Origin of the sequence: Corallibacter sp. (assembly GCF_048381695.1) — a bacterium.
GTDB lineage: Bacteria > Bacteroidota > Bacteroidia > Flavobacteriales > Flavobacteriaceae > Corallibacter > Corallibacter vietnamensis.
The window spans coordinates 1-115343 of sequence record NZ_JBLXHI010000001.1 but is presented as its reverse complement, the minus strand read 5'-3'; the positions used below and the strand labels follow the sequence as shown (position 1 = coordinate 115343).

The window sequence follows — 115343 nt, the reverse complement described above, 5'->3', positions numbered from 1 at the left end:
CTAGGTTATATAGTTTTAGATTCAACAAGTACCTCAAGCGATAATTTTGATAATATTGTATTATTTGCTTTATATACTGATAGATTAATTCTTAGAATAAATGATAATTCCTTACCTTTTGTTATTAAACCTAAAGTGGATACAATAAAAGAGAAACTTAAAAGTTTTAACTTATACGAGAATAATTTAAAATAAACAACTATATTTGCACATTAATAAACTTAAAACTATGGCACTAATTACGAATTCTTTAGATAAACTATTTCATAATAGTGAGGTAGTGAGTGTTACATTTTTAGAAATGGAAGAATCAAGAAATGTAATAAACGAAAACATGGAACAGTTTGTTGATACCCTAAAAGTAAATAATAGTGATGAAGTCGATGATGAGATAAATACTATTATTGGAGGTGAATAAATAGAACTATATTAATTAATATAAAAAGCAGGATTAATTTTTTAATCCTGCTTTTTTTTACTTTTTATCTGATTCATCATCACTCTGAATATCTATATCATTTTCAGATGATGGACTAATATCAATTTTAGGGGTTTCTGTTTTTTGGTTTTCTTCATCTTCATTAGGAGAATCAGAACAATAGTAGTTGAATATCATGTTTTTTTGTTTTTCGTTATCGTTGTGGTTTTGGTCTATTCCATTAAGAATGAATGATAAAAGTATTGAAATAATTATAAAAATAACAGACAAACCATAGTAAAGTTTAATTTTCTTTAATGTTCTTGTGTTTTTAATTATTGTGGCTCTATTATCACTTAATATTTTAGATAACATCTTAACTCTACTCTGTTCAAATAATTCATCATAATTGGATTCTTTTGAACCAACTCCAAGTTTATTAGGCCAAATGACAATTATTATAAGTACCATTCCTATCAAAAAGGCTAAAAGAGGAATGAACCAAAGTTTTTGATTCGTACCAACTAAAGCTATTTTGAAAGTGAAAAAAATAGCACCAAACCCTATTAATACTCCTGCTTTTGATTCTAAATTATATTTATCTGTAAATAATCTATCAATTCTTTCTTTACTTGTTTGAATTAGAAAGTTTAGTTTTTCAATTTGTTCTTCCATAATTTTGAGTTTTTTAATTGATGAGTTATCTCTTTAATGCTAAAACTTTGATAGCTTTTTCTACTAAAAAAATCTTGTTTTCTAAATCTTCATCGTCCAATATTTTAGAACCTTAAAGTCCTTATTTTAAATAAGGACAGTTTTAAAAGCCAATAGAATTTTGTCTAATTGCTATTATTTCAATTATTAAGGTGAAATTATATTTTTAATTCCATATAATCTTAACAATGTCAAAAAGCAATCTGTGTCTCTCTTCTAATTCTTCAGCCCCAAATTGTTCATAAGGTTTAAAATTCAATTTATACTCATTAATCATTTTAGTAAAGTCTAACTTTGATTTATAAGCATCTGCCCTCAAGGTTTCATTCCAATATAATGTATTAGCATATGACTTTAGCTTCTTTTTAAAAGTTTCATTATTACTAGATATATTGTCTAATCCTTTTAATATTAATAGCCCACCAAGTCTATTTCTCTCTCTTTCAAATAACTCTTCATCATTATTAAAAAGAGCTTTATTCTCATCATTATGGGAAAGTATATGTTCAATATGAAAACCATTTACTGAACCTGTATTTTGAACTAAATTGTAAAAGGTTTGTTTCATTTCCATTTTTGTATTTGTTGCAATAAATTTTTCAATTCTTGCGTAGAAATACCTTTTAAACCTTTTATCTAAGTCAATTCCTGTGTCTTTGAACAAGCCATAGTTGAGTTCCTTTTCTACTTGTACCCCTCTAGCATCAGAGAGTTGTTGAAGTAAATATTTGCTAAAAATAGAATCAATTTCTTCTAAAGATTTATTTCTCAAGTCGGCACTAATCTTATAAATATCAGTAGCAAATGAATTGCTATTATAACTTCTTTGTAGCTGTAGCAGACAAAACATTTTGTCCAAATTTTTACTAATGGAAAATATTTTTTCTTCTTCATGTTTATCGTTTAACTCACAAGCAGATAATATCAATAAAAATTGAGTATTCATTTGAGTTAAATTATTGTAAAACACAAAAGGTTGATTCTCATGAAAGTTTTGATAATATTTGTAGACCTTAGCATATAGATTCGTGAAATATACAAAATCATTTAGCAGAAATTTCTTTACACCTTTAGGGTTATGATTTAATTGAAGGGTTTTATCATATTCTTCTTCAAACATAACTCTATGATAATCTTTGTCAAATTTCTGAGCTACACCCCTTGTGTCAGATAACTTACCCTTTAAATAGTATGTGAAAAATTCATCAATTTCGTCGTCTTTATAATCATTAATAAGTTTTACTTGTGTGTCCCAAATCTCATTAAAATTCAAACTTACTAATTCATCTTTATCAATTTGACCTAACAATTTTCCTTTGAGAATTTCATATGGTTTTAACTTAACACCTCTATCATTAATTACCTCAAAAACCATAGGAACATCTGTTTGTTTGACATCAAGATTTATAAGTACGAGTCTTCTCAAAAAGTAAAAAACAAAGGTTTCGAAGGTGTTTTTGTCTGTAAGCGTATTTAGTGTTTTTGATATTTCTGCATAATTTTTCACCATATTTTGTGCTGTTATGCCAGAGTCAGTATTAATACTATTCAATTCCTTACCATCAAATAAGTCTTGAAGTGTACTAATATGAGCTGTATGATTCATCCAGAACTCTTTTTGAAATCCTGATTGCCCCATAATCTTACTTTTTATCCAATCAATTAAATCAGAATTAAAATGTTCAGCTAAATGTTTTAATTTAATCAGTATTAAAGTAAGTGTTGTTAATCTTTGTTGACCATCTACGACAAACAATTTTCCTTCTACTAAATTGGTAACATAAGTGTTTAAATAATACCACGAATATTTGTCAATATTTTTATCAATAGGAATATCTGAATCTTTGTTTTTTTTGTATTCCTCATTAAATCTATAAAAAACATCATCTAATAACCTTTTTACAGGAACTTCATTCCATTTATATTGCCTTTGATAAAAATCTATATAGTATGTAGTGTTTGAAAAAACTCTATCTATGTTTTGTTTGTCTGGTGATATATCCATCTGATTGAATTTTAGATTGTTTGTATTTTGTTCTAGTAATTAATTAATATTACTCTTGTTTCACTTTCGATTCTTTGAAATCCATGCTGAATTAAATAATTATTAATTGTTTCTGTTACAGGGATATTATTATATAAAAAACTATAATTTGGAAACAATCCCTGATTTGCCATTGCCCATTGTCTAGGTGTTGTATGAATTAAATTATTATCTTCATCAAAATAAATCACGTAATGTCTTCTATACATACTTCAATTATTTAAGAGTTTTCACTGTTTTTTCTGATGCTTGTTTTATATAAAACTCTCGCTACAAATTGTTTTAATGGATTGTGTGTCCATTTCAACTGCTTGTTTTTGAAAGTTTTCAATTTGATTTTTAGAAACTAATTGTTCAAGAGCTTCAAGCATTAACTCATCAGATAGTTTCTGTTTTTTTAATGCTCTTAATTCTGTTTTGGCATAATCAGGGATTTCTTTTTGAAATATTCGGTTAAGCCTATCAATCTTTGGTTTTAATTCTTCATTTGTTACATTGAATAAGGTGTAAGTGTCTCTTAAACGTTTTTGAAAATGTTTTTGTTCATTGGTTATATTGGCAGCACTAAAATGAAGTTGCCTTTTCTTGATTTCATCCTTAAACTTTTTGTAGATGGGCTTTAAGTTTTTGGTGTGGTTTTCAATAGCAAAATTTACAGCTTCTAATTTGTTTGAATCTACTTTAATCAGTTTAAGAATTTCACCAATGGCTTCAACTCCTTCCTTACCATCATGAAAATATAGCCTATTAAGATTTCCTGTTTTTAAGAATGCAAAAGTTCCTTTATTATCAGAGCTTTGTGCTGTTCTAATACCATCTTCAAGATTGATAATTCTATTATATTCTTTGGGGTCATCAAGCTCCAATTGATTTAGAACTTTTTCAGCTTCATCAAAAATGGTTGATATACCACCATCAGCATCAAGAACATCTTCGCTCATGTCCGAATAAATGGAGAATACACTTTCCTCATTTAATTGCTCTTCATCTGATAGTATATGACTATCAGAACCAAAAATTTGATGAATTTCATTAATTCTTCTATTTACTCTACCTCTTAAATCTAACTCTTGTTCAATATTATCATCTGGTAAGAAATTATAAACTTTAATCTCATCTGCATTACTGCCAATTCTATCAATTCTACCAATTCTTTGAATAAGTCTTACAGGATTCCAATGGAAATCATAATTCACTACTATATGTGCATCTTGTAAATTCTGTCCTTCACTTAATACATCAGATGTGAAGAGTATTTGTATTTCCTTTTCACCTGGATTTAAACCTAAATTATTAGTTTGTGATATTGGTGAAAAACGCCTTACCAAATTGCTTTTATCTTCAGCTTTAGTTTTGGAGGAAGAAATCCTTTCAATTTCAATACTTGGAAATAACTCTTTGGTTCTCTTATACAAATACTCAACAGTTTCAGTGAATTCAGAAAAAACCAGAATTTTTTCAGCTTTATTTGGTTCTACAACTGTTTTTATAAATTGATTGAATTTAGAATCTTGTACTTGATTATTAACTATTGGTTTGATTAATTCTTGAACCTCTTTCAGAATACTTATATCGTATATAATTGCTGCAACTAAATCATCTTTTCTAAAATCTTCAATAGGATACTCATTAACTCTTAATCTGTTGGTATCTGTATCTTCATCAAAATTTAAAAATAGTTCTAAATGGTCTGCTTTACCTGTAATTACTAACCCTCTTTCTTCTATTGATTGTAGAATATATTCATTACGTTTTATCATTCTGTTTAATGATGCTAAAAAGGATATGGCAGAACTCTCCAACCTTTTAAACAGCAACATTTTTAATAAGCCTCTAACTAAATCTCCAAAGTGAGAGAGTCCTTGATACATCCTTTCAGACATTCTGCCCTGTTTCAAGAAACTTGTAAGTGCATAAATAGAGTATTGATACCTTTCACTTCTGTTCTCTTGAAATAGTTTGTCTATTAAGTTTGTATAGATACTTGTTGTGCCATTTACAGTATAACTTTCATCTATTTGGTACTCTATGGTTTCAAGAACTCTTTTAGGAAATGAGATGTCCAAAGATGCATATTTAGGATTGTTCTTAATATCATTTCGTGTTCTTCTAATTACAAAATTTTGAAGTAGTTCAGCTATCTTTTGAGGACTGCTCTCATAAGTTTCAAAATAAGTTTTTAGATTATTTGGTGCAATATTTAAATCTGTAACATCACTCTGATGAAACAATTTTATCTGATTATAAATATCCCAAACACTCTTATTTTGAGGTGTAGCTGTTAATAATACTACTTTTTTACCATTTAGGTATGGTGCTAATATCTTATACTTTTGAGTGTCTTGGTTTCTAAAGTTATGAGCTTCATCAATAATTACAACTTCATAACCATCATAAACAGGTTCATCATTTAAGTTATATCCATTAAACTTATCCTCTTCATTTTTATAAAATAATTCACTTGATGATAATATATGGCAGTTTAATTGATACTGTTCTTTATAATCCAACCACATAGGTTTTAGAGATGCTGGACATACTACAAGAGTGTTTTTTCTTTTTTGAGACCAGTACCAAGTAATAATAGCAAGAGCTATGTAGGACTTACCAAGACCAACTACATCTGAAATAAAAACACCATTTTGAGATGTATTTTCATTTTCCAATTTGTTCAATGCCATATTAACTGCATCTTTTTGGAAAGGGAATAAGGTGTTGAAATTAAAAGCACTTTTCTCGTTAATGTGATGCTCTTTTATTTGAACCCTTTCTTTTATGAGATTATAAAGTGTTTTTATGTAAACCTCAAATGGTGTGGCTTGTTTTTGAACCCATGAATTTTCAACCATATCCATAAGTTCTTCACTAAAGGGTTCAGAGTTTTCCCAAATGTCCTCAAACCATTTTTTTACATCTTGTATGTCTTGTTTATGAGAAAGTTCAACATTTAGTTCTGTATTGTTAGCTAAACCACTGATAGATAAATTTGAACTTCCAACAATAGCTATTCCATCACCTAATCCATCATCTTCAAAAATGTAAGCCTTACTATGTAAAAAACCTTTGGTATAAACTCTAATTTCAATTCGGTTGTCTCTAATGAGTTCCCATAAAGCAGAAAGACCAACCTGGTTATCCTCATTCTGCTCCATAAAAGTTAAGTCTTTAGCATACTCGTATTGAGTTATGTTTTTAGCATCCTCCTTTTGAGTTTTATTTTTTAACCTGTCTTGTTTTAGTTTGGTTTGGATATATTCATTAGAACTATGACCTTTAACCATTTCCTCAACAGTTTCGGTATTAGTTCTACTACCAATAACTAACTTGAGGTGCTGTACTTTATGTAGTTTTTCTCTTATGGCTTCAAAACCACTTAAATAAAAATACCCAACAGCCATAGAACTAAATACCGTTTTATCTAAATAGGTATTTACTTTAGTTACAAGTAAGTTATCTTTTTTGTTATCTATTATACTACTCATTCTTTTGTGTCTCTATATTCAATATCATAGTTTATGATGAATTCAGTCTCTTGACTAGTTAAATTGAAATGATTTCCGAGTAAATAATCAATCTTATCAATAACTTTTTTTGAGTTTCTCGCATAGAATTTTTTATACTTTATTAAATCTTTGCCCTTGTTCCTAAATTCTTCAATTTCTTCTGCATGACTATCGAAATCCATTAATAATTCCTTATGAAGCATACCAAGTTTATCTATTAAGTTCTGATTCAAATCAATTGAGAATGGCAGTATGTCATTGTTGACCATATGCCAGGTATCTGAATAAACAATCCAATACCAAAAAAACAAAGTGCTATTCATTAAAGCACAGATAGCATCCCTTGTCTTTTCGTCTTTAAAATAAATTTTTTTGTATGTACTTGAAGTCTTTTCCTCACCGTTTATGTAAAATTTTGGTTCAAAGGGTAAAATAATTTTATAGTATCTACCCCCTGCATTCCTGTAAACCAAATAGAATTTAGAGTTATTAACTGTATAATTAGAAATTTGATTCCTTTGTTTATTAATTTTTTCTAAAATATTTAGGGCATATACGGTGCTTATTTTTGGTATAGAATACTCCTTTTTCAACGAGGATACTTCAATGTAGTTAATGCTGTCGAATAATTCTTCTCTGTTTTCTGAACTCCATTTTAAATACCTTGTACTATAAAGATTTTTATGATTTCCTATTTTATTCAAAATAATTACAAGAGATAAGTCTGCCCCAGTAAACAATTTTGAAGGTCTCTCTGCAAAGCAACTAATCCATAATGATTCTGAATTATTAAGTAAATTATTTTGTGCAGGAAGCATTCTTTTTGTACATATTAATGAAATAGGTTCAATAAAACCTAATCTACCATTTGTCTTGTTTAACAGTTTTATTGACCTTTCGTTAAAATAAGCATAAAGATTAGCACTTTTTATCGTTGCATATCCAACAACCTCATAATTCGCTGTTTTTTTTACTTTTGAATATTCAACATAAGGAGGGTTACCAATAATGACATCAAACCCGCCTTTGTTTATAATACTGTTAAAATCTATAAACCAATGAAATGGATTATCTATATCTAAATCAATTTCATTGTTAACATGGGTATCTAAAAACGATATACTGTCTTTTAATTTATTTAGCTCTTCTTCGTTATCATCATCTTGTTGTACTGACCTATATTGTTGTTTTAAGTCTGTAAGTTGTTCAATTTTTTCTTTTAACACTTTAGGGTCAATAGCTTCACCATCTTTATTAAACAGAGATTTGTAATTATATTCAATGTCATCCCAACTTAAACCACCAACTAAAGAGTTACCTGCATAAATATTAAAATCTATATCTGGTAAAGGTTCAATACTTTTTATGTCTGGGAGGTGAGAAGCTAATTGCAAGAATAAGCGTAGTTTACATATTTCAGTAGCCTCTTCTACAATATCTACTCCATAGAGGTTATTAAGTATTATTTGTTTGGTTAAAAAATATTCTTCAGGATGTTTCTTAATAGTATTTAAAGTGGTATCTAACCAGCTATCATTTTTTGTTTTATCAAATTCTTTAAGTTTAAAAACTGTTTTTTGATATATAGGTAAAAGAATATTTAGAGCTGCAAATAGAAAAGCCCCAGAACCAACAGATGGGTCTAATACAGAAAGCTCTAACAACACATCTTTGTAAAGAAATTTGACTTCATTAAAGTCATCAATACTATCAATGTAGTCACCTATTGCACCAATAACATCTTCATTACTGGTAATAAGAGGGTTAGGGTCTGGTGCTTTAAAACCGTTTTCATTCATTTTATCAAAAATGAAAGGAATAATAGTATTTTTAGAAATATACTCTGTGATGTCCTCTTTGGTATAGTAAGCACCAAGTTCTTTTTGGTTAATATATTTCTCAAAGATATAGCCCAATACATCTGGGTTTATATCTGTATCCTCTTTCATTGGTCTATTGTCCAAATACCAAGTATAGCCATTTAAGAACTCAAGTATTTCCCTAATCAGTTTAGCATCAATACTAATTTTGGTTTGTAATGCAGGTTCATTATAGAGTTCTTTTTTAGGGTTGGCAATAGTATATTTTTTCTCTAAATGATGAGGGTAAAATAAGCCACCATTTAGGTATCTAATTGAACCATATTGGGCAACAAATTTTTCTTTTTCAGGATGTCCATCTCTTCTCGCAAAACCATAAAAGAACAATGGTAAAAGAAATTCTTTGTAGTAATCTTTCCCATTAGCATTTACTTCATCAAACTTTTGCAATAGAAAATCAGAGTTATCTTGAATCACATAATGTTTCTGTAAGAAGTAAATAAACATTATACGGTTCATCATCACAGAGGCATACCAAGATTTATCTTTTTCATCATCAATACCACCAATAGCTTTTTGAAGTTTAGTGTGTATTTTTTTGAACTTGTCAAAAAACTTCTTGGTGATTTTATCACTGGTATCAAATGCTTTTTCAGCATTGATTTGAAGCTCTGTACTATCAGAAGCATTACTTACCTCAAAAAGCTGTAACTTTTCTTTAAAAAGCCTGGTATTTCTACCTATTTCATCATAGGTTATTTTCTTTAGTTTTTTTGAAGTAGCATTGTTATAAAGGTCAAATACTTTCCCATTATTGGACACAAAGAGGAAGTGAGCATTTGGGAAATGTGTTTTTTCAGATTTAATTAGTTTTTTCTGAAATTCAACAATTCTATCAGAACACTCCACAACAATTATATCAAGACCATTGCCATGATATTCCTTGGAGTAATTCAATATATTTTCATTACCATCTAATTCTGGTGTAGGAAGCTCTTGTCCTATAAATTCGTAGTCTAAATTTTCAACAAAAAATTCTTCAAGGGTTTCTTGAAAATTGCTCATAAGTTGATTAGTTTTTTATAAATTTTAACCATAGCCAAAGTATCTAATTTACAATACTCTAACAGGTCTTTTTTTACAGTTTCTACATCATTAAACTCACTTGGGTTTAACATTAATCTGCCCCAAGTATCCAATGCCATAGTACCATTTTGGATTTCTAAATTGGTGTAGGATAACTGTGGCTCTAAAATAGGCAAAACATTTTTAATTGAGGTCCTTCCAAGGAATCTATAATCCACATAAAGGGTGTGAAAAATAGTTTCTAAATCAAACATATTTTGGTTAATGTATTCCAAATAGGATTTATATTTAGGAAACTGCTGCATCATCTCTTTATTTCTGGTGTTTTCAAATGGTGAGTACCAAGAAATGAAAGTACCAGTTTTACCAGTTGATTGTTCCATAAACTCCAAAAGTTTTTCTGGTAACTCCATGTTTTCAGCCAGATGTTCAAAGTGTTTTAATTCACCATCAGCATACAAGGTATGAATAGATACTTGGAAAGTAATATGTTGATGTGGACTCATCCCATCTAATTTAGGCACAGCAGTTGGATAAGTTTCATAATCTATAAAATGCAAAGGAAACTTGAGCTTATTTAAAGTTTTTTGAATTTCTGACTTATCAATAATTGGCTCTTCATTTATATTAGACAAGACTTGTAGTTGTTGCTTTTCACTTAACTTAAAATTGTTAGGAATATCTTTAATTTGTAGCACTCCCAATTCTCTCAACTCTTCAATTTTCTTGACACTTATTCTATTAAGTTCATAAATACTATGCTTTCCAACTTGAGGATTAAAATATTTAAAGGCATCACAATGGTTACTTCTTGTTTTTTCAATACATGAACACTGGTTTAGTTCAATATCCTTTTTTATAAAATTTAAAGCAGCATTTATTTCATTAACAGTTACAGAGTATATGGTATTTACTTCATTTGTAATATCCACAATTTTCAATAAATCTGTTGGTTCAATATCTCCTTGTTTAACATATTCTTTATTTAAGTGAATAATGGAAACCTGTGATATGTTGTAACCACACTCTGTCATAACATACTTTTGAAAACAAGCATCTTTTATATGATTATGCTTACTGTCTGTTTTGATTGAAGAGGAGGACTTAACCTCATAAATGTGCCAAGTACCATCATTTTTCTTTTCTAAAATGTCTATAACGGCAAAAGCACCTTTTTCAGTTTGAAATGAAGGTTGGAAATAATGAGTGTTGTTGTCTTTTAAGGCAAAAGATGTTTGTTCTGGTGTAGTAAAACTTGGTAGTTTTATACCATCTGAAAATAGCTTTTGCGCATAAGATTCAACTTCATATCCTTCTTTAATTAGCTTCTCCAAAAAAAGTGAAAATTCGCCATTTGGATAATCATCTTCTTTGTTCTTTAAAAGCCATAAGGATTCAGGACAGTTTAAGTACTGAATGAAGTTGGTTTTGGTTAATTGCATAGAATAGCTTTTTGATAAAATTTAAGCTACTAATTAGTTATAAGGGAGAGTATAAATCTAATGAGATTAACTATGATATAAAATTTTTTTAAAATTTTTTTCTCATTTCAATAGTTCAAGCTCAAACTACCCTGGCTAAACACCCCCACTAACATCAGCGAAAGGGATACCTCTCCCTTTGTGTGTATTCCAAAATTTTTGTTGTCAGCAAGAATTATAACAAGGTGATAGCTGTTATTCTTTTGTTGATGGTAGATGTATTGGGATTCAAATCAAATGTTCAACTCAAAATTTTAAAATCATGGTACGAATTGTAAACTTTAATGAAAGACAATCAGATGATGGTTCTACATTCTTTGCTCTAACTATTCAAGGTGGGGTGGAATTAGTCCAAAGTAGAGAAACAGGTAACTTCTATGCAACAACAAGAAGAACCTCAATTCCTTCAACTTTTGATGAAGAAACCTGTAAAGCTCTTTTAGGCTCTGAAATACCAGGTCAGATTGTCAAGAAATCTTGTGAACCTTATTCCTTTACTATTAAGGAAACTGGTGAAGTTGTAGAACTTTCACACAGATTTGAATATGTTCCAGATGCACCATCAGCAAGGGAAGATATGAGTGAATCTACTATTGATGATTTTGTAAGCAGTGAAGCTGTAAAAGAAGAAAATCATCCTTTAATAGCAGGTTAGATTAATTAACGCCCAAGATGTCAAGTTTTGGGCTTTTTAATTTTTAAATGATGAATACAATTAAAGAAATCAAGGTTTCCTATACATCAGGAAATACTAATAAAGTTAAAATCAGGCATAGTAAAGATTCTTATGAGTTGCTTAAATCTTGTTGGAATATGAACACCATAGAATTACAGGAAGAGTTCAAGGTCTTGCTATTAAATCGTAATCATCAGGTATTGGGTATTTATCCTTTGTCAAAAGGTGGAGTTTCAGGAACTGTTGTAGATGCCAAATTGGTATTTAGCGTAGCTTTAAAATGTAATGCTTCAAGTATTTTGATGGCACATAATCATCCATCAGGAAATTTAAAACCAAGTGAAACCGATTTAAGATTAACTAAAAAATTAAAGGATGCTGGGAATCATTTAGACATTCAGGTACTTGACCATATAATCATTACCAAAAATGATTATTACAGTTTTGCAGATAATGCTCAAATGTGATTGAGGTCAAAACACACCATTTTCAAGAGCTTTTTAGAGTAAATCCAAAAACAGAGATTATTATAAATAGCTATTTTTTGTTCTTTTTAAAATCAAGGAGTTCAGAGAGGGAGACAGATAACCTATCAGCAATTTTACTTAAAGTGTAGATTGTTGGATTAGTGTTACCAGCTTCAATGCGACTAAAGTTTGACTTTTCTATGTTACAAGCTGCTGCAATATCTTGTTGCTGAATCTTCTGTTTTTCTCTCAACTCTTTAATACGTTTACCAACAGCTATTTGTAACTTCTTTTTGTCTGTCATTTCTATGATTAGTTGACAAACAAAGTTGTTGTTTATGATAACTATTTGGTTATCATAAATGATAAATAGATATATTTGTTTAACACCATAAAACTTATACTAATGAATTATTTAATTAAAGGAATTTTATTATTGGTTGTTGTGTGCTTGTTTTTTAGCTGCAATGATAACAAGAAAGAAATAGTTGCTAAATATTATATGCAGAATGTAGCAGAAGAGACTAACAAAAAGGCAAATTTACCTGCACAAGTAGATGAATATACAATTGCAGATAAGGTAAGATATGATGCTGAAAGCAACACTATAATTTATAGTTATAGATTGTCAACTTCTGAATACAGTATTAATGATTGGATAGAGCATCTAAAAAATGTTGAAAAGGAACAAGTTAATAATGCTAAAGAGTTGCACAGTGATAATGAATATTATAAGGCTCTTGAAGTAACTATTGAATCAATTTACAAGGATTTGAATGGTAATGAGATTTATCGATTTAAAATTAAGCCTGAACAATACCTTAAATAAACTACAACAAAAATGACTTATAATAATAAGAAAATTTCATCAGTCATTATATTAGTTTCAATCCTCATGCTTGTCTATGGCTTGATTACTAAAGATTATGATGGGAGCTATTTTAACAACAAGCAAAAAATCCCACCTTTAGACTTATTTGATGTTAGTTTATTTGGATGGGATGTTGATTATAAAAATTACATGTTGTTTTTTATAATCATTTTAAGTGTTGGTGCGTACTTGTATATATTCAAAACAGATGAAAGTTTAAAGACTGTTTTTAAGGGCTTAAATTTTAAACCAAAGATGCCTAAAGTATCTAATGAGTTAAAATTAAAGTATAAAAAATATGAAAAGAAACATACTCAAACTGTTGAAATAAGTAAGCAAGATAATAAGCAAAATAACATAGTTACTCTTGTTGAAGTTGTTACTTTTTTAGCAATGGGATTCACCTTTTATATGGGGGTGGAAACAGGGTTTTCATTGTGGTTCTTCATCATCTTATCATATTTCTATTATTTGGTTTGGAAACCAAAATCAATAAGACAGATACTAATAAAAGCAATTTTATACCCATTGATTTTTATGATTTTATTTACTCTGTCTGAAAGTAGTAGGGTAATATATTTCAGCTTCTTTTATCAGATGTCAAGGCATATCTTACCTTATTTAATATCAGTTATAGTTATTTTCTTTACACAAAGGCACAAACTAAATAATCAACCAAGTTTTAGTTTCCGAAACCCATTGTTTTGGATTTCATTACTATGTTTAATTGTAGCTGCCTTAACTATGGTAGTAGATTATAATATTTAATACTTGCCTATTGTAGATTACATACAAGAATTTGAATCCCTTCCTTCTGATGGTATTTACAGTTTGGCTACAATAGAATGGTGGTTACTGAAGTACCAGGATGAATGCAACAGGATAAAGGAAGAAGAATCAAAACGTTTTATGTACTTCATAGATGGCAAATGGGTTAGATTACCAGATTACTTTGATGCCAGAACCCCAAATGAAAAGTTTTTGAAAATCTATGATTCACTAAATAAGATTACAGATTTACATAAACAAGAAAGTTACTTCAAACAAGAAATGGCTATTTATAAGAGTCTAAAAAATGACTCTGAAAAAGTAAAGGAATGGTTAGCCAAAAATGAGTATTTAGGAGCAGAGAAGTATTTCATGTTTTCACTTGAAAATGATGGTGGAATAAATGTAGATAGAAAGGATTTCAAATATACCATTCAGTTTAAGGAAACTTTTGACAGCATCTATTGGGATTTATTGGAAGAATTGGAATTAGAAAGACTCAATTGATTTTTATAAACATTAATATTTTGCCACTTGTGTCAAACACTAATATAGCACTTTGACACAGGTGGCATTTTTATATCCAGTTGTTATGAAAAAGAAAAGACTACCATTTACAATTGGAGAACAATATGAACTCCATGAATTTGAACTTGTTGAAGTTGAGACCGTATTAATAGGCGACTATGAATATGATGTTTATAGATGTAGCAAAAAACTATTTGATAGTTTAGAACTTGATGGGTTAATAGATGTTAAACTATACTATAATGCAGATATTTTGGCAAGGGTTGATTATTATTTCAAATTTGACTATGTTGAATTAATCTCTAAAATCCAATTACCATCAGGAAAAGGAAATATTCAGTTTATCGTAAATTTATATGATGGTTGTTGTGTAATAATTACAGGGTTAAAGTATAAGTTCATTTTTAATTCAGGTTAAACATAGGTTAAACATTTTACCTAATAAATGTCAAAATTTATTAAAATCTGAAACATCTTAAAATTGTAATCGCAACAAAACCAAGCAAATATAAATAAGGGGCATTAAGTGTTACATATATGACAGTGCCTCATAATCAGAAAGTCCCTGGTTCGAGCCCAGGTGGGACCACTACTAGAAATTGCAAAGCCTCACAATACTGTGAGGCTTTTTTTGTTACATAGTGTATGTGAATTTTTAATGCGGCAGTTTATTTTTTAATAAACCGTATAGAAAAGTTCCTAAAACAGCTGCAATTATAACAATAAGTATTGATAAATAACCAGCGCCAGCCAATGTAAACATTGGTCCAGGGCAAGCACCCGCTAAAGCCCAGCCTAACCCAAAAATAATACCTCCAAAAAAGTAGCGACTAAAGCTTTTGTCTTTAGGGTTAAAAGTGATTTTTTCTCCGTAAAACGATTTTATTTTAAAACGCTTTATGATTTGCACCACAAGTATTCCTGAAACTAGGGCAGAACCAATAATGCCATACATATGAAAGGATTGAAACTGAAACATCTCATAAATACGAAACCAAGAAGCTGCTTCAGATTTAAACATTGTTATTCCAAAAAGAATACCTATAAATAAAAAAAATAGTGTTCTCATAGTTTTAAAAGATTAAAGGGAAAATAAAATGTACCATTAGTAAACCGCCAATAAAAAAACCAATTACAGCTATTAAAGAAGGTATTTGTAGGTTGCTTAAACCAGAAATTGCATGCCCAGATGTACAGCCACCAGCATATCTCGTACCAAAACCAACCAATAAACCACCAATAAATAGTAAGATAATATTCTTCACGCTTAATAAATGAAGACTAAACAACTCTTCAGGCAAGTATGATTTTCCTGCGCTATTAAAACCCAAGTCATTTAGGTCAGAAATTGTTTCAGCGCTAATAGCAACGTTGCTAGTGTTACTTAAAAATTGAGAAGCTATAAATCCACCAATTACAGCGCCAACAACAACGGTTAAGTTCCATTTTTGAGTTTTCCAATCAAATTTGAAAAATTCAGACTTGTTTCCCGCTCCACAAATAGTACATAATGTTCTTAAGTTTGAAGACATACCAAAGTTTTTTCCAAACATTATTAAAAGAAACATAATAAAAGCAATCATCAGTCCAGAAATATACCATGGCCAAGGTTCGTAAATCCAATTCATGTATTTAGTTTTTTTACAAAAATACATATTCATGATTTCACGCTAAGTGACATAAGTTACAAAAGCACATTTCTTGTAATTATTATAATCTATTTTACTTTTTAATTAAGTGCGGATAATCAGTTAATTTTTTAAAAAATATTACGGTAATCAATGTAAAACCGGAAAAATATTCAGTAAATCACTTGTTTTTAGCTAAAGTTAACAAAACACTAACATATTAATTTACTTTTCTGTAAATCAGTGTTTTAATTGTCTTTTTTGCCTTTCAAATTTCGGTAAATGCTAAACATACAAGCTATTATATATGGTATATGTGTTAATATATTTATCACTAGCAAACACAACGTTAATTTTTGAAAACCAAGATATTTTAGTGGTTGAAAATGAATATGATTGACTTCTTAAACAGGTAATCAAGAAATTAATAAATACTAACTAAATTTTAATTCGAAATGAGAAAAATTACACTTTTATTATTAACACTTTTTAGTGTTGCTGCATTCTCTCAAGTAGAGGTTGTAGAAAATTTTGATAGTGCTTCAAACAACGGCCAGGTTAGTGGCTGGACCGATGTTGGTTTTAGCACAAGCACATCTGCTCCTTGTGGTGGGTCAGGATTAAGCGAATTTGCAATGTAGCTTTAGGAGGAACAGCTTCACTTACAACACCTCTTTATTCTGCAATTACAAATAATACAGATTTAATTGTAAGCTTTGATTATAATATTTTTGAAGTAGTTTTTGGTTTTCCACCATCGTTCAATGCGCCACCAGCTGGTTGGGTATCTATAGTGTTAGAATACACTGTTGATAATGGAGCAAACTGGACAACAATCACAACAATAAATGATGCTTCTTTTACATTCGTAGATATGACGACATGTGTTTCAAGTGGAGTTATAAATATAGGCACACTTGCTGCTGGCAATGATTTTCAAGCACGTTTTTCTATAAACAATGGTTCAGATGTAAACCTTTCTTTTTCAATAGATAATGTGTCTTTATTACAATCAGCAACAACGGTTCCTAATTGTGATGCTGTAATGACTTCTGCGACAACAGAAGTTGAACTAGATACTTTATTAGAGTGGAGTTCTGCAACAGGTATAGCAACAGGATACAAAGTGTATGTTGGAACAGAAACAGGATTAACAGATGTAGTTAATGGAGACATAATTACCGAAACAAGCTATAGTTTAACTGGTTTAACTTACGAAAAGGATTATTTTGTAACAATCGTACCTTTCAAAGGGTTTGGAGACGCTGCATCATGTTCTGAAGAAAGTTTTGTAGTACGAAGTGCTCCACTAGTTGGTGCAACATGTAGTAACCCAAAAGAAATCACGTTTACAGGAGGTTTTTATGTAGATGTTGCTGATACAGCAAATTCAGCTTGTTCTACAGGAGATAGTAACGACGTGTGGTTTAGTTTTGTGGCAGATGGAAATACAATTGTAGTTGAGTATTTAAACATAACAGCTGCTATAGGAGATGGAGGTACTATTCAATCGAAGGATCAGCTTGTGGCTCTTTAACAAGCGTAGGCTGTAAAGAAGGAAATTACGCTATATTTAGTGGGTTAACAGATGGAAATACGTACTATATTCGTAATTACACAAGATTAGGTATAAACTATGCTCAAAACTATGACATATGTTTAAAAACACCACCAGTGGCATCTGTTAATGATGAGTGTGCTAATGCAACAACACTAACTGTTTCTACTGATAAAACATGTAATAATGGTTTGGTAGGAGAAAGAACAAGAGAGCTTGTTGCAAATCAAACGTATTTAGTAGCTATTCATGCCTCTAGCAGTACTGCAGAATTTTCTTTAATGGCTTATTCAGATCCTTCATTAAGTGTAGAATCTTCAAACGATTTTAATTCGTTTAAGTATTATCCTAACCCAGTTGTGAATACTTTAATGATTGAAGCAGCAAACACAATGTCTAAAATTAGCATTTGTAATCTTGTTGGTCAAGAAGTTGTAAGAGTAACTCCAAACGGCTTAAAAACACAAGTTAATATGAATGATTTAAATAACGGAGTTTACTTTGTTACAGTAAACATTGGTAACTCACAAAAAACATTTAAGGTTATAAAAAAATAGTGTTTTCAAAAAAAAACACTTGCTTGATTAATTGTTATGAAGCTTGAGAAATTTATTTCTCAAGCTTTTTTTATTTAAAAAAAGTATCGTTTTGGGCGTTATATAAGTTGCGTTGCATTAAAAGTATAGTAATCTTTGTATTTTTATTTTTTTCTATGTCCTTTTTGAATACTTTTTAAGCAAAAAGCAGAGAGGAATAACTATTCGAAACCTATATTTGTAAATTTAACAAGACCTAAAAGTATTTTGACCGTTATGGTAAGGTGTTGGCAAACATAAAGCCTTCTGGACCAGGATGGGATGGTACTTATAAAGGTTCTAATTTAACGTATTCAGATTACTGGTTTGTATTGAGTTATGAAGAGTATGGACAGCCTAAACAGTTTAGATCTCATTTCTCTTTAAAGCGTTAATTTTTATATGTTTTTAAACTCTTTTAAGTATAGATGTTTTAAAACAAAAACAGGTATCTACTTACGTATCTGAAAGATGCAAATGTTCTCATAACAATTATTTAAAGCAGAAATGTTTTATTTGTTTTAAAAAAACATATATTTGAGCTTTATAAAAGCAAACGAAAAATCGCACACTTGTGTTTTTTATCGATGTTTTTAGCGTTTTAAAGATGTTTTATATCTTTTTTATTTTGCAAAATCATGTTTTTTTATACATTTACTAACAGATGATTATACAAAACAAAAAAATACTTGCCTCAATCTTATTTGTTTTAATAAGTTTTGTTTGTGTAGCTCAAAGCGTACCAGAACCAGTTGATGCTAACAGACCACCGCCACCACCTGGACTTCCAATAGATGCAGGAGTATTAGTAGTAGCGGGAATAGGCTTGGCTTATGGAGCTTCTAAAGCGTTAAAAAATAATAAGGCTAAAGGTTAAGAGAAAATAGTTTTTTTACGTATTTCCCAACTACGTCAAATTCTAAATTTACTTCTGTGCCAACTTTAAAGTCTTTAAAGTTTGTGTGTTCATATGTATAAGGAATAATAGCAACACTAAAGCTGTTTTCTTTAGAGTTTACAACAGTTAAACTTACTCCATTTACCGTTATTGATCCTTTTTCTATTGTTATATTGTTGAGTGATTTATCGTATTCAAAGGTGAAAATCCAACTTCCAGAAGCTTCTTCAATACTTTTGCATATGGCTGTTTGGTCTACATGGCCTTGAACAATGTGTCCGTCTAATCTATCATGAAGTTTCATGCCTCTTTCAAGGTTTACAGAGTCATTAACTTTTAGAGTATTTAAGTTTGTTTTATTAAGAGTTTCTTCTATTGCTGTAACCATATAATCATCTCCGTCAATTTTTACAACAGTCAAACAAACACCATTATGAGAAACACTTTGATCTATTTTTAATTCAGAAGTGAAATTAGAAGACATTGTTATGTGAATATTATCAAGCTCTTTTTCAATATGTTGAACAACTCCTATATCTTCTATGATTCCTGTAAACATAAGTACGAATTATTTAGTTAAATTTGCGTTTGTAAAATTACAAACAAAAGTTATCATAACTAAATGAAGAAGGAAGAAAATATCATAGTAGGAATATCAATTGGTGACTTAAACGGTATAGGTCCTGAAGTTGTTTTAAAAACATTTCAAGACGCTAGAATGCTAGAGTTTTGCACACCAGTAATTTTTGCTTCGGCAAAGACAGTGTCTTTTTATAAAAACCACCTTAATTTAGATGTTAATTTTAATGGAATCAACCAATTAAATCAAATTGTTTCTGGAAAAATTAATGTTTTCAATGCTTGGAACGAGAATGTAAAAATTGAGTTTGGAGTAGAAAACCCAAAAAAAGGAGAGTTTGCCATTAAATCATTAGAAGCAGCAACAAAAGCGCTTAAAAATGACAACATAGACGTTTTGGTAACAGCGCCTATAAACAAGCATAACATTCAGTCTAAAGACTTTAATTTTCCAGGACATACAGATTATTTAGCAAAAGAGCTACAAGGAGATAGTTTGATGTTTATGGTTACAGAAACATTACGCGTAGGGCTGCTAACAGATCATGTACCTGTAAAAGATGTGTCAAAACATATATCTAAAAAACTGATTGTAAACAAAATAAATACGGTTTATAATTCACTGCAAAAAGATTTTAAAATCGGGAAACCAAAAATTGCAGTTTTAGGAATAAATCCACACACAGGAGATAATGGTGTTATAGGGAAAGAAGATGATAATGTAATGAGACCAACACTAAAACAAATTAAAGATTCTGGAAAGTTAGTTTTTGGTCCCTATGCTGCTGATAGTTTTTTTGGGTCAGATAATTATCAAAAATTTGACGCCATTATAGCATCATACCACGATCAGGGTTTAATTCCGTTTAAAACATTATCCTTTGGAAAAGGTGTGAATTTTACCGCAGGTCTCAATAAAATAAGAACCTCGCCAGATCATGGTACAGCTTATGAAATAGCAGGAAAAGGCATTGCAGATGAAAGCTCATTTAAAGAAGCCGTATTTATGGCTTTAAAACTGTTTAAGAACAGATTAGAATATGATGAGCTTCATAAAAACCCTTTAAAAGTGCCACAAAAAAAGATATAAACAAAAAAATGTTTATAAGTTTAAAAAGCTAAAGAATATTTTATATATTTGCAGGCTCAAAATTAGATGGATAATGAAGTTACTAAAAGAGTTTACAATTCCATTTGTAGGACTAAAGCTAGGGAAACATCATTTTGAGTATCATATAGATAATTCGTTCTTTGAACATTTTGGGTATGAAGAATTTAATAGCTCATCAGTTGGTGTAAATGTTGAATTTGAAAAGAAGACAACATTACTTGAGTTAAGTTTTGAAATTTCTGGAACAGTAAATGTAAACTGTGACGTTACAAACGAAGCGTATAATCAAGAAGTTTCAAACACATTCAATTTGGTTGTTAAGTTTGGCGAAGCATACAATGATGAAGAAATAGATATATTAATTATTCCACATGGAGAATATGAAATAAATATTCAACAATATATCTACGAACTTGTAGTGCTTTCTGTTCCAACAAAACGTGTACACCCAGGAGTAGAAGATGGTACATTAGATTCTGAAATACTAAAAAAACTAGAAGAATTAAGCCCTAAGGCAGATAAAAATAATACAGAAGGAGACGAAACAGATCCTCGCTGGAATACTTTAAAAAAACTATTAACGGATAAATAAAATAGAAAATGGCACATCCTAAAAGAAAAATCTCTAAAACAAGAAGAGATAAAAGAAGAACACACTACAAAGCAACTGTACCACAAATTGCTACGTGTCCTACTACAGGAGAAGCGCACTTATACCACAGAGCTCACTGGCATGAAGGTAAATTATATTACCGAGGACAAGTATTGATTGACAATTCAGAAGCCGAAGAAAATTTAGCATAAGTATTATGCATGCATATATTAAAACGCTCTCTCATGAGCGTTTTTTTTGTGATAAATTTTTATAGATGCCAAAAACGACTTAATTTGCATAAAATTAAGCCTAAAAAATCTGTTTTTAGCACATTTTGTGTTACAAACAGCTGTTTTTGGTAAAATTAAACAAAACATTATGAGTAAAATCTCAGCAGCAATTACAGCTGTAGGAGCCTATGTGCCAGATTATGTGTTAACCAACCAAATTCTAGAAACAATGGTTGACACCAATGACGAGTGGATTACCACACGTACAGGTATTAAAGAACGAAGAATTCTTAAAGAAGAAGGAAAAGGAACTTCTTTTTTAGCTATAGAAGCAGCAAAAGACCTTATAAATAAAAAAGGTATTAATCCTGAAGAAATAGACCTGGTAATTGTTGCAACAGCAACTCCAGATATGAAAGCTGCCGCAACAGCCGCATATACAGCATCACAAATAGGCGCTGTAAATGCATTCTCTTTTGATTTAGAAGCAGCATGCTCTAGCTTTCTTTACGGGATGTCTGTAGCTTCTAGATATATAGAATCAGGCAGATATAAAAAGGTTTTACTTATAGGTGCTGATAAAATGTCTTCAATGATCAATTATGAAGACAGAGCGACGTGTATCATTTTTGGAGATGGAGCTGGTGCAGTGTTATTTGAACCAAATGAAGACGGATTAGGACTTCAAGATGAATATTTAAGAAGTGATGGAGCAGGAAGAGAGTTTTTGCAAGCAACCTACGGAGGTTCATCATACAAAATAACACCAGAAGCTCTTGAAGAAGGTAAACACTACGTATTCCAAGACGGCAAAACAGTATTTAAAAATGCTGTATTTAATATGGCAGATGTGGCAGAAAAAATACTGAAACGTAACAACCTTACAAATGAAGACATATCATGGTTAGTGCCGCATCAAGCAAACAAACGCATTATTGATGCAACAGCCAATAGAATAGAATTAGAACCAGAAAAAGTAATGATGAACATCCATAAGTATGGAAACACAACATCAGCAACTTTACCTCTGTTACTTAACGATTACGAATCTCAACTTAAAAAAGGAGATAAACTGATATTTGCTGCATTTGGTGGCGGATTTACATGGGGATCTATTTACCTAAAATGGGCCTACAATTCCTAAATTAACAAAAAAACAAATTTTTAATATCTAAATAACTATGGATTTAAAAGACATTCAAAATTTAATAAAGTTTGTAGCTAAATCAGGTGCAAGCGAAGTTAAATTAGAAACCGAAGATGTAAAAATCACAATTAGAACAGGTAGTGATGATAAAGAAACAACAACCTACGTTCAACAAATACCTGTAAATGCGCCTGTGGCTCAAGCAGCTCCTGCTGTTGCTCAACCAGTAGCACCTGCACAAGCGCCAGCAGCTGCAGCACCAGCTACTAACGCAGACGATTCAAAATATATTACAATAAAATCTCCAATCATTGGTACATTATACCGTAAACCATCTCCAGATAAACCAGTATTTGTAGAAGTTGGTCAAACAATTAAAGAAGGTGATGTATTGTGTATCATCGAAGCGATGAAACTTTTTAATGAAATAGAATCTGAAGTTTCTGGTAAAATTGTAAAAGTTTTAGTTGACGATTCTTCACCTGTAGAATTCGATCAACCATTATTTTTGGTAGATCCATCATAACCAATTTAAAGATTCCAATTCTCACCTGATTAAACAGGACTCAAAAATTCAGTATTTGAAATTTGTCTAAAACAATAAAGACAACGAGTTTGGAATTTGAAATTTTTAAAAACACAAGTTATGTTTAAAAAAATACTAATTGCCAATAGAGGTGAAATAGCACTACGTGTTATTAGAACCTGTAAAGAAATGGGCATAAAAACAGTAGCAGTATACTCAACAGTAGATGCAGAAAGTTTGCATGTTAAGTTTGCAGACGAAGCTGTTTGTATAGGTCCTGGGCCAAGTAGTGAGTCATATTTAAAAATGTCTAATGTTATTGCGGCTGCTGAAATTACCAATGCTGATGCAATACATCCGGGTTACGGGTTTTTATCAGAAAACGCAAAGTTTTCTAAAATCTGTGAAGAGCACGATATTAAATTTATTGGTGCCTCTGCCGATATGATAGACAAAATGGGGGATAAAGCCTCTGCGAAAGCAACAATGAAAGCTGCAGGAGTACCATGTGTACCTGGAAGTGATGGCATTATCAAGGATTTTGAAGAGTGTGAAAAATTAGCAGAAGACATAGGTTACCCAGTAATGCTTAAAGCAACTGCTGGTGGTGGTGGAAAAGGTATGCGTGCCGTATGGAAACCAGAAGACTTAAAAAACGCGTGGGATTCTGCTAGACAAGAATCAAAAGCTGCTTTTGGTAATAACGATATGTATATGGAGAAACTTATTGAAGAGCCAAGGCACATTGAAATTCAAGTGGTTGGTGACTCAAGAGGAAAAGCATGTCATTTGTCAGAAAGAGATTGCTCTGTACAACGCCGTCATCAAAAATTAACAGAGGAAGTGCCATCGCCATTTATGACAGATGCACTTAGAAAGAAAATGGGTGAAGCTGCTGTAAAAGCTGCAGAATTCATAAAATATGAAGGTGCTGGAACCGTAGAGTTTTTAGTTGATAAACACAGAAACTTCTACTTCATGGAAATGAATACACGTATTCAAGTAGAACACCCAATTACTGAACAAGTAATAGACTTTGATTTGATTCGTGAGCAAATATTAGTAGCAGCTGGTGTTCCAATTTCTGGAAAAAATTACACACCAAATTTACACTCAATAGAATGTAGAATTAATGCTGAAGACCCTTACAATGATTTTAGGCCTTCACCAGGAAAAATAACAACGCTACATGCTCCAGGCGGGCACGGAGTTCGTTTAGATACGCACGTATATGCAGGATATATAATTCCACCTAATTACGACTCTATGATAGCAAAGTTAATTACTACAGCTCAAACTAGAGAAGAGGCTATAAGCAAAATGAAACGAGCACTTGATGAGTTTGTTATTGAAGGAATAAAAACTACAATACCTTTCCATAGACAGTTAATGGATAATCCAGATTATATTGCTGGAAATTATACAACAAAATTTATGGAAGATTTTGAAATACAACCTCAAGAAGAAGAATAAACAAAAAAAGCTCTGAAATTTCCAGAGCTTTTTTTATATCGAAAAATCATCTTTTATGTATGTGATAATTTGAGGAACTTCAAAAGTTTTAAAGCTTAACTCTAAACTATAATGCTTGTCACTGGTTTTTTCTATCTTTAAATTACCAGATAAAATATTGTAGTAGCCCGTTTGTCCTCTACAAAAACATAATCTAGCATAAGTAATATTTGCTTTTTTTAAATCGGCATCAGAATAATTAACTTCTAGATTCCTAGGGTTAAGTTCTATATATACTAATTCTTTGTAGCTGCTATCAGCTGTATTCTGAATTTCATTTCGTTTATACTCAAATTCTATTAAAATATTGTTACTATCAGTTATTTGAGAATAGGTTGCGCCAAATTCATCTTCTTTAATTTTAATAGATTTATTTTTTAGAACAGTCAACTTGCATTGTCCGTCTTCAGGACATATAGAAACCGTTTTTTCGTCTTTATTACCCATTAACTTATCTTGCTTGTTGGCACAAGATAAAATAGAGGCAAAAACAAAGGTTAAAAAAAGTATTTTCATATTAGTAAAGTATCGTAAATAGGGCTTCTGTATGTTAAAACTTTGTCAGTTTTAAAATAACGGAGTATTTTTATAAAATTAATAAAAAATTAAAACATGAAAAATAATTACACTAAGTGTGGTTTGTTTTTATTAGCTGTAATATTTACTGCTAACTTTTATGGTCAAAACAAGTCTTTTTGGTCTAAAAAAGATAAAAGTAGTTTTGCTAATAAAGAGCTAACCATAAGAAAAACAGAGCCTAAAAAAGGAGATTTTTATCAGTTAGATATAACTGCTTTAAGAGGTAGTCTTGAAAGTGCACCAGCAAGATTGGGTAATTCAAGAATGAAATCAAATACAATTGTAGATTTTCCTACAGCAAATGGTAATTTTGAGTCTTTTAGAGTGTCTGAAGCATCAGTATTACACCCAGATCTTCAAGCTCAATTTCCAGAATTAAGATCTTATGTAGGACAAAGTATAGAAAATCCTGAAACAATTATCAGATTTAGTGTTACAAACCAAGGATTACATGGTATGTTTTTATCGTCTGAAAAGGGAACCCAATTTATAGATCCTTATTCTACAGATGGCCGCGGATACATTGTTTATGCTAAAAGAGACTTACCTAATTTAGAGGATAGTTTTGTTTGTGAGTATGTTGATGATGAACATTTAGATTTAGAATCTGATTTTGATGTTCACGCAGCAAGAAATGCAAATGATGGGAACCTACGTACGTTTAGATTAGCATTAGCATGTACTATTGAGTATTCTTCATTCCATTGGAATGCTGCAGGTATTCCTGCTTTATCTCCTGAAGCTGATAAGAAAGCAGCTGTTTTAGATGCTATGGTTGTTACTATGACACGTGTAAATGGTGTTTACGAAAAAGAATTTTCTATAACTATGGAATTAGTACCTAACAACCTTGATGTAATTTACATTGGTTCGGACATTTATAGTAATGAAAGTGGATCTGCTATGTTAGGTCAAAACACCACAGTACTAAATAGCGCTATTGGTTCTGCAAACTATGATATAGGTCACGTATTTAGTACTGGCGGCGGTGGAATTGCAACTTTAAATTCACCTTGTACTTCAAATAAGGCCAGAGGTGTTACTGGATTAACAGCACCTGTTGGTGATGCTTTTGATATTGATTATGTGTGTCATGAAATGGGCCATCAATATGGAGCGCCACATACATTTAACAGTGTTTCAGGAGGCTGTGGTGGCGGAAATAGAACAGCATCAAATGCTTATGAGCCAGGAAGTGGATCTACAATTATGGCATATGCTGGTATTTGTGCACCAGATAACGTTCAGTCAAATAGTGATGCATATTTCCACCAAAAAAGTATACAAATGATTTGGTCTAATGTTTCTATAGGAAATAGTAACTGTGGTGCTTTATCAGCAACAGGTAACTCTGCGCCATCGGCTAATGCAGGTGCTGATTACAATATCCCGATGTCTACTCCTTATAAATTAACAGCTTCTTCAACAGATGCTGACGGTACATCAACTCATACATATACATGGGAACAATATGATTTAGGTACAGCAGGAGTTCCTTTAGAAACAAGTGCAACAGGTCCTGTTGTTCGTTCTTTTGCAGGAACAACAAATCCAACGAGATATATTCCTAATATACCAGACTTATTAGTTTCTGGAGGATCTACAGCTTGGGAAAAATTAGTGTCTGTTAATAGAGATCTTGACTTTCAAGTAACTGTACGCGATAATGATCCAAGAGGAGGACAAACAGCATCAGATGGTATGACAGCAACAGTTACTACAACAGCTGGCCCATTTGTTGTTACATCTCAAAATACTGATCAAATTGTATGGACACCAGGACAAATGGAAACAATAACTTGGGATGTTGCAGGAACTAATGCTGGCTTAATCGGAGAGTCTAATGTAAATATATTACTATCTACATCTCAAAACCCAGATGCTGAATTTACAACAGTATTAGCATCTAATGTACCTAATAATGGAACTTATACAATTACTGTTCCTAACGTAAGCGCACCGTATTGTAGAATAATGGTAGAGGCAGCTAATGGTATATTCTTTAATGTAAACGATAACTTTTTTGCAATAGGAAACTATTCTTATGTACCAGGGAATGTATGCCAAGATTATGTGTTTAATGCTGGAATTTTATTAGAGGAAAATGGAACAAGTTTTAGTGGCTATTTATTAGATATAACAGATAATGTAACAATAACAGATGTTAATGTAAGTGTTGATATTACTACAACTAATGTTGATGAAATTCGTACAGCATTAAGAGGACCTTTTGAGACCGAAGGATTCCACAGATTAAGTTGGGGAGGCTGTGATAGTTCTGAAGACTTAATTGTAACCTATGACGATGAAGGAAATGCTATTGACTGTGGAAACACAAATGTTGGAGATAATATTATACCTACTGATGCATTGAGCTTTGCTGATGGAGAGAGTTCTCTTGGAGAATGGGTATTTTATGTAGGAGATGTTCTAGTAGATGGAAACCGAGCTACCTGGAATAGTGTTACTTTAACAATTTGTGAAGAAGGAGGGTTTATTCCTCAATTATCTACTAACGAGTTTAATTTAGAAGACTCTTTCTCTGTTTATCCAAACCCAAATAACGGTGATTTTAATATTAAATTAAATGCAGGTAATGAAAATGTTGACGTACAAGTTTACGATATTAGAGGTAGACTAGTATTTAACAAAGGTTACAAAAACACAGGTGCATTTAATGAAAACATAAATTTAGGAGATGTACAAGCTGGTATGTATTTACTACAAGTAAAATCAGGTTCTAAAACCGTTACAAAAAAGATTGTTGTAAAATAATTTTTTCAGTAAAATAAACTTAAGAAAAGCTCCTGTAAAGGAGCTTTTCTTTTTTAAATTTAAAACATGATAAATGTATCTTATTGGGAAATAAAAACATGGTTAGAAAATGTCGATTATACTGTTGTAGGTAGTGGTATTGTGGGGTTAAACTGTGCTATTAGTTTAAAAAAGCGTTTTCCAAAGTCTAAAATTGTGGTTTTAGAAAAAGGTTTTTTTCCTCATGGAGCTAGTACTAAAAACGCAGGTTTTGCTTGTTTTGGTAGCTTAAGTGAAATATTAGACGATTTAAAATCGCATTCTGAAGAAGAGGTTAAAACACTTATTAATAAACGCATACAAGGCTTAAAACTTTTAAGAGAGAATTTAGGAGACAAAACAATATCATATCATCAAAATGGTGGTTATGAGTTGTTTTCAGATACAGACAATACTTTTTTTAATGAATGCATATCTCAAATAGAGAATATTAATAAGCTTTTACATCCAATTTTTAAACAAGATACTTTTTATTTAAACGCCAATAAGTTTGGTTTTAAAAACATTCAAAATCAGTATGTGTTCACTCCTTTTGAAGGACAATTAGATACGGGAGAAATGATGAATGCCTTAATTATTAAGGCACAAACTTTAGGTATAAAAATCTTAAATAACATAACAGTAAAGCGCTTTAGTGACATAACTAATAGTGTTCAGGTAGAGACTAATTATTTTGACTTTAAAACATCAAAGTTATTTATAGCAACAAACGGTTTTGCTTCGCAGCTACTTAACGAATCTGTAAAACCTGCTAGGGCTCAAATTTTAATTACAAAACCTATAGATCACTTACACATAAAAGGAACTTTTCATTTAGACAAAGGGTATTATTATTTTAGAAACATTAATGATAGAGTTTTATTTGGCGGAGGACGAAATTTAGATTTTAAAACTGAAGAAACAACAGAGTTTGGACAAACAGACCTTATTCAAAATCATTTAGAAATGTTGCTTAAAAACACCATTTTACCCGATATTTCATTTGAGATTGATCATAGATGGAGCGGAATTATGGGAGTAGGTTGTTCTAAAAGAACAATTGTTAAACAAGTCAGTGATAATGTTTTTTGTGGAGTTAGATTAGGTGGTATGGGCGTAGCTATAGGTAGTTTAATTGGTAGTGAAATGACCGCATTGTTAGAATGACAGTAAAACAAACATTACATATTAAGAGTTTAGAGGTTATAGAATCGCAAATAGCAACAATACTTAATGTTATAAAAGGCATTCAAGAAGCATTGCTGTCTGAAACCAAAAGTAGTGCTGGAGACAAGCACGAAACAGGCAGAGCTATGTTACAATTAGAACGAGAAAAAGCAGGAAATCAGTTAGCTAATGCAGAAAACCTTAAGCACGTATTATACAAAATAGATACTTCAAGTCATTCTAAAATAATAGGGTTAGGAAGTGTGGTATTCACGTCACAAAACCATTATTTTATAGCAATTAGTATAGGGAAACTGACAGCTGAAGCTGATAACTTTTATGCAATATCACCAACAACGCCTATTGGAAAACTTTTAATGGGAAAAACAGAAGGAGATATAATAGTTTTTAACAATCAAAAAATAAAAATAGACCAAGTGCTATAATGTACTTTTTATAATTTTAAGAGCAATTTCAGCCCCTTTTTTTATTGAAAATTTAGCCTCAAAAAAAATAATATCATTATTAATTTTAGCTTCAATAAGGTAGTAATATCCTTTAAAATAGCTTTGGGTTACAATAGCTACTATATCTGATTTCTCTTCAGTAATTATAAGTTCATTAGCATAAACAATGGTGTTGTTTATAATGTTATATTCATTAAAAAAAGAAGCAATTAAAGCATTGTTAGGCTTGTTATATAATGTTTGTGGTGTGTTATAAGCAAGTACTTTAGCATCAGATAAAACCAGCATTGTGTCTGCATAACCAAGTACATCTTCTTTGTCATGAGTTGCAACAATACATGAGATGTTTTTCTCTTTTAAATAGTTAAACAAACGACGCCTTAACGATTGTTTTTTAAAGCTGTCAATATGACTAAAAGGCTCATCCATTAAAATAATTTCAGGCTCTTTAGCTAAAGCTCTAGCAAGTGCAACACGTTGTTTTTGTCCGCCGCTCAAATCTTTTACTTTAGTTTTTGAAAATGCATTAAGTTCAACAACATCAAGTAACTCTTTAATACGTTTTCTTTTTTTATTAGGATAGAAATTAGAAAGAAACTTCCCAATATTTTCTTCAACCGATATAAAAGGCATTAACTCAAATTCTTGAGCAACATATTTCACAAAGTCGTAGCCAATTACCAAATTATATTTAGGCCCTAAAATTTCTTGATCTTTCCAGAGAATATCTCCTTTAAGCAAATCATATTCACCATGAATTAATTTTAGTAATGTGCTTTTTCCAGAACCACTTTCTCCAATTATAGATAAGTGTTCTCCTTGTTTTATAGAGAAATTGATATTCTTTAAAACAGGGGTGTCTTTATAGGAAAAATAGATGTTTTTTACTTGAAGCATACTGCAAAAGTATACAAAAAAAACCGCTCACAGATGTGGCGGTTTTTAAGTTTTTATATTTAAGAATAGATTATTCTTTTATAAATTTTCTGTTTACTACTTTGCCTTGACTTTCTAGTCTTAAGATGTAAAAACCACTTTGAAGTTTAGAAACATTCATCGTGTTGTCTTGTAATCTTTGGTTAAGCACTTTTTTACCGTTTATATCAAAAACAGTAGCAATTCTGCTTGTTAAGTTTTCATTACTTTGAAGGTTAATTATGTCTTTTACAGGATTAGGGTAAATAGTAAGGTTGCTTAATGTTTCGTCTTGAACCGTGAGAGTTTCACCTTCATTTACTTTAATAGTTTGATTAATTGATGGGCTATATACATTATCAATAATTCCTGAAGGCCAATAAATGATAATATTGTCAATTTGTGTTTCTGTGCCTAAACCAAAATGAGCATTTAGTGTATTCATAAACTCAAAACCTTCTCCACTTCTAATGTCTCTAATTTGTACCCCTGAAGGTGTGTGAAGTTCAATTCTAGCACCAATTCCATTTCTATTACTCATACCAGTTGTAGCACCTCCTTCTACAGTAACTTTTATCCAGTTATTATTGTTTCCATCATTTAGATAAACTGAAGACCCTCTATACGCATCAATAAAACCATCATTATTCAAATCTCCAAAAGCGCCACTACCAGAAAATACATCTAAATATGGTGTAAAGGTCATGTCTCCATTATTTCTTAACACATTGTTTCCTGAAATGATATCTAGGTAGCCATCATTATCTAAATCATAAGTAACATGTTCTCTAGATGTTGTAGTTAAGGCGCTTACACCAGAGCTAGAAGTTATGTCTGTAAATGTGTAATTTGGAGCTCCGTTATTTGCTTTAAGTACATGAGGTCCCGAACTAGCGCCAACAAAAACATCTAAATCACCGTCATTATCAAAATCTCCCCAAGCAGCAGACCACGTTTGATCTCCATCAGCTAAACCAATATCACTAGCATTTTCAACATAATCTGTTCCTGTATTCCTGTGCATTTGATTAACATATCTTGGGTATGCACCACCGCATTTAGCCATAAACATATCTAGGTTTCTATCATTATCATAATCAATCCATATAGACCCATAATTTCCACCAGAATAGTAAGCCCCTAATTGGTAAGGAGAGCTGTTTGATGTGCCTATTTCTGGAGATCTATAAAATGTTAAGTTGCCGTTACCGTCATTTAAATAATAAACACTTGGGTCTACATCATGGCAAACAAAAACATCTAAATGACCATCATTATTTATGTCTACAAAATTTGTACGTTGTGTAAAAACACCGCTATTATCATATACGGTTGTATAAGCTGAGCCATTATGATTGGCTTTAATTATATTGCATCCAGAACTGTTTCCAAATATTAAATCGTTATAGCCGTTAGCATCAATGTCTCCAACTGCTAAACTCCATGTAGGAGATCTACTAGCTTGAGGAGTATAGCTTTCGCTAACAAATGTTCCATTGATTTGTTGATAATAAATATTTAGATTATAAACACCTCCTGATCCAGGGATAGCAATGATATCATCTAAAAAATCACCGTTCATGTCAACAATACCCATTGTTGAGCCTGTGGTTGCTAGTGTTTGTCCTGAAAAAGAAAAAGGAGGTGGCGGAAGAGGGTCATCTAATGTTATTTCAAAGTCAAAGCCACTAGAGCTCCACCTATTGTCAAATGCGATATAATACGTGGTATTGGCAGTAGCGTTAAAACTTGCTATAGAAAGGTAGACGTTGCCACTATCATCATCTCCTCCAACACAATTCAAGGAGTTACATGCGCCTTCATATATTTGAATTCTTGTATCGCCTCCAGAGTTTTGAGCTAAACTGGTTGATACAGTTACATTAGCGTCAATTGTTGGTGTAAAAGTATACCATTCTGCCCTAGATCCATTACCCGTTCCGGCGCAAATAATAGATGTGCCTTGAGTTCCGTTTATTTGAGTTACCGTGTGTGTGCCTGCGGTAACTGCAATGGCTGAATTACAGTCATCTTGTGCGTAAAAAAGCAGGCTGTAAAAGACGCTTGCGAATAATAACGTGATTTTTTTCATAATTTATAGTGAGGGTTAAAATAGTTTATTGACATGTTGTTGATATTGAATTTATCCATTCCTCAATCATAGCTATAGCTTCTTCCTGAACTAGCGTCCGACCTAGTAAAGGCATTTTTCTTTGGTCGTTGGTTGTGCTCACTCTAAAATAGAGCATAGACCTGTTGATGTTACCGGGAACTACGATGTAGTTAAGGCCTCCAAATTGTTCTTCAGGCTCAACGCAAACACCTAGGTTTGTTTCGTCATTGTTTTCATGGAATGGAAACCTCATAGGCCTGTAATTACAGTGTGCGTAATCAGAGTGACAATGTGCACAATTAATATCAACATAAGATCGCATTCTTAAATCAATGGGTTGCGTTGTGTCTTCCCAGTTTACTGTAGAGTTTATTGTATAAGGAATGTTTTGCTCAAGGTATCCGTATTGTTGCCATTTTTCTAATTGATTTAATGTGCCTTCAGCGTAAGTGATACTTTTATTTAAATTTTGTGGTTTAGGACCAATAGGCATTGGAACTGCGTTTATTTTATGGCAAGTAAAGCATTCGCTTTCAGGAGGTATTTTATAAGCTACATTTTTAGTTTCACCATTTTGAATCCATTCAATGTTTGTGGTGCCTCCTTCTAGACTAAATGTTGCTTCTGTTTGATCATCATTCCATATATAGTTAGCAAAAATCCATTCATCAGACTTTTTAATCATAAGTCTGGTTTCTATGATTTTAGTTGTGTTTTGAGGCTGTACGTTATCGTAGTAAAAATTTTTAATTAAAACAGCGCCATCAGGAAAGTTAAGCGAGCTATAATCGTTTATATATTGTGCACTTGTGTTTTTTGGCATCCATACAAAACGTTTCTTTTTTGCATAATCTGTAAATAAATGAGAGTTTAAATCATAAGGTAAAACACCATATACAGGATTTAGGTCTTTTAAATCACCTTCAAAAAAATTATAGTCAGACAGGTTTGCATAAGGAAACTCATTTATATCAAAATTTACAGGAGATTCTTGCGTACTATCTTCGTCTTCAACATAAGTATAGGGTATATAGTTGTCGTCGGAAGAACATGAGCATATGCATATTCCGAAAACAATAATAAAAATAACAGTTAAGTAGTTTTTTGTCATAAACTTGTGTTAAAAGCACACCAATTTACGAAAAAAAACACAAGAACGTTATAATTTATTGATTTATACGGTTATGGCTTTATAAAAGGTTGTTTTCAACCAAGTATTCGGCTATTTGTACGGTGTTTGTTGCTGCACCTTTTCTTAAATTATCGGCTACAATCCACATATTTAAGGTATTTGGTTGTGACTCATCTCTACGAATTCTACCAACAAAAACATCATCTTTACCATTAGCATAAATAGGCATTGGATATGAGTTTTCATTCAGGTTATCTTGTACAGTTACACCAGGAGTGTTGCTTAATATGTTGCGTATTTCAGTAAGGTCAAAATCCTTTTCAAAGGCAACATTTACAGATTCACTGTGTCCGCCAGCTGTAGGTATTCTCACAGCTGTTGCTGTTACCGCTATTGTTTTGTCATCAAGAATTTTTTGAGTTTCACGAACCAATTTCATTTCTTCTTTGGTATAACCGTTTTCTTCAAAAACATCGCAATGTGGTAAAGCATTTTGATGAATAGGATATGGATAAGCCATCTCTCCTTTTATACCTGCTAATTCGTTTTCTAGTTGTTTTACAGCTTTGACTCCAGTACCAGATATAGATTGGTATGTTGAGACAACGATACGTTTTATTTTATAGTGTTTATGAAGAGGTGCTAATGCCATAACCATTTGTATGGTAGAGCAATTAGGGTTTGCTATAATTTTATCATTTTTAGATAGCTGACTTGCGTTTATTTCAGGAACAACAAGTTTTTTTGTTTGATCCATTCGCCAAGCAGATGAATTGTCAATAACAGTAGTGCCTACTTCGGCAAATTTAGGAGCCCATTCTAACGATGTGTTTCCTCCTGCTGAAAATAAAGCAACATCTGGTTTTAAAGAAACAGCGGTTGCTAGAGAAACAACGGTGTAGTCTTTACCGCTAAACGTAATGGTTTTACCAACAGATTTTTCTGATGCAACAGGAATTAATTCCGTAACAGGAAAATTACGTTCTTTTAATACATTTAACATGACTTCGCCTACCATTCCAGTGGCACCAACTACAGCTATTTTCATGGCTTCTTTTTTTGATTTAATTATGTTTAGCAAAGCTAACTATTAATTCTTTTTTATAAATTAAAAAAAGCCTTTGTTTTTATGAATACAAAGGCTTTTTAACAAGAAATTATAGATTGTTATATTTTTAACAAACAGTTATTTTTTTAACAAATCTCTAATTTCAGTTAGTAAATCGTTGTCTGATGGTCCTGCAGGAGCAGCTGGAGCAGGCTCTTCTTTTTTCTTTAAACTGTTAATACCTTTAATAAGCATAAACATTACAAAGGCTACAATTATAAAGTCAAGTACATTGGTAATAAATTCACCGTAAAGCACAGCTACTTCACCTACAGTTTCACCAGCTTCATTAATAGTGCCTTCTTTTGCTATCCATTTTAAATCTTTGAAATCGGTGTTAAAAATTAAACCTACTAAAGGAGAAACGATGCCTCCTGTAAATGATTTTACTACATTGTTGAATGCAGCACCCATGACAAATGCTACTGCAATGTCAACCAAATTGCCTTTCATGGCAAATTCCTTAAATTCTTTAAGCATAATAAATTGTAATAGTTAGTGATTAAGTTTCTAAATTAATTAAAAAAAATAAAACAAGAAATGATCATGTTTTATTTTAGGAAAATTCGCTTTACACGTTGTGTTATTGATGTTATTATTTCGTAAGAAATAGTGTTGGCAGTTTCTGAAAAGCTTGTGGCTGTTGTTTGTTTATCAAAAAGAATAACTTCATCACCTTCTTGACAGTTTATATCAGTTACATCAAGCATAATCATATCCATACATACATTACCTATAAAAGGAGCTTTTTTTCCATTTATAACCCCAAAACCTTTGCCTTTTCCATATTGTCGTCCTATGCCATCAGCATGACCAATAGGAATTGTGGCGGTTTTTGTTGGTCTTTTTGCAATAAATGCACGATTATAACCTACAGAATCTCCTGTATTTATTTCATGAATTTGAGATATAATGGTTTTTAGTGCAGCTATTGGTTTTAAGAAAGCATCTTCTTTTTCAGAGTTTCCAAAGCCATAGAGACCAATTCCAGAGCGAACCATATCAAAATGTGCTTCAGGGTAGTTTAATATCCCTGATGTGTTGCACATGTGCATCATTGGGTGATAGCCAATTTGCTCTTTAAATTCTTGAGCAATGTTTTTAAAGGTTTGTATTTGGTTTAGTGTAAAAGCTTTCTCGTTTAAGTCTTCACTGGCAGCAATATGTGAAAACATAGAAGCTACTTTTACAGATTTAGTTTTTGATAAGCGATCACTAGCTTGAGTTACCTCTTTTTCTGAAAACCCTAATCTGTTTAACCCTGTATTAAATTTGATATGAACCGGATAGTTTTGTTGCTTTTTTGCTTCAGCTACTTCAATAAAAGCGTTTAAAACATACTGGCTATAAAGGCTTGGTTCTAAACAGCGTTCTATAATTGTTTCAAAATTTACAGATTGCGGGTGCAAAACTAAAATTGGTTTTGTAATACCAGCGTCTCGAAGTTGTATACCTTCGCTAACATAAGCTACAGCAAAGTAATCTACATTTAGAGATTCTAAATATGTTGCAATTTCAACAGAATCACTTCCGTAGGCAAAAGCTTTAACAACAGCCAGAAACTTGGTTTCTGGATGCACCTTGTTTTTTAGGTGTTGATAATTGTGTTTTAGAGCGTTTAGGTCTATCTCTAAAACAGTTTCTTGGGTTTTAGGCATTAGCTATCGTTGTCTTTAGAATCTATTTCTTCAGCATCATTTACATTCATGTTTCTAACCTTGTCACGTTGCATAGATTTGTAGTAGGCAGCACGACTTAAAGGCTCATACTCGTCTACTTCTCCTAGTAATACCAAGTTATCGTTTTTAGATTTTCTGTAACTATATTGGGCTAAATTTCCAGTTCTTGTACAAATTGCGTGCACTTTGGTAACATATTCTGCGGTTGCCATTAAATAAGGCATAGGTCCAAAAGGGTTTCCTTTAAAATCCATATCTAAACCAGCAACAATAACACGAATTCCTTTATTAGCCAAGTCATTACAAACACGTACAATTTCATCATCAAAAAATTGAGCTTCATCAATACCTATTACGTCGCAGCCATCTGCTAGAATAGGGATGTTTGCAGCGGCAGGCACTGGCGTAGACCTGATTTCGTTGGCATCATGAGATACAACTTTTTCGTCGTCATAGCGTACATCAACAGCAGGTTTAAAAATCTCAACTTTCTGTCTTGCAAATTGGGCGCGTTTCAGCCTGCGAATCAATTCTTCTGTTTTACCAGAAAACATTGAGCCGCAAATAACTTCAATCCATCCAAATTGTTCTTTATGATTTACTGTATTTTCGAGAAACATTTTGTAATTTTAACACTAAAACAAAGCAATCCTTCGTTTTGTATAAAGGTGGCGTAAATTTATTAAAAAACAAAAACCTAATTTGTATTAAAAATTAAAAGTTATGAAGAAGAAATTAGAGTCTGAATTAATTAGCATTGCTCACAGGATTCTTAAGCTAAAAGGAAAAGAAGATGTTATCAGAATGCATGATGAAGTTGCTGCGCTTTATGAAAAGCTATCAGTTCTAAAGTTTGCTCATGAAAATTTTGAAGACGACTTACCAACTATAGGTAACGATTCTTCGTTTTTTGGGATGCTAGATGTAGCTTTTAATAATAAAGTGAGTGATAATATTGAGGTAAATGATAAGATTTACATAAACCTTGATGAGCACGAACACGAGCAAATTATGGAGCCAGCCATAGAAAAAATAAAAAATATGGTCGCCTATATGCCCCAAGACAACGACCCTATTGATGATATTTTTGAAAAAGCTATTCCAGATTCAAGAAAACACCATAAAAATGATTTTGATGAAATAACAGCTGATTTTAAAGAAACGCCTATTTTCGAACCCGTTTCTAATCTTAAAAAAGACGAAAAAAAATCACTTAATGATAAGCTAAAACGAGGCGGAATTACAATAGGATTAAATGATAAAATTGCATTTATAAAACACCTTTTTGAAGGAAAAAGCGAAGATTACGATCGTGTACTTTCTCAATTAAATACGGCAAACTCTTTTAGCGAGGCCAACCAACTTATACAAAGTATGGTAAAACCAGATTATAATAACTGGGAAGGAAAAGATGAGCTTGAACAACGTTTTATGGAAATTATTGAAAGCAAATTTGATTAGATTTCTGCTTTCAAAAGACACATTATGAGTAAACTTTATATTGTTCCAACACCAATTGGAAACCTTCAAGACATGACCTTTAGAGCCATTGATGTTTTAAAGGAAGCCGATTTAATTCTTGCTGAAGACACACGCACATCAGGAAAACTATTAAAGCATTTTGAAATAACAACACCATCACAATCACACCATATGCACAATGAGCATAAAACGGTTGAAGGTTTGGTAAACAAGTTAAAAAATGGTGCTGTAATTGCATTAATTAGCGATGCCGGAACACCAGCTATATCAGATCCAGGGTTTTTATTAACCAGAGCTTGTGTAGAAAATGACATCGCTGTTGAATGTTTACCAGGAGCAACAGCATTTGTGCCAGCATTAGTAAATAGCGGCTTGCCCAACGATAAGTTTGTGTTTGAAGGATTTTTGCCAGTAAAAAAAGGACGTCAAACACGTTTTAAAATATTAGCAGAAGAAACACGCACCATGATTTTTTATGAAAGCCCTCATAAATTGGTGAAAACACTCGGTCATTTTTGTGAGTATTTTGGAGAAGATAGACCAGTTTCGGTTTCTAGAGAACTTACAAAGTTATATGAAGAAACTGTTCGTGGCACAGCAAAAGACGTTTTAAATCATTACACAAACAAACCGCCAAAAGGAGAAATAGTAGTTATAGTTGGCGGAAAAAAATAACATATTTATCAAAATACAGTCTTTTTAAAATGAGATTGTTTAATTAAAAGTTTAGCTCATGTTTAAATCTATAGTTGCCTGTTATTCATTGTTAGCAGGCTTTTTATTTTTTAATAGTACAAATGCACAAGTTGCAGATTCAGAAAATTATTTTGATTTGGTGACACCTGAAATCACGGGAGATTTAGCTTATGAAACAACAGCTTTTGTGGAGCAATATTGGCGCGTTGTAGGAAATACAGGCTTTAATAAAAGTGTGTATTTTATTGAAGACAAACTAAAAAAAGCAGGCTTTGTAAATGAAGATGTAGCAACGGATAAAAACCGATTTACTTACCGCATAGAAAAACGTCCGTTAAAATATCCAACATGGGAAGTGGTTGACGCATCAGTTACTATAAAAGGAGAAGAAAATCCCTTGTTGACACAAGAAACCAACAGAAATATGGTTGCGTTAAACTCCTACAGTACGCCAAAAGGAGGAATAGAAGCTGATGTTGTTTATATTGAGAACATCTATGATTTAAAAAACATGGATGTAAAAGGAAAAATTGTTTTTGCAGAAACAAGCTTGGCCTTTTTATACAGCATGGCTGTTTTGCAAGGAGGAGCAGTTGGTGTTTTAGCATATAATAATCCTGCGTATTTACAACCAGAAAAAAACACAACCTCTATTCAGTTTCGCTCAATTCCTTTTAAAGCAGAGCAACAATCCTGGGGAATAGCAATGTCTTATCAAGCTAAAGAGCGATTAAAAAAATCATTATCAAAAGGAAAAGTAAGACTGCAAGTTAATGTAGAAACGAAAATTTATCCGTCAGAAGAGCTAACCATTGTAGCAGACATTAAAGGTTCTGAAGTGCCAAAAGAACGTTTGGTTTTCAGCGCACACATTCAAGAACCTGGTGCTAATGATAATGCAACAGGCGTTGGTGTAGCTTTAGAAATGGTAACAAAAACAGCGCGATTAATAGAACAAGGAAAATTCAATATAAAAAGAACACTTACATTTCTTTGGGGTGATGAAATAGTATCTACAGGTCGCTATGTAAAAGAAGATAGCTCAAGAGCAAAAGCCATAAAATGGGGAATATCTTTAGATATGGTTGGTGAAAATACAGCAATTACTGGTGGGACATTTCTTATTGAAAAAATGCCTGATCCAAGTGCAATTTGGACAAGAGGAAATGATAAGCATACAGAATGGGGCGGAAGAAAAATGAAGCTTAATGAAATGAAACCTCATTATTTAAATGATTTTTTAATTGGTGTTTTTCAAGAACAAGGACGTCGTGCAAATTGGGTTGTTAATACAAACCCATTTGAAGGAGGAAGTGACCATGTGCCATTTTTAAGAAGTGACATACCTAGTGTGTTGTTTTGGCATTTTACAGACCAATTTTACCACACCGATAATGATAGGTTAGATAAAGTATCAAAAGAAACTTTAAAAAATGTAAGTACAGCCTCTTTGGTTTCGGCTTATACACTTTTAAATGCTGATGAAACCACTGCAAAAGACATTATTAATAATATTGAAACCGCTGCTTTACAACGTTTTGCAGAAGAATTAAAACAAAGCAAATTAGCAATTGAAAAAGGCGCCTCAATAGATTCTCAAATAGAGATTATTAGGGCTTGGGAAGATTGGTATATCAAAGCAATTGCAACCACAACAGATATGGTTTTGGATGAGTCAAATATTAATGATTTCATACAAAAATCAAAAGCAATTGTTACTAAAAGGGTTGGAGGGTTAATTAATGCATTAAAAGTTAAATAATTTATGTTTTTTCAATTTCAGAATGAGTTAAAATCTTTACCATTAGAATTTTTAAATGATAAGGTTAAATTGCTCTATAATTGGGGCAATGAATCAAAAGATTTAATAAAACCAATTGGAGATTTTTCTAAAGTTAATTTATTTGTTGGTTCAAATAATAGTGGGAAAAGTAGATTTTTAAGAGGTTTGATAAAGATTGATAATAGTTTACTTCATTTGTCATCAAGTAGTATAAGTTTAGACTCAAAATATAGAACCGTCCAAACAAATGTAGATTCAGTCTCCAATTTTTTAAGTCACCGAGAAAAGCTAGAAGTCCAAAATAATTTTAATAGTATTAGGGCTTCAGGAAGGAACTATAATGAATTAATTAGTAATTATAAAAATTTTGAAAAGTCTTTTGAATTTTTCAGTAGCTTAAAAAGAAAAAGTCTTGAATTAATTTCTGGTATAAGTAATCGTCAAATTATAGGAAAAAATAAAAAGATCATAACTTTATGTGAATCAATTGAAGGCTTAAAACTAGAGATAGAATTCATAAAAAATAATAGATTTAGAAACAAGAAATATATTCCTATTTTAAGAAGTATACATTCAAATGAGTTTTTAACTCAAGGATCTTTGAAAGACACAATAAAAAAAAATTATGGAATTGCAGAGAATGTTTTTACAGGATTAGATATATACACACAAGTTTTAGAACTAAAAAACTCGCCTGGTCCAAATAGAAAAAAGGTCAAACAGTTTGAGAAGTTTCTATCAATTCACTTTTTTAACAACAAAGAAGTAGAAATTACATCTAACTCAAAATCTAAAGAGTTATTGTTTTCAATAGATGAGCGTGAACATCCTATTTATGATTTGGGAGATGGAATTCAATCTTTAATAATATTGCTTTTTCCAATTTTTACAGCAAATAATAACGATTGGTTTTTTATTGAAGAGCCAGAAATAAATCTACACCCTGGACTACAAAGAATTTTTATAGAAGCATTGTTGAATGATAAATATCTAAAATCTAAAAACTTAAAATACTTTTTTACCACTCATTCGAATCATTTTATGGATATTACTCTATATAATAGTGACATTTCAATATTTCAATTTCAGTACCAAAATGATGATACATTTAAAATAAAAAGAAATGTAAAACCAAATCAAGAAATTTTGGATTTATTAGGAGTCAATACTTCATCAGTTTTTTTGGCGAATTCATCAATATGGGTAGAAGGCCCAACGGACAGAAAGTATATTTCTAAATTTCTAAAGCTGTTTTCAGAAACCAAGCATATGAAACATTTGAAAGAGGATATTGACTTTACTTTTTTTGAATATGGCGGAAACTTAATTGAACATTATTTATTTGACGAAAAAATTGAATTTGACGAAGTTGAGGTAAGAGATAAAATTAATGCGTTTGCATTATCAAATAAAATTTATTTGTTAGCAGATAATGATGGAGTAGATAAAAGGTCTGCTAAAGGAAAAAGAAGAAAGGCACTCGAGGAAATTTCGCAAAACAGTGAAAACTTTAAATATCAAAATACGATTCTACGTGAAATTGAAAATTTATTGCCAACAAACATAATTTCTGCTTTCATGCTTGAATTAGTAAAACCAAATGTTGATTTATCGAAATTAAAAAACATAATAATTGAAAGAAATGAATATGCAAATATTGGTCTTGGTGAGTTTTATGAAAAAAAATTATTAGAAAACGGCTTTCTAAAAAATGAACTAAAGTCATTTAAAGCACCTTCAGGAACTTTGATGAACAATTATAAAATAAAGCTATCTAGTATTGTAGAAAACTCTGAATATGATTATGATACTATTTTTGAAGAGAATAAAGAACTTGAAGACATTATTACAAATATTTTTTCATTTGTAAATAATGATTAGATATTAGGATTAATAAAAGCCTAACCATGCTTTCCTTTCTCCCAACCATGTTTTCCTAAATATTGATTTCCGCTTTCTACAGCGCCAGCTTCAATAGATGTTCCCATGCTATCGTTCCAGCGGTTTAGGTAACCAAATAATGAAATTACACCTAGCATTTCCACAATTTCGCCTTCGTTCCAATGTTCATATAAGCGTTTTTTTATAGCTTCATCAACCGCATTAGGCACTTGGCTTGCTGCCAAGCTAAAATCTAATGCAGCACGTTCAGCTTCAGAAAAAGCTGGATGTGTTCGGTATTCCCAAATATTATCAAGTTGTTCTTGCTCGGCACCATAACGTTCGGCAGCACGAATAGCATGCGCTTGGCAATAACGACAACCAGTAGCATTACTGCTTACCCAAGCAATCATACGTTTCAAAGCAGAAGTTACGCGACCATCATTAGCCATAACAGCTTTATTCAAATTAATGAATGCTTTTGAAATCGCAGGACGATGTTGCATTGTTAATACCGAGTTAGGACAAAAACCCAAGGTTTCATTAAAGAATTCGGCAAGTTTTTTAGTATCTAAATCATGATTGGCTGATAATGGCTTTACAAGTGGCATAGTCTATTTTTTTATTGGTATTTTTGAAATAATAAGTAACACATTCATTACAAGAAACAAAAAAATCTTCATAAAATGACAAATAAAGTAACAACTCACTGGAAAGGAAATTCACAGTTTGAATCTGATAACCCAAGCGGAAAAACATTATTTATAGACACTTCAGAAGAGCATGGCGGGCATAATTCTGGTTTACGACCTAAAGCTTTAATGCTTTCTGCACTAGCTGGATGTTCTGGGCTAGATGTGGTATCTATTTTAGATAAAATGAAAGTGAAAATTTCAGATTTTAGAATGGATACGTATGGCGAGCTTACCGAAGAACACCCAAAGTATTATCATACAGTAACTGTAGAGTACCACTTTTATGGTGATAACTTAGATGAGAAAAAAATAAAAAAAGCTGTTGATTTATCTGTTGAAAAATATTGCGGAGTTATGGAGATGTTTCGCAAGTTTGCCAATGTAAAAACAACCATTCATTATCATAACGATTAATAATGCGTTGGACCTTAAAACCCATACCTGAAGCAAAAAAAACAGAAGCTTTACAAGAAGCTTTGCAAGTTGATGAAGTGGTTGCAACACTTTTGTTACAGCGTGGTATTGAAACCTATGAGGCTGCCAAAACATTTTTTCGTCCTAGTTTAGATGATTTACATGATCCATTCTTAATGAAAGATATGGATAAAGCAGTGACTAGAATTGAAACAGCTATAGCAAAAGGCGAAAACATTCTAGTTTATGGTGATTATGATGTAGATGGTACGACTTCAGTAGCCTTAATGAGCTCCTATTTAAAAACACAAACCAATAATGTAGCGACTTATATTCCGGATCGTTATGACGAAGGTTATGGCGTCTCGTTTCAAGGAATTGATTTTGCTGATGACAACGATTTTTCGCTCATTATTGCTTTGGATTGTGGTGTTAAAGCCATTGATAAAGTAGTTTACGCTAAAGAAAAAGGTATTGATTTTATTATATGTGATCATCATAGACCCGGAAAACAATTACCTAAAGCAGTTGCTGTTTTAGACCCAAAACGTGATGATTGTGAATATCCTTATAAAGAACTTTGTGGCTGTGGTGTTGGTTTTAAACTTATTCAAGCATTAGCGTCCAAACAAGGAAAAATGGTTGAAGATTTAGTTACATATTTAGATTTGGTCGCTACAGCAATAGGTGCCGATATTGTTCCTATTACAGGAGAAAATCGCGTATTGGCATATTTTGGGCTACAAGTTATTAATGCCAGTCCAAGACCAGGTATAAAAGCGATTATTGCTGAAGTAAAAAAGGAGACACTTACCATAACCGATGTCGTGTTTATTGTAGCACCTAGAATAAATGCTGCAGGTAGAATGAAGCATGGCAACCACGCTGTGACTTTACTTACTGAAACAGATTTTAATACTGCGGTAAATTATGCCGTTGAAATAGATGCTTTTAATACTGATAGGCGCGAAACAGACAAACGCATTACCGAAGAAGCTCTTGAGCAAATAGAAACAAATAATGAACAAGAAGGCTATACAACGGTGGTATATCATGAGTCTTGGCATAAAGGCGTTATAGGTATTGTTGCTTCAAGGCTTATTGAGACCTATTACAGGCCAACGTTGGTGTTTACCAAAAGTGGCGATAAGTTGGCCGCATCGGCTCGTTCGGTTTCTGGGTTTGATGTATATAATGCACTAGAAGCTTGTAGTGAATATATTGAACAGTTTGGCGGGCACAAATACGCAGCTGGTTTAACACTAAAAGAAGAAAACTACGAAGCTTTTAAACAAGCTTTTGAAAATGTGGTGTCTCAAACCATTGATAAAGCATTATTAACTCCAGAAATTAAAATTGATTTAAAAGTAGATTTACAACAGGTTAATGATAAATTATGGCGTATAATCAAACAATTTGCTCCGTTTGGTCCACAAAATATGACGCCTGTTTTTATGACCGAAAACTTAAAAGATACAGGTTTTGGTAAATGTGTTGGAGAAGATAAAAGTCACTTAAGAATTACCGTTACACAACCACAAGCACAAAGTATTGTTTGTATAGGTTTTGGGCTAGGTGATAAAGAGCCGCTAATTTCTAACGGAAAAAAATTTAAAGCAGTATATTCTATAGATGAAAACCACTGGAATGGTATCACCTCTCTTCAGTTAAAATTGCGAGATATTAAATAATCTTTTTTAAAATAACCGTTTTGTGTTTATAAATAAACCAATTACGTTATTTCTTCTATTTATAGGAAACCTATTGTTTTCACAAAACCTGGTGATTAATCCAAGTTCGTAAAGATTTTGAGTATCCATTTGCTTATTATTATTATTTAGACGTAGAATCTGTAATACCTCATAATGTAGCATATAAAACAGATGTTGTGTATGTTTTTAAAAATGTACTTTTTGAGTTTGATAAAGCGATTTTGATAAAAGAGTCCACAGAAGAGCTTGATAAGTTATATGCTTATTTGTTAGAGAATGATGATGTATTTGTAGAAATTTATGGACATACTGATGCTATTGGATCAAAAATGCATAACGAAGTACTATCAAAAAGTAGAGCAAAAGCAGTTTCAGATTACTTAATAAATAAAGGCGTAAAAGCATCAAGAATTTCTTGGTATGGATATGGTAGTTCAAGGCCTAAAACAACAAATAAAACAGATGCAGGTCGTGCAATAAATCGTCGTGTTGAGTTTAAGCTAATAAAAGCACGATTATTTATTTATATTTATTCTAAATAATAGTGTATTTGTTTATAAAAGCAAACAAATATGGAAAACGATATCTATAAAATTTACCACAATAGTTTTGGCATTTCGTTTCAGTGGATGCATTCAGAATCTAAAAAACGCCATAAAAAAATTCAAATAGTATTTAGAAATATGGGCTTTTATTTATCTAAAAATGAGATAAAAGAATTTTATAACTGCATTTATCACGCAAAACAGTCACAACCATATTCTTGTTGTAAAGATTGTGATAGCAGAAACATACTTGTAAGAACACCTAGTGACAAGGTAGATATAGCCCTTAATACAGAAGAGTTAACACATGTTGAAGACTTAATAAAAGGCACGTTGTTTCAATTAGATTTAGATAATTACTTGCACAATTTATGTAAAAATTAAATTCATCATAAAAGCTTTTAATAGCAACGTATCATATTGTACTTTTGATGCTTCTATTTTTTATTATGGCTAAAAAAGACCCATATGCAGCACTCCGAATAAATGAGTTTAATATTTTTCTTCTAGTACGTTTTGCTTTAGTATTTGCTTGGTCTATGCAATTTATTGTTATAGAATGGCAGGTTTATAGTATTACTAAAAACCCATTGTCGTTAGGAATTATTGGTCTTATGGAGGTTATTCCGGCAGTTTCTATGGCGTTGTTTGCAGGTCATGTTGTAGATCAGAAAGAAAAACGAAACTTATTAGTAAAATGTATTATTGGGTTTTCTGTTATAAGCTTTGGATTGTTTCTATTAACTTGGCCCGAAATAATTGCAGGTTGGGAAACCAATACCATATTGTATAGTATCTACTTTTTGGTCTTTCTTGGCGGATTTGTACGAGCGTTTATTGGCCCAACAGTTTTCTCTCTAATTGCTTTAATTGTGCCAAAAAAATTATACCCAAATGCAGCTACTTGGAGTAGTACAACATGGCAAATGGCTTCAGTTTTAGGACCTGCTTTAGCAGGTTTTTCAATACACTGGATTGGCGTACATTGGTCAATGTGCCTTATTTTTGGTTTCACAGTAATGGCATTAATAGCGCTGTTTAAAATACCTAAAAAACCAATAATGAATCCTAAAATAGGTGAACCTATAGGAAAAAGCCTTAAAGAAGGATTGCGCTTTGTTTTTAGTACTAAAGCCATTTTAGGAGCACTTACTTTGGATATGATTGCCGTACTATTTGGTGGTGCAGTAGCTTTACTTCCTGTATTTGCTCAAGATATTTTAGAAGTAGGTTCTCAAGGGTTTGGAGTACTACGAGCAGCACCTGCCATAGGAGCCTTTTTAACTATGCTGGTTACTGCATATATGCCATTAAGTAAAAATGCAGGAATGAAACTATTGAGTGCTGTTTTTGGTTTTGGTGTTTGTATTATTGTTTTTGGATTATCTGAAATATTTTGGATTTCACTAGTTGCACTATTTTTTAGTGGAGTAACTGATGGTGTTTCGGTTGTAATACGTCAAACAATTTTACAGTTAAAAACTCCTGACCATATGCGTGGTCGAGTATCATCAGTAAACTCTATGTTTGTAGGGTCATCAAACGAGTTAGGCGCTTTTGAGAGTGGATTAACTGCTAAACTTATGGGAACAGTTACTGCGGTAGTTTTTGGAGGAACAATGACCTTAATAACAGTTGTTACAACAGGGTTGGTGTCTCCGTCGTTTAGAAAACTTGACTTGACTAAAGATATAGAAGAAAACGAAAAAGACGTTTAATACGTTCTTAATTCAAAATTTTCTCCGTCAAAAACACCATAGGTGTAATAATTTATCCAATCACCTAAATTAATATATTTTGAGGTTGTGTTGAGGTCTATTTCAAGCGGTAAATGTCTGTGACCAAAAACAAAGTAATCACGATGTTTGCTTTCAAGCTTGCGTTTGCAGTATTGCACTAACCATTCATTATCTTCTCCTAAAAATTTAGCATCATCATCGCCAGAAATCAGCTTGTTTTTTACTGATAAATGCTGTGCTAATTTTACACCTATATCAGGATGAAGCCATTTAAATAACCATTTAGAAAACGGATTGGTAAACACCTTTTTCATGCGTTTATAACCTTTGTCATTTGGGCCTAAACCATCACCGTGTCCAATAAAAAATATTTTATTGTTAAATGTAAATTCTTTGGGTTTATGGTAAACAGGAATGTTGAGTTCTTCTTCAAAATAGCCATTCATCCATAAATCATGATTTCCTACAAAATAGTAAATAGGAATTCCTGAATCAGAGATTTCTGCCAGTTTGCCTAGGGTTCTTGTAAATCCTTTAGGAACAACTGTTTTGTATTCAAACCAAAAATCGAATAAGTCGCCCAATAGAAAAATTGCTGCTGCATCTTTTTTTATCTCGTCTAGCCAGGCTACAAATTTTTTTTCACGAGGAAGCGATTCTTTACTCGTTGGCGCTCCTAGATGATTGTCTGATGCGAAGTATATTTTTTTTCCTTTAGGAATATTCATGGTTTTAAATAATGATTAAAGATAATCAAAGATTAATTATCTGTTGCATACCACTCGGCATAAGAACTTTCTGTTTCCTGAAGTTTTAAAGCGTATAAACTAATGTTTTCAGGAAGGCGTTTTTTTATTTTTTCAGCAAAGTCAATAACCATCATTTCGCTTGTTGGCTGGTAGTTTACTAAAAGCACATTATGTCCTCTATCTTTAAGCTCTTTTGCAAGCTCAACATGAGGTGTGTTTTTATTAAAAACAGTGGCGTGATCAAACACATCAACAATATCTTCTTTTACAATCTTTTTTAGATCGCTAAAATCTATAACCATACCAAATTTAACATTTGAGGTATCAGAAATAGGTTCTCCAATAACCGTTACAGAAAGCTTGTAGCTGTGGCCGTGAACATTTTTGCATTTACCGTCGTAGCCATAAAGTGCATGACCTGTTTCAAACGAAAACTGTTTGGTGATTCTAATTTTACTCATGGTTTAAAAAAGTTTCGCTACAAAGGTATTGATTTTGTAAAAGCAATTGCTTTTTAGATTACATTTGCGCGCTTTTTTTTAATAAGAGCGGTTAAGTAATTCTTATTTATAGTTTTATGAATCATCTTTTTGAAGAGATTAATTTTGTTGAAAATCCGCTATATGAAAGCATTATAGCAGATATAGCAACCAAACAATATAGCATTGTTGAAGGATTTTTTACTGACGACGAAGTATCTGTTTTAAGAGGTTCTCTTCTAGAAAAGTATGAGGAAGACGCTTTTAAGAAAGCAGCTATAGGGAATAGAGTTAATGAAACCATTATAAAGTCTATTCGTGGTGATGTGATTTTATGGATGGATGAAACACGTGCTTCTTTATCAGAAATGATTTTTTTTGATAGAATAAATGATCTTGTAAACTATTTAAACAGAACGTGTTTTTTAGGGATTTTACAAAAAGAATTTCATTATGCTATTTACCCTAAAGGCACGTTTTACAAACGCCATATTGACACATTTCAAAACGACGATAGACGCAAACTTTCTATGGTTTGCTATCTAAATCATGAAGATTGGCAACCGGAAAACGGCGGCGAATTGGTTTTGTATTTAAATGAGAATGGTCATGAAGAGGAGAAGGTTATTTATCCTTTTCCTGGTCGTGTGGTTATTTTTGAAAGCCAAATAATAGAACACGAAGTAAAACCTGTAGATACTAAAAGATTGAGTATTACAGGATGGTTAAAAACACGTTAATGATTAGCGTCTTTTGTTTCTGTTATATACATAAATAATAACCAATACAATGGCTAAAATAAGAAAGAGTTTATTACCCATAATATTTTTTTTAAATAGGGTATAAAATTACGCTTTTTGTGCTAGTGGCAAAAAAAGTTGCCTGAATTTTATAATTAAAGGAATGCCTCTAGCAATAATCCAAAAAGTCATAGCAATAAAGATTCCGTAGAGTTTATAATCCAAATGATCCAAAACAAGTAGTATTGGAACAAAAACAATTCCTGTTGCAAATAATAATAGATTCCTTAAAAACTTCATTTTACCTAAGCCTTTAAACATACCATCAAAAATAAAAGCTAAAGAGCAGAAAGGTTGCATGAGCAAAACAATCCAGAAAACATTATAAAAAGCCTCTAATACGTTTTTATCATCTGTAAATATTTCTCCAATTGGATAATAAAAAATGGCACCAAGTAAGCCAATTGCAAGACCTAAAACAACACCATATTTTATAAGCTTGTTACTTAAACTTATTAATAAGGCGTATTGTTTTGCGCCATAAAGTTTACCAGAAAGAATATTTCCGGCACTTGCATAGCCATCAATTAAAAAAGCACCAAGAAACCAAATGTTGATGGCAATGGTATATGCGGCAATATATTCTTTGCCATAACCAGTCGCAAAAGAGCTTCCCAGGTATAGTGTTACATTAAGCGCTATGGTTCTTACAAATAGGTTTAAAACCATTATTAAGAATTTGCCAATTTCTTTGTTTATTGGGAGACTTACCTTTAGAGGAATAGGTGTTTTTTTCAGTAAGTAATATGCCGAAATTACAGCCATTAAAAATTGAGCAATTAAGCTAGCATAAGCTGCACCTTTGATGTGCATGGCAGGAATTAAGCCTTCTATTCCGTAAACCAAAATAACATCTAAAACAATGTTTGATACAGCACCAACAATAGCGATAATCATTGGGTAGTATGTGTTTTGTAAACCTCTAAAAGCACCAAATACAGCAATGGTAAATAGTGTAAAAGGGAACCCAAACACACGAATTTTATAATAAGATACACAGTATTCTAAAATTAACCCTGAGGCATTATAAAGTTTAAAAACAGCACTAGCAAATGGATATGTGCCAATGATAATTAATATGCTAATAGATGTAATTATTAAAATAGCTTGACCTGGCAACGATTTTACTTCATCAAGTTTATTAGCTCCTAAATATTGAGATATTATAGATGATATAGCGCTTCGTGTTTGCCCAAATACCCATATAAGCATAGATAAAAATGTAGCAACAATACCAACAGCCGCAAGCGACTCTGTAGCATTTATATCAATATTACCAACAATAGCTGTATCTGTTAGTGATAAGATAGGTTCAGAAACACCCGCAATGAGCGCAGGTATAGCTAATTTGTTAATATTTTTTAGTTGAATGCTCTTATTCACAGTTTTTAATAAAGAAGGTAAGATGTTATGCAATAATGCTTTTTGTGTAAATTTGTGCTTAAATTATGTAAATTTAGTTTTTTAATTAATGAATATGAAGAATATTTTAGTTCCTGTAGGATCATCAACAAATGCCGTAAATCATTTACAATATGCTGTGGATTTTGCTAAAGCATTTGACGCCAAAGTTTATGTAGTTCAAGTCTACAATGTTTATACAAAAGCAGGTACAATGATTAAAATAGATCATATTTTAGAACGAGAAAGCTATGAGTTTTTAAAAAGACATGTAAGTGAAGTAGACACAAAGGGTGTTGATGTTATAATAAAAACTTTCAAAGGAAAACTGGTAGATACTATAGAGTTAATTTGTAAATCTTTAGACATAGATTTAATTCTTTTAGAGCCTAGAACAAACTCAATGAGAGATGAAGTTTACCTAGGCAAAACCTCGGGAAAAATAATTAAACAAACCAACATACCTGCATTAATAGTTCCTGAAGGCTACACGTTTAGGCCTATTATTTATATTTTAATGGCATTAAAATCAGCAGTTATAAAAAAGAATGATGCATTAGGACCTCTTAAGGCTATTAAAAATCAGTTTAAATCTATTGTAAACTTACTATTAGTAAAAACACCTTTTCATAATGAAGGCGACTTTAATGTAAGTGAAGATTTATCAGAAATAGTAACAAACACCACCTATAGTGAGAACGCAACTACGTTTCAAGGTGTTTTAGAACATTATAAAGATAATGATCCAGACATGCTATGCGTAGTAAGACGTAAACGAGGTTTTTTTACAAAACTATGGGAAAAAAATACCATCTTAAAAAAAGATTTTCATAGTTCAACTTTACCAGTTTTAGTATTAAGCGGATTAAAATAAGTTATTTGGGGATGTAGCTCAGCTGGCTAGAGTGCTTGACTGGCAGTCAAGAGGTCGTGGGTTCGAGTCCCATCTTCTCCACATTAAAGAGAAAACCTTTCGTTTTGTCGAAAGGTTTATATTTTTTAAAACCTACCTTTTATTAGGTTCGTATATGTTTTCCCTATTTTAAACTAACCATGAGATTAACATTAATAGCACTAATGTTCTGTTGTTCCCTTTATGCACAGAACAAAAAATTTGACCCAGAAAATAGCGAAGGCCAACTGTTTGAATACGCTACTTACTCAAACGTAAAAGATAAAACTCTTGATATAAGTCAGGTTATAAACAACAAGGATTTAGTTTTTCATAAACTAAACTCTGATAATCATAGTGTAGGTTTTACATCAAATAATTATTGGGTGACATTCATGTTGAAAAACACGACAAATAGTCCCAGAGTTTATTATCTAGAAACAGCAAGACCTATTACTGATCAGGCTGATTTGTATCAAATATCAGGCGAGAATATTACACATTATAAAAGTGGAGATCAAATTAGCTTTGATAAACGACAAGTAAATCATAGAGCAACTGTTTTTAAAATTGAACTTCCTGCGAATTCTACTCAAGAGTTTTACTTGCATTTTTTGAGTGATGGAGAAACAATGAATTTACCACTAAATTTATATAGTGAATCAGAGTTTTTTCAAGTAAACTATAGCCAACAGTTATTTTTAGGGTTTTTCTATGGACTGCTTTTTTTAGCTGGTTTAATCTACTTGTTTTTTTACACAAGTTTAAAAGAAAAGTCTTTCCTTTATTATGGTTTTTATGTGTTTTCAATAGCTTTATTACAAGGAGCTTTAGATGGCTTAATATTTCAATATATCTTGCCGCAAGGAGGCTACTTTAATAGTAGAGCTGTTATGATTTCTGCACTATTTTCAAACTTCTTCTTACTAAAATACTGTGAGTATTTTTTAAAGGTAAAAAACCATATGCCTTTATTTTATAAAGGATTTCAAGTGTCTTACGGTGTTATAGCTGTATTATTTGTCATGGCTTTTATAAATAAAACAACCTTAAAATTAACTTACCCTATAAGTAATGTAAATGGACTTTTAAGTTTGATTTTAATATTGGCAACAGTGTTTTCTATGCGTTTTAAGCGTGTTGCTATAGACCGTTATTTCTCAATAGGTATATTCTTTTTAGTGATAGGTCTTTTAGGTTTTGTAATGAATAACTTAAGCTTATTGCCAAATAATTTTTACACACTAAATAGCGCAAAGTTTGGAGCAGGTTTTGAGGTGATTTTCTTATCGATTTCTATGACAAATCTGATTAAAAAGTTACGATTAGAAAAAGAAAAATCTCAAGAGCTGGCACTTAAAAAATCTCAAGAAATAAGCCAATTAAAAACCTATTTTATGTCTAATATGAGTCATGAATTACGAACACCAATTAATGCAATTATGGGTGTGGTTCAAGAGCAGCTAGGCATCGAAAAGAATAAAGAAACAAGAAGCAACTTTGAAATAGTTAAAAATGCCTCTGTAAGCTTGTTAAGTACTATAAACGATATTTTAGATTTTGAAAAAATTGAAAAAAATGAATTGCAACTAAAAAGAGCTGCGTTTAACCCATCATTAAAACTAAATCAAATAAGTTCTAATTGGGAACTTGAAGCAAAAAAGAAAGGACTCGATTATCAGTTTGAAATTGACTATCGTATTCCCACAAAAGTATATGGTGACGCTGACCGTTTTTTACAAATTATAAACAATATTATTGGCAATGCGGTTAAGTTTACGCAGTCTGGCGCTGTAAAAGTTGTGTTGCGCTGTAGTCCTTCTAAAGGTGGTTTTACAAGGTTTTCATTTCACGTATCTGATACAGGAATAGGCATTAATTCTGAACTTAAAGAAAGCGTTTATGATAGTTTTAGTCAAATGAGACAAGACCATAAAAGGCAATTTTCAGGTGTAGGTTTGGGGTTAACTATTGCAAAATATTTAGTAAAATTATTTAACGGAACTATTGCTATAGAAAGTGAAGAAGGCAAAGGAACTGATGTGTATGTTGATATACCATTAGAGGCTGCAGTAAAAAAAGCGACTAATTTTTCTAAAGAGGCACATAAGGATATTAGCAAACCTCTTAAAATTTTGGTTGTTGAAGATAATGCCGTAAATCAAATGATTATGAAAAAACTTTTAGGCGCATATTCTAAATTCTCAATTGTTATTGTTGAAAACGGATTGAAAGCTATAGAAGCTCTAAAAGAAGGTGTTTATGATGTTGTTTTAATGGATTTGCAAATGCCAATAATGGATGGTTATGAGGCAACAAAAATTATAAGAAGTGGCGATTTAGTTGGAGCTACAAATATTCCTATTATTGCAGTAACGGCTGATGCTATGCAAGAAACGAGACAACGTGTTCTAGATTTTGGAATGAATGATTATATGACTAAGCCTGTTAATAAAGAGCTTTTATATAAAAAGATTACCCAACATTATGATAATAGCTTGAGTGTGGTTTAAAGCCTATAGATTTGTGTTTTTAAGTCATTAAAATTTTTAACATCATTTAGGTCTTTGTTGTCTATTTCATATAAATCAGCAAATGTTTTAAATGTCGTTCTGTCATTTCTTGTTCTAATGCTTCCTTTTGGGTAGAAACGCCTTTTTTTGATAAATGCTTGTTTTGTTATCCAACCACAAATAGTAACAATCTTTTTTCTTTTGTGATAACTGCAAAAGATATATATGTCTGGTTTAAAATAATCTTGAAGTTTCAAGAAGTTGTTTGTGTAGTTAGGTTTTACATGGGTAGTTCTACCCATAGTTTTTACGTCAATAGATTTGTTGTTTACTATCAAATCTACACCGTTATCAAAACCCGAATTGCCAGTAATTTTTTCTAAACCAAATAAAGACATAACTACGCATTGCCCAATGATTCCTGTTAGTTGTTGTTCTTTTGTGCCGTTTGCAGTATATCTATGACCAAAGTTGTGAGTTTCCAATAATGACTCACAATGTGATATAAGCGAATTTTTAACAACGACTGTAAACATTTGTCTTTCTAAAACAAAAATTATAGCCTTAAGATAGTAAAAATGAGTTAGATATCTTTTTCAGTAAAAGGAATTTCAAGATTGCATATTTCAAGAATCAATTTTTTTAGTTCTAATAAATAACAATCAAGCGTATCATTAGTAATACTGGTGTTCTTTTTTGCATAGGAACCTGCCCGATCCTTTTTTGCAAATTTTAAAAAGCCAGCACTTAAGTTTTTAAAAGAAATAATACCAGCTTCAATAGGTGTTGTAAATGGTGTTTTTGCATGCATTAAATAAGCATAAGTAAGTACTTGAAAACTTTTACTGTAAGCATCATAGTCTGTTGTTAGCTCTTCCCAGTTTATTACTTCAACCTTATTTTGCTCTACTTTTCCTGATTTATAATCTATTATCCTGGTGATTCCATTACGCTTATCAATACGGTCAACTTTTCCTGTTATGTATACAGGAAAATTTAATTCAGGAATTTCTATTTGAGATCTATTTTCGGTTTCTATGGCAACAATTTCAATACTGTTTCCGGCTTTTAAATCTTGTATTTCTAAATCTAAAAAATTAGAGATGTAACGTTTTGCAATTTCAAAAACAATTAAGTTTTTTCCTGTGTTTATGTCACCTTCTTTATACAAGTCCTTAAAATGATGTTTTACTGTTTCATCAATTTTAGGGCGCATGTTTAATACGGCGTTTTCCGTTAGTTGTTTTCCTTTGTATGGCTTATAAAAATCTTCTAGCGTATTGTGAATAACAGTACCAAGTGTGTTTGCAGCGACTGTTTCTTCTATATCATCATGTTCTTTAATTTTTAAAACTTTTTGGTAATAAAAATCAATAGGGTTTCTTATATAGCTAGTTAATGCTGAAGGAGAAAAGCCTTTTAATGCATATTTCTTAATTTCATCAAGAACATCATTATCTTTTTTTATGCTTATTATATTATTTGATAAAACAGGTGTTTGAGGTGCTACTATTTTTTGAGAAATAGTGTGAACTCCTTCAAGCTCTAGCTGTGTTATAAATCTACTTTTTTCTCCTGTGTTAAAAGCATCTACCTCGGTGTTGTAAATAACATAAATGTTTTTAGCACGTTGTAATAGTCTGTAAAAATGATATGTATAAACAGCATCTTTTTCTTTGTATGTAGGAAGCTTGTTTTCTAGTTTTACATCAAAAGGAATAAAAGAATTGTTACTTTTTCCTGCAGGTAATATACCTTCGTTTACTGATGATATAATTATGGTCTCAAAGTCTAGTACACGAGATTCTAGCATTCCCATAATCTGTAAGCCATCTAATGGTTCTCCCTTAAAATCTAGTGTTTCAGATGCAAGAAGTTCTTTGTATATACTAAATAACGTTGTAACATTATCAATATGTGCATAGGTTGCATTTAGTCTTTCTAATTCAATAAAAAGGGAGTTAAATCTAAAAAGATATTCTAATTGTAGTAAGTTTTTTTCTTTGTCTTTATCTAGATACTCTTTTATGATTAAAATAAGAGATTTACAGTTGTTTATAGCAACGTTTGCAGATGATTCCCAGTTACCAAACAACATATTTATTAAAGCGTCATAATTTGGCGCTATTTGCTTTAACTGATCAATAGAAAGATATATGATGTTATTTTTATTGATAGTTTTTATCATGCTTTCAGCTTCAGAACCAAATAAGGGCTTTATAAATGAATGCTGAATTATTTTTATTACATCTTTATAATAAAATTCTGTTGTTACTTTTTTATGTATTTGAAATAAACTTTCAAACAGAGCAGCCAAAGGGATCGATTTCAGTGGAAATCCCATTGTAATATTGACAGTTTGAATGGTGTCTGGAATAGAGTTTAATAATGGCATTAAGAGCTGTTCTTCTCCTAAAACAACGGCTGTTTTTTTTAGCTCACTTTGATCTTTTGAAAGCTCTTTTAGTAATGATCCTATGTATTTTGCTTGACCTACTTGTTTAGGAACACCTATAACATTTATGTTCTTTTTTAAGCTGTAATTATTAGTAATCCAATTAAACGGATTGGTTTTATAATGTTTCCAGTTGTTTGTATGCTGCCTAATAAATAGTGAGGCATCATGGTTTTTGTCGTTAAAAAAGACCTGATCAATATCCCAATATATTTTGGCTAAATCATTTTGAAGCAACTCTTGTATTATTGTTTCTTCTGATTTGTTAAGAGCATTAAAACCGAGAAACACATGCATTTTATTTGTGCTGTTTTGTATATAGCTTTCAATATTGTCTACAGCTTCTCTATATATTAATCCTTGATAACCTATTTTCTTATCTACAAGGCTGGATGTAAAGGCCTCGTAATATATTTTTAATCTATTCCAGAAATAAAGGTAGTTTTTTATAAAAGTTGTTTGGTTTTCTTTATTTGACCAGTGTTTTAAGTCTTGAATAGCACTTAAATAGTCAAAGAGATGATCTTGTGTTATGAGGTATCGATCTATTTCATTGAAGTCCTGTAAGAGAATTTGCGCCCATTTAGCAAACGAATCAAAAGTATCTGTTGCCTCTTTTTTAGTTAATTCTTTATAGGTTTCATAAAACTCAAAAAGAAGCTCTGTGTTAGAAACAGATTTAAGTTGAGATAGCTCACTTACAAATTCTTCAATGCTTATTATTTGTGGAGAAAAAAGTGTCTTTCTTTCTACTTTAGAAAGTTCGTGTCTTAAAAATATACCAGCACGTTTACTAGGTAATACAAATATAAGTTCCGATAAGTTATACTTATTGGTGTGTAAATCTTTAAGTACATCATTAATAAAACTAGTCATTGTATAAAAATAAAAAACGCTCCGAATATCGGAGCGTTTTTTCTATGTTTATTTAAACAGAGTTTGGAAAAACTTATTTTACTAAGTTGATTTCTACACGTCTGTTGTTAGCTCTACCAGCTCTAGTTTTGTTAGAGTCAATTGGTCTAGCTTCACCATATCCTTTAGAAGATAATCTGAACTCATCAACACCATTTGCAGTTAAGTATTCTTTAACTGAAAGAGCTCTAGCTTCAGAAAGTCTTTGGTTTGTAGATTCTCTACCAACACTATCAGTGTGACCTTCAACTGTAAATTTAGCAGTTGGGTACTCATTTAAGATAGCAATGATATCAGCTAATGCTTTTTCAGACTCATCTTTGATAGAAGATTTACCTGTATCAAATAAGATAGTTTTAGCGTAAGCATTTAAAGTTTTTTGAACTTCTTCAGTTACTTCTGGGCATCCGTTGTTAGCAACAGTACCAGCAACATCTGGACACTGATCATCTTTGTCTAATACTCCGTCACCGTCAGCATCTGGCCAAGGGCATCCACCGTTTGCAGCAGGACCTGCTTCGTTAGGACATTTGTCATCTTTATCAGCAACACCATCGTTATCAGCATCTGGACAACCGTTTAATTCTTTTAATCCAGCTACAGTAGGACAAGCATCATCTTTATCAGCAATACCATCACCATCAGTATCAGGACATCCGTTGAATTCTGGTAAACCAGCTTCGTTTGGACAAGAATCTTTACCATCTTCTATACCGTCTCCGTCAGAATCAGGACACCCGTTAAATTCTGGTAAACCAGCAACTTCAGGACAAGCATCATCTTTGTCATAAACGCCATCACCGTCAGTATCTTTTCCACCAAACTTAACAGTAAGACCTGCTGTATGTTGGAAATGAGTGCTTAAGTAATCTTCGAAAGCGTGTTTGTATGCAGATTGGAAAGAAAGACCAAGGTTTTCTGTAAACCAAAAGTTAATTCCGATAGTTCCATTAAGAGTACCTGCTCCAATTTCATCTACCCAAGTGTAACCACCACCAACTCCTAAATAAGGATCGATGCAAGTTGAGTTAAGTAAACCAGCAAAGCTATACTTTACAGTACCATCAAGACCGTAGTAAGATACATCTTTATATCTAAAAGTGTCATCTCCAAACTTTTCGATTTTATTGATAGAAGCTGTAGCTCCGATAGAGAAACCACTATCTAAATAACGAGATACAGTAAGCGATGATAGAGAAGGTAAAATATTCCAGTGATCACTAACGTTAAAGTACTCATCGAAATAGTCACCTAATGGCGCGTTTTCTCCTGTTGGATAGAAGTCTACTGCATTTACGCCAAAACTAATCGCCCAAGGATTGTTTTCATCTTGTGCATAAGTGTTGCTAAATCCAATCATAAGCAACATAGCGAACAATAATCTGCTAAGATTTTTCATATTCAAAAATTTAATTTTTAAGTGTTAATTGTAAGCAAAAGTAAGTTGTTAAATGTTATTAACAAAGACAAATATAGAAAAATATTGAATATTTTCCTTAAAATAGGCGTGTTTCTATGTAATTTAAATTATTTCTAAAGTTTTGCCTACCTTGATAAAAGCTGAAATTGCTTTGTCTAAATGTTCTTTTTCATGAGCTGCCGAAAGCTGTACGCGTATTCTTGCTTTTTCTTTTGGGACTACTGGAAAGAAAAAGCCTATTACATAAATACCTTCATTTAGTAAAAGGTTTGCCATTGTTTGCGATAGTTTAGCATCGTATAGCATAATTGGAACTATAGCTGAGTCACCGTCTATAATGTCAAATTTGGCTTTTTTCATTTCTGTTTTAAAGTAGTTTGTGTTCCATTCTAACTTATCACGTAAGGTTGTGTCTTTGGCTAGCATGTCAAATACTTTTATTGAAGCGCCAACAATAGCTGGGGCTAAAGAGTTGGAAAACAAATAAGGTCTTGATCTTTGACGTAGTAATTCAATAATTTCTTTTTTTCCGGTTGTGTAACCACCCATTGCACCTCCTAGTGCTTTTCCTAATGTACCAGTAATGATATCTATACGATCTAAAACACCTTTTTCTTCAAGTGTGCCTCGACCTGTTTCTCCTATAAAACCTGCAGAATGACATTCATCTATCATAACCATTGCGTCATATTTGTCTGCTAAATCACATATTTTATCTAGTGGTGCGATAAGGCCATCCATTGAGAAAACACCATCTGTTACAATAATTTTAAAGCGAGCACCGTTTTCGTTTGCTGCTATGAGCTGTTTTTCTAAATCAGCCATATCATTGTTTTGATAACGGTATCTTGCAGCTTTACATAATCTTACGCCATCTATAATAGAGGCATGGTTTAGTGAATCTGAAATGATTGCATCTTCTTTTCCTAGTAAAGGCTCAAAAACTCCTCCATTAGCATCAAATGCTGCTGCATATAAAATGGTGTCTTCTGTGCCATAGAAAGATGCTATTTTTTCTTCTAGTTCTTTATGAATATCTTGTGTTCCGCAGATAAATCTTACTGATGACATTCCAAAACCATGAGTATCCATAGTATCTTTTGCAGCTTGAACAACTTCAGGGTGAGAAGAAAGTCCTAGGTAGTTGTTGGCACAAAAATTTAAAACAGTTTCTCCTGTATTTAAAGTTATTTCAGCTCCTTGAGCGCTTGTTATAATTCGCTCTGTTTTAAAAAGACCAGCGTCTTTTATATCTTGAATTTCTTGTTGTAAGTGTTGTTTAATTTTTCCGTACATGGTTTTTTAGTTTGTTACAAATTTAAAATTCTTTTACCGTTATATCTTCATTTATATAAACAAGAATTTTTTTAATCGTTTTTATTTTCATTTCGTTTAAAGCCGTTTCGTATTCTTCTAATTGGTATTGATATTTATTGTTTTCAGCACCAGTTTTATAATCGATTATAATGGCTTCATTGTTTGGTGTAATAACAAGTCTGTCAGGTCTTATTATTTTACCAGAGCTGCATATAATGTCTCGCTCGTTATAAATAGTGTTATTAGATGTAAAGTATGTTTTAAGGTTAGGATGCTGAACTATGTGTAGAATAGTGTCTTTTAGTAAAGTTTGTTGAGGTTTGGTTATTATGGCGTTGTTTAAAAAATCGTTTAGAGCAAAATCTATATCAACATCTGTTTTTATCTCTGCCATAATATTGTGTACAAGAAGTCCTTTTTCAATAGCATCTTTTTGTTTTGTATCCCATAAATATCCAGAGCTAGTAACAATTTTTATATTGTGGTCTTGTTTGTTTGTTGAAATAAACTCTTGTTGTTGCTGTGTTTGCGTTTTTGTATCCTCTTTTTTAGAGCTTTCTTTTTGTGGGTTTCCAAAGCTATAGTTTAGTTGGTTGTTAACCCAATTATTAGAGCTTTGTAAATAGTTGATTAATAAACCAGAGTAGGTTTTATTGCTTATTTCTCCTTTGCTGTTAATGTCATGTTTGGCAATAATGTAGAGTTGCTCTGATGCTCTAGTCAAGGCAACATATAGTAAGTTTATATTGTCTAACTCAAGTTCTGATTGATGCTTGTTGTAAATAGCATATCCTTCATCACCGAAAAACTCAAAATCTTTATTGTAATTAAGAAGCGTATGAGAAAACCCGTTAAAAATATCTGGATTTATTGACATCCATTCTTTTGGTTCTTTTTCGTTATAAATGTTTAAATCTGCATAAGGAAAAATAACTACAGGAAATTCTAAACCTTTGGATTTGTGGATGGTCATTATTTGAACTGCATTTTGACCTTCGGGTGTTACAATACTCAAATTGTTTTCTTTCTTTTCAAAATAACTTACAAATCCTGCTATATCAGCTGTTTGTTTTTGTGAATATTCCAAAACAAGGTCTAGGTAAAATTGTACATAAGCATTTGAGGTTTGTACTAATTTGAAAGTTCTTATTATGGTTTCTACTATTTCGTAAAGAGGTAGCAACGCGAAAGAGTCAATGTTTATGAATACTTGAAATGACTCAAGGCTTTTAAATAGTTTAGACGTTTCTAGATGCGCATGAGATTTTAAAAACGAATGCGTGTTGCTTATATTGAGTTTTTCTGATAGAAATATAAGAATAGCAACTTTGAGCTCGTTGTTGTCTGGTTGTAATATTAATTTTAAAATGTTATGAATGAAAACAACTTCAGGCGCATTTTTTAAGAGTAATGTTTCTGAAGACATAATAGGAATGTCATTACTGCTTAAATAATCAGCAATAGCAACACCTTCTTTCTTTTTTCTTACCAAAACTGTTATGTCTTTAAACTTATAACCATTGTCAAGGCATTGCTTTATTGTTTTTAATGTTTCTTCTGTGTATAATGTGTCTCGATCGTCTTCTTTAGAAAAATCTAAAAAATTAAGATTTACATACCCTTGCTGTGAGGCTGTATCTTGCTGAGAAGCATTTGCATACAAATCAGCATACACAACACTGTTAAAAAACGTAGATGATAAATATTTGAAAAACAGGTTGTTAAAGTTTATTATTTCTTTAAAACTTCTATAGTTGGCATTAAGGCTTAAAACTTGAGGGTTTTGTTGAAAAGGGTTTTTGGTGTTGTTGTATAAATCAATAAATTGCTCTGCTTTTCCACCACGCCATCTGTAAATTGCTTGTTTGGCATCTCCAACTAGCATAACGCCACCATTTGAACGAGATAGTGAATTGTCTAATAACGGCACTAGGTTTTTCCATTGTAAAAATGAAGTGTCTTGAAATTCATCAATAAAATAGTGGTTTATCTTTTCGCCAAGGCGCTCATAAATAAATGGTGTTGGTTGGTTTTTTATTTCATCACTTATTATTGCATTAAATTCTGAAATAAGCATTTTGTTTTGCTCGTCTTTTAATACAAGAAGCTCATTATTTATGGCATTTAGGACAGATAAAGGTGTTATGTTTTTGTAAAATGATAAAAGGAATTTATAATGAAATATCAGTCTTTTTGTGTCAACAAATGCTTGCGCAAGTTTGGGTTGAATAGTATCTATAGTTGATGCTATATCTGTGCTTACACGTTTGGGATATAATGTGTTGCCTTCTGTTAGGTCTGTTTGCCAACCAGAATCAAAAGACACACTTAATTTTTTGTTTGATATATTGTCAAAGTGTTTAGGTAAAGAGCTTCTGGTAAAATCGTTGTATTGCAAGCCGCATTCATCTATAAGTACAAGGGTGTTTTTAGCGATTTCAACACAGGTGTTTTCTGTTTCTAAAAGTTCTTTTTTTACTAGTTTTTTTAACGCTTTAAAATCTTCTAAAGTTTTGTTTTTAAGCGCTTCAATAAAAGGTAAGTCATTTTCATTTACCAGTAATTTGGCAATCTTATTAAAATCGAATGAAACGTCCCAGCTCTTATCATCATCAGCTTTTTCAATAGCAAAGTTTACTAGTACCTCCGTTAGTTTTTTATCTGTACCTGCTTTAGAAATTAAACGATCTACAGCTTCAACAAGCATGGTATCTTGATCTAGTTCAACTTCAAAATTTAAAGGTAACTTTAAGTCATAAGCAAATGTTCTAATAAGCTTATGTGTAAACCCATCTATGGTAGAAATGTTAAATGCAGCGTAATTGTACATTATGGCATCTAGAGTTTTTTTAGATCGGTTGTAAAGTTCCTTTTCAGTTATGTTTAATTCCTCACAAATGGTTTTAAACATCGGGTTTTCATCATTAAAAATACTATCAGAAGAAAAGGCTTTAAGTGTTTCAATGATACGAACCTTCATTTCGCTAGCCGCTTTATTAGTAAAGGTTATTGCAAGTATGTGTCTGAATTGTTGAGAATTGTTTGACTTAATAAGTATTTTTAAATACTCTTTAACCAAAGTAAAGGTTTTACCACTTCCGGCAGATGCATTGTAAATTAAAAAAGACGACGAATCATTCATTTTATGAAAAAGAAATTTGATACAAGATAAAAACTATCAATGATTTCATAACGATTTATTATTTTTTATTGCAGTCTATTATCCGTAAATTTGAAACAGAATAGAATATAAACAATTTAAAACAAAAATATTATGGCTTTCGAATTACCGAAATTAAAATATGCTTATGATGCTTTAGAGCCTCATATTGATGCAAGAACAATGGAGATTCACCACTCAAAGCATCATGCTGGATATACATCTAAATTAAATGCTGCAATTGAAGGAACAGATTTAGAAGGTAAAACAATAGAGAATATTCTTATTAACCTAGATATGGACAACAATGCTGTTAGAAATAACGGTGGTGGATTTTACAATCACTCATTATTTTGGGATGTAATGAATCCTGAAGGAAAAGGACGTTTATCAGGTGAGCTTAAAGACGCTATAGAAGCAGCATACGGAAATGTTGATGCTTTTAAAGATGCTTTTAGTAAAGCTGCTGCAACACAGTTTGGTTCTGGTTGGGCTTGGTTGTGTGTGCACAAAGGTGGTAAGGTAGAAGTTTGCTCTACACCAAATCAAGATAATCCATTAATGCCAGGTGTAAGCTGTGGCGGAACTCCAATTTTAGGATTAGATGTTTGGGAGCATGCATATTATTTAAATTATCAAAACAGAAGACCAGATTACATTGAAGCATTTTTTAATGTGATTAACTGGAATGAAGTTGAAAGACGTTATGCTGAAGCTAAATAGTATATAAACGTACAAAAACTAAAAAGCGCATTGAATTATTTTCAATGCGCTTTTTTATTTAATTAAACTCAAAACCTTTTTTAAAAATGAAAAAAGGTGAACGAGTGTTCACCTTTTTTGCCCCAAATCTACCATAAACTTAACCTACTTATGTTATGGTGACACAAAGGTAATTATAACTTTATAAACAAGAAAATTATTAGACAAACGACTTATATTTTGGTCTAAAAGGTTTTGGTGAAGGTTTTTTTAGTGTGGCTTTCAATATTTTAGATGTATAAAATAAAAAAAGGCGAACAAGTGTTCACCTTTTTTTGCCCCAAATCTACCATGAACTTAACCTACTTATGTTATGGTGATTCTAATGTATATGTTATTTTATTATTTACAACTATAAATCAGATGAAATGCATTAATTTTAGATAAAACGCGCAATTTTTACGATTAATAATCGCTTCTAATTGATTGATTAGTAGGCTCTTTCCTTATTTCCTTCGTAAAAATTAATAAAAGCTCTATTAACAACACGATTACCTCCTACTGTAGGATAATTACCTGTAAAATACCAATCCCCTAAATTTTTAGGACACGCTTTGTGTAAGTTGGCTACTGGTTGAAAAATAGTTTCTACTTCAGCGTTTACAGTATCATCAGATATTAGTTCAGCAATTTTATTTGATATTTCTTCATCTGTAAATTGCGCATATAGGTCTTTTACAAAATTACGGACATCTTTATCTTTAAGGTTAATTTGAGCTTTACACTTATCGTAAACCTCTTTTACCATATGGTACTTGTTGTTTTCTTCAAGAAGTTCTAGCATGGCTCTAAAAGCAATTAAGTCTTCTAGGCGAGCCATATCAATACCGTAACAGTCAGGATAGCGTATTTGTGGTGCAGATGAAACAACAACAATCTTTTTAGGATGTAGTCTATCCATCATTTTTATAATACTCTTTTTGAGTGTTGTACCTCTTACAATACTATCGTCTATAATTACTAGGTTATCAGTTGGTTTTATAACACCATAAGTTACATCATATACGTGTGCAACTAAATCATCACGACTACTATCTTCTGTAATAAAGGTTCGTAATTTTACATCTTTTATGGCTATTTTCTCAATACGCGGGTGTTCAGATAAGATTTCTGTTACGCGTTCAGCAGATAGTTTTCCATCTCCTGCAATAATAGCTTTTGTTTTCTTTTCGTTAAGATGCTGTTCAACAGTTTCTATCATACCAAAAAATGATGTTTCTGCTGTATTTGGTATGTAAGAGAACACGGTATTTTGAGTGTCGTTGTCTATTGCTTTGAGCACTTTTGGCATAAGTAGTTTACCAAGATCTTTACGTTCTTGATAAATTTCGGCATCACTACCACGAGAAAAATAAATACGCTCAAATGAACAAGCTTTACGCTCTAAAGGTTCAATAATTTTGTCTATAGAAACTTCTCCAGATTTTTTTGTGATAATGGCGTGGCCAGGCTCTAATTCTTTTACATCGTCAAAATCTACGTTGAATACGGTTTGTATTACAGGGCGTTCTGAAGCTACAACAACTATTTCATCATCTTTGTAATAGTATGCAGGTCTAATTCCGGCAGGATCACGTAATACAAATGAATCTCCGTGACCTAATAGTCCGGCCATTGCATAACCACCATCCCAGTTTTTAGAAGCTTTTTTTAGTATTTTGGCAACATTAAGTCGTTCTGCTATAAGTGGTGAGCATTCGTGCTTGCTGTAGCCTTCTTTTTTTAATTTCTTATAAATTTTAGATACGGCATCATCAAGAAAATGTCCTATTTTTTCCATGATGGTAATCGTATCTGCTTTTTCTTTTGGGTGCTGTCCTAGTTCTACTAGCCCGTCAAAAAGCTGGTTTACATTAGTCATATTGAAGTTTCCAGCAACAATAAGGTTTCTATGCATCCAGTTGTTTTGTCTTAAAAAAGGGTGTACGCTTTCAACGCTATTTTTACCAAAAGTTCCATAGCGCACATGACCAAGAAGTACTTCGCCTACATAAGGAATATGTTTTTTTTGAAGAGCTACGTTATCTGAGTATTCAGGGTGTTCAGTAAGTTCTTTGTTTATACGCTCATTTATTTGAGCAAAAATATCTTGTATAGGTTGTTGCGCTATAGATCGTACTCGGCTTATATAGCGTTCGCCAGGATTTGTGTCTAGTTTAATGCTTGCAAAACCAGCACCGTCTTGACCACGATTGTGCTGTTTTTCCATCATTAAATACATTTTGTTTACACCATAAAAGGCACTGCCATATTTTTCTTTGTAGTACTCTAAAGGTTTTAGAAGTCTAATTTGTGCAATACCACATTCATGTTTTAAAGCGTCACTCATTGTGTTGTGTTGTATAGTTTGTCTTTAAATTAATTTCTGAAATATATTCAGAATGAAAAACGCGCTCCAAATGAGCGCGCTTGTATTTATGATAATTCGATATCGAATTGTGTTAAATCGCTAAACTGCTGTAAGCGTTTATGAACGTCTTGTTTTGATAATGTTTGCATGCGTTCTGTTCCAAATTTTTCAACACAAAATGATGCGAGTGTTGAGCCATAAATAACAGCGTTTTTCATGTTATCAAAAGAGATATCGTCTGTTTTTGTTAGGTAACCAATAAATCCTCCGGCAAATGTATCGCCAGCACCAGTTGGATCAAAAACTTCTTCTAGTGGTAATGCAGGAGCATAAAACACATTGTCATTATGAAATAATAATGCACCATGTTCTCCTTTTTTAATCACCACATATTTTGGTCCCATTTCATGAATTTTTCTAGCTGCAACAACTAGGCTGTATTCACCTGTAAGTTGTCTGGCTTCTTCATCATTTATGGTAATAACGTCTACTTTACTTATTATTTTATGTAAGTCTTCTAAAGCGTTATCCATCCAAAAATTCATTGTGTCTAAAACAACAAGCTTTGGCTTTTTAGTCATTTGTTCTAATACACCTATTTGTACAATAGGGTGTAAGTTTCCTAACATGACATAATCAGCATCTTTATAGTCTTCAGGAACAACAGGATTAAAGTCAGCAAGAACATTAAGTTCTGTTGCAAGTGTATCACGCGTATTCATATCGTTATGATATTTTCCGCTCCAGAAGAATGTTTTTCCTTCTTTTACAATTTCTATACCTGTTGTGTCTATATTTTTATTAGCTAATAAATCAAGATAATCTTGCGGAAAATCTCCTCCTACTACAGATACGGCAGCTGCATCAACATTAAATTGAGATGCGGCTAGACCAATGAATGTGGCTGCGCCACCAAGTATTTTATCGGTTTTACCAAAAGGGGTTTCTATAGCATCAAAAGCTACAGTACCTACGATTACTAGTTTGCTCATAAAGCGTTTTGAAAATTTGTTGCAAATATACGGTTTTTAGTTACTAATTACCGAATTAATTTTTATGAGACCATATTTGTAGTTAACTACTATTTTCGCCCAAAATCAGCAGGGATTTCTCCCCAGGCTTTGGTTTCCCATTTAACAATAGTTGTTGTGTAGTGGTTTTCTTTTAGCCATTTTACTGCTCTGTCTACTAAATCAAAAACAGGTTTATTTTTTGCGTTGCGTTCTAATTTAGAATTACACATTTTCTTTCGTACCCAACTCATAGCAGTTTTAGAATCGGTATATATAATGCGGTCACTATTATGTTGTTTTAAAAATGCCAATCCGTGAACAATAGCTAAAAACTCACCAATGTTATTTGTGCCTTCATCAAAAGGTCCTTGAATAAAGAGTTGTTTTTTTGTTTTGGTGTCTACACCACGATATTCCATTATACCAGGGTTTCCTGAAGAGGCAGCATCAACAGAGATAGAGTTGTAATTAGGCTGACCTATTTTTTTTAATTGTTCTTCAGAGAGTTCACTTTTAAATGTTTTGTTTTTTCCTACGTAGTCAAAATAATTACCTTTTAAAGCCTTTTTAGCGGCTTCAAACGTGGGAAACGATTTGTATTGAGCGCCTTGAAAATCTTTTATTTGGGCTTTACAATCATCCCATGACTCAAAAACGCCAGTTTTATGACCTTTCCAAACGGTGTAGTATTTTTTCTTTTTTTTTGACATAGCTAAAAAAGCCTTGGTAATATGAGGATAGTGAATTAACCTTTTAGTAATTGCTCAACGACTTTTGGAAAATGTGCCATTTCTAATTCATGAATTTTTCTAGCAACATCATTAGCATTATCTAATGTGTCTATGTAGCATTTAGCCTGAAAAATAATAGCACCTTCATCATAGTTTTCGTTTACATAATGAATAGTAATACCTGTTTCTTTTTCTTTATTAGCAATTACAGCTTCATGAACGTGCATACCATACATGCCTTTGCCTCCATATTTTGGTAGTAACGCAGGATGAATATTAATAACCTTGTTAGGGAAAGCTTTAAGTATATTTTCAGGAAATTTCCAAAGAAAACCAGCAAGAACAATTATATCAGGTTGTGATGCTTTTAAAATGTTTAAAACATCATCTTGACTTGTAAAGGCTGTTTTGTTGAATGATAAAGCGCTGACATTTAGTTTTTTACATCTCTCTAAAACTTTGGCATGGGGATTGTTTGTAAGCACTTGAATAACAGAACCAGTTTCTCTGTTTTGAAAAAACTTGATTAAATTTTCAGCATTAGTACCACTTCCGGACGCAAAAATTACAATACGCTTCATTTACAGACAATATAGTTTTGATTATTTGAACAAAAAAAAGAATAATTATTAACAATTAGAAGGCAAAATACAAATACTTCAAAGGATTTTTATTAAATTACAAACACATTTTTCAAGGAAAGGTATGTTTTAAAATAAAGTTTTTTATTTTTGCGTCCTAATTAAAACTTAAAATTAAAAAATTATGTCAGACATTGCATCAAGAGTAAAAGCGATTATCGTAGACAAATTGGGTGTTGATGAAAACGAAGTTGTAACTGAAGCTAGCTTCACAAACGATTTAGGAGCAGATTCATTAGACACAGTAGAGTTAATCATGGAATTCGAAAAAGAATTTGATATTCAAATTCCAGATGATCAAGCTGAGAACATTGCAACAGTTGGTCAAGCGATTTCATATATAGAAGAAGCAAAATAATTCATACCTTTTATGGAATTAAGGCGAGTTGTAGTTACAGGTTTAGGTGCACTTACTCCTATAGGCAATACCAAAGAAACATATTGGGATGGTTTAATACATGGGAAAAGTGGTGCAGCGCCAATAACATATTTTGACACTGAAAAGTTCAAGACTAAATTCGCTTGCGAATTAAAAAACTTTAACGCGACCGATTTTCTTGACAGAAAAGAAGCTCGAAAAATGGATAAGTTTACGCAATATGCTATGGTAGCTTCTGATGAAGCAATAGCAGATGCCAAACTAGATCTAGAGGTTGTTGATAAATTGAAAGTCGGAGTTATTTGGGGAGCAGGAATAGGCGGTTTAGAAACTTTTCAGGATGAAGTGTTAAACTTTGCATCTGGAGATGGAACACCAAGGTTTAATCCTTTCTTTATCCCAAAAATGATAGCAGATATTGCACCAGGAAACATATCTATAAAACATGGATTTATGGGGCCTAATTATACTACAGTATCTGCATGTGCATCATCAGCAAACGCTATGATAGATGCTTTAAACTATATTCGTTTAGGGCATTGTGATGTTATAGTTACTGGTGGTAGTGAAGCAGCAGTTACCATTGCTGGAATGGGTGGTTTTAATGCCATGCATGCACTTTCAACAAGAAACGATAGTCCAGAAACAGCTTCTAGACCTTTTGATGCAACCAGAGATGGTTTCGTATTAGGAGAAGGAGCAGGAGCTATAATTCTTGAAGAATATGAGCATGCAAAAGCAAGAGGCGCAAAAATATATGCCGAAGTTATTGGAGGTGGATTATCTTCAGACGCGCATCATATGACAGCACCTCACCCTGACGGAATAGGTGTAATGGCTGTAATGAGAAATTGTTTAGAAAATGCTGGTATAAAACCAGAAGAGGTTGATCATATCAATACTCACGGTACATCAACACCTCTTGGAGATGTTGCTGAACTAAAAGCAATTTCTGAAGTATTTGGAGATCATGCAAAAAACATCAATATAAACTCAACCAAGTCTATGACTGGCCATTTATTGGGAGCCGCAGGTGCTATTGAGTCTATTGCTTCTATTTTAGCTATAGAGCATGGTGTTGTTCCACCAACAATAAATCATGAAGTTGTTGATGAGAATATTGATGCCAAATTAAACTTAACATTAAACAAAGCACAAAAAAGAGACGTTAAAGTCGCTATGAGTAATACGTTTGGGTTTGGAGGACACAACGCCTGCGTATTATTTAAAAAAATTGATTAAACAACGAATGAAACACATTCGAAACATATTAAATTCCCGTTCTAAAACAGACGGGAATTTTTTTGTGTCTATCCAAAAAATTTTAGGATTCAAACCAAAAAACTTAAATGTTTATAAAACTGCTTTTACGCATCGTTCAATGAATATCAAAGATGCTTCAGGGCATGCTATAAACTATGAACGGTTAGAGTTTTTAGGAGACGCTATGTTAGGCTCTGTAATAGCCTCTCACTTATTTATTGAAGTACCTAGCGGTGACGAAGGTTATCTTACCAAAATGCGCTCTAAAGTTGTAAGTAGAGAACATTTAAACGAATTAGGAAAAGAACTTGGCTTAATAAAACATATAGAAAGTAAAATACCTAAAGGCCAGTTTGGCGACAACATTCACGGAAATTTATTTGAAGCATTAGTTGGAGCAATCTTTTTAGATAGAGGCTACAAGTATTGCGAAAAATTTGTTTACAATCGTGTTATTATACCTTACGTTGATATTGAGCAGTTAGAAGGAAAAGTAATAAGCTATAAAAGTTTATTAATAGAATGGTGTCAAAAAGAAAAGAAAACTTTTGAATATGATGTTTATGATGACACAGGAAATGATGATATAAGACACTTTTCCGTAAAACTATCTATTGATAAAAAAATTGTAGCAAAAGCCCGAGCTACATCCAAGAAAAAAGCAGAAGAAAAAGCATCAAAACGAGCCTTTTTTGTTTTCCAAAAACAGATTTCTAAAACACTATCAGATTAAAATATCATCTTTATAAAAAATCCCTGCTAACTACAACGTTTTCGGAATAATATTAAGGAAAAGATAACTTTATTAATCGTTATAAATACTATATTTACCCCTATATTAGTTTGAGTAAATGGCTGTAAAAAAGTTAATTCTTGATGATTTTATTGATGATGTAAACTATACATTAATAGCAGTTCATTGTTCTATAGAAGGTTATAGACTCGCTTATTTTTTAAACAAAAAATTGGGTTTAAACCTGAAACGAAAACGCGAAGATATAGACCTTAATACACTTGCTAAATATCCCATTTTTGAATGGGAAGACATAAAACAACAAGTAACTTGGCATTTGGTGTCTAATGTTTGCAGAATAGAAGAAGTGATTCAACCACAGGAAAACACATTATTTCATTCTCAAGCCACACGTCAAAACACTTTTTACTTAATACCAGAATATAAAAGAGTGAATTATTTTTTAAAGATAAATGACGATGGGCTTTTATCTAAAAACAGTAAAAAAACTCTAAGCAATATTCAAGAAATACCACATATAATAACGGCTTACAACGTAGATGTGGATACTATAAAATCAAAAAACAATTTAATATTTTATTAGATGTTAAACAGAAAAAAAACAAAAATAGTAGCAACATTAGGTCCTGCAACCAGCAAAAAAGAAGTTTTAAAAGCAATGCTTGATGAAGGCGTAAATGTATTTAGAATCAATTTTTCACACGCTGATTACAGTGACGTTACAGAGCGTATTAAGATGATACGCGAGCTTAACGATGAGTTTGGTTACAACGCAGCAATTTTAGGCGATTTACAAGGTCCTAAACTTCGCGTTGGTACTATGAAGGGCGAAGTCATAGTAAATGAAGGAGACGAGATTGTTTTTGCTACAGGAAAACGTTTTGAAGGAACAAAAGAGCGTGTTTACATGACGTATGATAATTTTCCGCAAGATGCCAAACCAGGAGAGCGTATTTTATTAGATGACGGAAAATTAATTTTTGAAGTAGTTTCTACTGATAAAAAGAGTGAAGTAACTGCTCGTGTTATACAAGGTGGACCACTAAAGTCTAAAAAAGGTGTAAATCTTCCAAACACAAATATTTCGCAACCTGCTTTAACAGAGAAAGATATTGAAGACGCTATTTTTGCTATCAATCAACAAGTAGACTGGATTGCATTATCATTTGTGCGTCATGCTGAAGACTTAATGCAGCTAGAAACATTAATAAATGAACATAGCGACCATAAAATACCTATCATAGCAAAAATTGAAAAGCCAGAAGCTGTAGAAAACATTGATAAAATTGTAGCATACTGTGACGGTTTAATGGTAGCGCGTGGTGATTTAGGTGTTGAAATCCCAGCTGAAGAAGTGCCGTTAATTCAAAAAAAATTAGTACTTCGTGCAAAGCAAGCTAGAATTCCGGTAATTATTGCAACACAAATGATGGAAACCATGATTTCTAGCCTAACACCAACTAGAGCTGAAGTAAATGATGTTGCTAACTCTGTAATGGATGGTGCTGATGCAGTTATGCTTTCAGGAGAAACATCTGTAGGTAGTTATCCTGTTCAAGTTATCAGACAAATGTCTAATATTATAAAGAGTGTTGAAGATTCTTCACTTATTAAAGTGCCACAAATGCCGCCTCACATTCGTACAAAAAGATATATTACTAAATCTATTTGTTATCATGCAGCAAATATGGCCAATGAAATAAATGCTAGTGCTATTTCTACCTTAACAAATAGCGGTTACACAGCATTTCAAATTTCCGCATGGAGACCTAGCGCTCATATTTTAGTTTTTACTTCAAATAAACGTATTTTAACACAGTTAAGCTTGCTTTGGGGTGTTAATGCATTTTTCTATGATAAATTTGTAAGTACTGATGAAACTATAGAAGATGTAAACGCAATTGCTTGTAAAAAAGGATACCTAAAAGAAGGCGATATGCTTGTTAGTCTTGCAGCAATGCCAATTCAAGAAAAAGGTATGGTGAATACATTACGTGTTACAGAGATTTCCAGCTGTAATTTTTAAATAAAGGTTATTAATAAATTAGAATACTCATTGTAAAAACTTATTTACAATGAGTATTTTTTTTTGTTTAAAATATAGTTTTTAAGCTGCTTATATCTAAACTCTGTTCTGGATTAAAATCGGAAGAATTCATGTAGTTTAATATAGATTTATATAGCTGTAGTGCTTCAGGTTTATCTACAAGTTTTTGTAATTGAGACATGCATACTAACAGTTTTCCGTTTCCAACTTTAAATTCAAATATCAATCCTAATTTGTGGTTTCTTTGTAAGTTGTCTATAACTTGAATAATAGGTAAATAGCTTTTTGGTAATTTATCTAATACAAGCGAATGACTTTCCTTAATAATCGAGAACCATTGCCAGTTTGTATGAAAATCAGTTGGGAAACTATTAAAAATAGGATGGTTTGGGTCTGTTAATAAGCCTAAAGTTCCTGGAGAAATTGGCTTTTTTGAGTTTATACTTATGTTTTTAAACATCTCATAATTCCAAAAATCAGGAGGAAAAAGCCCCGGAATACTATTCGTTTTTATAGAGTTTACATCAGGGAAATACAAAACACTTTTGCCTTCTTTTAAAGCATTTAACGTAGACGTTTTTAAAGTTTCGGTAATTACAATCTCAGATGGTTCAAGTTTTTCTATAGGTTGATATACCCAAATAGGATATGAATTACTATAATCAGAATTAGAGATAGAGAGATTTAGAATTAATTTTTCATTAGTTTTTATGTCTGAAAAATCAGCTTGTATAGATCCAATATCAGACAAACCTTGATTGGCTATGCTTTTAGTATCAAATGTTCCTTGTTTAATAGTAGCACCATTTGGCTTATTTAAACTCCAAGTTACGGTATTATCAATAGCTGAATCAGAATAATTAGCAACAACTACTTTAGCACTAAAAGTGTCATTGGTGGTCCAACAATATTTTGAGAATTCTGCAAGCAAAACAATGTCATTGCAAGACTGTTTCCATGTTTTTGGAGTTACTACGTTTTTACTGTCCATAAAAGCATCTAAAACGCCAACTAAAGCAGTGCCTTGTCCTGGGAAATCTTGCAAATCAAGTAATTGAAACCCGCCAAAACCTTTGGTTCTTATTGCGGCTTCCATTTCAGCTTTATAGCATAGCGCAGACCAAGCTCCTGAAGCTTTCTGAAACATATGATCCATGTTTTTCATTCCAGATTTTTCTAATCGTTGTTTGAAAATTTCTAGATTATCAGCTTTAAGAACACCTGTGTACTTTTTTATTTCATTATAATCAGGATATATTTGATATTGACCAATTTCATGGCTTATGATGGGCATGTTTATGTGATCTACAGGAAATTTAAATGTAGTTGTTGTTGACGGTATTTTGGTATTTAAAATTCCACCATCTATAGCATCAGGAAAAGCATGGGTTAATCTAGTGTGCCCAATTGTTGCGTTGCCATTTTCAGGTATACGAGCGCCAACAAAAAAGTCGCTATAGGGTTCGGGTTTCATATATCCAATATTATTGTTAGATCCCATTGTGTATAAAGGCCTATTGTCGTGTAGTTTTAAAGCCGTCATATTTTTTTTAACTCTTTCATGTCCACTCCAAATTTCATTACCAGGAGAAATCATTACAAATGATGGGTGATTTGCGTAAGCGTCCAACATAGCGTATCCTTCTCTTCTTTGCATTTTCATGATTGAGTCACTATCTAGTCCGCCCCAGAAAGGTAATTCAACTTGTAAATATATACCTTCTTGATCTGCAGCTGTAAAAGCAGCTTCAGGTGGACAATATGTGTGAAAACGATAGTGGTTGATACCGTAAGATTTAGCAATCTTATATATGTTTACCCAATCCTTGACATTCATAGGAGGAAATCCTGTAATGGGAAAAACAGCAGCCTCATGCTTACCTCTTAAAAAAGTGACTCTGTTGTTTATGGTAAATTGCGTGCCTTTGGCTTTAAATTCTCGCATACCAAATGAAACTGTTTTTGAATCCGTTATTTTATCGCTATGAATGGTTGCAGTGAGTTTAAAAAGAGGTTGTTGATATTCGTCCCAAATACTCATGTTTTCTCCTAAATCATAATCTAATACGAGTTCTTTTTTAAAAGTCTGTTGTATGGTTTTTGATGGGAGTTTTGTTGTGATGCCGTTTATGGTTTTTTCAACATTAAGAACAATAGTTCCTTCAGGAATGTTGAGTTTGTTCTCTATGCCAAGATTCACTGTAATTTTTTTATTTTTTATATCTGGGTATACTTGTAGGTTTTTAATATAGGTTTTATCTGTGGCTTCTAAAAAGAGGTTCCCTAATATTCCATTCCAGTTTGTTTGCGTGTCGTTACTGTAAATATGCACATTGCCATAGGGCGTTAGTTTTAAGTCGTTATTTATTTTAATGGTTATGGTATGTTTTCCAGGAGACAGATAGTCTGAAACATCAAATTTTTGAGTTGACTGTAAAATTTGAGAAGTGCCAATTACATGCTTATCAATCCATACTTTTGAAGTTTTGGTTCGTTCTAGGTTTAGAGTGATATGTTTATTATTAAAACTTTCAGGAATAAAAACTTCTTTTTGGTACCATGCTATACCTTCGTATGTGTATACTCGGTTTAAATGCATACTGGTTGTATCAGTATTTTTATACCCTTTTTTGTTTTGATCAGTAGTTCCAGGAAGTATAATAGAGTCGTTTAATACCGATGAAAACCAAGTGTCGTTCTCTCCTACGGCATTACTGTCTAATGCAAATTTCCAGTAGCCTTCAAGGTTTATTTTGCTTCTTTTGTAGTCTGATTTTGGGGCACAGGATGCCATGAAGGTTAATACCAAAAGAGAGAGGATATATTTCATAAAACAGGCTGTTTTTAATATACTAAAATCGGCTATTTAAATAAGAGTGCAAAATTCTTTCAAAATTCAGTCTTTAATTCCAATAGTGTGCTTTGTTTTGTTTTTATAAAAAATGAGCTTTAATAATTAGGGTCAAATTGTTGGTCAATAGCTTTTAAAATAGACGCTTTGGTTTGCTTTTCAATAGTATCAAGCATTTTAAAAAGGGTTTCTATTGTTTTTTCTTTATATAGAAAATGTCCGTCTTCAAGTTGTTCAAAAACATCTTTAATACCATGAGAGCCACTTAATGAAAACGCATCACTATTACCATATAAACTAATAGTAAACCATTCTTTTAAATAATGTTCGGTTTTCCAAAGTTTTATGCTTTTCCAATAGAAGCTCCAATAGCCATTGGGCTCATGGGTTTTAAGTGTGAATTCTTTTTCTGGTTTTAGCTGCTTTAATTCTGTAAGAACAGCTTCCATCTTATTTGTAATTGATGAAATGAGTTTAGCTTTATCAGCGTCCGACGATGCTTCAGATTTTTGATTTCTAAACTGTTTACTATTTAGCAATTGCTTTGCTTTGTTTTTTACGCCTTTAGTAGCGCCATCTTGCGATAATTTTTCTACATCAGTATTGGTAACAGCTTTGTGGTCTAATAGTAACTCTTGAAGTTTTTTATGGTTAGATGTCATTATTCTTTCTACAAGTTCTTTTGTTAAATCGTTAGTTAACAACTCTTGTCTTATAGCTTCATTAGGTTCGTCTACAACACCAGGTTGTAGTAAAATGCGAGTATCTGTGTAAGGCTTTAAATAAAACAGTAAATGATTTAGCTTATCAACTAGTTCTAATCGGTTTTTGGTAGAAAACTCTAATTCTGGCGCTTCCCAAACGCCTTCATAGTCTAGTGTATTGGTTTTAGTATTGAATTTTGGCAGTAAACAAATAACCTGCAATTGGTACGCACCATTAATATCGCCTTCTGGTCGCCATGATACATCAATAGCTTTTAATCGTGTGTGTGAACTAATAAGCAATAGAGAACTGCTTGTAAACTCGTGTATGGTGTCTTCTGTTGGATCTGTATCTGTTAACAAATTCCAATCAACTGTCCAGCCTGCTGGTATTTTTAAGGGTTGAAGGTTCATTTTCAAAAATTACTAATGTAAGATTTATTTAGTCTTCAATCCAAATGGCTTGTTTATAAAAAGGATATGGCAAATCGTCGAGCGTTTCATATTTAAATTCTGATTCTTCTTTGCCTGTTAACCAGTTTACCCAACCCCATTTTCCATCTTTTTTCATAGCCAGTTTTAGTACACCATCTGCATCAAAATTTTTATAATCTTCGTAAATACAAGGTACTGAAAGTTTGGTGTTTTCATTATAACTCCAATAAGACAAATGCATCCCTACTTTTCCTTTGTTGTAAACTGCCGTGTATTTTGAGTTGTATCCAAAAAAACGAATACTGTCGTATTTTGCAGGTATGAGTGTTGTTAAATCATTTTCGCCTAATGACTGATACATGCCCCATTTTTTTGAGGCTTTATTCCTTGCTTTAAAAACACCATCGCCATTACTTTCATCAAAAATGAGTATATCAGCTTTTAGTTTTTTCTTGGAAGCTACAAACATATCTTTTGCCCAACCTTCTATCCAAACCAATGGTACATCTTCTGGACTATCGAAAGTGGGATCTACTAAAACCACATCTTCAAACCAATCTACTAATCCCCATTTTTCGTTTTGCTTTATAAGTGCGTAATACCTACTATCTACTTCCTTCATTTTTACAGCGTCATAGATGTAGTTGGCTCTCTCAGCAGCATCGTGTATTTCGTAAGGATTTAAAAGAATACCGTATTTCTTTTTGATTTTTACAATTGTAAAAGGTTCCATGTTTTTAAACCAGCCAATGGAATCGAATTTTGGTGCTACTACTTCATCAAAGTCAATAACTGCTTCATCTAAATCATAATAGGCATCTATATTGTAAACGCCCCATTTTTTGGTGGATTTCATCTTTACTTTTGCCAAATTATTTTCGTCAGTAATCCACTCAATATCTTTTCCTTTAATGTGCTTCAGGATTTGTTTGTCTGTTATGTTTTGGGCTTCTAAATAAAAAGGAGAAGATAGAACAATTAATAAGCAAAAAATATTACGCATTTAAAAAAGTTTAAGTTTTTAACAGCTGGTTGTTACCAAATAACGAGAAGTAATTTACATAAAATAGATTATTAATTCACAAGTTATACATATGTAAGATAGAATTATTAAAACTCAAACCTTAACTGTACACTAACTTCTTTTTTGGGTGTTGTTTGTTTTGGCTTTTTTTCAGTGTTGAGGTTAGAGAGTGAAATACCTAAAAGCCTTACCGAGTTTTGTAGTTTTTCTTGGTATAATAGGTCTTTTGCGGTTTCTAGAATAATGCTTTTGTCACTTATAAAATAAGGTAAGGTTTTGCTTCTGGTTTGTAGCGTAAAGTCACTATACTTTATTTTTAGGGTTACCGTTTTTCCGGAAACACCACTTTTATTGAGACGGCGAGAAACTTCTTCGGCAATATGGTCTAATTTTTCTAGCATAAATACTTCGGATGATAGGTTCTCACTAAAGGTACGTTCAGCAGCAAGTGATTTTCTAATACGGTTAGGCTTTACCTCACTGGTATGAATACCACGAACTACAAAATAATAGTATCTGCCAGATTTACCAAAATGTGTGTCAAGATATTCTAGAGATTTACTTTTTAAGTCTTTGCCAGTAAAAATACCTTTTTGATACATTTTTTCAGCGGTCACTTTGCCAACCCCATAAAATTTACGAATATCTAATGCTTCTAAAAAAGGTAGAACTTCTTCTGGTGTTACTGTTTTTTGTCCGTTAGGCTTGTTGTAGTCACTAGCCACTTTTGCAATAAACTTATTAATAGAAATCCCTGCTGAAGCAGTTAAGCCTACCTCATCAAAAATACGCGCTCTAATTTCTTTGGCAATAAGTGAACCGCTAGGATTACCTTTTTTATTATTAGTTACATCTAGGTATGCTTCATCTAGAGAAAGTGGTTCAACTAAATCTGTATACTCAAAAAAAATTTTTCGGATTTTTTTTGAAATGTCATGATACCTATCAAAACGTGGTCTTACAAAAATAAGATCAGGACATAAACGCTTGGCTTTTACACCGCTCATAGCGCTTCTTACTCCAAATTTACGAGCTTCGTAGCTAGCCGCGCTTACCACACCTCGCTTGCTGCTGCCGCCAACAGCAAGAGGTTTCCCTTGTAATTCAGGGTTATCCATTTGCTCAACAGATGCATAAAAAGCATCCATATCTACATGAATAATTTTTCGAATTGGTAAATCGTTTGGCATGATGTAAATTTACTAATTCCTATGAAGCAAGGATTATAAATTTTAAGTTAAAAGATGAAATAGATTTTCATTTTTTTGGAAAGCATATATGGAAGAAATAGAGCGAAAATTTTTAGTAAAATCATCAGCTTTTAAAGACGAAGCGTTTAAGAATACACGAATTATACAAGGGTTTTTAAACACACATCCTGCGCGTACAGTAAGAGTAAGACTTAAGGGCGATAAAGGATTTTTAACTGTAAAAGGTTTATCAAGCAATGATGGTTTATCGCGTTTTGAATGGGAAAAAGAAATAGCTGAAGATGAAGCAAAAAGTCTTTTAGAGCTATGCGAAGAAGGTGTTATAGATAAAATGCGTTATGAAGTTTCTTATGGTGATCACATTTTTGAAGTTGATGAGTTTTTTGGAGAAAACAAGGGCTTGGTTATAGCAGAAGTTGAGCTAAACCATACTGCAGAAGTTTTTAAAAAACCTTTATGGCTCGGTAATGAGGTTACAGGACACACAAAATACTACAATTCACAATTAAGTATAAACCCTTTTAAACAATGGAATTTATGAAAAAAACAATACTCTTTACATTGATAGCTTTAGCGCTTGTATCTTGTAAAAAAGACACAAAAAAACAAGAAAATTTTTCTAAATCGCCTGTAGAAGTTTCAGAAGAAACGACTCCAAGTAATGTTGTAAAAGAAGAACCGATTGAAAAAAAATCTGCTTCTATTTTAAAAAAAGAACTTACAAATAAAGGATACAAAATTTTTGATTACGTAGACGAGAAAACCCAAGACACAGTGCTAATGCAGCAATACTTTATGGTTTTTTTAAAAAAAGGACCAATTAGATCTCAAAATGAAGAAGAAGCTGCAGCATTACAAAAAGCACATTTAGAACATTTAGGGCGTATGTATGACGAAGGTTACGCTGATATTTCTGGGCCATTTGGCGACGATGGAGATATAAGAGGCGTTACAATTTATAACGTACCAACACTAAAAATGGCTGATAGTTTAGCTAATTTAGACCCTATGGTAAAAGCAGAACGCTTGGTAATAGAGGTGCATCCGTGGTGGGCTGCCAAAGGTTTTCCGTTAAGGTAATTACAAAATATAAGTAATTATGTAATACCATATAGCCAGTGTTAAAAAGGAAAGCGGTATTCCAATACTAACTATCATATTACTTAACCTAGGTTTTAGTCCGTAAGCACTACAAACTATAGCGGCAGTAATCATAGGAGCCATACCTGCTTCCATAACACATACATCAATGTCAACACCAGATTGCCCCAAAATAATACGGTAAAAAAGTAAAATAAATAAAGGCCAAACAATAAGTTGTTGGGTTAGCACTAATGCTAAAAACCCCCAATGTTTACTTCTCTTTTGTATATTAAGTTGAAAACCTACAGAGACTAAAGCTAATGGTGTTACTGTTGCTGAAAGTTTTTCAAAAACACTATCAATAACCTCTGGAACTTGAATGCTAAAAGCAATAATAAGAATCCCAACACAGAACGCAATAAATGGAGGAAATCCCAAGATGCGTTTAGTTATTTGATTTAAGTCTGTTTTTCCTCTAGAATAAGTAGCGGCAACCAATACACCAACCGTAGACAGCGTTATAAATGTGCCTGGCAGATCAACTAGAACAAGTGTTTCAAGGCCTTGCTTACCGTATATTGCTTCTATAACAGGTATTCCTACAAATGATGTGTTACCTAAACCTCCCATCAAAATGGTGCAGCCTATTAGGCTTCTAGACCACTTTAGCCATTTACCTAAAAAATAAAACAATAAAAAGGACAACAAAAAACCTATCCAAGCAACACCAATAGGAAAAAATAACTTTTCAGAAATCTGTATTTTAGGCAAGTAATGCAATGCCATAGCAGGCAATGAAATATAAATAACAAATTTATTAAGAACAACTGCTGTTTCTTTAGGAAAAACTTGACTCTTTTTAAAAATGAAACCTAAAAATAAACAAAGAAAAAGAAGGATGATACTTGCCATATTATAAAGAATGTAAAAATACGATTTTATGACCTAAAGCGATGTTGCTAATTGAAGACTTTTTACGCAAACGTTTTCGTTAACAAATACTTGTTAATCCTTTAATATTTCTATTGTTTTATTGGTTTAATAGCTATTTTTAGCACGTGAAATTATCAATAATTAAGTTTCGTTTTATAAGCATTTTTTTATGTGCTTTGTTTTGTAATAGCATAAATGCGCAATTAGGATTTTGCAGTGGGAATTCTGGAGATCCTATTTTTTTAGAAACCTTTGGTTCTGGTACAACAAATGGACCCGCATTAGCAGCAGGAACTACTAGTTATAATTATGTAAATGATAGTCCAGACGATGGTAATTATACCATATCAAGCAGCACTAATTGGTTTGATTGGCACGCTACACAAGATCATACACCAAATGATACAAATGGAAAATGCTTTATAGTAAATGCTGATTTTACTTCAGGTGAGTTTTTTAGAACAACAATATCTGGCCTTTGTGAAAACACTACGTATGAATTTTCAGCATGGCTATTAAATTTATTACCAGCAAGTGGTTGTAGTGGTAATGGAATTCCTGTAAATGTAAAATTTCAAATATGGGACGATACTGATACTACTGTGCTAGCAACAGGAGATACTGGCGATATTCAAGGAACAACATCTCCTAGATGGGAGCAATATGGATTGGTTTTTAGTACGTTGCCAGGTCAAACATCTGTAATACTAAAAATGATAAACAATGGAACAGGTGGCTGCGGAAATGATTTAGCTATTGATGATATTGTTTTTAAGTCTTGTGGAGACTATATTTCAATATCTAATCAAGCCAATGAGCATAGTGCTTCAATTTGCGGAAATGATACACCTTACACAACATCGCTTACTGTGTATCCTGATAATTCAATTTTTTCTACACATTTTTATCAGTGGCAACAAAGCATAGATGGTAATATTTGGAATGATATACCAGGAGCTAATAATGCAACATATCAAACACCATTACTTACAACAACAACTTATTATAGAGCAAAAGTATCTGAAGATGCCATTAATTTAGCAAACGATTTATGTAATGTGGTTTCTGATGTTTTTTCAATAGAAATTACAACAAACCCTAATTTTCCTATAAGTAACGGCGACCTTGTAGTATGTGAGGATGACTTAATGCCTTTATCTGTTACTGTTACAAATAACGCTACAGTAAATTGGTATGATAGCCCTAATGGAGGCAACTTATTAGCGAGTAACACAACAACATACCAACCAGAAAATTCAGGAGTATATTTTGCAGAGGCGGTTTCTCAAAATGGCAACTGTACATCTGTTTTAAGAACAGCTTTAAATTATAGAATTAGTAATTTGCCTGTAGTTTTTGATGAAGATTTAGAGTTTTGTGAAGGAGATACCATAACGTTACAAGCAGGTGTTTCTAATATGAACTACGTGTGGAGTACAGGCGAAACATCAGAGACAATTCGTGTTAGCCAAGAAGGAGAATATACCGTAATAGTTACAAATACAGACGGATGCTCAAGTGTTAAGACTTTGCGTGTTACCCAAATAGATATTCCGGTGATTGATACGATAGAATCAGTAGGAAATACTATAAATATTACGATGCAAAATACGGGTGATTTTGAATATTCTTTAGATGGATATTATTATCAGTCAAGTCCTGTTTTTTATAATGTTTCTGGGAATTATTATAACATACATGTTAGAGAACTTAATGGCTGTGGTGTTATAATTAAAAAGTATCTTCACTTTGTTGTGCCTAGTTTTTTTACACCAAATAACGATGGAATAAATGATACGTTCTTGCTTATAGGTATAGAGACTTATGAGTTATCTGAAGTGTCTATTTTTGATAGATATGGAAAGCTTTTAAAAAGCGCAAAAAATGAATCTTTCTCTTGGAATGGAACGTTTAATAATATAGAATTACCATCAGATGATTATTGGTATGTTATTAAAATTGATAATCAAGAGTTTATTGGGCATTTTACACTAAAGCGATAGGTAAATTATTTGTGTAAAAACTCATAATCATTTACAACCTTGCATATTCTCACGCGGTACCAATCATACCATATTTCTTGTCCCTTTTGTTGAGCTAATATATGTTCAGTGTTTTGTTTCCATTGAGATATGGACTCAAGATCTCTCCAATAACTTACCGTAATACCAATTTTGTTTCTAGCAGATTCAATTCCTAAAAAACCATCTTGAACTTTTGCTAAAGACGACATTTTGTTTGACATCTCTAGGTAACCATTGGTGTTTTCTGTTTGTGTAGAAGAAAAAATTACAGCGTAGTAAGGTGTAAAATCTTTTTTCATAAAGCATGTTTACGTTTGTTCCAAGCAAGCACCTGAACACCTTTAGAATAGTGAGCTCTATGAGGTGAATTGTTTAAAATATGATTAAATTTTGGATAGCTTATATCCAATTTTTTTATAGCTAAAGTTTCCAAAGGCCATTCTGCATGATGTACATCATAGGCAATTAAATGGTTCTTGTAATCTTGAAAAACAGCATATCGCTCTGTCAACCAAAGATCAGTTTTGTCTTTTGAGATGGGTTGTATTGGCAAGCGATATTCTGCGTAAAAAGAATCATTAGTGACAGCGTTTTTAGATGAATAAGAAAAACTATTTCGATTCATTTTAGCATGCTGATAAGGGAATTTAGACAGTCTCTTTAAAATGCTACAAGACGATTTTTTACTGCCTTCCATATTTAAAAAATAAACACTTGGTTTGTTATTATGAATAATATAAGTTCGTAAGTTTATTTCGTGAAAGTCAGATATATGAGGTATTCTGGGAATTGCTCTAATTCCAATATGATTCATATCAAACGCAACTAAACTTACCCAAGCTTTTCCGTTTATTAGATCTATTTTGAGAGGTTTAGGCACAAAAGGTTGTAAGTCTTCAAGGGCTATTTCCCAATGTAAAAAAAGCGCACGATTCCATTCCTGATAAAATATCCAAGATTTTTTTGGATAAGGAAATGACCTATGCCTAGTATGTTTTAAAATCTCTCTTGGTTTCAAAATTAATTTTTATATATCCCAATATAGAGTTCGCCTTTATCATTCATAGATGCACGATACATGCCGGCAGTATTAAACTCCATAACCATATTACCATGATTGTCAACAGCGATAATTCCACCATTACCACCTAGGTTTGGTATTTTTGTTTGAACGACTTCTTTAGCAGCCTCTTGTAAAGATAGTCCTTTATATTCCATCAATGCAGATATGTCATAAGCAGCCATGGCGCGAATAAAATATTCGCCCCAACCAGTGCTAGAGACAGCACATGTTTTGTTGTTTGCATATGTGCCGGCGCCAATTATAGGAGAATCGCCAATACGTCCCCAACGTTTATTGCTCATGCCTCCTGTTGATGTGCCCGCGGCAAGATTCCCGTTTTTATCCAAAGCAACACAGCCTACAGTTCCAAATTTAGAATCTTTTATTTTAGCATCATAAAATGCCATTTTATGATCGTTCTTTTCTATGGTTTCTTTTGCTTTTATGTGCTTTAAAGATTCAAATCTTTTGTCTGTAAAAAAGTAACTTGAGTCTACTGTTTCCAGACCTTGTTCAGAAGCAAAAGCATCAGCTCCTTCTCCAGAAAGCATTACATGTGGTGATTTTTCCATGACTAACCTGGCCAAATTAATAGGGTTTTTTACAGTTTTAGTTCCTGCAGAAGCTCCTGCATTTAGCGTTTTGCCATCCATAATAGATGCGTCTAGTTCGTTTGTTTCAGCGTTGGTAAAAACAGCACCTTTACCGGCGTTAAATAAGGGTGAATCTTCTAGTATATTTATAGTTTTTTCTACAGCATCAAGACTTGTTCCTCCTTCTTTTAAAATATTATACCCTGTTTTTATAGCCTCTTCTAGCTTTTCTTTGTAAACTTTTTCGTCTTCTGGTGTTAAGTTTTCTTTTAGAATAGTACCAGCACCACCGTGAATAACAATTGAAAAAGTAGAGGTTTGTACATTAGTGCTGTCAGGTTTTTTTAAGGTTTGTTTTTTAGATAAGGCTTTCAATTCAGATTCGTTCATACACCCAATACAAACAATAACCGAAAATAAAAGTAATAGGGTTTTCTTCATGATAAATGTGCTTTTATAAGGTGCATTAAAGTTAACATTTTTTAAAACTACAGATTAAGTTAAGCGACTTTTTATTAGTATATTCGCAAAAAGATTAGATAATAATAAAAAAATCAAAATTTATGCAAGCAGTTGCAAAAGATTTCGGAATTGAGAAAGCTTTACACGATTTAGGTGTTAAAGATATAAATGAAGGAACTTCAACAGGTTCTAATAGTTTTTCTAACGGAGACGTTATAGAAAGTTATTCTCCAGTTGACGGTAAATTGATAGGTAAAGTTAAAACAACTACCAAAGAAGACTATGAAAAAGTTATGGAGGCAGCAACATCTGCTTTTAAAACTTGGAAAACAATGCCAGCACCGCAACGAGGTGAAATTGTACGTCAATTTGGTGAAAAATTAAGAGAGCTTAAAGAGCCTTTAGGAAAACTTGTTTCTTATGAAATGGGAAAAAGTTACCAAGAAGGTTTGGGTGAAGTTCAAGAAATGATTGATATCTGTGATTTTGCAGTAGGTTTATCTCGCCAATTACATGGATTAACCATGCATTCAGAACGCCCAGGACATAGAATGTATGAACAATATCATCCGCTAGGTGTTGTTGGAATTATTTCGGCATTTAATTTCCCAGTAGCAGTTTGGAGCTGGAATACAGCTTTAGCTTGGATTTGTGGAGATGTATGCGTTTGGAAACCAAGTGAAAAAACACCATTAACAGGTGTTGCTTGTCAAAATATAGCCGCAGAAGTTTTTAAAGCAAACGGATTACCAGAAGGAATTTCTTGTTTAATTAACGGAGATTATAAGGTTGGAGAGTTTATGACAAAAGATAAGCGTGTTCCTTTAGTATCTGCAACAGGTTCTACAAGAATGGGTAAAATTGTTGCTCAAGAAGTAGCTGCTCGTTTAGGAAAAAGCTTATTAGAGTTAGGAGGAAACAATGCTATTATTGTAACGCCAGATGCTGATATTAAAATGACAGTAATTGGAGCTGTATTTGGAGCTGTAGGTACATGTGGTCAACGTTGTACAAGTACGCGTCGTTTAATTATACATGAGTCTATTTACGATCAAGTGAAAAATGCCGTAGTAGATGCTTACAAGCAATTACGTATAGGAAACCCTCTAGATGAAAACAATCATGTTGGTCCGTTAATTGATACGGATGCAGTAAAAATGTATCAGCATGCTTTAGAAAAAGTTGTTGAAGAAGGCGGAAACGTTGTAGTAGAAGGTGGCGTATTAGAAGGCGAAGGATATGAGTCTGGTTGTTATGTGAAACCAGCCATTGCAGAAGCATCTAATGAGTTTGAAATTGTTCAGCATGAAACATTTGCTCCAGTATTATACTTATTAAAATATTCTGGTGATGTAGAAAATGCTATTGATATGCAAAATGGTGTTGCTCAAGGTTTATCATCAGCTATTATGACTAATAATTTAAGAGAAGCAGAGCGTTTCTTATCTCATGCAGGAAGTGATTGTGGTATAGCAAACGTTAATATCGGAACTTCAGGAGCTGAAATAGGCGGTGCTTTTGGTGGAGAAAAAGAAACTGGAGGCGGTCGTGAATCAGGATCTGACGCTTGGAAGGTTTATATGAGACGCCAAACAAATACAATAAATTACACTACAGAGTTACCATTAGCTCAAGGTATAAAGTTTGATTTATAGTATTTCAGTTTAAAATAAATTTAAAAAAAGCCATTTTCTACAAAGAAAATGGCTTTTTTAGTTTTAAACCTAGCGAGAGATTATCTCATAAAATGAATTTCTGTTGTGTTGAATGAAATAACCAATTCTGTACTTGATAAGGTTAATATATTAACAATTTGAGTTGATCCAGAATCTGTTATGATAATTTGATCTTCATTGTTATTTAGCGAATATGTTCCTGATTCAAGACTTAATGATTCGCAGTTGCCGCCATTTAACCCAAAAGACTCGGCTATAATGATTCCATCATTGTTAAAATCAAAATACGTATTTTTTTCACAATCATTAGCCTCATGTGTTGTTGGTGGCGTTGTAGAAGTATTTACCCGTTTTTCTAAATACCATTTGTTTGCTAAAAGTTCTTGTGTTGTTGGTTCTGGAGGAAGTATCAGAACATCATCGTCGTTAGAGCAAGAAAATAAAGATATCATTGATATTACAATAATAAATGCGTTTAAGGGTTTCATAAATGTTTTCATAATAGTGTTTTTTTGTTCGTTTAACACTTTATAGTTTTAATTTAATAAGGTTAACATTTTAAATAATTAAAAAACAGATTCTTTAAACTTTGTTAAAAATTGCAAGGCTTATTAAAAAGTGTGTATTTTTAGCTTTATACTAAACCAACCATGTTAAATCAATTCAAATTAGCATGGATAAAAAACACATACAACATCTATATTGGCGTGCTAGCTTTGGTGTGAAACCAAGGCAGTTAAAAAAACTATCAGCTTTAAGTAAAAAAGAAGTAGTTGATCAGTTATTTGACGCTTCACGAGTAATAACACCTTTGTATATAGATTTAGGCTCGTTTAAAAACCTATCTAAAGAAGCGTTTATAAAAGACACCAAAAAAGAACGTGAGTTTATAACGGAAAGTAGAGAGCTTCTTAAAGTATTAAATAAAAAATGGACACATAGGTTGGTAAACACTAAACAGTCTTTAAGAGAACGCATGACTTTGTTTTGGGCTAATCACTTTGTTTGTTCTGATGATTTTATCACATACTCCTTAAAATTTAATAATACATTACGAACGCACGCGCTAGGAAACTTTCGAGATTTTATTAAAGCTATATCTAAAGAAGCTGCCATGATACGGTATCTTGATTTAAAGCAAAACAGAAAGTCTAATCCCAATGAGAATTTTGCGAGAGAACTTATGGAGCTGTTTACTTTAGGAGTAGGAAACTATACTGAAGATGATATAAAAGAAAGTGCTAAAGCTTTTACAGGGTATAACCATAGTTTTGATGGTGAATTTGTTTTTAATGAAAAAAAGCATGATGATGATTTTAAGTACTTTTTTGGTAAATCTGGACGTTATAAAGGTGATGATATTATTGATATAATTTTAGAGCAAAGAGCCTGTGCAACTTTTATTTGTAGAAAAATATATGCCTATTTTGTAAACAACAAGATAAATGAAAGACATGTTGATGAAATGGTTAAGCAGTTTTTTCCAAATTATAATATCGAGGCTTTGATGCGCTTTGTATTTATGTCAGATTGGTTTTATAATGAGCAACATATTGGAGCTAAAATAAAGTCGCCTATTGAGCTTTTGGTAGGAATGCAGCGAGTTACGCCGTTTACTTTTTTAAAAATGACCGACTTTTTAAGACTACAAAAACATTTAGGTCAAACGTTGCTTAATCCACCTAATGTAGCAGGATGGAAAGGAGGCAGACATTGGATTGACTCAAACACCATATTACTTCGGTTAAAATTACCTTCTGTAATATTGAATGACGGACAAATTTCAACAGTAGAAAAAGGTGATTTTAATGATGCTTTTAAAGAATATCAAGATTTGCATACCAAGAGAAAACCTTTAAAAACCAAAGTAAATTGGAAAGCTTTTAATGAACTGTATGGATCAATTTCTTTTCAGGAAATAGAACAATTACTTATTACTACAAAAATAAATGTAGGAACAAAAGCATATCTAAATAACTTAAGCAAAGTTTCTAGAAAAAGTTATTGCATCCAGCTTATGTCATTGCCAGAATATCAAATGTGTTAGTTATGGAAAGAAGAAAATTTTTAAAACAATCAGCATTAGCAAGTAGTTTATTTTTTGTGCCAAGTTTTGTAAAAGCGTTTGAAACAAATTTGGCTTCAGAATTAGGGTATAAGCGTTTAGTAATAGTACAATTGTCTGGTGGAAACGACGGCTTAAATACTGTTATACCTTTCAGAAATGACATATATTATAAAAGTAGACCTAAAATAAGCATATCGAAAAGTAAATCAATTAAGCTTACAGATGATTTAGCATTTCACTCTAGTTTATTGCCATTAAAAAGACTTTATGATAAAGGGTATTTGTCAATTATAAATAATGTGGGTTACCCAAATCCGAATAGGTCTCATTTTAGAGCAACTGATATTTGGCAAACAGCAAGCGCATCAAACCAATATTTACAAAGCGGATGGATAGGACGTTATTTAGATGCATATGGCAATCACCCATATAATGCGATAGAAATAGATGAAAGTATGTCTTTAGCTTTAAAAGGTGAGCGTGCTACCGGAATTGCACTAACCAATCCGGAAATGTTGTATAAAATATCTCAAGATCCTTACCTTAATAATATTCAAAAGTATTATAACGATGAACATTTAAGTGAACATAATTTAGGGTATCTGTATAAGTCTATGATTACTGCAAAATCATCTGCTACTTATATTCATAACACTAATAAAACTTGGGATTCAAAAACAGAATATCCAAAAACGCCATTTGCTAATCAGTTAAAAACGATAGGTAGATTTATAAATTCAGGATTACAAACACGTGTTTTTTATGCTTCTTTAGGAGGTTTTGACACACATGTTAATCAACTAAATTCTCAAAAGCGTTTACTAGATGTTTATGCAGAAGGTGTTGAAGCCTTTGTGAAAGACTTAAAAAAACAAAATACTTTTAAAGATACGCTAATATTAACCTTTTCAGAATTTGGTAGACGTGTAAAAGAAAATTCAGGAAAAGGCACAGATCATGGTTCTGCAAATAATGTTTTCATCATTGGTGAAAACTTAAAAAAGCAAGGTGTTTATAATAATCTTGCGGCTCTAACTGATTTAGATGATAATGGAGATATTAAGTTTGAAATTGATTTTAGAAGTATTTATGCAACCGTGTTGAGTAAATGGCTACATGTAAACGAGAAACCTGTTTTAAAAAAGGAATTTGAACCGTTACATTTTATATAAAAAACAACCTTGATTTATAAAAAATGACTTTTTTAAAAAGCAAGGCTGTTTAAAATACTTGATTAATAGCACATCAAATATAATAAAATAATATTAAATATTTTTTTAATTGTCTGATTTTAAGAGTTTTTGTGTTTTGTAAATACGCTAGCTATATTTTACTTTTCGTAAAATACGAACAGATTCTTTGTAATGCTTGTAAGCATTCAAATCAAAATTTTTTAAATATGGTTTTGCTTCATGCAGTTTATTTATAGCTTCATGAAACAAGTTTAAATAACAGATTAAGTACGTTGCTGGAAGGTTTTTTAAATCAGCTTTTTCGTTATTATTTAGTGTTAATCCTTTCTTTAGTTTTTCTAAAATTTTGTTGTTTGCGTTGTATATATGATGCAGTACTTTTTTATCAAATTGCGGCGGTTGAAAAAGTAGTTTTGTTTGTATTTGGTAATTTGCGTTGGGTTCAAATTGAATAATAGTTTCCTCTAACGGATAATATTTATAAGAATTTTGAAGTCCTAAACTTACGTACTCAATAATTTTAAATGAGTTTTCATCATAAGAAATAGCAACTTCATCAAGGGTTGAGTAAAATAATCGAACCTGTTCATTGATAAGTTTGATATCAACCCTAGAAAAAAAGATTTCATCTTTAACCACTTTTTTTTGTCCAGACCAACAAACCACAAAATATTCTTTAAAAACTTTATATTGAGGTTGATAATCTTTTCGGTCTTTCATAAAATCAAAAACAGCATCTAATGTGTGTTCAATGTTGTTTTGAGAATGATTTTCTATGGCTTGTACAGTTTTAGAGTTTAAATCTTTAATCTCTATATCAAAAACTTTTGGCATGCTAATGCTGCCTTCTCTAAAAAAGACCGAACCACCATAATATTTCCAGATATTCTTTTTTAATGAAGTGATTTTATCAATAGGTCTAATAGTAACTAAACCAACAACCCTATAATCTGGTAAATGAGGGAAAGGAATGTTTTCATACTGTACTATAGGTGGATTAGTTAAGTAAGCGTTTATAAGATTTTGAATTTTACTATCATCAAAAAAATCAACGCCTACTATACTATTGTCTGCATCCTCGACACCAATAACGATATAAGAATTGTTTTTTGGGTTGCTATTAGATAATGCACAAACATGTTTTAAAAACTTGGCTTTCCCCTCTTTTTGACTAATGTCAATTTTTCGCTTCTTATCATAAAAACTATTCTCATCATTATGAGCTAATAAGTTTTTAATAAGGAGGCGTTTATTAATCATAATTCTTTTTTTACAATAGTAGAGCTAGCTTGTGCTGTAGGAAACACTAGCAAATCAGCAATATTTACATGAGCAGGTCTAGATACTGTAAAGTAAATAATTTCGGCTATGTCTTTAGCTTGTAAGGCTTTGTAGCCTTTATAAACACCATTGGCGGCTGTGCCACCTTTAAAGCGGACTTTAGAAAATTCTGTTTCTACCAATCCAGGGTTTATAGCGCTTACTTTTATACCAAATTCATTAAGGTCTATGCGCATGCCTTCAGTTATAGCTAAAACAGCATGTTTGCTTGCACAATATACATTGCCTTTTGGGTAAACTTCTTTACCAGCAGATGAACCAATGTTAATAATATGACCAGATTGCCTCTCGGTCATTTGTGGTATAATGGCTTTACTTACATAAAGAAGTCCTTTTACATTAATATCCATCATAGCATCCCAATCGTCAGTATCTCCTGATTGTATTGGGTCTAATCCATGAGCATTACCTGCATTATTTATTAGAATATCTATGTTTTTAAAATTTTCGGGAAGCGAATCGATAGCTTTTTGAGTAGCGTTTTTATCACTTACATCAAAGTTTAATGTATGCACAAGGGTTTGTTTTTGTAATGCAGACTCAACAATGTCTAATCGTTCTTGGCGTCTTCCGCATAAAACAAGTTGAATACCGTGTTTTGCAAATTCGTGAGCTGTTGCTCTTCCTATGCCGCTAGTAGCTCCGGTAATTAAGGCTGTTTTTTTTAGGGTCATTTTTTGTGTAAAAAATTAATGTTACAATTTAATAGTTTTTTTGCATTTTATTGCTCAATATAAATTATCCTTTTGTGATGTGTTATGGGACTTCATGGCCTTGGCAGGCGTTTAAAATTAAGAACCAATCCTCAATATCTAAATGTATATTAGTTGCGTTGTATGCATTTTTTAGGCGTTCTTTTGTTGTGGTACCTATAACAGGAGTAATATTGGCAGGATGTTTTAGTATCCATGCTAAAAGTAACTGATCTTTAGTAGCGTTATACTTCTCTATTAATTTTTCTAACTGTAAATGAACACGTGTTGTTTGCTCATTAGTGTCTTTAAAAACAGTTCCTAAAGGAGACCAACACATAGGTTTTATTTTTTTTGCCATTAAAGTATCTAAAACGCCGTCATGCATAGCAGTATGCTGTGTTAACGAAAATTCTATTTGGTTGACACTAATATTGGTAAATTGGCTTAATAGTTCTGTTTGACTTGTAGTAAAGTTAGAAACGCCAAAGTTTTTAATTTTTCCTTGTTTTTTTAATATTGAAATTGCTTCAGCCACTTCTTCAGGCTGCATCAATGGGCTTGGTCTATGTAAAAGCAATAAATCTAAATAATCCGTTTTTAGGTTTTTTAAGCTGTTTTCTGCAGACCAAATAATATAGTCTTTGCTATAATTGTAATGTTTGACCTGTAGTTTTGACCTAGAGTTTCCTGGAAGCTGAATGCCACATTTGCTTATAAGTTGTATAGCGTCTCTTGTTATATTGCTTTCAGTAAAGGCGTTTCCAAAATCAGCTTCAGTAGTATAATCACCATAAATATCGGCATGGTCAAAGGTTGTGATGTTGTTTTCTAAACAATAATTTATGGTGTCTATCATCTCTGTTTTAGAGTGCTTTTTGCCCCATTGTCCCCATGTCATGGTTCCTGCAATTATTTTTGAATACATATTGCGGTGTTTTTTATCAGTTTAATTTTAGGCTTTATAAAAGTAAAAATACTCTTAAATCTCTTTTAAAACGCGATTTTTTAACCAATTATTAACAGCGGTACAGCAAAAATTTTAACAATTTGCAGTGCTCAAATAAGCATAGTATATTCGAGGTTTAAAAAAATTAAAGAATGATGGAAGAAACAAGTACAATTGATATTAAGGCAATTAACGAGAAGATTGAAAAGGAAAGCGCTTTTGTTGATTTACTTACCCTAGAGATGAACAAGGTAATTGTAGGCCAAAAGCATATGGTTGAACGATTATTAATAGGGTTGTTAGGACAAGGGCATATTTTGCTAGAAGGTGTTCCTGGACTTGCAAAAACACTAGCTATTAATACCCTTTCACAAGCAGTTCACGGAAGTTTTAGTAGAATTCAGTTTACACCAGATTTATTGCCTGCCGATGTTGTAGGTACATTGATTTACAATATTAAAGAGAATGACTTTACTATAAAGAAAGGACCTATTTTTGCTAATTTCGTTTTAGCAGATGAGATAAACCGTGCACCTGCTAAAGTACAATCAGCATTACTGGAAGCCATGCAAGAGAAGCAAGTAACCATTGGTGATGAAACGTTTGTTTTAGACAAACCATTTTTGGTAATGGCTACTCAAAACCCAGTTGAGCAAGAAGGAACATACCCGCTTCCTGAAGCTCAAGTAGACCGTTTTATGCTTAAAACAGTTATTAAATATCCTAAACTGGAAGAAGAACAATTAATCATTCGTGCCAATTTAAAAGGTGCTTATGACAAAGTAAACCCAGTTGTTTCTGTAGAGCAGATTGTAAGTGCTCAAAAAGCTGTTCGTGAGGTTTACATGGACGAAAAAATAGAAAAATATATTCTAGATATCATTTTTGCAACGCGTTATCCTGAAAAATATAAGTTGGCAGATTTAAAGCCTCTGATATCTTTTGGTGCATCACCTCGTGGAAGTATCAATCTTGCTACGGCAGCAAAATGCTATGCATTTATAAAGCGTCGTGGTTACGTAATTCCTGAAGATGTACGCGCTGTAGTACATGATGTTTTACGCCACAGAATAGGAATTACCTATGAAGCCGAAGCTGAAAATGTTACTTCAGAAGACATTATCAACAAAATTGTAAACGAAATAGAAGTACCATAGAATTTAAGGTTTTAGAATGACGAATCGCGGTTTTTTTAAAATCGTAAATCAAAAATCTGTAATCATAAATTGAAAAATGGATACGAAAGAGTTACTAAAAAAAGTACGAAAAATAGAGATTAAGACACGCCGGTTGTCTGATCATATTTTTGGAGGTGAATATCATTCTACCTTCAAAGGTCGTGGTATGACATTTTCTGAAGTGCGTCAATATCAATATGGTGATGATGTTCGTAATATAGACTGGAATGTAACTGCGCGTACTAACGAACCTCATATTAAGGTTTTTGAAGAAGAGCGCGAACTTACTATGATGCTCATGGCAGATGTTTCTGGTTCAGAGTTTTTTGGTACAGAAACACAATTTAAAAACGAAATAGTAACTGAAATAGCTGCAACTTTAGCATTTTCAGCAACTCAAAATAACGATAAAATAGGGCTCATATTATTTTCGGATGATATAGAGCTTTATATTCCGCCAAAAAAAGGACGATCTCACGTATTGCGAATTATTAGAGAGCTTATAGAGTTTCAACCTAAAAGTAAACAAACCAATGTAGCAGAGGCTTTAAAATTTTTATCAAATGTGATGAAGAAAAAAGCCATTGTTTTTGTGTTGAGTGATTTTATGTCTCAAGAATACAAACACACACTTAAAATAGCTTCTGGACGACATGATGTTACCGGAATTCGTGTATATGACAAACGCGAAGAAGAAATTCCTAATTTAGGTATGGTACAAATGCAAGACGAAGAAACAGGTGAATATATGTTAGTAAACACAGCGTCTAAAAAAGTAAGGGCTAACTATGCCAAATACTATCAAGAGCGTGTAGATTATTTTAAAGATAGCTTTACAAAATCAGGAGCAGGAAGCATAGACTGCCGCGTAGATGAAAGTTATGTAAAAAAGTTATTAGGATATTTTAAACGTCGCGGATAAAACGATTTTAGATTTATGAACAACAATTTTAGATATAAAAAACTCGAAATCAGTAGTTTAAAACAATTGACATTGTTTGTACTATTGGTTTTAATATCTAGCGTTTCATTTGCTCAAGTATCATCATCTATAGATTCCACTAAAATTAGAATAGGAGAGCAAATTACGTATCAAGTTCAAGTAGAAGTAGACTCTACAGACCTTGTTGTTTTTCCAGAAGGGCAAACATTTTCTCCTCTAGAAATGATTGAATCTTATGATATTGACACAACAAAATACGACGCTAAATACAGCTTAATAAAAAAATATGGCCTTACACAATTTGATTCCGGCCATTACACAATACCAAGACAAAAAATTATTATTGGCAATAAAACCGTATTTACAGACTCGTTAAAAGTTGAAGTAAATAATATTATTGTAGACTCAACAAAACAAGGTTTGTATGATGTAAAACCATTCATCACAGTAGAAAAAAGCAAGACTAATTGGTGGAAAATACCGCTTTATGTTTTAGTGGCATTAAGCATTGTAGGTATTTTATTATATTGGTTTTTATGGCGAAAAAAACCACTTACTGAAGAAGAAAAAATTGCACTACTACCACCATATGATAGAGCAAAACTAGCTTTAAAAAAATTAGACGAAAGTCATTATTTAGAGCATGAAGAATATAAAGAATACTATTCTGAACTTACTTTAGCCATTAGAAAATATCTTGATGAAAAAGTTTACGACCATGCTTTAGAAAGCACAACAGACGAGTTGATTTCGCGATTACAACTGCTTAAAGAAGGAAATCAAATAGATTTAAGCAGAGAAACAATCTCTAATTTAGAAAGTATTTTTAAACGTGCCGATTTGGTAAAGTTTGCAAAATCTGCTCCAGATAAAGAATTAGCAAAACTAGATAGGCAAACTGTAGACAACGAGATAGATCACGTAAAAGAGGTGTTGCCAGAGCCTAGTGAAGAAGAAAAATTACTTAACGAACAATATAAATTAGAGCAAGAACGTAAAAAGAAACGTCGTAAAGTTGTTTTATCTGTATCTGTAATTATAGGCTTGCTAATAGCAGTATTTGTTGGGTTTGGTTTAAAATACGGTTTTACTTATGTAAAAGATACTATTGTAGGCAATGATAGTAAGCAATTACTTGAGGGTGATTGGGTTCGAAGTGATTATGGTGTGCCACCAATAACAATATCAACTCCTGAAGTTTTAAAGCGTTTAGAAGATCCTAAAACAAGTACCCAAGGCCAAGTTACATCTTTTGGTTATCAAAATGCTTCAGATAACTTGAGTATTATGGTTAGTACAGCTACGTTACCACAACAACAGCAATTACAGCAGCCTCAACAAGGACAGCAAAACACCAACGAAAATCAAGTAAACTTGGTGGCTGTTTCAGAAGAAGCTATTAAAGCTATGGAAGCCAAAGGGTATCAAAATATTATTGTAAAACAGGAAAAATTTGTAACACCAAATGGCGCCGAAGGCTTAAAAACATATGGAACGGCAAACATTCCACTTGCTCAAAGTGATAATTTTATAGAGGGCGAATACATGATGTTTCATTTTACAGCACAAAATGTGATTCAGCAAATAATTATAAGCTGGGAAACAGATGATGTATATGCACAACAAATGGCAGAAAGAATGATGAACTCTTTAGAACTTAAAAAAGTAGAATAATGTTTGAAGGATTTGAATTTTTAAATAAAGAATTTTTCTGGTTGTTTTTATTGCTACCATTAGCCTTGCTGTGGTATATTTTTAAGTTTAAAAAGCAAACGGCTGCTTTAAAAATATCTAGCATAAATGGGTTTAAAACAACAAATTCGTTTTTACCTAAACTAAAACACGCACTGTTTGTATTAAGGCTATTAGCTTTAGGTCTTATTATAACAGCATTGGCAAGACCACGAACAGTTGATGTTTCTACAAAAACGAAAACAACACGAGGTATTGATATTGTTATGGCAATAGATGTTTCTGCAAGTATGCTTGCCAAAGATTTAAAGCCAAACCGATTAGAAGCCCTTAAAAATGTTGCAGCACAGTTTATAAAAGAACGACCTAATGATAGAATCGGTCTTGTAGAATATGCAGGAGAAAGCTATACCAAAACACCTATTACTAGTGATAAATCTATTGTATTACGATCTCTAAATGACATTAAGTATAATAACATTATTACAGGAGGAACGGCAATAGGTATGGGACTTGCAACGTCCGTTAACCGCCTAAAGGATAGTAAGGCCAAAAGCAAAGTGATTATTTTGCTTACAGATGGTGTTAACAATACCGGATTTATAGACCCTAAAATAGCAAGTGAGTTAGCTGTTGAATATGGTATAAAAACCTATACCATAGGACTTGGAACAAACGGAATGGCTTTATCGCCAGTATCAATGTTAGCTAATGGCGCATTTCAATACGGACGAGTTCAAGTAGAAATTGATGAAGCACTTCTTAAAGAAATTGCTGAAGCTACAGGAGGTAAATATTTTAGAGCAACAAACAATCAAAAGCTAGCAGAAATTTATGAAGAAATTAATAAGCTAGAAAAGACAGATATTGAAGAATTTAAATTCTACAACTACCAAGAAATGTTTCGTCCATTAGTGCTTTTAGCAGGACTTTTATTGTTGTTAGAATTGTTATTGCGTTTCACCATTTTTAGAAGTTTTATTTAAAATGTATCAATTAGAAGAAAAAATATGGTTTTGGATGTTGTTGGTTATACCAGCAATTATACTTTGCTTTTTGTTGCTTCAATTATGGAAACACAAAACACAAAAGCGTTTTGCAGACAAAACCTTACTTAAAAAATTAAGTCCAGATCAATCACTGTTTAAATCTGTTTTAAAGGTCATTGTATTGTCATTGGCATTTGCATGTTTAGCAATAGCACTAGTAAATCCTAAAATAGGAACAAAGCTAGAAACCGTTAAGCGCGAAGGTGTAGATGTTGTCTTTGCTATAGATGTATCTAAAAGTATGCTAGCCGAAGATATTGCTCCTAACCGACTAGAAAAATCAAAACAACTTGTTACGCAAATCATTAATAATTTAGCTAGTGACCGCGTAGGAATTATAGCTTATGCAGGAAAAGCATTTCCACAATTACCAATTACTACTGATTATGCCTCGGCTAAAATGTTCCTTCAAAACATGAATACAGATATGCTATCATCACAAGGAACTGCTATAAACGAAGCCATAGAGCTAGCCAAAACCTATTACAATGATGATGAGCAAACAAATCGTGTGTTAATTATTATTTCTGACGGCGAAGACCATAGTGAAGCAGCAGCAAGTGTAGCTGAAGAAGCTAGTGAAGAAGGCATCAGAATTTTTACAATAGGTGTTGGTGATGTAAAAGGAGGACCAATTCCAATAAAAAGAAACGGTGTTGTTTTAAACTATAAAAAAGACAATCAAGGAGAAACTGTTATCACCCGACTAAACGAAGAAACACTAAAAAACATCGCAGATGCTGCAAATGGTGCTTACGTAAACGGAAGAAGCACAAACAGCGTTGTTGAAAGCATAAGAGATATTTTAAATAAAATGGATAAAAAGGAGTTTGAAGCCAAACAATTTGCAGATTTTAAAGATCAGTTTCAATGGTTTTTAGGACTTGCTCTTTTCTTCCTTTTTATAGATATTTTCTTGCTAGAAAGAAAAACAGCTTGGCTTAAAAAGTTGAATTTATTTAACGAAAACCTATAGTTTTACGCTAAAATCCAGCTTTTATAGACAAAAACAGTTGAATTTTATAAATTTTTTAACGAACAAAAAATCAGGGTTTTATAACTTGCTATTTGCAATAAAATGAACATGAAATACCTATTTACAATCATACTAACCTTTGTAACAATCGTTTCTTTTTCTCAAGAAAAAGAAGAGCAAGAATTGCTGGCTATGCAAAAAGCCAACGATTATGTGTACCAAGGTAACGAAAAAGCAAATTCAGAAGATTATATTGCAGCTGAAATGGATTACAGAAAAGCCATTTCTAGTCAAGAAACCAATGTTGCAGGCGCATATAATCTAGGAACATCTTATTACAAAAAAGGAAATCTAGACGAAGCGCTTTATCGCTTAACACAAGCCGCAAAAAATGCTACAAACAAAGAAAATAAGCACAAAGCATATCACAATATTGGTAATATCTTAATGCAAAACAAAAAGTGTAAAGAAGCTGTAGAAGCTTATAAAAATGCATTGCGTAATAATCCTTCAGATGAAGAAACACGTTACAATTTAGGTTTAGCAAAAGAATGTGCTGAACAACAAGAAGATCAACAAGATCAAAATCAGGATCAAAACGAAGATCAAGAAAACAAAGACGAGAATAAAGATCAAGAAGATCAGAAAGACAAAGAAGGCGATAATAAAGAAGATAACAAAGACGAAGGCGATCAAGATAAAAAAGATGGTGAAGACCAAGAAGATGATAAAGGAGAGCCTAAAGATGACAAGCAAGATCAAGGTAAAGAAGGCGATAATGAGAAGAAAGAACAACAAAAACCACAGCAACAGCCAGGACAGTTATCACCGCAACAAATAAAAAACTTGCTTGAAGCCATGAACAATCAAGAAGAGAAAGTTCAAGAAAAAATAAATGCTGAAAAGCAAAAAGGAGTCAAAGTACAAACAGACAAAGATTGGTAAACAAACATGCTGAAAATCTTTAAATACATATCAATATCATTAATAATACTTGCAACAAGTATAGCCTCTGCTCAAATTAAGTTTGAAGCAAAAGTAAGTAAGAAACGTTTAGGCGTAAATGAGCGTTTACGTGTAGATTTTGAAATGAATAAGGATGGCGATAATTTTAATCCGCCAAGTTTTAACAACTTTATGGTTGTTGGAGGTCCTAATCAATCGGTTAGTAATTCTTGGATTAATGGAAAACGATCATTCTCTAAAACGTACAGTTACTTTTTAGCACCTAAAAGACTAGGAACATTTACCATACAGCAAGCTACTATTGAGATTGATGGTGAAACCTATAAAACAACGCCAGTTACCATTACAGTAACCAAAGCTGTTGATAAACCTAAAGATGGAAATAATGCCGATTATATTGCTTCAGAGAATATTCATCTGGTTGCTGAAATATCAAATACCAATCCGTACCTAAATGAAGCGATAACGGTTGTTTACAAATTATATGTGTCTCCAAATACTGGTGTAAGTAATTGGCGAGAAATAGATAACCCAAAGTATAGCGATTTCTGGAGTCAGAATATTGATATCAAAGGATTAAAAGTTCAGAATGGCACATACAAAGGCGAAGATTATCGCTATGTAGTTTTAAGAAAAACAGTCTTGTATCCTCAAAAAACAGGAAAACTAGATATTGAACCTTTAAGTCTTGATATTACAGTAGAAGTACCAACAAATCGTCGTGACATTTTTGGATCAAGATTGGTAAATCAGGTGCACAAAACAGTTTCAGCAGGAAACAGAACTATAAAGGTAAAACCATTACCAGAAACAGGAAAACCAGCAGGTTTTACAGGAGCTGTTGGTGAGTTTGATTTTAAAGTAATTACATCAAAAAGCGAGTTAAACGCTTCAGAATCTTTACAAGCAAAAGTTGAGGTTTCTGGTAAAGGAAACTTAAAACTTTTTGAGTTGCCAAAGATAAATATGCCAAGTTCTCTAGAGGTTTATGAACCTGAACATTCAGAAAACGTGAGAACAAATCTAAACGGTATGCAAGGTAGTATTTCTGATAGTTATACCGTTGTACCACAGTTTAAAGGAAAATATCCAATACCTAGTATTTCATTTTCTTATTTTGATTTAAAAACAGAAAGTTATAAAACCGTTTATTCTGACGAACAAGTGATTTCAGTTTTAGAAGGACCAACAAACACTTCTGAAAATCAAGATATAACTTCTACAAGCGGAAGCAAACAACGTGTTGTTGAGAGCAATAATCAGTTTGCTTTTGTTAAGACAGACCCTAACTTAATGCCTGTTAAAAAACCACGTTTTTTTAGATCTTTAGGCTTTTGGTCTGCAATGTTTTTGCCTTTATTAGCGATACCTCTAGCTATTTTATACAGAAGAAAAAAGCAAGAGCGCGATGCAGATGTATTTGGTAATAAAATAAGAAAGGCTGATAAATTAGCTAAAAAATATTTAAGCGAAGCTAAAAAGGCATTAGGACAGAAAGAAGCTTTTTATGTGGCTCTAGAAAAAGCATTGCATAATTACTTGAAAGCAAAATTACATATTGAGACTAGTGATTTTTCAAAAGATAAAATTCAAAATCTATTATTAGAAAAGCAAGTAAGTCAAGCTACAATAGTTGAGTTTGTGAGTATTCTAAAAAACTGTGAATTGGCACGTTATACGCCTATTACACAAGTGGAAATGGAGCAAGACTACGAAAAGGCAGCAAAAACTATTTCAGCAATAGATAAACAAATACAGTAAACGTTTAAGAAGATATTATGAAAAAAATCATTTACATATTATTTGCTGTTATTACGTTTTCAGTAAACGCCCAAAAAAACAGTGTGTTATTTGAACAAGGAAATACGTTGTACAATAATGGGAACTATAAAGATGCCATCTCAAAATATGAGGAAATAATAAAAAACGGAGAGCATTCATCAGCGCTTTATTATAATTTAGGAAATGCGCATTATAAACTTAATAACATAGCGCCTAGTATTTATTATTTTGAAAAAGCGTTGCAGTTATCTCCTAATGATCAAGAAATAAAAAATAATATAGCCTTTGCAAGAAACATGACCATTGATGCTATAGATACTGTGCCAGAAGTTGGTTTTTCAAAAAGTATAAACAGTATTTCTGGTACTATGAATTTTGATGGTTGGGCAATAACATCAATAGTTTGTGTTGTACTTTTTGTTGTTCTATTTATAGGGTATTATTTTGTTTACAATACATCAAGAAAAAGAATTCTATTTATTTCAGGAATGGGATTTTTAATTTTTGCAGGTATTACTTTAGGTTTAGCATTTCATCAAGAAAACCTTGTAAACAATAATAATCCAGCCATTGTTTTTGCCAAAGAGAGTCAAGTAAAAAGCGAACCTAATTTACGAAGTGCAGAAGCCTTCAAACTTCATGAAGGAACAAAAGTTCAAATACTTGATACAGTAAATAATTGGAAGAAAATAAAACTTTCTGATGGCAAATCAGGATGGATACCAAGTCAAGACATTAAAGCGCTTTAGAAATTATTATTATTTAACACAAATAGTGAGCTTTCAAAGTCGTATATTTGTAGCTCAAATCTTTATTAGATATGCCTAAAAAAGCAGTGTCAATTTTTTTTATAACCTTATTCACGTTGTTCATCTCTGCGCCAACAGTGATTTCTTTGGTTGAAAAATCATTTGATACGTCTGTTTTTTTTAATATTAATGAAGAAGAAAATAATAGTTCTGAAACGGTTAAGATTTTTGAAGTAAAACTGTTAGAAAACCAACAGTATTACTTATCACTTCTAGATTTAGAAAAAGAAAAATCCTACACATCGTACTTAAAAAATTACACACCATACGTAACAGAGTGTGTTTCTCCTCCTCCAGAAATAGGTTAATTTTTATTGAACTTACACTTGTGTGGTAATTTTATCCTTAACAGATAAAGTTATTACATGTACTTTATTTTTAATTTTAATTAATTTATTTCATGTTTAAAAATTTGAAAAGCGACTTACCAGCGAGTTTAGTCGTGTTTTTTGTTGCCTTACCATTATGTTTAGGTATTGCTCTTGCCAGTGGAGCTCCCCTGTTTTCAGGATTAATAGCTGGTATTATTGGCGGAATTGTTGTAGGAGCTTTAAGTGGCTCTAAAGTTGGCGTTAGTGGTCCTGCAGCTGGTTTAGCTGCAATTGTATTAACCGCAATAGGCAGTTTAGGAGGTTATGAAAACTTCTTGGTTGCTGTAGTTTTAGGAGGAGCAATTCAATTGCTTTTTGGCGTATTAAAGGCAGGTGTTATAGGTTACTATTTTCCTTCATCTGTTATTAAAGGAATGCTTACCGGTATAGGAATTATTATTATTTTAAAACAGATACCTAATTTTTTTGGTTATGATGAAGAATCAGCTTGGGATTTAGAGTTTTTTGAAATAGATGGCGGAAATACCATATCAGAGTTGTTTTCTGTTTTAAATAATATCCATCCAAGTGCTGCCTTAATAGGAATTGTTAGTTTAGCCATTTTGATACTTTGGGATCGTGTGCTTTCTAAAAAAGGTAAAATATTTAAACTTGTTCAAGGACCATTGGTTGCTGTAGTTTTAGGGATAATATTTTATAATTTTACTAAAGATGGATCTTTTGCTATAGCCGGAAAGCATTTAGTAAGTGTGCCAACACCAGAAAGTGCTTCAGATTTCTTTAACCAATTTAGTTTTCCAAACTTTGCAGCAATAACTAATGTGGATGTTTGGGTAACGGCTTTTACTATTGCATTAGTAGCAAGTTTAGAAACATTATTATGCGTTGAAGCCTCTGATAAATTAGATCCAGATAAAAACGTTACACCAACTAATAGAGAGTTACTAGCTCAAGGAACAGGAAACATGATTTCAGGACTAATAGGTGGTTTACCAATAACTCAAGTAATTGTTAGAAGTTCTGCAAATGTTCAATCAGGAGGAAAAAGTAAATTATCAACCATTATTCACGGGTTTTTATTGCTTATTTCAGTTATCTTGATTCCTAGATTGTTAAATATGATTCCGCTTTCGGTATTAGCAGCTATTTTATTAGTGGTTGGTTACAAATTAGCAAAACCATCACTTTTTAAAACTATGTATAAGCTAGGTTGGAAACAATGGGCGCCTTTTATTGTAACAGTAGTAGGTATTGTGTTTACTGATTTATTATTTGGTATAGGATTAGGGCTTATGGTTGGTATTGTAGTAATACTTTTAAAGAGCTATCAAAATTCACACTTTTTACATATTGAAGAGAAAAACAATAATAAAAATAGAGTGAAAATGACCCTTGCTGAAGAAGTAACATTTTTTAATAAAGGCGCAATACTTAAAGAGCTAGATAATTTACCTGAAAATACATATTTAGAAATTGATCTTATTAATACTAGATATCTTGATAATGATATTATAGAGATTCTAGAAGATTTTCTTTTCAAAGCCAGAGAAAGAAATATAGATATCAAGCTTGTTTCAAAACGAGGCATTGTAGAAAACCCACCAAGTTTTATTGAGTTTTTTAGAGAACGTCCAAAATCTGATATAAGTTTGAGTTAGCTTTTTAAGCATATAAACTAACCAAAATCCGGATTTTAAATAGCACAAGCTATATGGCTTTGTAAACGGTATATTATAAAGATGCTTTTTACATTGTCTTTAAAAAATAACTTACTTAAGTTTGATATTAAATAAAACTTAAACAATACACATTTAAACATTAAGATAGGCTACTTGTTTGTAGTAGTCTAATTATATAAAATATTAAAATAAAAATTATGAAAGCACATACTAAAGAATCACAAGCAACAATGACACCAGAGAAATCATTACAATTCTTAAAAGAAGGAAATGTAAGATTTCAAAAAAACTTAAAAGCAAACAGAAACTTATTAGAGCAAGTAAATGATACAAGTGAAGGTCAGTTTCCATTTGCAACTATTTTAAGTTGTATAGACTCTAGAGTATCAGCAGAATTGGTTTTTGATCAAGGATTAGGAGATATTTTTAGTGTGCGTATTGCCGGAAATTTTGTAAACGAAGATATTTTAGGTAGTATGGAATTTGCTTGTAAACTAGCAGGAACAAAACTAATTGTAGTGTTAGGACACACAAGTTGTGGTGCTATAAAAGGAGCTTGTGACCACGCAGAAATGGGTAACCTTACAAAGCTAATAGAGAAAATAACTCCAGCTGTAAACGCTGTAAGTGAACCTCAAGACGAAAACTTAAGAAACTCTAAAAATCTTGAGTTTGTAGATACAGTATCAAAAAAGAATGTTGAATTAACAATTGAAAGAATTCACCAAGAAAGTCCAATTTTATCTGAAATGGAAAAGAATGGTGAGATTATGATTGTTGGTGCTATGTACGACATAAATTCTGGATCTGTTACATTTTATTAATAGAGTAACACGGTAATTTATGAAAAAGCAAATAAGTTTGGTGGTGCTCACACTTGTGTTTGCACTACCTGGCTTTTTACATGCTCAAAGCAGTGATTTTGGTAATTGGCTTATTTATTTTGGAAACAAAAAAATAAATTCCAAATGGAACATTCATCACGAAGTACAATATAGAAATTATAATGCCATTGGAGATTTAGAACAGCTGTTATTACGAACAGGATTAGGCTACACTTTTAATGAAGGAAAAGCTAATGTTTTGTTAGGATACGGTTATATTTTGTCTGAAAACTATATAGCAAATACAGATAATAAAGAATCTGTAAATGAACACAGAATTTATCAGCAATTTATATCAAAGCAACAGTTAGGAACCGTAAAACTAAATCACAGATACCGCTTTGAACAACGTTTTGTAGAAAGTGATTTTAAAATGAGATTTCGTTACTTTTTAGGTATAAACATACCTTTTAGTAAAACAAGTAAGTACTATCTATCAGGATACAATGAGATTTTTTTAAACACAGAAAGTGAGGTTTTTGATAGAAATAGAACCTACGGAGGTTTAGGATATCAAGTGAGTAAAAACGTAAAGATAGAAGCTGGTTATATGAATCAGTTTTTTGAGAAAAGCAGCAGAGATCAGTTTAACATTATGACCTTTGTAACCTTTTAAAACTAAAAAACATAGAATATTAAAAGAGCCGCTTTAGAGCGGCTCTTTTATTTTGAACTAAAAAAATATAAATAATTAAAGCAGAATTATTTTTTTTGTTGTTTGTAAGCTATCGCTAGTTATCGTCATTAAATAAGTGCCACTATTTAAATTAGATAGGTTTAGCGATGTTGTATGGTTTATTGTATTTGAATAAACTGACTGACCTAACGTGCTGTAAATTTCAACACGTATTTCATTATTAGCTTGAAGCATTTGTGGCAATACTACAGTAACGTTTTTGCTCGTTGATGGTACTGGATATACCGTGATATTAGTTATCAACTCATAAGCTTCAATACTTAAGGTTTGAGTAGTAGTGTTTTCAGAGGCTACAAAAGCAGTGTCTACTGCGCTTACAGACCAATAATAGTTTGTAGAATCATCTAGGTTATTAATGGTCCAAGTGGTGCCATAAACAGGGTAAGAAGCTATGTCGCTCCCGTTTTCGGTTGTGCCAATAGTTAATATATAAAAAAGGCCATTACCTGGTGTAAAGTCATCTGAAGGTGCATCCCAATTAAAAGTAATAGAGTTATCTGTATTTACAATACTCATTAAATTTGATGGAGCGTTAGGAGCTGCATTAACGACAGTTATGTTGTTCTCAAAAAAACGCGTTCTACCCACATAGCCATCAGCATCAGAACCTCCAGATATTGTAAAATCTAAATCATTGTCACCGTCTAAATCTATAAAAGTAAGATTAGCATAAGAACCTAGGTCTATTAACCCTTCAGAAGCTAAATCAAATGACGTTGTATTATTGGTGTATAAATACGTTTTATCTTCATAATCATTGTTTGATCCTGCATATACCAAGTCTAAATCACCATCATTATCATAATCTCCCCATGTTATTGGGTTATTTCCACTTGAGTTTCCAACTCCTTCTAGAGTAAATCCTGAATCAGTAAAAATACCAGAGCCATTATTGTTGTATATTTTAGCTACATAGTCATAATTATCGTTATATCCTGTATAAGCTAAATCTAAATCGCCATCATTATCATAATCGCCAAGAGCAATCCAGCTTTCAGCAGTATTAAAAGGTAAGGTTGATGCTGTATATGAGCCATTGTCGTTAATGTAAAGAGCAGCAAAGTTATCTCCGCTGGCATTGTATCCGTTAATTAGGATATCTAAATCTGCATCACCATCAACATCGGCAAAAACTGAATTTCCGTTTTGTACTCCAGGAAGTCCGGCATTAATGTCAGAAAAAATGCCGTTTACGTTTTCAAAAATTGTAGTTTGCACAGGTGTGCTGTTTACACCAGTGGTTAGTAAATCTAGATCACCATCATTGTCATAGTCTCCAGTATCAATTGAGCTATAAATGACTCCATCTAGTTGCTGATGTAAAGAAAAAGTACCATTGTTATTGATGTATATGTTTAAGTGGTAGCTCGTAATGTTGTTATAGTTTTGTCCAGAGGTAATTAGGTCTTGATCACCATCGTTGTCTATGTCTATAAATTTAACACTACCTAAATGTAAATCGATAACATTTGTTTGTGACATAGGAGACAACGTTCCGTCAACATTTTTATAAAAATCTATTTTACTGGTATCAGCAAATTCATCATTATCACTATCAATAGCACCAGAGATTACAAGATCTAATTGACCATCATTGTCTATGTCAGCCCAATCAGAAGCAATGTACCAGTAATTGCTAACAACAGTTGATATTTCTGAAAATAGAGCCGTTGGGACAGCAGTTAAAATAAGATTGTCTATAGATAATGCATTGTGATTAGCAGGCATTATACCATTTATCGCCAAAAACTCGCCTTCATTTACAGTAACTTCTAGGCTGTGAGAGTTAGAAGTAGATAAATCAAAAGAGTCAATAGCATTAAAAGTGTTACTATCTCCGTTATTGGTTAAGGTACCTACTTGAGCTTGTAAGCCAGTTCCTGCAATTATAGCGGTGTCAAACTCTAAATTGTATGTGCCTGCTGTAAGTTCAGGAGTAACTAACATAGTTGGTGTATTTGGAGCTGTAAAACTGTACAACACAATACTGCCACTATCTTCATAGATTATTGCTCCTTGACTTAATATTGCCCAGCATTCATCAATATCACCATTCCAATCATCAAAATTTTCATTGATAGAAGACTCTGGTAAACATTGTCCATGCCCTAGGTATGTTGTTAATATTATTAATAAAAAGTATAGCTTTTTCATTTTATTTAGAATTATTCTAATTTATTTTTTTAGTGAAAAAAAAAGAGCGTAGTTTAATTCACGCTCTTTTTTAAGTATCAACTTTAAATTATTGTTACTGTAATAAGCTATAAACAAATTCTGGGTAACCACGTTCTCCAGATTCATTAGTTAATGCTAAGAACTTAATTTTATATAGGTTTCCATCAGTATCGTTTAAGATAAAGAATACGTTTTCTTTTAATGTAGGACCTGAACTTGGGCCACCACCATTTCTCCAGTCGCTACCAATAGCTCTTCTGTCATTGTACTCAAAGTTAGCATTAACAACATTTTCAAGAGTGAAATTTTCATAAGATAATTCTGTTTCAACCTCTGTATTTATCATGTAAACACCTACGTTTTCAAGAGTGTTATTTACAATATAATCACTGTATCCATAAGCTCCGAAACCAGAAATTTCATTTGTAAATACCGTGAAATTTAAGTCCCAGTTCTTTGCCGATGGCTCTACATTTACCTCACTATTAGTATTAAAGCTAAAGAATGTAAAGTTGTAATCACTGTTTTTAGATATTGTAACTTCTTCGTGAGTTGTTGCATCTAAATCTGCGTATTGTAATACATAGTTATCTCCATCTCTTAATACACGTATTTTCATCCAACCTCTAGCATCTCCTGATACTTCAACACTTCCAGTTTCAGCAGCAGCAGTACCTACTTCAAAACCAAGGTTTACAAGGTAAACAGCGTTGTTTGCATCTGTACTAGAAACTTCAGCAATAGCTGTTTCTGATAAATCTCCATTAGGAGCATCGATGTAATTTGCACTTGAAGCTTGGAAAGTTCCAACAGCAACTTGAGGTTGTAATGATTGTACTTCAGAATCACTAGAGTTTACAGCATCAATATCTGTAGTAGATAATGCAGCAGTAGCCATATATATAGAACCGTTAATTACTACTCTAAAGTCAGAACCTGAATAAAATCCTAAATCCCAAGAGTCACGTTGTACGCTTGTTGTAGTGTTTGTGCTTAAATCAACATATACCTGATTTTGTTGGTTAGGTCCTCCAACTTCTGGAGCTACATCTGCACCTTCAATAACAACCGAAATAGGCCCTAATGGTAATGCATCATCATCACTACTGCAGCTTGTAAATACTAAAGCAGCAGCTAAAAACATAAGATTAAAAAATTTGTTTGTCATAATTATTATGAATTTTAAAAATTAAGATTATATACTAGTTTTAAATAATAAGAACGTCCGTAACCAAGAAGCAATGATTGATTTCCAGTAGAATGAATTGCTCCAGAGTTTACATTGCTAACATCAACATTTGTGATGTCTAACAAGTTTCTAGCTCCGATAGTAGCTATTAAAGATTTGTTGAAAAATGATTTTTTTACAGAGGCGTCTAACCATCCGTAACCATCTATGGTTTCCTTTGCAAAAAGATTGTTGCCTAGATCATCTGTTTCTCCTGTAGCAGCATATCTATCAATAGAACCTTGGTACTTAAATAACGCACTAACATGCATTCCTATTTTTTCGAAATGGTACGTTGTACGCGCGTTTAATTGATATGAGAATAAGAAACTATCATCATTATTTACTTCTTTTGAGTAAGTTCTAGAGCGCCCTTGAAATGTACCGCCTAAATGAAAATTCCAGTTATTAGTTTTAAACGAGTTTTCTGAAGTAAAGGCAATAAGTTTATACTTATCTATGTTTAAGTATTGATATTGTAATGGAAGTGTGTTTATTATAACATTCTCAATTTTATCATCAAGATTAACATAGCTCAATTTTATATTGTTAACTAATGAAGCGTTAGAGTCATTAAACCAGCTTGTCTTTTTTAAATTTACAAATGCTGTGTAGCCACTTTCTGGGTCTAGGTTTTCATTTCCTCTTACATCATGGTTTGAGTCTACAAAATATAGATAAAGTTCTTGAAAATTAGGTGTTCTATAAGCACTACCTACATTTACTCTAAGTTCAAATCCGTGACGCATTAAGTAGCGAGAACTTAAGCTTGCTGTAATATTAGAGTGGTATTTAGAATTATATTCATAACGAACGCCAGGTCGTATAGAAAATGCATCTGTAAAGTTGTATTCAGGAGATGCAAATAAAGCTAAATTTGTTAGTTTGTTAGTTCTGGCTCCACCTGAATAAGCTCCAGTGGCCTGTGTGTCAAAACCTACGGTATGAATACCTTCATACCCCATTTGAACGTTGAATTTTTTACTTTTTATTAAGTTAGAAACAGTTCCTTTAGAGAAATAAGCTTCAGTAGATTGATAAACTTCATCGGTTTCTCTGTTTTTATCCTTGGTTATGATGTAATAGTTAAATTCGTTTAATCCTCTTTTTTGTTTTTGGTATGAAAAAGAAGCGCTGTAATCCATACCAGACTTTAGAATACCATTTAAATTCAAATTATTTACAAACCTATTTGTTTTGTAAATTCTATCAGTTGCAGAAGGATTGCTTGTTTGAGATTGAATATCTATATTAGGGCGAACTTCTTGATTATAAAATCTTAAGTCTTCATTAAAGTATTCAAATCTGTAATTAAGCTTAAAGTTTTCTGCATTATAGTTTACCATAGCGCTACTAGTGATTTGCGTTTTTGGCAACCATTCATAACCACGAGCTCCATCATTTATGTAGTAGTCTTTTCCTTCTCTATTGTTATAAAAACCAGCAAACTGATTTCTGTTAACACCTACTCTTGCAAACCATTTTTCGTTAAAATTATGTCCAATGTTTAAACCTTGAATATGTTTGCCTTCTTCAAACCAAGAATATTCATCACTAGCTGTTTCTTCTTGAACAATTGCTTGTATTTTCCAATCGGTTTCTATGTTTTTTTTTGTGATGATGTTTATTACACCAGAAAATGCATTAGCACCATATTCAACGCCCATTGCTCCCTCAACAATTTCTATACGTTCAACATCATCCAAATTTATTTGTGTTAAATCAATATTGTTTCCTAAACCTTGATCACTAACCACAGGTACATTATCAATTAAAACACTAAAATATTGCCCATCTAAACCAAAAAGTTCAACACTAGATTTTCCAGTTTGTGAGTTTCCAATAACGGTTAGATTAAGATTAAAATTTAATAGGTCTGCAAGGTTATTAGCTGCTTGATTTTCTATTTGTTCACGTTTGATAACGATAACATTATGCACAGATTTTTTAATAGACTGCGGATTATATTGACCAGTAACAACAACCTCATTAAGCTGCTCGGTTTTACTAGAATCTTTTTCTTTTACTTGACTAAAAGCAAGTGAGCAGAAAAAAAATGTAAAATAAATGAGGATTTTGTTTTTATTTAGACTCATTCTTGATTAAATTTGCTGCAAATATATAATCTTATTTTAAATCAGTCTAAATAAGAATGGTATTTTTCAATTTTTTTTATAAACACAAATCAAAACCTTAAAAATGAAACAAATAGTTCTATCAGCATTTCTTGCACTTGCATTCTTATCAAACGTAACAGCTCAAAGTAAAAAGAAACAAGATCAAAAAGCCATTAAAGATATGTGTGGTTGTTATGAAGTGACTTTTAACTTTGCTGAAACTTTCGAATATTCTGAAGATTCTACTTATATACCATCAAAAGTAAAACATGATAAAGGTTTAGAGTGGGTACAATTGGTAGAAGACAGCAAAGACAAAATCTCAATGCAACACTTACTAATTGTTGGTTCTAAAGAACACCCATATATCGTAAAGCACTGGAGACAAGATTGGGAATACCAAAACACAGATTTATACGAGTATAACCATGATAATAACTGGACTTATGTAAGTCTTCCAAAAGATAAAGTAAAAGGTCAGTGGTCACAAAAAGTATTTCAAGTAGATGATAGTCCTCGTTATGAAGGATCTGCTTCTTGGGTGCATGTTGATGGTAAAAGCTACTGGGAGAGCACAACATCTGCACCACTACCAAGACGTGAATACACAAAGCGTAGCGACTATAACGTTACTGTAAGAAGCAACCGTCATGAAATCGTTGATAACGGTTGGATTCACGATCAAGATAATGATAAAGTTATTCGTGAAAACGGTAAAAAAGATATCGTATTAGCTCAAGAAAAGGGTTATAATACTTATGTAAAAGTAGAAGACAGCAAATGTAAAGCAGCTCAAGACTACTGGAAAGAAAACCAAGCAAAATGGGCTATTGTACGTGCTAAATGGGATGAGGTTTTTGCTAGAAATAAAGACTTATCTCTTGAAGAAAAAGTAGATAACAAAGTGCTTTTTAAGTATTTGTTTGATGAGGAAAACTATAAAACAGCAGATGAAATCAATCCGCTAATTGAATCATTTGTAAAGAAATAAAATGAAAAATTTCAAACTAAAAATCCTTGTATTAGCCATGCTGATTGGCTTACAAGGATTTTCACAGGACAATATTTTTTTAAGTCGTGATTTTTGGAATACAAAACCAACACCAGAAATCATAGACCAAAAAATTGAAGAAGGAAACAATCCTGCTGAAGCCAACAGCAATAATTTTGATGGTGTAGTGTATGCGATTTTACAAAACGCACCATTAGAAACCATTATTCACCTTCAATCTCAAGAAGGAAACGATGCTAACAAATTAACTCACGATGGTAGAACGTATATTTTTTGGGCAGCATACAAAGGCAATGTTGAGTTAATGGAATATCTTTTAAAACAAGGAGCTAAAACAGATTTAAAAGATGATAAAGGAAATACTATTTTAAATTTTGCTGCTTCTACAGGGCAACAAAATTTAGATGTGTACGAACTTTGTATCGCAAATGGTGCAAACCTAAAAACAGATTTAAATCCTGATGGAGCAAATGCTTTATTATTGTCTGCTCCTTATAATACTGATTTTGAATTAATAGATTTTTTTGTATCAAAAGGATTAGATTTAAAAAGTACAGATGCTCATGGTAATGATGCCTTTAATTATGTAGCCAAAACTGGCAACATCTATTTAATGAAAAGGCTTATCGAAAAGGGAATAAAGGGTAGTAATCAAGCTTTTGTATTTGCAGCTTATGGAACTCGAGGAAAAACAAACGGTTTAGAGGTTTATGAGTTTTTAGAGCAAGTAGGATTAAACCCAAAAGTAACAAATCACGAAGGTGTTACGCCGTTACATATACTAGCAGCAAGATCAAAAGATAAAGCAATCATCAAATACTTTTTAGATAAAGGCTTAACTGTAAATGATGAAGACCACAACGGTAACACGCCGTTTTTAAACGCGACATCTAGAAATGATTTTAGCATTGTTGAGCTATTGTTTGATGATGTTAAAAATGTAAACAAAGTAAATAAAAAGGGAGAATCAGCTTTAATGCTAGCTGTACAAGGCAATAAGGCAGATACTGTTAGTTTCTTGATTGAAAAAGGAGCCAATGCAACTCAAACAGATGCAAATGGAAACAATTTGGTTTACTATGCGGTAAATGGCTATTATAACAAAAATAAAGATAGTTTTACAAAAAAATTAGAACTTTTAAAAGCAGCTGGTTTAGACCTAAAAGTGCCTCAAAAAAATGGAAACACTTGGTATCATTTAGCTGTTGAAAAAAACAGTATAGAGCTTTTAAACATGGCTACTGAATTTGGTCAAGATATCAATGCTAAAAACAAAGAAGGAAATACAGCTTTGTTATTAGCTGCAATGACTGCAAAAGATGATAGCATTTTAAAATTTCTTTTAGAACAAGGCGCTGATAAAACTATCACTACCGATTTTGATGAAACAGCTTACGATTTAGCTTCAGAAAATGAGCTACTAAAAAAGAACAATGTTTCAATTAAATTCTTAAATAAGAAGTAAAATGAAATTAAAATATATAACCCTTTTAAGCATTTTAGTTTTAGGATTAGTATCCTTTACAACCTTAACAGAATCTACCAAGTATAAGTGTATGATTCAAATGACGAATTATACAGGAGAAGGCGCTTACATTGTGATTTCGTTAATCAATCCAGAAGGCGCTTATGAAAAAACCTTGTATGTAAAAGGTGATGACGATGAGTGGTACAATACGGTTGAAGAATGGTGGCAATTTTATGGAAAAAAACGTCATAATATTGATGCAATCACAGGCGCAACAGTTGCTGGTGGCGAACGTGCTATAGAAGTGATAGATATTGAAGACTCTAAAATAGATGCTGGTTACAGCATTCGTTTTGAAACCGCTGTTGAAGATGATGA

At 32.2% G+C, this 115343-nt stretch carries 106 protein-coding genes, 1 tRNA gene and 1 pseudogene (1 of these 108 running past the window's edge); 62 read left to right on the top strand and 46 right to left on the bottom strand.

Features of this window, described 5'->3' with window-relative positions; all coding sequences use genetic code 11:
• Together ACN5J3_RS00540 and ACN5J3_RS00535 are read left to right on the top strand one after the other, a co-directional pair.
• On the top strand, positions 1 to 195 hold the final stretch of the coding sequence (locus tag ACN5J3_RS00540) for a hypothetical protein (protein ID WP_418510395.1). It extends 1452 nt beyond the left edge of the window; 195 of the gene's 1647 nt are visible here — the last part of the coding sequence; its start codon lies off the left edge, out of view; the stop codon is at positions 193 to 195.
• Between the two features lie 34 nt (positions 196 to 229).
• Positions 230 to 418, top strand: a complete 189-nt coding sequence (locus ACN5J3_RS00535; protein ID WP_418510394.1) for a hypothetical protein — start codon at positions 230 to 232, stop codon at positions 416 to 418.
• Positions 419 to 475: 57 nt separating this feature from the next.
• Here ACN5J3_RS00535 and ACN5J3_RS00530 read toward each other — a convergent pair whose 3' ends face one another.
• The 6 genes from ACN5J3_RS00530 to ACN5J3_RS00505 form a co-directional block, all read right to left on the bottom strand.
• Positions 476 to 1093 carry a hypothetical protein gene (locus ACN5J3_RS00530; RefSeq protein ID WP_418510393.1) on the bottom strand — a complete coding sequence of 206 codons (618 nt, stop codon included), beginning with the start codon at positions 1091 to 1093 and terminating at the stop codon, positions 476 to 478.
• 205 nt (positions 1094 to 1298) lie between these two features.
• Entirely contained in the window at positions 1299 to 3137 is a 1839-nt protein-coding gene (locus tag ACN5J3_RS00525; RefSeq protein WP_418510392.1) for a DUF262 domain-containing protein, read from the bottom strand.
• A 32-nt stretch (positions 3138 to 3169) separates the two neighbouring features.
• Entirely contained in the window at positions 3170 to 3385 is a 216-nt protein-coding gene (locus tag ACN5J3_RS00520; RefSeq protein ID WP_418510391.1) for a hypothetical protein, read from the bottom strand.
• A 45-nt stretch (positions 3386 to 3430) separates the two neighbouring features.
• Positions 3431 to 6658 carry a helicase-related protein gene (locus ACN5J3_RS00515; protein WP_418510390.1) on the bottom strand — a complete coding sequence of 1076 codons (3228 nt, stop codon included), beginning with the start codon at positions 6656 to 6658 and terminating at the stop codon, positions 3431 to 3433.
• Positions 6655 to 9564, bottom strand: a complete 2910-nt coding sequence (locus ACN5J3_RS00510; protein ID WP_418510389.1) for an Eco57I restriction-modification methylase domain-containing protein — start codon at positions 9562 to 9564, stop codon at positions 6655 to 6657. The genes ACN5J3_RS00515 and ACN5J3_RS00510 overlap by 4 nt, the downstream gene beginning before the upstream one ends.
• Positions 9561 to 11027: a DUF2779 domain-containing protein gene (locus ACN5J3_RS00505; RefSeq protein WP_418510388.1), complete on the bottom strand. Its 1467-nt coding sequence runs from the start codon at positions 11025 to 11027 to the stop codon at positions 9561 to 9563. The genes ACN5J3_RS00510 and ACN5J3_RS00505 overlap by 4 nt, the downstream gene beginning before the upstream one ends.
• A gap of 301 nt (positions 11028 to 11328) precedes the next feature.
• Here ACN5J3_RS00505 and ACN5J3_RS00500 point away from each other — a divergent pair, with 301 nt between their 5' ends.
• Both ACN5J3_RS00500 and ACN5J3_RS00495 read left to right on the top strand, forming a co-directional pair.
• A complete protein-coding gene (locus ACN5J3_RS00500; protein ID WP_418510387.1) occupies positions 11329 to 11721 on the top strand; it encodes a hypothetical protein in 393 nt (130 codons plus the stop codon).
• Positions 11722 to 11768: 47 nt separating this feature from the next.
• The gene (locus tag ACN5J3_RS00495) at positions 11769 to 12209 is read left to right on the top strand and encodes a JAB domain-containing protein (RefSeq protein ID WP_418510386.1); all 441 of its coding nucleotides are present in this window, start codon (positions 11769 to 11771) and stop codon (positions 12207 to 12209) included.
• Positions 12210 to 12279: 70 nt separating this feature from the next.
• On the opposite strand, the gene ACN5J3_RS00490 is transcribed toward ACN5J3_RS00495, so the two are convergent.
• A complete protein-coding gene (locus ACN5J3_RS00490) occupies positions 12280 to 12513 on the bottom strand; it encodes a helix-turn-helix domain-containing protein (protein ID WP_418510385.1) in 234 nt (77 codons plus the stop codon).
• Positions 12514 to 12711: 198 nt separating this feature from the next.
• On the opposite strand from ACN5J3_RS00490, the gene ACN5J3_RS00485 reads away from it, so the two are divergent.
• From ACN5J3_RS00485 to ACN5J3_RS00470, 4 genes are all read left to right on the top strand, one after another.
• Positions 12712 to 13038, top strand: a complete 327-nt coding sequence (locus ACN5J3_RS00485) for a hypothetical protein (RefSeq protein WP_418510384.1) — start codon at positions 12712 to 12714, stop codon at positions 13036 to 13038.
• Between the two features lie 12 nt (positions 13039 to 13050).
• Complete coding sequence (locus tag ACN5J3_RS00480; protein ID WP_418510383.1) at positions 13051 to 13848, top strand: hypothetical protein; 798 nt, start codon at positions 13051 to 13053, stop codon at positions 13846 to 13848.
• Positions 13849 to 13989: 141 nt separating this feature from the next.
• Positions 13990 to 14355 carry a hypothetical protein gene (locus ACN5J3_RS00475; protein ID WP_418510382.1) on the top strand — a complete coding sequence of 122 codons (366 nt, stop codon included), beginning with the start codon at positions 13990 to 13992 and terminating at the stop codon, positions 14353 to 14355.
• A gap of 85 nt (positions 14356 to 14440) precedes the next feature.
• Entirely contained in the window at positions 14441 to 14794 is a 354-nt protein-coding gene (locus ACN5J3_RS00470; RefSeq protein ID WP_418510381.1) for a hypothetical protein, read from the top strand.
• Positions 14795 to 15031: 237 nt separating this feature from the next.
• Here ACN5J3_RS00470 and ACN5J3_RS00465 read toward each other — a convergent pair whose 3' ends face one another.
• Positions 15032 to 15445 carry a DUF6691 family protein gene (locus tag ACN5J3_RS00465; protein ID WP_344726906.1) on the bottom strand — a complete coding sequence of 138 codons (414 nt, stop codon included), beginning with the start codon at positions 15443 to 15445 and terminating at the stop codon, positions 15032 to 15034.
• Positions 15446 to 15449: 4 nt separating this feature from the next.
• Positions 15450 to 16004 (bottom strand): YeeE/YedE family protein, encoded by a 555-nt coding sequence (locus ACN5J3_RS00460; protein ID WP_418510380.1) that lies wholly within the window; start codon positions 16002 to 16004, stop codon positions 15450 to 15452.
• Positions 16005 to 16459: 455 nt separating this feature from the next.
• Between ACN5J3_RS00460 and ACN5J3_RS00455 the strand changes: the two genes are divergently transcribed.
• The 5 genes and pseudogenes from ACN5J3_RS00455 to ACN5J3_RS00435 all read left to right on the top strand — a co-directional run bounded on the left by ACN5J3_RS00455 (position 16460) and on the right by ACN5J3_RS00435 (position 19014).
• Positions 16460 to 16645: a hypothetical protein gene (locus tag ACN5J3_RS00455; protein WP_418510379.1), complete on the top strand. Its 186-nt coding sequence runs from the start codon at positions 16460 to 16462 to the stop codon at positions 16643 to 16645.
• Positions 16609 to 17541, top strand: a complete 933-nt coding sequence (locus ACN5J3_RS00450) for a hypothetical protein (protein ID WP_418510378.1) — start codon at positions 16609 to 16611, stop codon at positions 17539 to 17541. Before ACN5J3_RS00455 ends, ACN5J3_RS00450 begins: the two co-directional genes overlap by 37 nt.
• A 137-nt stretch (positions 17542 to 17678) precedes the next feature.
• The gene (locus ACN5J3_RS00445; protein ID WP_418508774.1) at positions 17679 to 18119 is read left to right on the top strand and encodes a T9SS type A sorting domain-containing protein; all 441 of its coding nucleotides are present in this window, start codon (positions 17679 to 17681) and stop codon (positions 18117 to 18119) included.
• Positions 18120 to 18376: 257 nt separating this feature from the next.
• Positions 18377 to 18532 (top strand): annotated as a pseudogene (locus tag ACN5J3_RS00440) (T9SS type B sorting domain-containing protein); the annotation flags it as partial.
• A gap of 269 nt (positions 18533 to 18801) precedes the next feature.
• Positions 18802 to 19014, top strand: a complete 213-nt coding sequence (locus ACN5J3_RS00435) for a hypothetical protein (protein ID WP_418508773.1) — start codon at positions 18802 to 18804, stop codon at positions 19012 to 19014.
• Here the strand turns inward: ACN5J3_RS00435 and ACN5J3_RS00430 are convergent.
• Positions 19004 to 19594 (bottom strand): riboflavin synthase, encoded by a 591-nt coding sequence (locus tag ACN5J3_RS00430; RefSeq protein WP_418508772.1) that lies wholly within the window; start codon positions 19592 to 19594, stop codon positions 19004 to 19006. The two genes, ACN5J3_RS00435 and ACN5J3_RS00430, sit on opposite strands and share 11 nt — an antisense overlap.
• Positions 19595 to 19657: 63 nt before the next feature.
• On the opposite strand from ACN5J3_RS00430, the gene pdxA reads away from it, so the two are divergent.
• The 6 genes from pdxA (at position 19658) to accC (ending at position 24696) form a co-directional block, all read left to right on the top strand.
• Positions 19658 to 20704: a 4-hydroxythreonine-4-phosphate dehydrogenase PdxA gene (gene pdxA, locus ACN5J3_RS00425; protein ID WP_418510377.1), complete on the top strand. Its 1047-nt coding sequence runs from the start codon at positions 19658 to 19660 to the stop codon at positions 20702 to 20704.
• A gap of 73 nt (positions 20705 to 20777) precedes the next feature.
• Positions 20778 to 21317 (top strand): YceD family protein, encoded by a 540-nt coding sequence (locus ACN5J3_RS00420; protein ID WP_418510376.1) that lies wholly within the window; start codon positions 20778 to 20780, stop codon positions 21315 to 21317.
• Positions 21318 to 21325: 8 nt separating this feature from the next.
• Positions 21326 to 21529, top strand: a complete 204-nt coding sequence (gene rpmF, locus ACN5J3_RS00415) for a 50S ribosomal protein L32 (RefSeq protein ID WP_053970851.1) — start codon at positions 21326 to 21328, stop codon at positions 21527 to 21529.
• Between the two features lie 169 nt (positions 21530 to 21698).
• Positions 21699 to 22694 (top strand): beta-ketoacyl-ACP synthase III, encoded by a 996-nt coding sequence (locus ACN5J3_RS00410; RefSeq protein ID WP_418510375.1) that lies wholly within the window; start codon positions 21699 to 21701, stop codon positions 22692 to 22694.
• A gap of 37 nt (positions 22695 to 22731) precedes the next feature.
• Complete coding sequence (accB, locus tag ACN5J3_RS00405) at positions 22732 to 23223, top strand: acetyl-CoA carboxylase biotin carboxyl carrier protein (RefSeq protein ID WP_418510374.1); 492 nt, start codon at positions 22732 to 22734, stop codon at positions 23221 to 23223.
• Positions 23224 to 23343: 120 nt separating this feature from the next.
• On the top strand, positions 23344 to 24696 hold the full coding sequence (gene accC, locus ACN5J3_RS00400) for an acetyl-CoA carboxylase biotin carboxylase subunit (RefSeq protein ID WP_418510373.1): 1353 nt from the start codon (positions 23344 to 23346) through the stop codon (positions 24694 to 24696).
• Between the two features lie 33 nt (positions 24697 to 24729).
• Here the strand turns inward: accC and ACN5J3_RS00395 are convergent, their stop codons facing one another.
• Positions 24730 to 25251 (bottom strand): hypothetical protein, encoded by a 522-nt coding sequence (locus ACN5J3_RS00395; protein ID WP_418510372.1) that lies wholly within the window; start codon positions 25249 to 25251, stop codon positions 24730 to 24732.
• Positions 25252 to 25347: 96 nt separating this feature from the next.
• On the opposite strand from ACN5J3_RS00395, the gene ACN5J3_RS00390 reads away from it, so the two are divergent.
• From ACN5J3_RS00390 to ACN5J3_RS00380, 3 genes are all read left to right on the top strand, one after another.
• Positions 25348 to 28089, top strand: coding sequence for a reprolysin-like metallopeptidase (locus ACN5J3_RS00390; protein ID WP_418510371.1), 2742 nt, complete (start codon positions 25348 to 25350; stop codon positions 28087 to 28089).
• Between the two features lie 69 nt (positions 28090 to 28158).
• Positions 28159 to 29274: an NAD(P)/FAD-dependent oxidoreductase gene (locus ACN5J3_RS00385; protein ID WP_418510819.1), complete on the top strand. Its 1116-nt coding sequence runs from the start codon at positions 28159 to 28161 to the stop codon at positions 29272 to 29274.
• On the top strand, positions 29271 to 29720 hold the full coding sequence (locus ACN5J3_RS00380) for a 3-oxoacyl-ACP synthase (protein WP_418510370.1): 450 nt from the start codon (positions 29271 to 29273) through the stop codon (positions 29718 to 29720). The genes ACN5J3_RS00385 and ACN5J3_RS00380 overlap by 4 nt, the downstream gene beginning before the upstream one ends.
• Here ACN5J3_RS00380 and ACN5J3_RS00375 read toward each other — a convergent pair.
• The 7 genes from ACN5J3_RS00375 to ACN5J3_RS00345 all read right to left on the bottom strand — a co-directional run bounded on the left by ACN5J3_RS00375 (position 29715) and on the right by ACN5J3_RS00345 (position 37308).
• The gene (locus ACN5J3_RS00375) at positions 29715 to 30638 is read right to left on the bottom strand and encodes an ABC transporter ATP-binding protein (RefSeq protein WP_418510369.1); all 924 of its coding nucleotides are present in this window, start codon (positions 30636 to 30638) and stop codon (positions 29715 to 29717) included. The genes ACN5J3_RS00380 and ACN5J3_RS00375 overlap by 6 nt on opposite strands.
• Before the next feature lie 70 nt (positions 30639 to 30708).
• On the bottom strand, positions 30709 to 32748 hold the full coding sequence (locus ACN5J3_RS00370; protein WP_418508763.1) for an FG-GAP-like repeat-containing protein: 2040 nt from the start codon (positions 32746 to 32748) through the stop codon (positions 30709 to 30711).
• A 25-nt stretch (positions 32749 to 32773) separates the two neighbouring features.
• Positions 32774 to 33880, bottom strand: a complete 1107-nt coding sequence (locus ACN5J3_RS00365) for a hypothetical protein (protein WP_418508762.1) — start codon at positions 33878 to 33880, stop codon at positions 32774 to 32776.
• A 79-nt stretch (positions 33881 to 33959) separates the two neighbouring features.
• On the bottom strand, positions 33960 to 34949 hold the full coding sequence (locus ACN5J3_RS00360; protein ID WP_418510368.1) for an aspartate-semialdehyde dehydrogenase: 990 nt from the start codon (positions 34947 to 34949) through the stop codon (positions 33960 to 33962).
• A 138-nt stretch (positions 34950 to 35087) separates the two neighbouring features.
• Positions 35088 to 35489: a large-conductance mechanosensitive channel protein MscL gene (gene mscL, locus ACN5J3_RS00355; RefSeq protein ID WP_418508760.1), complete on the bottom strand. Its 402-nt coding sequence runs from the start codon at positions 35487 to 35489 to the stop codon at positions 35088 to 35090.
• 71 nt (positions 35490 to 35560) lie between these two features.
• The gene (gene alr / locus ACN5J3_RS00350; RefSeq protein WP_418510367.1) at positions 35561 to 36667 is read right to left on the bottom strand and encodes an alanine racemase; all 1107 of its coding nucleotides are present in this window, start codon (positions 36665 to 36667) and stop codon (positions 35561 to 35563) included.
• Positions 36667 to 37308, bottom strand: coding sequence for a thymidine kinase (locus ACN5J3_RS00345; protein WP_418508758.1), 642 nt, complete (start codon positions 37306 to 37308; stop codon positions 36667 to 36669). Before ACN5J3_RS00345 ends, alr begins: the two co-directional genes overlap by 1 nt.
• A 103-nt stretch (positions 37309 to 37411) precedes the next feature.
• Between ACN5J3_RS00345 and ACN5J3_RS00340 the strand changes: the two genes are divergently transcribed.
• Genes ACN5J3_RS00340 through ACN5J3_RS00325 form a run of 4 tightly spaced genes read left to right on the top strand, consistent with a single transcriptional unit; the run spans position 37412 to position 42530 of the window.
• On the top strand, positions 37412 to 38149 hold the full coding sequence (locus tag ACN5J3_RS00340) for a hypothetical protein (protein ID WP_418510366.1): 738 nt from the start codon (positions 37412 to 37414) through the stop codon (positions 38147 to 38149).
• A 24-nt stretch (positions 38150 to 38173) separates the two neighbouring features.
• Entirely contained in the window at positions 38174 to 38845 is a 672-nt protein-coding gene (gene rsmI, locus ACN5J3_RS00335; RefSeq protein ID WP_418510365.1) for a 16S rRNA (cytidine(1402)-2'-O)-methyltransferase, read from the top strand.
• 58 nt (positions 38846 to 38903) lie between these two features.
• Positions 38904 to 40628 (top strand): M28 family peptidase, encoded by a 1725-nt coding sequence (locus ACN5J3_RS00330; RefSeq protein WP_418510364.1) that lies wholly within the window; start codon positions 38904 to 38906, stop codon positions 40626 to 40628.
• A 3-nt stretch (positions 40629 to 40631) separates the two neighbouring features.
• Complete coding sequence (locus ACN5J3_RS00325; RefSeq protein WP_418510363.1) at positions 40632 to 42530, top strand: AAA family ATPase; 1899 nt, start codon at positions 40632 to 40634, stop codon at positions 42528 to 42530.
• Between the two features lie 20 nt (positions 42531 to 42550).
• On the opposite strand, the gene ACN5J3_RS00320 is transcribed toward ACN5J3_RS00325, so the two are convergent.
• On the bottom strand, positions 42551 to 43141 hold the full coding sequence (locus ACN5J3_RS00320) for a carboxymuconolactone decarboxylase family protein (RefSeq protein ID WP_418510362.1): 591 nt from the start codon (positions 43139 to 43141) through the stop codon (positions 42551 to 42553).
• Positions 43142 to 43216: 75 nt separating this feature from the next.
• On the opposite strand from ACN5J3_RS00320, the gene ACN5J3_RS00315 reads away from it, so the two are divergent.
• The 5 genes from ACN5J3_RS00315 to ACN5J3_RS00295 all read left to right on the top strand — a co-directional run bounded on the left by ACN5J3_RS00315 (position 43217) and on the right by ACN5J3_RS00295 (position 47614).
• Positions 43217 to 43639: an OsmC family protein gene (locus tag ACN5J3_RS00315; protein ID WP_418508752.1), complete on the top strand. Its 423-nt coding sequence runs from the start codon at positions 43217 to 43219 to the stop codon at positions 43637 to 43639.
• 2 nt (positions 43640 to 43641) lie between these two features.
• On the top strand, positions 43642 to 45330 hold the full coding sequence (recJ, locus tag ACN5J3_RS00310; RefSeq protein WP_418510361.1) for a single-stranded-DNA-specific exonuclease RecJ: 1689 nt from the start codon (positions 43642 to 43644) through the stop codon (positions 45328 to 45330).
• A gap of 197 nt (positions 45331 to 45527) precedes the next feature.
• Positions 45528 to 45893, top strand: a complete 366-nt coding sequence (locus tag ACN5J3_RS00305; protein WP_418510360.1) for an OmpA family protein — start codon at positions 45528 to 45530, stop codon at positions 45891 to 45893.
• A gap of 30 nt (positions 45894 to 45923) precedes the next feature.
• A complete protein-coding gene (locus tag ACN5J3_RS00300; RefSeq protein WP_418510359.1) occupies positions 45924 to 46280 on the top strand; it encodes a DUF6686 family protein in 357 nt (118 codons plus the stop codon).
• A 65-nt stretch (positions 46281 to 46345) separates the two neighbouring features.
• Complete coding sequence (locus ACN5J3_RS00295) at positions 46346 to 47614, top strand: MFS transporter (protein ID WP_418510358.1); 1269 nt, start codon at positions 46346 to 46348, stop codon at positions 47612 to 47614.
• Here the strand turns inward: ACN5J3_RS00295 and ACN5J3_RS00290 are convergent.
• Together ACN5J3_RS00290 and ACN5J3_RS00285 are read right to left on the bottom strand one after the other, a co-directional pair.
• A complete protein-coding gene (locus ACN5J3_RS00290; RefSeq protein ID WP_418510357.1) occupies positions 47611 to 48363 on the bottom strand; it encodes a UDP-2,3-diacylglucosamine diphosphatase in 753 nt (250 codons plus the stop codon). The two genes, ACN5J3_RS00295 and ACN5J3_RS00290, sit on opposite strands and share 4 nt — an antisense overlap.
• A gap of 32 nt (positions 48364 to 48395) precedes the next feature.
• Positions 48396 to 48845: a 6-pyruvoyl trahydropterin synthase family protein gene (locus ACN5J3_RS00285; RefSeq protein WP_418508747.1), complete on the bottom strand. Its 450-nt coding sequence runs from the start codon at positions 48843 to 48845 to the stop codon at positions 48396 to 48398.
• A 116-nt stretch (positions 48846 to 48961) separates the two neighbouring features.
• Between ACN5J3_RS00285 and ACN5J3_RS00280 the strand changes: the two genes are divergently transcribed.
• Positions 48962 to 49603, top strand: a complete 642-nt coding sequence (locus ACN5J3_RS00280) for a 2OG-Fe(II) oxygenase (protein WP_418510356.1) — start codon at positions 48962 to 48964, stop codon at positions 49601 to 49603.
• Between the two features lie 108 nt (positions 49604 to 49711).
• Here ACN5J3_RS00280 and ACN5J3_RS00275 read toward each other — a convergent pair whose 3' ends face one another.
• A complete protein-coding gene (locus tag ACN5J3_RS00275; RefSeq protein WP_418510355.1) occupies positions 49712 to 51046 on the bottom strand; it encodes an MATE family efflux transporter in 1335 nt (444 codons plus the stop codon).
• A 94-nt stretch (positions 51047 to 51140) separates the two neighbouring features.
• Between ACN5J3_RS00275 and ACN5J3_RS00270 the strand changes: the two genes are divergently transcribed.
• From ACN5J3_RS00270 to ACN5J3_RS00260, 3 genes are all read left to right on the top strand, one after another.
• Positions 51141 to 51938: a universal stress protein gene (locus ACN5J3_RS00270; RefSeq protein WP_418510354.1), complete on the top strand. Its 798-nt coding sequence runs from the start codon at positions 51141 to 51143 to the stop codon at positions 51936 to 51938.
• Positions 51939 to 51945: 7 nt separating this feature from the next.
• Positions 51946 to 52019, top strand: a tRNA-Ala gene (locus ACN5J3_RS00265).
• A 98-nt stretch (positions 52020 to 52117) separates the two neighbouring features.
• Positions 52118 to 54469 (top strand): 7TM diverse intracellular signaling domain-containing protein, encoded by a 2352-nt coding sequence (locus ACN5J3_RS00260; RefSeq protein WP_418510353.1) that lies wholly within the window; start codon positions 52118 to 52120, stop codon positions 54467 to 54469.
• On the opposite strand, the gene ACN5J3_RS00255 is transcribed toward ACN5J3_RS00260, so the two are convergent.
• The 5 genes from ACN5J3_RS00255 to ACN5J3_RS00235 form a co-directional block, all read right to left on the bottom strand.
• A complete protein-coding gene (locus ACN5J3_RS00255; RefSeq protein ID WP_418508742.1) occupies positions 54466 to 55005 on the bottom strand; it encodes a hypothetical protein in 540 nt (179 codons plus the stop codon). The genes ACN5J3_RS00260 and ACN5J3_RS00255 overlap by 4 nt on opposite strands.
• 47 nt (positions 55006 to 55052) lie before the next feature.
• Entirely contained in the window at positions 55053 to 57800 is a 2748-nt protein-coding gene (locus ACN5J3_RS00250) for a PD-(D/E)XK nuclease family protein (protein ID WP_418510352.1), read from the bottom strand.
• 73 nt (positions 57801 to 57873) lie between these two features.
• Complete coding sequence (locus ACN5J3_RS00245; RefSeq protein WP_418510351.1) at positions 57874 to 59238, bottom strand: OmpA family protein; 1365 nt, start codon at positions 59236 to 59238, stop codon at positions 57874 to 57876.
• Positions 59239 to 59361: 123 nt separating this feature from the next.
• Complete coding sequence (gene kbl / locus ACN5J3_RS00240) at positions 59362 to 60555, bottom strand: glycine C-acetyltransferase (protein ID WP_418508739.1); 1194 nt, start codon at positions 60553 to 60555, stop codon at positions 59362 to 59364.
• A gap of 22 nt (positions 60556 to 60577) precedes the next feature.
• Positions 60578 to 63718, bottom strand: a complete 3141-nt coding sequence (locus ACN5J3_RS00235; protein WP_418510350.1) for a UvrD-helicase domain-containing protein — start codon at positions 63716 to 63718, stop codon at positions 60578 to 60580.
• Positions 63719 to 63850: 132 nt separating this feature from the next.
• Between ACN5J3_RS00235 and ACN5J3_RS00230 the strand changes: the two genes are divergently transcribed.
• Complete coding sequence (locus ACN5J3_RS00230; RefSeq protein WP_344726807.1) at positions 63851 to 64459, top strand: superoxide dismutase; 609 nt, start codon at positions 63851 to 63853, stop codon at positions 64457 to 64459.
• A gap of 469 nt (positions 64460 to 64928) precedes the next feature.
• Here ACN5J3_RS00230 and ACN5J3_RS00225 read toward each other — a convergent pair whose 3' ends face one another.
• The 4 genes from ACN5J3_RS00225 to ACN5J3_RS00210 all read right to left on the bottom strand — a co-directional run bounded on the left by ACN5J3_RS00225 (position 64929) and on the right by ACN5J3_RS00210 (position 69173).
• Positions 64929 to 66827, bottom strand: a complete 1899-nt coding sequence (locus ACN5J3_RS00225; protein ID WP_418510349.1) for an amidophosphoribosyltransferase — start codon at positions 66825 to 66827, stop codon at positions 64929 to 64931.
• Between the two features lie 86 nt (positions 66828 to 66913).
• A complete protein-coding gene (locus tag ACN5J3_RS00220; RefSeq protein WP_418510348.1) occupies positions 66914 to 67840 on the bottom strand; it encodes a PfkB family carbohydrate kinase in 927 nt (308 codons plus the stop codon).
• An 89-nt stretch (positions 67841 to 67929) separates the two neighbouring features.
• A complete protein-coding gene (locus tag ACN5J3_RS00215) occupies positions 67930 to 68571 on the bottom strand; it encodes a viroplasmin family protein (protein ID WP_418510347.1) in 642 nt (213 codons plus the stop codon).
• A gap of 35 nt (positions 68572 to 68606) precedes the next feature.
• Positions 68607 to 69173, bottom strand: coding sequence for a phosphoribosylglycinamide formyltransferase (locus ACN5J3_RS00210; RefSeq protein ID WP_418510346.1), 567 nt, complete (start codon positions 69171 to 69173; stop codon positions 68607 to 68609).
• Positions 69174 to 69357: 184 nt separating this feature from the next.
• Here ACN5J3_RS00210 and ACN5J3_RS00205 point away from each other — a divergent pair, with 184 nt between their 5' ends.
• From ACN5J3_RS00205 to pyk, 5 genes are all read left to right on the top strand, one after another.
• Positions 69358 to 69591 (top strand): acyl carrier protein, encoded by a 234-nt coding sequence (locus ACN5J3_RS00205; protein ID WP_008269813.1) that lies wholly within the window; start codon positions 69358 to 69360, stop codon positions 69589 to 69591.
• Positions 69592 to 69603: 12 nt separating this feature from the next.
• The gene (fabF, locus tag ACN5J3_RS00200; protein ID WP_418510345.1) at positions 69604 to 70854 is read left to right on the top strand and encodes a beta-ketoacyl-ACP synthase II; all 1251 of its coding nucleotides are present in this window, start codon (positions 69604 to 69606) and stop codon (positions 70852 to 70854) included.
• Between the two features lie 7 nt (positions 70855 to 70861).
• A complete protein-coding gene (rnc, locus tag ACN5J3_RS00195; RefSeq protein ID WP_418510344.1) occupies positions 70862 to 71608 on the top strand; it encodes a ribonuclease III in 747 nt (248 codons plus the stop codon).
• A gap of 118 nt (positions 71609 to 71726) precedes the next feature.
• A complete protein-coding gene (locus ACN5J3_RS00190; protein WP_418510343.1) occupies positions 71727 to 72212 on the top strand; it encodes an IPExxxVDY family protein in 486 nt (161 codons plus the stop codon).
• A complete protein-coding gene (pyk, locus tag ACN5J3_RS00185) occupies positions 72213 to 73655 on the top strand; it encodes a pyruvate kinase (protein WP_418508730.1) in 1443 nt (480 codons plus the stop codon).
• A 67-nt stretch (positions 73656 to 73722) separates the two neighbouring features.
• Here the strand turns inward: pyk and ACN5J3_RS00180 are convergent, their stop codons facing one another.
• From ACN5J3_RS00180 to dinB, 4 genes are all read right to left on the bottom strand, one after another.
• Positions 73723 to 76506, bottom strand: a complete 2784-nt coding sequence (locus ACN5J3_RS00180; protein WP_418510342.1) for a sugar-binding domain-containing protein — start codon at positions 76504 to 76506, stop codon at positions 73723 to 73725.
• A 119-nt stretch (positions 76507 to 76625) separates the two neighbouring features.
• Positions 76626 to 77645: a hypothetical protein gene (locus ACN5J3_RS00175; RefSeq protein ID WP_418510341.1), complete on the bottom strand. Its 1020-nt coding sequence runs from the start codon at positions 77643 to 77645 to the stop codon at positions 76626 to 76628.
• Positions 77646 to 77673: 28 nt separating this feature from the next.
• Positions 77674 to 78669: a WG repeat-containing protein gene (locus tag ACN5J3_RS00170; RefSeq protein ID WP_418510340.1), complete on the bottom strand. Its 996-nt coding sequence runs from the start codon at positions 78667 to 78669 to the stop codon at positions 77674 to 77676.
• Positions 78670 to 78776: 107 nt separating this feature from the next.
• Positions 78777 to 79880, bottom strand: a complete 1104-nt coding sequence (gene dinB / locus ACN5J3_RS00165; protein WP_418508725.1) for a DNA polymerase IV — start codon at positions 79878 to 79880, stop codon at positions 78777 to 78779.
• An 88-nt stretch (positions 79881 to 79968) separates the two neighbouring features.
• Between dinB and ACN5J3_RS00160 the strand changes: the two genes are divergently transcribed.
• Both ACN5J3_RS00160 and ACN5J3_RS00155 read left to right on the top strand, forming a co-directional pair.
• A complete protein-coding gene (locus ACN5J3_RS00160) occupies positions 79969 to 80442 on the top strand; it encodes a CYTH domain-containing protein (RefSeq protein WP_418510339.1) in 474 nt (157 codons plus the stop codon).
• A complete protein-coding gene (locus ACN5J3_RS00155; protein WP_418510338.1) occupies positions 80439 to 80981 on the top strand; it encodes a YciI family protein in 543 nt (180 codons plus the stop codon). Before ACN5J3_RS00160 ends, ACN5J3_RS00155 begins: the two co-directional genes overlap by 4 nt.
• On the opposite strand, the gene ACN5J3_RS00150 is transcribed toward ACN5J3_RS00155, so the two are convergent.
• Positions 80982 to 81896: an AEC family transporter gene (locus ACN5J3_RS00150; protein ID WP_418510337.1), complete on the bottom strand. Its 915-nt coding sequence runs from the start codon at positions 81894 to 81896 to the stop codon at positions 80982 to 80984.
• A gap of 146 nt (positions 81897 to 82042) precedes the next feature.
• Here ACN5J3_RS00150 and ACN5J3_RS00145 point away from each other — a divergent pair, with 146 nt between their 5' ends.
• Positions 82043 to 83920: a T9SS type B sorting domain-containing protein gene (locus tag ACN5J3_RS00145; protein WP_418510336.1), complete on the top strand. Its 1878-nt coding sequence runs from the start codon at positions 82043 to 82045 to the stop codon at positions 83918 to 83920.
• A 5-nt stretch (positions 83921 to 83925) separates the two neighbouring features.
• Here ACN5J3_RS00145 and ACN5J3_RS00140 read toward each other — a convergent pair whose 3' ends face one another.
• From ACN5J3_RS00140 to ACN5J3_RS00130, 3 genes are read right to left on the bottom strand one after another with little or no spacing between them, the layout of a single operon-like run.
• Positions 83926 to 84240, bottom strand: a complete 315-nt coding sequence (locus tag ACN5J3_RS00140; RefSeq protein ID WP_418510335.1) for an antibiotic biosynthesis monooxygenase family protein — start codon at positions 84238 to 84240, stop codon at positions 83926 to 83928.
• Positions 84237 to 84959: a YqjF family protein gene (locus ACN5J3_RS00135; protein WP_418510334.1), complete on the bottom strand. Its 723-nt coding sequence runs from the start codon at positions 84957 to 84959 to the stop codon at positions 84237 to 84239. Before ACN5J3_RS00135 ends, ACN5J3_RS00140 begins: the two co-directional genes overlap by 4 nt.
• Positions 84960 to 84961: 2 nt before the next feature.
• Positions 84962 to 86038, bottom strand: a complete 1077-nt coding sequence (locus ACN5J3_RS00130; protein WP_418510333.1) for an isoaspartyl peptidase/L-asparaginase family protein — start codon at positions 86036 to 86038, stop codon at positions 84962 to 84964.
• 122 nt (positions 86039 to 86160) lie between these two features.
• Between ACN5J3_RS00130 and ACN5J3_RS00125 the strand changes: the two genes are divergently transcribed.
• The gene (locus ACN5J3_RS00125; RefSeq protein ID WP_344726775.1) at positions 86161 to 87714 is read left to right on the top strand and encodes an aldehyde dehydrogenase family protein; all 1554 of its coding nucleotides are present in this window, start codon (positions 86161 to 86163) and stop codon (positions 87712 to 87714) included.
• 80 nt (positions 87715 to 87794) lie between these two features.
• Here the strand turns inward: ACN5J3_RS00125 and ACN5J3_RS00120 are convergent, their stop codons facing one another.
• Positions 87795 to 88235: a lipocalin family protein gene (locus tag ACN5J3_RS00120; protein ID WP_418510332.1), complete on the bottom strand. Its 441-nt coding sequence runs from the start codon at positions 88233 to 88235 to the stop codon at positions 87795 to 87797.
• A gap of 173 nt (positions 88236 to 88408) precedes the next feature.
• Here ACN5J3_RS00120 and ACN5J3_RS00115 point away from each other — a divergent pair, with 173 nt between their 5' ends.
• Together ACN5J3_RS00115 and ACN5J3_RS00110 are read left to right on the top strand one after the other, a co-directional pair.
• Entirely contained in the window at positions 88409 to 89782 is a 1374-nt protein-coding gene (locus ACN5J3_RS00115; protein WP_418510331.1) for a DUF1800 domain-containing protein, read from the top strand.
• A gap of 2 nt (positions 89783 to 89784) precedes the next feature.
• Positions 89785 to 90975, top strand: coding sequence for a DUF1501 domain-containing protein (locus ACN5J3_RS00110; RefSeq protein ID WP_418510330.1), 1191 nt, complete (start codon positions 89785 to 89787; stop codon positions 90973 to 90975).
• A 147-nt stretch (positions 90976 to 91122) separates the two neighbouring features.
• Here ACN5J3_RS00110 and ACN5J3_RS00105 read toward each other — a convergent pair whose 3' ends face one another.
• The 3 genes from ACN5J3_RS00105 to ACN5J3_RS00095 form a co-directional block, all read right to left on the bottom strand.
• The gene (locus ACN5J3_RS00105; protein ID WP_418510329.1) at positions 91123 to 92256 is read right to left on the bottom strand and encodes an ATP-binding protein; all 1134 of its coding nucleotides are present in this window, start codon (positions 92254 to 92256) and stop codon (positions 91123 to 91125) included.
• Complete coding sequence (locus ACN5J3_RS00100) at positions 92253 to 93011, bottom strand: SDR family NAD(P)-dependent oxidoreductase (RefSeq protein ID WP_418510328.1); 759 nt, start codon at positions 93009 to 93011, stop codon at positions 92253 to 92255. Before ACN5J3_RS00100 ends, ACN5J3_RS00105 begins: the two co-directional genes overlap by 4 nt.
• Before the next feature lie 82 nt (positions 93012 to 93093).
• Complete coding sequence (locus ACN5J3_RS00095) at positions 93094 to 93957, bottom strand: aldo/keto reductase (protein WP_418510327.1); 864 nt, start codon at positions 93955 to 93957, stop codon at positions 93094 to 93096.
• A 176-nt stretch (positions 93958 to 94133) separates the two neighbouring features.
• On the opposite strand from ACN5J3_RS00095, the gene ACN5J3_RS00090 reads away from it, so the two are divergent.
• The 12 genes from ACN5J3_RS00090 to ACN5J3_RS00035 all read left to right on the top strand — a co-directional run bounded on the left by ACN5J3_RS00090 (position 94134) and on the right by ACN5J3_RS00035 (position 106884).
• Positions 94134 to 95135 carry an AAA family ATPase gene (locus ACN5J3_RS00090; RefSeq protein ID WP_417290645.1) on the top strand — a complete coding sequence of 334 codons (1002 nt, stop codon included), beginning with the start codon at positions 94134 to 94136 and terminating at the stop codon, positions 95133 to 95135.
• Positions 95136 to 95211: 76 nt separating this feature from the next.
• Complete coding sequence (locus ACN5J3_RS00085) at positions 95212 to 96078, top strand: DUF58 domain-containing protein (protein WP_417290474.1); 867 nt, start codon at positions 95212 to 95214, stop codon at positions 96076 to 96078.
• A 15-nt stretch (positions 96079 to 96093) separates the two neighbouring features.
• The gene (locus ACN5J3_RS00080; RefSeq protein ID WP_418510326.1) at positions 96094 to 97773 is read left to right on the top strand and encodes a hypothetical protein; all 1680 of its coding nucleotides are present in this window, start codon (positions 96094 to 96096) and stop codon (positions 97771 to 97773) included.
• A complete protein-coding gene (locus ACN5J3_RS00075; RefSeq protein WP_344726763.1) occupies positions 97773 to 98777 on the top strand; it encodes a VWA domain-containing protein in 1005 nt (334 codons plus the stop codon). Before ACN5J3_RS00080 ends, ACN5J3_RS00075 begins: the two co-directional genes overlap by 1 nt.
• 1 nt (position 98778) lies before the next feature.
• Complete coding sequence (locus ACN5J3_RS00070; RefSeq protein ID WP_418510325.1) at positions 98779 to 99816, top strand: vWA domain-containing protein; 1038 nt, start codon at positions 98779 to 98781, stop codon at positions 99814 to 99816.
• 108 nt (positions 99817 to 99924) lie between these two features.
• Complete coding sequence (locus ACN5J3_RS00065) at positions 99925 to 100761, top strand: tetratricopeptide repeat protein (RefSeq protein WP_344726760.1); 837 nt, start codon at positions 99925 to 99927, stop codon at positions 100759 to 100761.
• A gap of 9 nt (positions 100762 to 100770) precedes the next feature.
• On the top strand, positions 100771 to 102543 hold the full coding sequence (locus tag ACN5J3_RS00060; protein WP_418508924.1) for a BatD family protein: 1773 nt from the start codon (positions 100771 to 100773) through the stop codon (positions 102541 to 102543).
• Between the two features lie 17 nt (positions 102544 to 102560).
• Positions 102561 to 103313, top strand: a complete 753-nt coding sequence (locus tag ACN5J3_RS00055) for a tetratricopeptide repeat protein (RefSeq protein ID WP_418510324.1) — start codon at positions 102561 to 102563, stop codon at positions 103311 to 103313.
• Between the two features lie 71 nt (positions 103314 to 103384).
• Positions 103385 to 103681, top strand: coding sequence for a hypothetical protein (locus ACN5J3_RS00050; RefSeq protein ID WP_417290477.1), 297 nt, complete (start codon positions 103385 to 103387; stop codon positions 103679 to 103681).
• A gap of 92 nt (positions 103682 to 103773) precedes the next feature.
• On the top strand, positions 103774 to 105363 hold the full coding sequence (locus ACN5J3_RS00045) for a SulP family inorganic anion transporter (protein WP_418510323.1): 1590 nt from the start codon (positions 103774 to 103776) through the stop codon (positions 105361 to 105363).
• A gap of 218 nt (positions 105364 to 105581) precedes the next feature.
• Positions 105582 to 106208: a carbonic anhydrase family protein gene (locus ACN5J3_RS00040; protein WP_417290479.1), complete on the top strand. Its 627-nt coding sequence runs from the start codon at positions 105582 to 105584 to the stop codon at positions 106206 to 106208.
• A gap of 19 nt (positions 106209 to 106227) precedes the next feature.
• Positions 106228 to 106884 carry a DUF2490 domain-containing protein gene (locus tag ACN5J3_RS00035; RefSeq protein ID WP_418510322.1) on the top strand — a complete coding sequence of 219 codons (657 nt, stop codon included), beginning with the start codon at positions 106228 to 106230 and terminating at the stop codon, positions 106882 to 106884.
• Between the two features lie 75 nt (positions 106885 to 106959).
• On the opposite strand, the gene ACN5J3_RS00030 is transcribed toward ACN5J3_RS00035, so the two are convergent.
• From ACN5J3_RS00030 to ACN5J3_RS00020, 3 genes are all read right to left on the bottom strand, one after another.
• Positions 106960 to 109119, bottom strand: coding sequence for an FG-GAP-like repeat-containing protein (locus ACN5J3_RS00030; protein ID WP_418510321.1), 2160 nt, complete (start codon positions 109117 to 109119; stop codon positions 106960 to 106962).
• Between the two features lie 94 nt (positions 109120 to 109213).
• Positions 109214 to 110308, bottom strand: coding sequence for an HmuY family protein (locus ACN5J3_RS00025; RefSeq protein ID WP_417290482.1), 1095 nt, complete (start codon positions 110306 to 110308; stop codon positions 109214 to 109216).
• Positions 110309 to 110322: 14 nt separating this feature from the next.
• Positions 110323 to 112464 carry a TonB-dependent receptor plug domain-containing protein gene (locus ACN5J3_RS00020; protein WP_418510320.1) on the bottom strand — a complete coding sequence of 714 codons (2142 nt, stop codon included), beginning with the start codon at positions 112462 to 112464 and terminating at the stop codon, positions 110323 to 110325.
• A gap of 103 nt (positions 112465 to 112567) precedes the next feature.
• Between ACN5J3_RS00020 and ACN5J3_RS00015 the strand changes: the two genes are divergently transcribed.
• The 3 genes from ACN5J3_RS00015 to ACN5J3_RS00005 form a co-directional block, all read left to right on the top strand.
• A complete protein-coding gene (locus ACN5J3_RS00015) occupies positions 112568 to 113476 on the top strand; it encodes a DUF6607 family protein (RefSeq protein WP_417290484.1) in 909 nt (302 codons plus the stop codon).
• 1 nt (position 113477) lies between these two features.
• On the top strand, positions 113478 to 114962 hold the full coding sequence (locus ACN5J3_RS00010) for an ankyrin repeat domain-containing protein (protein WP_418510319.1): 1485 nt from the start codon (positions 113478 to 113480) through the stop codon (positions 114960 to 114962).
• Between the two features lies 1 nt (position 114963).
• Positions 114964 to 115343: DUF2271 domain-containing protein (locus ACN5J3_RS00005; protein ID WP_418510318.1), on the top strand; the 380-nt coding region annotated here is incomplete at its 3' end.

What these genes read in the sequence shown, in the direction of transcription:
- ACN5J3_RS00535 (WP_418510394.1), top strand. Translation starts at nt 230, where the DNA reads ATGGCACTAATTACGAATTCTTTAGATAAACTATTTCATAATAGTGAG.
- ACN5J3_RS00530 (WP_418510393.1), bottom strand. Translation starts at nt 1,093, where the DNA reads ATGGAAGAACAAATTGAAAAACTAAACTTTCTAATTCAAACAAGTAAA.
- ACN5J3_RS00525 (WP_418510392.1), bottom strand. Translation starts at nt 3,137, where the DNA reads ATGGATATATCACCAGACAAACAAAACATAGATAGAGTTTTTTCAAAC.
- ACN5J3_RS00520 (WP_418510391.1), bottom strand. Translation starts at nt 3,385, where the DNA reads ATGTATAGAAGACATTACGTGATTTATTTTGATGAAGATAATAATTTA.
- ACN5J3_RS00515 (WP_418510390.1), bottom strand. Translation starts at nt 6,658, where the DNA reads ATGAGTAGTATAATAGATAACAAAAAAGATAACTTACTTGTAACTAAA.
- ACN5J3_RS00510 (WP_418510389.1), bottom strand. Translation starts at nt 9,564, where the DNA reads ATGAGCAATTTTCAAGAAACCCTTGAAGAATTTTTTGTTGAAAATTTA.
- ACN5J3_RS00505 (WP_418510388.1), bottom strand. Translation starts at nt 11,027, where the DNA reads ATGCAATTAACCAAAACCAACTTCATTCAGTACTTAAACTGTCCTGAA.
- ACN5J3_RS00500 (WP_418510387.1), top strand. Translation starts at nt 11,329, where the DNA reads ATGGTACGAATTGTAAACTTTAATGAAAGACAATCAGATGATGGTTCT.
- ACN5J3_RS00495 (WP_418510386.1), top strand. Translation starts at nt 11,769, where the DNA reads ATGATGAATACAATTAAAGAAATCAAGGTTTCCTATACATCAGGAAAT.
- ACN5J3_RS00490 (WP_418510385.1), bottom strand. Translation starts at nt 12,513, where the DNA reads ATGACAGACAAAAAGAAGTTACAAATAGCTGTTGGTAAACGTATTAAA.
- ACN5J3_RS00485 (WP_418510384.1), top strand. Translation starts at nt 12,712, where the DNA reads ATGCAGAATGTAGCAGAAGAGACTAACAAAAAGGCAAATTTACCTGCA.
- ACN5J3_RS00480 (WP_418510383.1), top strand. Translation starts at nt 13,051, where the DNA reads ATGACTTATAATAATAAGAAAATTTCATCAGTCATTATATTAGTTTCA.
- ACN5J3_RS00475 (WP_418510382.1), top strand. Translation starts at nt 13,990, where the DNA reads ATGTACTTCATAGATGGCAAATGGGTTAGATTACCAGATTACTTTGAT.
- ACN5J3_RS00470 (WP_418510381.1), top strand. Translation starts at nt 14,441, where the DNA reads ATGAAAAAGAAAAGACTACCATTTACAATTGGAGAACAATATGAACTC.
- ACN5J3_RS00465 (WP_344726906.1), bottom strand. Translation starts at nt 15,445, where the DNA reads ATGAGAACACTATTTTTTTTATTTATAGGTATTCTTTTTGGAATAACA.
- ACN5J3_RS00460 (WP_418510380.1), bottom strand. Translation starts at nt 16,004, where the DNA reads ATGAATTGGATTTACGAACCTTGGCCATGGTATATTTCTGGACTGATG.
- ACN5J3_RS00455 (WP_418510379.1), top strand. Translation starts at nt 16,460, where the DNA reads ATGAGAAAAATTACACTTTTATTATTAACACTTTTTAGTGTTGCTGCA.
- ACN5J3_RS00435 (WP_418508773.1), top strand. Translation starts at nt 18,802, where the DNA reads ATGATTATACAAAACAAAAAAATACTTGCCTCAATCTTATTTGTTTTA.
- ACN5J3_RS00430 (WP_418508772.1), bottom strand. Translation starts at nt 19,594, where the DNA reads ATGTTTACAGGAATCATAGAAGATATAGGAGTTGTTCAACATATTGAA.
- pdxA (WP_418510377.1), top strand. Translation starts at nt 19,658, where the DNA reads ATGAAGAAGGAAGAAAATATCATAGTAGGAATATCAATTGGTGACTTA.
- ACN5J3_RS00420 (WP_418510376.1), top strand. Translation starts at nt 20,778, where the DNA reads ATGAAGTTACTAAAAGAGTTTACAATTCCATTTGTAGGACTAAAGCTA.
- rpmF (WP_053970851.1), top strand. Translation starts at nt 21,326, where the DNA reads ATGGCACATCCTAAAAGAAAAATCTCTAAAACAAGAAGAGATAAAAGA.
- ACN5J3_RS00410 (WP_418510375.1), top strand. Translation starts at nt 21,699, where the DNA reads ATGAGTAAAATCTCAGCAGCAATTACAGCTGTAGGAGCCTATGTGCCA.
- accB (WP_418510374.1), top strand. Translation starts at nt 22,732, where the DNA reads ATGGATTTAAAAGACATTCAAAATTTAATAAAGTTTGTAGCTAAATCA.
- accC (WP_418510373.1), top strand. Translation starts at nt 23,344, where the DNA reads ATGTTTAAAAAAATACTAATTGCCAATAGAGGTGAAATAGCACTACGT.
- ACN5J3_RS00395 (WP_418510372.1), bottom strand. Translation starts at nt 25,251, where the DNA reads ATGAAAATACTTTTTTTAACCTTTGTTTTTGCCTCTATTTTATCTTGT.
- ACN5J3_RS00390 (WP_418510371.1), top strand. Translation starts at nt 25,348, where the DNA reads ATGAAAAATAATTACACTAAGTGTGGTTTGTTTTTATTAGCTGTAATA.
- ACN5J3_RS00380 (WP_418510370.1), top strand. Translation starts at nt 29,271, where the DNA reads ATGACAGTAAAACAAACATTACATATTAAGAGTTTAGAGGTTATAGAA.
- ACN5J3_RS00375 (WP_418510369.1), bottom strand. Translation starts at nt 30,638, where the DNA reads ATGCTTCAAGTAAAAAACATCTATTTTTCCTATAAAGACACCCCTGTT.
- ACN5J3_RS00370 (WP_418508763.1), bottom strand. Translation starts at nt 32,748, where the DNA reads ATGAAAAAAATCACGTTATTATTCGCAAGCGTCTTTTACAGCCTGCTT.
- ACN5J3_RS00365 (WP_418508762.1), bottom strand. Translation starts at nt 33,880, where the DNA reads ATGACAAAAAACTACTTAACTGTTATTTTTATTATTGTTTTCGGAATA.
- ACN5J3_RS00360 (WP_418510368.1), bottom strand. Translation starts at nt 34,949, where the DNA reads ATGAAAATAGCTGTAGTTGGTGCCACTGGAATGGTAGGCGAAGTCATG.
- mscL (WP_418508760.1), bottom strand. Translation starts at nt 35,489, where the DNA reads ATGCTTAAAGAATTTAAGGAATTTGCCATGAAAGGCAATTTGGTTGAC.
- alr (WP_418510367.1), bottom strand. Translation starts at nt 36,667, where the DNA reads ATGCCTAAAACCCAAGAAACTGTTTTAGAGATAGACCTAAACGCTCTA.
- ACN5J3_RS00345 (WP_418508758.1), bottom strand. Translation starts at nt 37,308, where the DNA reads ATGTTTCTCGAAAATACAGTAAATCATAAAGAACAATTTGGATGGATT.
- ACN5J3_RS00340 (WP_418510366.1), top strand. Translation starts at nt 37,412, where the DNA reads ATGAAGAAGAAATTAGAGTCTGAATTAATTAGCATTGCTCACAGGATT.
- rsmI (WP_418510365.1), top strand. Translation starts at nt 38,174, where the DNA reads ATGAGTAAACTTTATATTGTTCCAACACCAATTGGAAACCTTCAAGAC.
- ACN5J3_RS00330 (WP_418510364.1), top strand. Translation starts at nt 38,904, where the DNA reads ATGTTTAAATCTATAGTTGCCTGTTATTCATTGTTAGCAGGCTTTTTA.
- ACN5J3_RS00325 (WP_418510363.1), top strand. Translation starts at nt 40,632, where the DNA reads ATGTTTTTTCAATTTCAGAATGAGTTAAAATCTTTACCATTAGAATTT.
- ACN5J3_RS00320 (WP_418510362.1), bottom strand. Translation starts at nt 43,141, where the DNA reads ATGCCACTTGTAAAGCCATTATCAGCCAATCATGATTTAGATACTAAA.
- ACN5J3_RS00315 (WP_418508752.1), top strand. Translation starts at nt 43,217, where the DNA reads ATGACAAATAAAGTAACAACTCACTGGAAAGGAAATTCACAGTTTGAA.
- recJ (WP_418510361.1), top strand. Translation starts at nt 43,642, where the DNA reads ATGCGTTGGACCTTAAAACCCATACCTGAAGCAAAAAAAACAGAAGCT.
- ACN5J3_RS00300 (WP_418510359.1), top strand. Translation starts at nt 45,924, where the DNA reads ATGGAAAACGATATCTATAAAATTTACCACAATAGTTTTGGCATTTCG.
- ACN5J3_RS00295 (WP_418510358.1), top strand. Translation starts at nt 46,346, where the DNA reads ATGGCTAAAAAAGACCCATATGCAGCACTCCGAATAAATGAGTTTAAT.
- ACN5J3_RS00290 (WP_418510357.1), bottom strand. Translation starts at nt 48,363, where the DNA reads ATGAATATTCCTAAAGGAAAAAAAATATACTTCGCATCAGACAATCAT.
- ACN5J3_RS00285 (WP_418508747.1), bottom strand. Translation starts at nt 48,845, where the DNA reads ATGAGTAAAATTAGAATCACCAAACAGTTTTCGTTTGAAACAGGTCAT.
- ACN5J3_RS00280 (WP_418510356.1), top strand. Translation starts at nt 48,962, where the DNA reads ATGAATCATCTTTTTGAAGAGATTAATTTTGTTGAAAATCCGCTATAT.
- ACN5J3_RS00270 (WP_418510354.1), top strand. Translation starts at nt 51,141, where the DNA reads ATGAAGAATATTTTAGTTCCTGTAGGATCATCAACAAATGCCGTAAAT.
- ACN5J3_RS00260 (WP_418510353.1), top strand. Translation starts at nt 52,118, where the DNA reads ATGAGATTAACATTAATAGCACTAATGTTCTGTTGTTCCCTTTATGCA.
- ACN5J3_RS00255 (WP_418508742.1), bottom strand. Translation starts at nt 55,005, where the DNA reads ATGTTTACAGTCGTTGTTAAAAATTCGCTTATATCACATTGTGAGTCA.
- ACN5J3_RS00250 (WP_418510352.1), bottom strand. Translation starts at nt 57,800, where the DNA reads ATGACTAGTTTTATTAATGATGTACTTAAAGATTTACACACCAATAAG.
- ACN5J3_RS00245 (WP_418510351.1), bottom strand. Translation starts at nt 59,238, where the DNA reads ATGAAAAATCTTAGCAGATTATTGTTCGCTATGTTGCTTATGATTGGA.
- kbl (WP_418508739.1), bottom strand. Translation starts at nt 60,555, where the DNA reads ATGTACGGAAAAATTAAACAACACTTACAACAAGAAATTCAAGATATA.
- ACN5J3_RS00235 (WP_418510350.1), bottom strand. Translation starts at nt 63,718, where the DNA reads ATGAATGATTCGTCGTCTTTTTTAATTTACAATGCATCTGCCGGAAGT.
- ACN5J3_RS00230 (WP_344726807.1), top strand. Translation starts at nt 63,851, where the DNA reads ATGGCTTTCGAATTACCGAAATTAAAATATGCTTATGATGCTTTAGAG.
- ACN5J3_RS00225 (WP_418510349.1), bottom strand. Translation starts at nt 66,827, where the DNA reads ATGAGTGACGCTTTAAAACATGAATGTGGTATTGCACAAATTAGACTT.
- ACN5J3_RS00220 (WP_418510348.1), bottom strand. Translation starts at nt 67,840, where the DNA reads ATGAGCAAACTAGTAATCGTAGGTACTGTAGCTTTTGATGCTATAGAA.
- ACN5J3_RS00215 (WP_418510347.1), bottom strand. Translation starts at nt 68,571, where the DNA reads ATGTCAAAAAAAAAGAAAAAATACTACACCGTTTGGAAAGGTCATAAA.
- ACN5J3_RS00210 (WP_418510346.1), bottom strand. Translation starts at nt 69,173, where the DNA reads ATGAAGCGTATTGTAATTTTTGCGTCCGGAAGTGGTACTAATGCTGAA.
- ACN5J3_RS00205 (WP_008269813.1), top strand. Translation starts at nt 69,358, where the DNA reads ATGTCAGACATTGCATCAAGAGTAAAAGCGATTATCGTAGACAAATTG.
- fabF (WP_418510345.1), top strand. Translation starts at nt 69,604, where the DNA reads ATGGAATTAAGGCGAGTTGTAGTTACAGGTTTAGGTGCACTTACTCCT.
- rnc (WP_418510344.1), top strand. Translation starts at nt 70,862, where the DNA reads ATGAAACACATTCGAAACATATTAAATTCCCGTTCTAAAACAGACGGG.
- ACN5J3_RS00190 (WP_418510343.1), top strand. Translation starts at nt 71,727, where the DNA reads ATGGCTGTAAAAAAGTTAATTCTTGATGATTTTATTGATGATGTAAAC.
- pyk (WP_418508730.1), top strand. Translation starts at nt 72,213, where the DNA reads ATGTTAAACAGAAAAAAAACAAAAATAGTAGCAACATTAGGTCCTGCA.
- ACN5J3_RS00180 (WP_418510342.1), bottom strand. Translation starts at nt 76,506, where the DNA reads ATGAAATATATCCTCTCTCTTTTGGTATTAACCTTCATGGCATCCTGT.
- ACN5J3_RS00175 (WP_418510341.1), bottom strand. Translation starts at nt 77,645, where the DNA reads ATGAACCTTCAACCCTTAAAAATACCAGCAGGCTGGACAGTTGATTGG.
- ACN5J3_RS00170 (WP_418510340.1), bottom strand. Translation starts at nt 78,669, where the DNA reads ATGCGTAATATTTTTTGCTTATTAATTGTTCTATCTTCTCCTTTTTAT.
- dinB (WP_418508725.1), bottom strand. Translation starts at nt 79,880, where the DNA reads ATGCCAAACGATTTACCAATTCGAAAAATTATTCATGTAGATATGGAT.
- ACN5J3_RS00160 (WP_418510339.1), top strand. Translation starts at nt 79,969, where the DNA reads ATGGAAGAAATAGAGCGAAAATTTTTAGTAAAATCATCAGCTTTTAAA.
- ACN5J3_RS00155 (WP_418510338.1), top strand. Translation starts at nt 80,439, where the DNA reads ATGAAAAAAACAATACTCTTTACATTGATAGCTTTAGCGCTTGTATCT.
- ACN5J3_RS00150 (WP_418510337.1), bottom strand. Translation starts at nt 81,896, where the DNA reads ATGGCAAGTATCATCCTTCTTTTTCTTTGTTTATTTTTAGGTTTCATT.
- ACN5J3_RS00140 (WP_418510335.1), bottom strand. Translation starts at nt 84,240, where the DNA reads ATGAAAAAAGATTTTACACCTTACTACGCTGTAATTTTTTCTTCTACA.
- ACN5J3_RS00130 (WP_418510333.1), bottom strand. Translation starts at nt 86,038, where the DNA reads ATGAAGAAAACCCTATTACTTTTATTTTCGGTTATTGTTTGTATTGGG.
- ACN5J3_RS00125 (WP_344726775.1), top strand. Translation starts at nt 86,161, where the DNA reads ATGCAAGCAGTTGCAAAAGATTTCGGAATTGAGAAAGCTTTACACGAT.
- ACN5J3_RS00120 (WP_418510332.1), bottom strand. Translation starts at nt 88,235, where the DNA reads ATGAAAACATTTATGAAACCCTTAAACGCATTTATTATTGTAATATCA.
- ACN5J3_RS00115 (WP_418510331.1), top strand. Translation starts at nt 88,409, where the DNA reads ATGGATAAAAAACACATACAACATCTATATTGGCGTGCTAGCTTTGGT.
- ACN5J3_RS00110 (WP_418510330.1), top strand. Translation starts at nt 89,785, where the DNA reads ATGGAAAGAAGAAAATTTTTAAAACAATCAGCATTAGCAAGTAGTTTA.
- ACN5J3_RS00105 (WP_418510329.1), bottom strand. Translation starts at nt 92,256, where the DNA reads ATGATTAATAAACGCCTCCTTATTAAAAACTTATTAGCTCATAATGAT.
- ACN5J3_RS00100 (WP_418510328.1), bottom strand. Translation starts at nt 93,011, where the DNA reads ATGACCCTAAAAAAAACAGCCTTAATTACCGGAGCTACTAGCGGCATA.
- ACN5J3_RS00095 (WP_418510327.1), bottom strand. Translation starts at nt 93,957, where the DNA reads ATGTATTCAAAAATAATTGCAGGAACCATGACATGGGGACAATGGGGC.
- ACN5J3_RS00090 (WP_417290645.1), top strand. Translation starts at nt 94,134, where the DNA reads ATGGAAGAAACAAGTACAATTGATATTAAGGCAATTAACGAGAAGATT.
- ACN5J3_RS00085 (WP_417290474.1), top strand. Translation starts at nt 95,212, where the DNA reads ATGGATACGAAAGAGTTACTAAAAAAAGTACGAAAAATAGAGATTAAG.
- ACN5J3_RS00080 (WP_418510326.1), top strand. Translation starts at nt 96,094, where the DNA reads ATGAACAACAATTTTAGATATAAAAAACTCGAAATCAGTAGTTTAAAA.
- ACN5J3_RS00075 (WP_344726763.1), top strand. Translation starts at nt 97,773, where the DNA reads ATGTTTGAAGGATTTGAATTTTTAAATAAAGAATTTTTCTGGTTGTTT.
- ACN5J3_RS00070 (WP_418510325.1), top strand. Translation starts at nt 98,779, where the DNA reads ATGTATCAATTAGAAGAAAAAATATGGTTTTGGATGTTGTTGGTTATA.
- ACN5J3_RS00065 (WP_344726760.1), top strand. Translation starts at nt 99,925, where the DNA reads ATGAAATACCTATTTACAATCATACTAACCTTTGTAACAATCGTTTCT.
- ACN5J3_RS00055 (WP_418510324.1), top strand. Translation starts at nt 102,561, where the DNA reads ATGAAAAAAATCATTTACATATTATTTGCTGTTATTACGTTTTCAGTA.
- ACN5J3_RS00050 (WP_417290477.1), top strand. Translation starts at nt 103,385, where the DNA reads ATGCCTAAAAAAGCAGTGTCAATTTTTTTTATAACCTTATTCACGTTG.
- ACN5J3_RS00045 (WP_418510323.1), top strand. Translation starts at nt 103,774, where the DNA reads ATGTTTAAAAATTTGAAAAGCGACTTACCAGCGAGTTTAGTCGTGTTT.
- ACN5J3_RS00040 (WP_417290479.1), top strand. Translation starts at nt 105,582, where the DNA reads ATGAAAGCACATACTAAAGAATCACAAGCAACAATGACACCAGAGAAA.
- ACN5J3_RS00035 (WP_418510322.1), top strand. Translation starts at nt 106,228, where the DNA reads ATGAAAAAGCAAATAAGTTTGGTGGTGCTCACACTTGTGTTTGCACTA.
- ACN5J3_RS00030 (WP_418510321.1), bottom strand. Translation starts at nt 109,119, where the DNA reads ATGAAAAAGCTATACTTTTTATTAATAATATTAACAACATACCTAGGG.
- ACN5J3_RS00025 (WP_417290482.1), bottom strand. Translation starts at nt 110,308, where the DNA reads ATGACAAACAAATTTTTTAATCTTATGTTTTTAGCTGCTGCTTTAGTA.
- ACN5J3_RS00020 (WP_418510320.1), bottom strand. Translation starts at nt 112,464, where the DNA reads ATGAGTCTAAATAAAAACAAAATCCTCATTTATTTTACATTTTTTTTC.
- ACN5J3_RS00015 (WP_417290484.1), top strand. Translation starts at nt 112,568, where the DNA reads ATGAAACAAATAGTTCTATCAGCATTTCTTGCACTTGCATTCTTATCA.
- ACN5J3_RS00010 (WP_418510319.1), top strand. Translation starts at nt 113,478, where the DNA reads ATGAAAAATTTCAAACTAAAAATCCTTGTATTAGCCATGCTGATTGGC.